Origin of the sequence: Pseudomonas sp. 008 (assembly GCF_016861935.1) — a bacterium.
Lineage (GTDB): Bacteria > Pseudomonadota > Gammaproteobacteria > Pseudomonadales > Pseudomonadaceae > Aquipseudomonas.
In genome coordinates this window covers 115,344-227,168 of the sequence record NZ_BOMA01000010.1, presented here as the reverse complement: position 1 = coordinate 227,168, position 111,825 = coordinate 115,344, and the positions used below count along the sequence as shown (strand labels likewise).

Sequence of the window (111,825 nt, the reverse complement as noted above, 5' to 3'; positions counted from 1 at the left end):
GGCATCCTGCCGCTAAAGGCCTACGAACTGTTTGGCCGGGCGCTGGGGTTGCACGCGGTGCCGCTGACGGATGACTGGTCGGATCGTGCGTTGATTCTGGTGGTGCGCGATGAAGCGGCGCTGTCGCCGGTGAGCCGGATGTTGTTTGAGCATTTACGCGGCCAAGCCTGACAGTTCTCGATTGCATGGACGGGCCTCTTCTGACTTGAGGTCGCGGTAATCTCCAGCCAGGCATTCGCGTTTCGCGAACGGTCGTTGCCAACAGAAGGTTGGATTCCATGCCACTCGGTCCTCTAGCCTTGGCGCATATTCCAAGAACAAGAGGTACCTCCGCGATGACTGCCCCCTTGAGTGCAATCAAAGTGATCGAGATCGGCACGCTGATCGCCGCGCCGTTTGCCGCGCGCATGCTGGCCGAGTTCGGCGCCGAAGTGATCAAGATCGAAGCCATGGGCCAGGGCGATCCCCTGCGTAAATGGCGCAAGCTGCACGAAGGCACTTCGTTGTGGTGGTACCTGCAATCGCGAAACAAGAAGTCCCTGGCGCTGAATCTGAAATCCCCTGAAGGCATCGAACTGGTCAAGCAACTGGCGACCGATGCCGATGTGCTGATCGAAAACCTGCGCCCCGGCGCCCTGGAGAAACTCGGCCTGGGCTGGGACGTGCTGCACGCCCTCAATCCCAACCTGACGCTGGTGCGCATTTCCGGTTACGGCCAGACCGGCCCGTACCGTGATCGTCCGGGTTTCGGGGCGATCGGCGAGGCCATGGGCGGAATTCGCTACACCACCGGTACTCCCGGTTCGCCGCCGGCCCGAGTGGGGGTCAGCCTCGGTGATTCCCTGGCTTCGCTGCACGCGGTCATCGGTGCCTTGATGTCGCTGCTGCGGGTCAAGACCGGGCAGGGCGGCGGGCAAGTGGTCGATGTGTCGTTGGCCGAAAGCGTGTTCAACGTCATGGAAAGCCTGGTGCCGGAATACGACATGCTCGGTCATGTGCGTGAGCGCAGCGGCGGGGCGTTACCGGGTATTGCGCCGTCCAACACCTACCTGACTGCCGACGGCGCCTATGTGGTGATCGCCGGCAACAGCGACCCGATCTACAAGCGCCTGATGGCGGTGATTGGCCGGGCCGACCTGGCTGAAGCGCCGGAGTTCGCGCATAACGATGGCCGCGCCGCCAAAAGTAATGTGCTCGACGCAGCCATTACTCACTGGACCAGCAGCCTGCCCATCGATGAGGTGTTGGCGGCTCTGGAAGCTGCCGAAGTCCCGGCCGGGCGCATCTATTCGGTGGCCGACATCGTTGCCGATTCTCACTATCAGGCGCGGGGCATGCTGCTCAACGCCGAACTGCCGGGTGGTGCCTCGGTGAAGATGCCGGGCATCGTTCCGAAAATGTCCGAGACCCCCGGTGGCGTGAACTGGTCGGGGCCGAGTCTGGGTCAGCACACCGACGGCATCCTCGCGGGGCTGGGCCTGACTGACCAGGACATCGAACGGTTGAAAGCTGAAGGAGTGGTGCAATGATCACTGATTATTCCCAGACCCTGATCGTTCAGGAAGTCTCCCCGCGTGACGGCTTGCAGATCGAGCCGACCTGGGTCGAAACCGTCGACAAGATTGCATTGATCGATCAGCTGTCGCTGGCGGGGTTCAGCCGCATCGAAGCCGGTTCGTTCGTGTCGCCCAAGGCGATTCCGGCACTGCGCGATGGCGAACAAGTGTTCAAGGGCATCGCCCGACAGCCAGGCGTGATCTATGTCGCGTTGATCCCTAACCTCAAAGGTGCACAACGAGCACTGGACTCGGGGGCTGACGAGCTGAACCTGGTGATGTCCGCCAGTCAGACCCATAACCTGGCAAACATGCGGATGCGTTGCGAGGCGTCATTGGCCGCGTTTGGCGAGATCGTCGAGTTCGTTCGCGGCACACCGGTGCGGCTCAACGGCAGCATCGCCACGACCTTCGGATGCCCGTTTGAAGGCACGATCGATGAGGATCGCGTGCTGCAGATTGTCGAGGCTTATCAGGAGCTCGGCATTACGGGCATTACTCTGGCCGACACCACCGGCATGGCCAATCCACGCCAGGTCGACCGTGTGGTGCGACGGGTGTTGCAACGGGTTTCACCGGCTGATCTGACCCTGCATTTCCACAACACGCGCGGCCTCGGCCTGTGCAACGTGCTGGCAGCTTACGAGGCCGGAGCCCGGCGCTTTGACGCAGCCCTCGGTGGTCTTGGCGGTTGCCCGTTTGCACCGGGTGCCTCGGGCAATATCTGCACCGAAGATTTGGTCAACCTGTGCGATGAAGTCGGCATTCACACCGGCATCGACTTGCCGTTGTTGCTGCGATTGTCGCGAGGCTTACCCGCGTTGCTGGGCCATGAAGTGCCCGGGCAGCTCGCCAAGGCCGGACGTAACTGCGACCTGCACCCGACACCCTCCTGAACTCACCGAACAAACACTGTAGGAGCGAGGCTTGCCCGCGAAAGCGGTCTGACATTCAGCATCGATGGAGGCCGACACACCGCCTTCGCGGGCAAGCCTCGCTCCTACAAAAGCCACAACGAACCAGACAACAAAAACAATCGGACGCCCACGGGACGTCTGCCTGGAGAAACCACGATGAGCCTCAATGTTCTGGAGGCGGGCGTGAGCCCGTCCGTTAGTCACGACGCCGAAAAAGCCCTGGTCCGCAAAGTCGCCTGGCGACTGATGCCGCTGATCATGGTCTGCTACCTGTTCGCATTTTTCGACCGCATCAACATCAGCTTCGCCAAGTTCCAGTTGCAGGCCGACCTGAGCCTGAGCGATACCGCTTACGGCCTCGGCGCCGGGCTGTTTGTAGTCGGTTATGTGATCTTTGAAGTGCCGAGCAACATGATGCTTTACAAGGTGGGTGCCCGGCGCTGGATCGCCCGGATCATGATGTCGTGGGGGCTCGCGACGGCGGCCATGGTCTTCGTCAACAGCGAATGGCAGTTCTACGCCCTGCGTTTCGTGATCGGCGCGATGGAGGCGGGTTTTGCGCCGGGCGTGCTGTATTACCTGACGCTGTGGTTCCCGCAGCACTATCGCGGGCGCATCACCTCGATGCTGTTTCTCGCGTCGGCGTTTGCCGGGCTGGTTGGCGCACCGTTCTCCGGGTTGGTGCTGCAACACCTTGATGGCTTCCTCGATATGCGCGGCTGGCATTGGCTGTTTCTGCTCGGTGGCGTGCCTTGCATCGGCCTCGGTTTGTTGGTGCTGACCGTGCTCAAGGACCGCATCGAAGATGCCCATTGGTTGACCCCGTCGGAGAAGACACTGCTCGCCAGCCGTATCGCGCACCACGAACCCCACAAGAGCGGCGGCTCCTTGCTGGCCGCACTGCGGATTCCGGGTTTCCTGATGCTGGGGCTGATCTACTTTCTGATTCAGGTGGCGTCCTACGGCTTGAATTTCTGGGCGCCGCAACTGATCCGCAGTGCCGGCACCGAGAGCCCGGTGATGATCGGCTTGCTGACCGCCATTCCCTACATCTGCGGCGCCATCAGCATGGTGGTGATCGGGCGGTTATCCGACGCCACCGGTGAGCGGCGCAAGTTTGTCGCAGGTCTGGTGGCGGCAGGCGCGGTGGGTTTCTTCTGCGCAGGAATTTTCGCCAACCACACGACGTTCCTGATTGTTGCCCTGGGCTTGCTCGGTGCGGGGATCATCGCGTCCATCCCGAGCTTCTGGACCCTGCCACCGAAACTCCTGGCCGGTGCCGGGGCAGGCGCCGCTGGCGGGATCGCGGTGATCAATACCCTTGGCCAGTTCGGTGGGATCGTCAGCCCGGTCATGGTCGGGCGGATCAAAGACCTGACCGGCAGCACCACCCCGGCGCTGTACGTCATCGGCGTCGCCGCGCTGATCGCCGCTGCGTTGTTGCTGTGGGGGTTGCCGCAGAAGCTGCGCACGCTCGACAAGTTCTGAAGTTCGCGGCGTCAGAAATACCGCTTTCGCGAGCAAGCCCGCTCCCACATTGACCGCGTCGGGCACAGGATTCGTGCCCGCCGCCACTCCCTGTGGGAGCGGGCTTGCTCGCGAAGACTGACTCTCAGCCAACAAAGCCCCCGTCGGCTGTACGCTCAAGGATGTTTAAGCTTTACTCTCCGCTCGCGACCACCCAGAGAGACTCAAGGTTACCCAACCCATGCTAACCGGCCTCAACCACCTGACCCTCGCCGTCACTGACCTGAACCGCAGCGTGGCGTTCTATCGCGATCTGCTGCAACTTCAGCTTGAAGCCACTTGGGACACCGGCGCCTATCTCTCGCTACCCGGTCTGTGGCTGTGCCTTTCTCTCGATCCACTGCACGAGTCCACGCCGGCCGCCGACTACACCCATTACGCCTTCAGCCTCGAAGCTGTGGACTTCCTGCCGTTCGTCGAGCGCCTGCGATCCGCCAACGTGCGGGAATGGCGGGATAACCGCAGCGAAGGTGCGTCGTTCTATTTTCTCGACCCGGACGGGCACAAGCTCGAGGCGCATGTCGGGTCTCTGGCGTCGCGGCTGGCGGCTTGTCGGCAGCGACCCTATGCGGGGATGAAGTTCTTCGACGATCAGTGAGTCGATATTCGGCGTCCTGAGATAGAATTGCGCCCCTTCACCCGGCGTCCTCAGGAATTTCCATGACACCATCGCTGCTAATGGCCGTTCTCGCCTCGGGTTTCATTTATGGCATTACGCCGGGGCCCGGTGTGCTGGCGGTGTTCGGCATCGGCGCGGCACGCGGACGGCGGGCCGGGGCGGGGTTTCTGTGCGGGCATTTGCTGGGCGACGTGGTCTGGTGCAGCACTGCACTGATCGCGATTGTCGGTGCGCGGGAAATCGGCAGCACTGCCTTCGATGTGCTGGGTGTGCTCAGCGGGCTTTACTTGTTCTGGCTGGGCCTGCGCGCGGTTCGCGCTCGTCGCGCCAGTGCCGAGGCGCCTCAGGGCCCGGCGCGGCAGCCATTCTGGCACGGCATCCTGTTCGGCCTGACCAACCCCAAGGCATACCCGGTGGCGGTGGCGACGTTTACAGCGCTGTTGTCCAGCCGTGCAGAGTTGCTGCATTGGTCAATGTTGCCCTGGTTGATCATCTTGAGCTTCATTGGTGGCCTTTTGGCCTACGCTATTCTCATTGGCATCGTCGGTGCGCGTCAGGTGCGCACGTTGTATCAGCGTCATGAACTGGCGATCACCCGCTTGTGCGGGGTCATGTTCATCGGTTTCGCCATCAATGCCTTGGTGCATGCGTTTCCGGGGTTGGTGACGAACAAGGCTTGAGGCTGAACGCAGGGAAGCGTCGGCTGCACAGTCATCGCTCGGGCGTATGACCGGTCAGGGAGGGTTGTTCAATGTTGCATTGTCCGGACATGCTCTCGGCATCATGGAAACCAGAAATTCCGCGCCACTGGCGAGCTACATCGATCTCTTGCTGGACGCCGTCTGTGCGGTGGACAAACAAGGTCGCTTCGTATTTGTCAGCGCGGCCTGCGAGCGCATTTTCGGTTACACCCCCGACGAGCTGATCGGCCAGTCGATGATCGACCTGGTTCACCCTGCCGACCGACAGCGTACCCTCGACGCCGCGCGGGAGATCATGGGGGGCGAACCCAAGCTCAACTTTGAAAATCGTTACCTGCGCAAGGACGGTCGGGTGGCGCACATTCTCTGGTCGGCACGTTGGTCGGAGGTCGATCAGTTGCGTATCGCCGTGGCGCGCGACATCACCGAGCGCAAACAGGCCGAGTCCCGACAAGCGGCGCTGTATGCGATCTCCGAAGCGGCCCACGCGGCGGAAGATTTGCTGGCGCTGTTCAAACGCATCCATTCGATCATCGGCGAATGGCTGCCGGCGTTGAATTTCTCCGTGGCACTGTATGACGAGCACTGCGCGCAGCTGAATTTCCCCTATCACGTTGACGACCATGAGCTGCAACCCGAGGATCCCGGGACTGTTACCGGGCGTTTGTGCGCAGAAGTGATTCGCAGTGGCTTGCCGATCCTGCTGACCCCGGATCAGGACAATCTGCCGGAGGGGTTTGCAGCGTTGGTCGAGGGCCAGGACTCACCCTGCTGGTTGGGCGTGCCGTTGAGTTCGCAAAACGGCACCATCGGCGCGCTAATCGTCAAAAGCGTGCCGGGCGGCGAGCGCTACACCGAACAAGACAAGGAGTTGCTGCAGTATGTTTGCGCCCAAGTCGCGACCGCGATCGAACGCAAGCAATTGCACGCCCGGCTCCAGCGCATGGCCCAGTACGATCAACTGACTCAGCTGCCCAATCGCGAATTGTTGCGCGAACGCCTCAAAGCTTCGCTGGCGCTGGCCCGGGCAGACTCCGGTCGAATGGCGTTGCTCTATGTCGACCTCGACCGCTTCAAGCAAGTCAATGACACCTTCGGTCATGCGGTCGGTGACATGCTGCTGCAAGCGGTCTCCAATCGGCTCAAGGGCTGCGTGCGCGAAACCGACACGGTGGCGCGCATTGGTGGTGATGAATTTGTCGTGTTGTTGCACAACATCCACGCCGCCGAAGATGCCGAGAATGTGGCGGGGAAAATCCGCCAGGTGCTGGTTCAGCCCCTGCGTCTGGACGGGCACAACCTGACGATCCAGCCGAGCATCGGCGTCGCGCGATACCCCGAACATGGCACCGAAGAAAAGCAGCTGTTCAGGCATGCCGATGAGGCAATGTACGCTGCCAAGCGCCAGCACCATTCACGTCTCGGTGTCTGAAAGTCCGTCACCGTTCGTCGCGGCGCTGCCAGGTTTTCTAAACCTTTTTGGGCATGGAAATTCATATCCTATGCGGGCGATTGCTCGCCGTGATCATCACCAAGAGGATGAGAACCATGCCTACTTCAAAACATCCGACCCCGGGTAGCGCCATCGATCGAACGAAGGCGTCTGAAGCCGGTCGCAAAGGTGGGAAAACTACCACGACGACTGTTGATAAAGACCCTGCCAAAGGCGGCATGGGCCGCAAAGGCGGTCAGAAAACTCCGTAATAGGTGAAGGTAGTTTTGTTTAATGGACGGGGGCGCAAGCTCCCGTTTGAATTTTCAGGAAGGAGGGCGCGACCATGAGCCGGATGGCCACCCGTTTACGCAATGCCGGTTTTGCCACGTTACTGGGCCTGTGCGCCACCAATGCCTTTGCCCAGTCTCCCGCCGAATTCGTCAATGAGGCGTCGGCCCAAGGCATGGCCGACATCGAAGCCAGCCGCCTGGCGCACCAGAAAACCGCATCCAAAGAGGTCAAGGATTACACCATCGTGGTGATCAACGATCGCACCACCGCCAACCAGCATCTGGCGAAAATTGCCAAGCAACTCGATTTACCGGTCGCACCACGCGAAGAGGTGGTCGACAAGGCCAAAGCCTTGATACCGGAGATTAAGGACGATACCTCTTTCGATCAGGCGTACGTCGACAGTCAGGTAAAGACCACCCAGGAAGCCATCGAGCAACTTCAACAACAAGCGCAGACAACGGACGTGCCGCAAATCAAAGCGTTCGCCGAAGAAACCCTGCCCAAGCTGCAAAACCATCTGCAAATGGCCAGGGCACTGCAAGCCAGTCGTTAGCTGCATGCCCCGCGATTGACGTTGGTCACTCGCGGGGGCATGGCTCAGCATTGATTCAAATCCTGCCTCTTTATTTCCTCGACGACGGTGCTGTCCAGGGAAATCGACCGTACGGGCATGATGAGAGTTCTGCTTGAAAATCCCGTGTTTGATGAAAAGCCAATGCTCTGAAGGGCACTTGCTGCGTTTGGAATCTTTCTTTGTGCCGGTTTGTGTCTAGTATCAATAGAGGTCAATTTGCCAGCACGCAAACACACGGATCGACATCAAGTAAGAGGTCACTCATGGAATTCTTTGAGAAGTTAGCAAGTCTAGCCGCCAAGGTTCGTTTGCAAAGCGCTGCCATTCAGACAGAGGAGGCCACCAAGAATGCTTTCGTCATGCCCTTTATCAGTACAGTGCTGGGCTACGATGTCTTTGATCCGAGTGAGGTGACTCCGGAATTCGTTTGCGATATCGGAACGAAAAAAGGAGAAAAAATTGACTACGCGATCATGAAAGAAGGGGAGGTACAGATCCTCATCGAGTGCAAAAAAATCGGCGAGCCGCTGCACATCAATCATGCCTCCCAGCTGTTTCGCTATTTCCATGTCACCAGCGCTCGAATCTCCATCCTCACCAACGGCCAGGTCTACAAATTCTTCACCGACCTGGATGCGCCCAACAAGATGGATGAAAAACCGTTTCTTGAACTCGATCTTCTGGATATCGACGAGTACTCCGTCCCCGAATTGATCAAGCTCACCAAGTCTGCATTCGATGTGGATTCGATCATCAACGCCGCGGGTGAGTTGAAATACGTCAGTCAGATCAAGAAGGTCATTGCTTCGCAGGTCCTCAAGCCTGATGACGACTTTGTAAAAGTCTTTGCCTCTCGAGTGTATGACGGGGTCATCACCCAGAAAGTCCGTGAGCAGTTTCAAGAGCTGACGAGAAAAGCGGTCGTGCAGTTTCTCAATGATCAGATCAATGACCGACTCAAATCAGCTATGAGTGGTGCCATTCAGCCTGCGCTGGCATCGGTACCGGTTCCTGCTGGCGGCAGTGATCAGACAGGTCAACGTGATGAATCAGAGGATAAAGTACTGACGACTCTGGAGGAGTTGGAGGGGTATCACATTGTCCGGGCAGTGGTTCGTTCGGTTGTGGATGCTAAACGGATAGTGCAACGCGACACGCAAAGCTACTTTGGCATTTTGCTGGATGACAACAATCGAAAACCGATTTGTCGCCTTCACTTCAATCGTTCACAAAAGTACATTGGGATTTTTGACGAAGAAAAAAACGAGACGCGGCATCCGATTGGATCGGTTGATGAGATTTACGATTATTCGGACCACTTGAAGAAGACTGTTGGCTATTACGACTAGCACTGTTGGATACGTATCATAAAAAGAACCGGCCTTTGAGGCCGGTTTTTTGTGGCGCGCCGTAGCATCTTAGAGGCCTGACGTTTGACATGAGAGACTTGGCCAGGCTTGCCAGAACAGCCTTCGATGGAAGGGTTAGACCTCAGGGGGCAGACAGCGCTCAGCCTTAGGGGCAGGTAGCCAGAGGCCAACCGATGCGCGCCGCACTGAGGAGGCTGGCCTTAACAACCAAGCGGTGAAATGGGGCAATAACGAAGATGTAGGCCCGGCCTAGACGGTTGTGGCACTGGACCACGGTTGAAAAAACGAGTTGGCGACTGCCTTCTGGCCCTGTCTCTCCAGAACATAGGATCGATATCCGGAAGTCGAGGTGCTTGTCGTCCTCTCCCAACACGATTTCAGTCTGGTTCGTGCTGTAGACCTTGAAGATTCCAATCCGATTAGCAAGTGATGCCAAATGTTTGGTTGTCTTGAGACCAAAACAGGCAACGATAGTGTCTCGGACTTTCATGAGCCATCCGATCCAGGATGGCTGGTGGGAAAGGATGAATCGAGCTAGCAAATCTGGATTGCTGGATGTGCCCGCAGGGAGCCGAATCGCAAAAGCGTCCGCCAGGTTCATCGACTTGTAAAGGTGGGTGATGCCGGACCTCGAGGGGACTGGCACGGACATAATGAGCTCAAATTCTCGGGGCATCGGGGATCTCTCCTGAGTTCTAACTACCAATTAGACGACATGCCATGTCGCGTCTCTTGTTGCGATGGTTTGTCGTGTAACGCTCCTTGTCGCCCTGTAAGTGCTTGTCGGATACTGAACCCGATCAAGGCATCATAGAGCTCTTGCTGCCCGGCTGGCAGAACAGGGAGCAACGTCGCACGGCGCTTGTCGACATCGAACCAGGATTCAACCAACCATCCCACCAGATAGAGCGCCGAAAGGCATCCGCCAGCGGTTGCAACGTTCCCCTGGCATACAAGAGGCTGGTCCAGGGGCTCAAGTCCCAGAGCTTGCAAGCTCGATCGTGCATCCGGATGTGTAGTTGCTTGGCCGCTGAGTAGCCCAAGCCGTTCGAGAATGAAAGCTCCGGCGCATATGGAGCCGATTCGCTGGCGTCTGGAGTCAAGTTCAAACGACGGCAGGAAATCTGGGGCGGCAAGTGCAGCGGGTATCCCTTCCTTGCCGCTGACGAACAATACCGCGTCGGCGCTATTGGCCTCGGAAAGCGGACCGTGCACCGAAACAGGCAGGCCGTGCGCCGATCGCACGATAGAGCTGGAACCCAATATTCGGACGTGCCAGTCCTCGGTGTTGCGGCCTAAGATGTCCCACATCAGGAATAGGTCGATATCAGTGAATTGGTCGAAAGCAACCAGAACGATTTTCTTCAAGGCGAGCTCCATGAAAAGTGCTGGCGTGCAAAACGCAACGGCCATCTTTGCTGGTGTTCGCAGCGTATCAATCGGTTGCGCACCATACACAGTCTGTATGGCGCTAAACATGGAGCGAAATAACGGGTGAGAAAACTAACTCGTAACCATTGGATCGCGGCTGGTTTTGAGGCTCTCGACCAAATCGGGCACATTGGCGTTTCGGCCGAGAGTCTATCGCGCCGATTGAATGTGACCCGCGGATCGTTTTATCACCATTTCCGCAATCGCGAAGACTTTGTCCGCACCTTGCTGGCCGCTTGGGAAGAAGACTACACGGAGCGCATGCTCGCTTATGCGGCGCAGGGTCGTAGCGCGGGCGAAACCTTGAAACGCTACTTGAGTATTGCCGCTGAGAAACAACCTGGGCGGGAAATTTCCATCCGAGCCTGGTCGCTGCATGATCCGTTGGTAGGCGAGTTTCAGCAGCGTGTTGATACAAGACGACTGGACTTCGCGATACGCACGTGCCGCCGCTTGGTCCATATGCCAGGCCAAGCAGAAGTGATTGGTCAGGTGGCCCATCTGTGCCTGATTGGTGGTCAACAGGCAGGGCTGCGGCGTGATGCTGCTCGCTTCAACGGTTTCCTGCATCGAGCCTTTTCACTTTTCGAAGGGGCTCTTCCACCGTGGCGGGCCTAAGTCATGAGTTAAATGGGGTAACTGAATAAATAGAGTTCGCGTGCCACTGCCAATGCGCGCCACTGGTCTCCTAGGGCTAAAAACAGGACAAATGAGGTGAGGATTGACAGGCGAATGTAATCAGGTGCGCAACTGGAATGCAGTTTCGCACCTGAAAACTATTGGAGGTTGATTGATACTCCAGACCTGACGAAATGCTGGATTAATGCAATAACGAGCGGCGCCTCGCATAGGCAAAGTAGATCACCAGGCCAATTGCCAACCACGCCCCAAATGCCAGCCAGGTCGTCTGCTTGAGGAAGGTCATCAAGGTTACGCAGAACGCGATGGCGAGCAATGGAACAATGGGCACGCCGGGGCATCTGAATGCACGAGGGAGATCAGGTCGGGTCTTGCGCAATACGATCACTGCCACCGAGATCAGACTGAATGCGGCCAACGTACCGATGTTGATCAGCTCGGCGAGGACGTTCAGCGGAATCAGTGCCGAGATCAGCCCGAAAACTATTCCGACCATCCAGGTGGCGAAAAATGGGGTGCCGAATCGTGTATGAACCCTGGAAAGGCGCTGGGGAAGCAGTCCGTCGCGCGACATTGCGTAGATGATCCTGGTTTGACCGTAAGCCATCACCAGAATGACAGTCGTCATGCCAACGATCGCGCCTAAATCAACGAACCCGGCAACCCAGCTTTCACCGGCATGTTGCAACGCCAATGAAACCGGATGATCAACGCCAAGGAATTGGGCATAGGGCACGATGCCGGTCATGATCATTGAAACGGCAACGTACAACACCGCACAAACGGCCAAGGAACCGATAATACCGATGGGGAGGTCACGCGCCGGTTTTTTCACTTCTTCGGCGGCAGAGGAAACCGCATCGAAACCAATAAAAGCAAAAAAAACCAAGGCAGAAGCACTCAAAATGCCATTGACGCCGAAGGGAGAGAAAGGTTGCCAGTTAGCCGGCTGAACATGTCTCACACCAACGGCGATGAAGAGCAGCACCACGGCGATTTTGATGATCACCATCACGTTGTTTACGCGCGCGGATTCCTTGATGCCTATAGAAAGCATCCAGGTAATCGCCAGCATAATCACCAGCGCGGGTAGGTTGAACCAGGTTTCCACGCCAGGCAAAGAGCCTGGAGCCGCCGTAAGCACAACCGGAAGATTCAGCCCGAATCCGCTCAGCAGGGACTGGAAGTAACCCGACCACCCAACAGACACAGCCGAGCTGGCCAGTCCGTATTCGAGCATCAGATCCCAGCCGATCATCCAGGCCACCAACTCTCCCAGCGTCGCGTAGCTGTAGGTATAAATCGAGCCTGCTACCGGTACAGATGAGGCGAACTCGGCATAACAGAGCGCTGCAAATGCACAGGCCAACGCTGCTAACAGGAATGAAACCGTGAGGGCTGGTCCCGCAGTCAATGCGCCGGTTCCGGTCAATACAAAGATGCCCGTCCCCACGATTGCACCGATACCAATCAGGACCAAATCCATCGGCCCCAGCACTTTTTTCAACCCTGCAGGAGCCCGGGCGGCAGCAATCATTGTGTCCAGGTCTTTTGTTCTGAAAATGCTCAATATTGCCTCCGTTGTTACTTATTTTTATTGTCAGAGCCAGTGGCTTTGGTGTCGGAAATGACAAGAAATTGTATTTCAGTGCCTCGAAAATTAGTTTTCGAAACGGGTCTGTATTTAGTTATTTTTCAGTCGTTAATTATCCAAAATGTGTTCTTTATGTAATTTTCTTTCTAGTATTTGTAGTTTCTAGAAATGGATGCTTGATCAAGGACCTGCGGGATGGGGCCAATCGCCCTACCGCGTACTCATTGTTAAACGGAGAGAACACATGGCGGAAATGGATAAGGTTGATCGTTCAATTCTGGAAATTCTGCAAATGAATGGTCGCCTGACGAACGCCGAGATCGCCGCTCGTGTTTGCCTGTCAGCGCCAGCCTGCTGGAAGCGCCTGAAGCGCCTGGAAGAGGAGGTGATTGTCGGGTATCACGCGCACTTGAACCCGAAGACCATAGGGCTGGGACTTTTCGCTTTCATCAGCGTCACCCTCGATAGTCACTCCGAGCAAGCCATGGAACATTTCGAAGCGGGCGTCCTGGCGCTGCCCAACATTATTGCCTGTCACAAAGTGTCGGGGAAATACGACTACCTCCTGCAGGTAGTCGTCAAAGACATGGAGGCATTCCATGAACTCGCCATGCATCGCATACGTACGCTCGGCAATATCAAGGAAATGTACACCGGTTTTTCGCTCAAGGAGATCAAGCACTGCAATACCTTGCCACTGTAAGTGCCTGGACTTGCTCGTTTCCGTACGTACGGTGGTGTGAGAGGACGACGGCTGTGAAGCCGCCTCCTACTCGATAATCTTTATTCACGCCGACAGCGTCACCTCAGTCTTCCAGCTGAAATACCCGAGCGCTTCGCAGCGCTGGTTGATCAGCATGAAGCTCAGTTCGCAGGTTGCCACGCCCGTGCTCAGTTGCGAGCACTCCCAATAATGATCATCGGCCTTGTGGCTGCCCGGCTGGTTCGGGTTGGCGGGGTCGGGCGCGGGGACGGTCTGGTCGCCATGGACGATCAGCTTGGGCGGAGAAAGGATCCCGGTATCGTCCACCGTGATGTTGTGGAATACCACGCTGTGTTCGGCGAGCAAACTGACGGTCCTGCCGCGAATATGAAAGACTTTTCCGTTGTTGGTGGTCAGTGTGATTTTGCTGTCGTTTTTAACATTTTTTGCTGCTGATGTAGCGCTGATGCCGAAGATGAAACCATCTTCAATCACGGTCGGCTTTTGCGGGTCAAGGCTGGGTTGCGGATAGCGCGAAAGCAGCGATTCGGCATCGACGATCAGCAGCACGCTATTGACGGTCACGGTACTCGCCGAAGGGGGGGTAATCGGTTCGGAAGTCATCATGGATTCCTTTCATGATGTTGACGCAAAACGGTAGCCGCTTCGGTTTCAAGCAAGACATCCTGTTCCAGCCGAGGCGGCAACGAACTGGGGTGACCCCTTGTTGCCAAGGGGTCCGCCATCGTCAATTACGGATGGTAATGAACGGATCCCACGAGCAGCAGCCGACAATCTGGCAGTTGCGATCCACGATCAGGAAGTTGAAGTGATAGGTCACGCTGCCGCACGCAAGGGTCTCTGAAGACCAGTAATAGTTATCGACTTTCTGGCAACTGGGCACCGACGGGTTGCTGGTATTCGGAACGGCGACGCAGGCGGTAGCCTTGCGTGGCGTGGGCGTGGAGATCAACTCGTTGCCGGCGTTACCGATGAACTTGTAGAAAACCACTGCAGTTTCGAAGCTCTGCGACAGGCTGGTTTCACGCCAGCGAATCAAGTCGCCTACCTGGGCTTTCAAGTTGAGCTCGCCACCGGCCTGGCCACTCACCACGTTGTTCTGATTGGTCACCATGTACACATGATTGACGTCGATCATCGTCGGCGCAGCAGGGTTTTTGCTGATGTTCGGGTAGTTTTTCAGAATGGTTTCAGTGTCGATGGAAACAAGTACATCCGTGACTCGAGACATAGTGAAGCTCCTTTTAACAATAGTGATTGTCTGGCTACTTACCAGGCACGACAACGCTTGTTTGCCTTGTGGCCGTTGCGAACACACTACTGGGGAACCCACTCGATCTCGGGGGACGAGCTGGCCTTGCTCCTTGCCTTGAAATGACGGGTTGGGTTCCTTCCAACAGGCCGCGATAGGACTATAGATGCCATTTTTATACTGTCAAAACTGCTTTGCTGGTCGGTCGACGAACGGTCATTTCGGTTATGGCTTCCAACGATTTGGCGATAAAAAAGGCTTATCCAGATCCCCTGTGTTTTCCGTCATCAAGTGATCCGGGTTCAGGCAATAGACAGATAAGACCTGTTAAAAAAGCAGTGAACCAGGCAGGAGCATGGTGGAAAAGGGGGCGTTTTTTTGCTGGTTCACTCAACTTGGCTTTCAAGCCAGAGGAGGCGGCATGTTGTTACGTTACATGGTGTTGCTGGCAGTGGTGGTTACCGCAGCGGGTTGTGTGCAGGAACGGGTCGTTCATGACCGGCGTCCGGTGGAGCGTGAATATGTTGAGGTCATCGCACCGCAGCCGCCGCCGGAACGCGTTGTCGAGGTAGAGCCCGCGGGGCGACCGGGTTACCTCTGGTCCAGGGGGTACTGGCGTTGGGAAGGCGGGCGTTATGTCGCGGTTCATGGCCATTGGGTCCCGGAGCGACCGGGGTATCGTTATGTGCATCCGCACTGGGAGCAACGTAACGATGGCTGGCATTGGCGGGTGGGGGCGTGGGTTAACTGACGCGGACGATGTATCGTAGCCAACCGGTTGTCTGCCCCTGGCGACAACAATGCACCCGACAGGAGAGCGATATGAGTTGGTCCGCCAAACAATACGTAGCTTTCGAAGATGAGCGCACGCGCCCGGCGCGTGACTTGCTGGCCGCCATCCCTGCGGTGGACGTCCGTTCGGCCATCGACATCGGTTGCGGCCCCGGCAATTCGACCGAGTTGCTGGTGCAGCGTTTTCCCGATGCCGCGGTGCGTGGGTTGGACAGTTCGACCGATATGATCGAGGCCGCCCGCAAGCGCCTGCCTCAGGTACATTTTGACACCGCTGACATTGATACCTGGAACGAGACCGGCCCGTTCGATGTGATTTTCGCCAATGCGGTGCTGCAGTGGGTGCCGGATCACGCCAGGCTGCTGCCATCGCTGGTAAACAGGCTCACGCCCGGCGGCAGCCTGGGCATCCAGATGCCCGATAACCTCAACGAACCGTCGCACCGGTTGATGCGCGAGGTCGCAGCGAACGGCCCGTGGGCTGACAAGCTGGCAAGGGCTGCTGGCCAGCGAACGGGAATGGAGGATGCAAGCGGCTACTACTCAATGCTGCGTGGCCACTGCACTCGCGTCGATGTATGGCGCACCACTTACTATCATCCGCTCGCGGACGGCGCATCGGGTGTGGTCGAGTGGTTCAAAGGCTCCGGTTTGCGGCCTTTTCTCGAACCATTGGATGACGTGGAACGGGTGCACTATCTCAAGCAGTATCAAGCGGCAATCGAGCAGGTCTATCCGGCGCTGAGCGATGGTTCGGTGCTGCTGCCGTTTCCGCGGTTGTTCATGGTGGCAACGCGCTGACGAATCAAAGGGGACACATTGTCCCCTTGATTGATCCGATTTTCAGGCTATCAACTTTGCTGCAAGACCTTAAGCGCCGCCGAGGCTAGAAACCCGGAGCGACTTTTCTCTTCCGGATGGTGCAATACGTACTCATCGATGCGGTTGAGCAGATAGCCGGGCAGGGTGATGTTGAGTTTCTGCGCCTTGCCCAGGTATTTGGTGACATCGATATCCACCACGGCCCACGTACACCCTGCGTACTGTGGATTAGCCGCATGCAGGGTCACTTTGTTGGCGGGCGGAATCGGTGATCCGTCTTCGGCCAGAATCTCGAAATGACCTTCGATGGCTTCGCGAGCCATGGCCATGGCGTCATCCAGATCTTCCCCGGCGGAGAAGCAACCTGGAATATCCGGAACTTCTACGCCCCAGGCGTGTTCGTCATCACCCATGGAAATCGCGATGGGGTAAAGCATGTTTGTTATCCTCCGAGGGCGCAGTCCATCGGTTCGTCAGAGCAGCGCCTGTTGCAAAATACTAATGGCCGTTTTCTTGAGCAGGTCCTTTTTCGGGTGAGGAACCGTCACCAGTCCAGGCTTGGTCGGATGCTTGAAGTGGTGATGACTCCCCCTGATTCGTACCAGATACCAGCCGTCCGCAACGATTTGGCTTATCAAAAACCGGCTATTCACATCACCTCCCTGTGGTGTGCTTGTGGTTACTATACCTACTGAAAATCACTAATCAACACTATAACCACCAACCCACCCTGGATACGGATGGTAGACCGGCATGAAACGAGTCTAGGAGGGCATGTCGCGATGGTTTGGGTAGAACCCGTTTTCTGTATTGCAGGGTTTTGCCGCAGCGCTGAAGCGCAAGGAATGCTCAAATTTCAGGCATAAAAACCGGCCGCTGCGGACCGGTTTTTGGGTTCCCGCGCATCATGCGGCGTTTCTAAAGCAACTGATCAATCAAAACCGCATTGGTGTAGATCAAGCTTCCATCACTCGCTCGATGCCCGACCAAATGGAACTGACCGCGCTCGTAATGCAGATAGACGCGCATCTGGCAGTCGGACAAGGGGCCATATCCCTCTGGCAAGACCAAATCCATTGTGCTCATGTCGACATCGACCATGGCTTCGGGCTCATGGGTCTCTTGTAGACGTTCTTCAGCTTGCTCCAGACGCAGATGAAGGGGGTCATCGACGTCAAAATGGATCTCACCGATCGGGATGGACTTCTGGTCGGGGCTGGGCTTGCACCAGCCTTCGATCGTCAGGGCACTCATGACGAAATCTCCGTCGTGGACTGCTGGATTCTGTGGCTGTTGTTCTCAATGTCATCACTTATCTGACTGTTACGCATAGGCAGGGTTCGCCTTTTGGGCCGCTTCTGGCCGATTCCTGCCGTTCGTAATCTGACATTGAGTATAGCTGGCAACCGGGCCTCGCTTGCCCGCCTCACGGTACAGCCCGATGGCTCTATACTTCTTACTGACTTTGTCATCGGGATGGGTGGCAGTTGTCGGCCCTGCTTGGACGTCAGTGGCGATGCTTTGGCATAACCAATGAGCAACAGGAACAGGATGAAGAGAACATGGCAATAGCAATTATCTTGATACTAATCGTTATTGCATCAGTACTCTTCCATATACTCGCGCCTTGGCATGCAACACCGGCAGCTTCCAACTGGGGATCCATAGACACCACCCTGTTTATCACCCTGATCATTAGCGGAATATTCTTCATCGCCATTACGGTTTTTATGGCGGTGGCGGTGATGCGTTATCGTCACAAGGAGGGATCCAGGGCGCACTACCAACCAGAAAGTAAAAAACTGGAACTATGGTTAATTATCGTTACTTCGGTAGGTATTGTCGCCATGCTGGCGCCAGGCCTGGTTGTTTACGATGATTTTATCCGGGTGCCGAAAAATGCCTATGAACTTGAGGTGATCGCCCAGCAGTGGCAGTGGGCCTTTCGCTTCCCCGGCCAAGACGGGAGGTTGGGTAAGTCAGATATCAAATTTGTTGATTCCACCAACCCCCTCGGCCTTGATCCCAATGATCCTGCCGGGCAGGACGATGTACTGATAAAAAGCAATGAAGTTCGTCTTCCGCTCGATAAGCCGGTGAAAGTTTTACTGCGATCCAAAGATGTATTGCACGATTTCTATGTTCCGCAAATCCGCAGCAAGATGGACATGGTGCCGGGGATGGTGTCGTACTTTTGGTTTACACCGACCAAAACCGGGAAGTATGAAATTCTTTGCGCTGAATACTGTGGTGTCGGTCATTACAACATGCGCGGCCAGATGATCGTGGAAGAGCAGGGAGCCTTCGATCAATGGCTGAAAAGCCAACCGACGTTTGCACAGACATTATCGACAGCTGCCAAGCCCAGTCAGGACAGCGTGCTGGAAAAAGGCCGCCAGTTGGTCGAAAAATACGGTTGCGGGGCCTGCCATAGCCAGGATGGCAGTGCCAGTCTCGGCCCGGGATGGAAGGGCTTGTATGGCCGCACTGAACAGCTTGCCGATGGCACCAGCGTGCAGGTCGATGAGGCTTACCTGAAAGAGTCGATCCTCGATCCGAAGGCCCGTCTGGTACAAGGCTACCCGCCGGTCATGGTGACCTATACTCTCAATGACGATGAATTGGGTGCACTCATCGCCCTGATCAAATCACTGGGTGCTGCGCGACAAGGCGAGGAATCTGCTGCCGGCCAAGCGCCGGGCCCAGGTGAAGACCTGGCGGCGCAAGGACAGCAGTTGGCCGAATCGCTCGGCTGCCTGGCCTGCCACAGTGTCGATGGCAGCAAGGGCATCGGTCCCAGCTGGCAGGGTCTGTACGGCAAGACCGAAACCCTTGCCGACGGTACGAGCATCAAGGTCGATGAGGGCTATATAAAAGACTCGGTTCTTAATCCCGCTGCCAAAATCGTCAAGGGTTATGCACCCGTCATGCCGGTCTTTGCTCCCAGCGATAAGGAGTTGAATGCACTGATCGCTTTTATCAAATCCAAAGCGAATGCCGACGCTGATACGAGCAAGGCGCAGCCAGGGAAATAGCCGTAAGCAGCCAGCAGTACACCGAAACTTCGACAGGAGGATGACGTGATGGCCTATGCGGAGCAAGCCGAAACAGAAGCACTGCACGAGCCTAAAAGTTTCCTGACCAAATACATCTGGAGTCAGGACCACAAGGTCATAGCCATTCAATACTCCTTGACGGCTCTGTTCGTGGGGCTTATCGCCGTGGTGTTGTCCGACTTGATGCGCTTACAGATAGGCTTCCCCGGCAGTTTGGCGTTCATGGACGCCAATACTTACTATCAGGCGATGACCATGCACGGCATGATCATGGTCATTTATTTGCTGACGGCTCTGTTTCTGGGCGGCTTCGGTAACTATCTGATCCCACTGATGGTGGGCGCCCGCGACATGGTCTTCCCCTACGTCAACATGCTGAGCTACTGGTTCTACCTGGTGGCGGTACTGGTATTGCTCGCCGGTTTCTTTGTGCCGGGCGGTCCCACCGGTTCGGGCTGGACGCTCTATCCGCCGCAGTCCATCACCAAGGGGACACCCGGGGTCGAATGGGGCATTGTCCTGATGCTCGTCTCTCTGGCGATTTTTATTGTCGCCGCCACCATGGGCGGGCTGAACTACGTCACCACGGTATTGCAGGCACGCACGCACGGCATGACATTGTTTCGCATGCCGCTCTCCGTATGGGGAATCTTCATGGCCTCGATCATGGCCTTGCTGGCCTTCCCGGCGTTGTTTGTCAGCGCGGTCATGATGCTGTTCGACAAACTATTGGGCACCAGCTTCTTTATGCCGGCGATCATCTCGCTGGGGCAGCAGCTCAATCATCAGGGCGGCAGCCCGATATTATTCCAGCACCTGTTCTGGTTCTTCGGCCATCCGGAAGTCTACATCGTGGCTCTTCCTGCATTTGGCCTGGTCTCCGACTTGATCAGCACCCATGCACGTAAAAATATCTTCGGCTACCGAATGATGGTGTGGGCGATTATTGCGATTGGCGTGCTCAGCTTTGTGGTCTGGGCGCACCATATGTATGTCAGCGGGATGAACCCGTACTTTGGCTTTTTCTTCGCCGTCACCACCTTGATCATCGCGGTTCCGACCGCACTGAAAGTCTATAACTGGGTGTTGACCCTGTGGCGGGGCGACATTCATCTGACCGTGCCGATGCTGTTTGCCCTGGCCTTTATTGTCACCTTCCTGGTGGGCGGTCTGACCGGGTTGTTTCTCGGCAATGTGATTGTGGACATTCCGCTCTCGGACACCTATTTCGTCGTCGCCCATTTCCATATGGTCATGGGAGTCGCACCGGTACTGGTGGTGTTCGGCGGCATCTATCATTGGTTTCCGAAAGTCACCGGGCGGATGTTTAACGACACCCTGGGCAAGCTGCATTTCTGGATTACCTTTCTGGGTACCTACGCCATTTTTTTCCCCATGCACTACCTGGGTTTCCAGGGCATGCCGCGCCGTTACTACGCCTATGAAAACTACGCGTTCATCCCGCAGTCGGCGCAAGAGTTGAATGCCTTCATTACGGTGGTCGCATTGATTGTCGGCGTTTCCCAGTTGCTGTTCGTGTTCAACCTGGCCTGGAGTGTATTTAAAGGTAAGCCCGCAGGCAGTAATCCCTGGGGCGCGGCCAGCCTGGAATGGCAAACGCCGAACACCCCACCGGTACACGGTAACTGGGGAGCGAAACTGCCGGTCGTGCATCGCTGGGCTTATGACTACAGCGTGCCGGGGATAGAGCAGGATTTCGTGCCGCAAACGGTCTCTGCCGAGGAGCTGGAGCAAATGCGGCAACTCAGTGCCGGAACCAAGATAGCGGACGTTAAAACATGAACAGACTGCTATTGAGAAACGCCGACGACGCTGACCCCGGCGGCAGTTGGAATCGCGATCCTGAAGGTGTTCAGGCCGACGCCGATAGAAGCCGAACCGCAAGGGTAGGCCTGCGCTTGTTTCTGGCGGTGGTGAGTTCGTTATTCTTTCTCTTCCTGCTCGCCTTCATTGCCCGCTCACAAATGGCTGACTGGCTACCCCTGACAGACCCCTTGGCGCCGTTAGCCAATCCATGGCCGTTGTGGGTGAATTCGGCTTTTCTGGTACTGAGTTGCATCGCACTGCAGTGGTCGCGCATGGCCGCCCGACAGGCTCGACTGGACGCAACGGTCATGGGTTTTGTAGTGGGGGGGGGATTTGCAATTGCCTTTCTGACGGGACAAGTCTGGGTCTGGCAGCAGTTTGTCGCCTGGGGCTACTTTGTCGCCAGTAATCCGGCCAACAGTTTCTTCTACCTGTTAACCGGTGTGCATGGCCTTCACCTGCTGGGCGGGCTGATTGCCTGGGGCATAACCGTCGCTAAATTCCTGCGTCACGTGCCGTTGCCGCAACTGCGCGTCAGCGTAGAGCTCTGTACCACCTATTGGCACTACTTATTGGGTCTTTGGTTCGTGCTCTTCGCGCTCCTGACCAGCACGCCGCAAACCTATGAAGCCATCGCCAGATTCTGCGGCCTGAGGTGAAAAGCCATGGCATCGCACCCATTAGCACCGGCCGAGTCAAGTTCATCCAATCCACCAAGCCCGCCGCCTGCCCCGGGATGGCAGGGCATCGCCAGCGACTGGGCCTCGGATAGGGAGGCTTTCAGGCAGGTCCCCTGGGGCAAGGCGATGATGTGGATATTCCTGCTCAGCGATACGTTTATATTCACCTGCTTTTTAACCGGCTACATGTCGGTCCGCATGACCATCACCGCCCCTTGGCCGAACCCCAGTGAAGTGTTCGCATTGACGATTGGCGGCAGAGAAATCCCGCTTATTCTGATCGCCATCATGACCTTTGTACTGATCAGCAGCAGCGGCACCATGGCCATGGCCGTTAACTTCGCCTATCGCCGTGATCGTGCGAAAACCACGGCCCTGATGCTGGCGACCGCGGCCTTGGGCGTGACCTTCGTCAGCATGCAGGCATTTGAATGGAGCAAGCTCATCGCCGAAGGCGTGCGTCCCTGGGGGAATCCCATGGGGGCGGCGCAATTCGGGGCCAGCTTCTTCATGATTACCGGTTTCCACGGGCTGCATGTGTCCATCGGCGCCATCTATCTCAGCATTGTGGCGATGAAAGTCATGCGAGGAGATTATGAGCGCTCCGGAAACTATCAGAACGTCGAAATAGCCGGGCTTTACTGGCACTTCGTGGACTTGGTGTGGGTGTTTATTTTTGCTTTCTTCTATTTATGGTAGAGGAGCACGGGTGATGGCGCATGCTCAGGGTCAACAACATCCGATTAGTCTGTACCTCAAAATCTGGGGGCTGTTATTCGTCCTCAGCACGATGTCGTATCTGGTCGACTACTTTCACTTCCATGGCTACCTTCGGTGGGCCCTGATTATCACTTTCATGTTGTTGAAGGCAGGTTTAATTGTCTCCATCTTCATGCACATGGCTTGGGAACGGTTGGCCATGGTCTACGCCATATTGGTGCCACCGTTGTGTTTGCTGGTACTCGTCGGGCTGATGGCCACCGAGGCGGATTATGTTTTCCTCAGCCGGGTCATTTTCTTCGGTCAATAAACAGCTTACGGAGGGCCTTGAGCCTCCGGGGTCAACCCGCAGTAAATGGCGTTATATCGTTCGCTTGAACTGATGCCATTTGTGCAGCCAGGCGACTGTCCAGTGAGGGGATGCCGTACCCGTGCCGGCGATCTTCAGTTTTGGATGATGTTCAATGACCCGATCCAATACCGGCTCCTGATTCGGATCAACATCCACGAAGAAGATATGTTTGCCGTCTTCCACCATCTGTTTAAAGTTGCGGAAGTGCGCGTTAGGTACCTGAATACCAAAAAAGCCGCCTTCCCAGATGCAGAAGCCAAATATAACAATGGCAAGGAAGATAAAAGGTACCCAGCCAGCGGCGGTTTCGGTCCAGCCCAGCCAATAGGCACCGCCAAGGATCAGCGCTGCGAGTGGCACACCAACCACTGCACCAATCTCGCCAGAGTGAACAACATCCTGTTTCATCAACGAGTTGACCTCGTGGAGATGGTGTTCTTCAACATCAGCCACTTGTTCGCTGAGCACATGAATTTGTTCGGTATTGATGCCGTTGGCTTCCAGTTCGGTTTCAAGGGCTTCGAGATCGTCGAGATTGTCACTGATGTAATAGTGTCGGTTCATGCCACACCTCCCATCTCGTGTTGGCCGTAGGCCTCCTCTGTCCCGCAGCCGTAAACTGAGATTTGCAGTCGGTATCTGCGCCCGTGGGGAACGTTGCACACTTCATGCAATCCGTAGGAAGTATAGCATTCGCTAGTATGCGGGGCCGGAGGCGTCAAGGACTGGAGGGCCCCCAAATCCCAGGCACAAAAAAACCGGCCATCAAGGCCGGTTTTTTCTTTACCTGCATCCCCCGTCAAAAAACGACGTGAGACTGAAATCTGATTGGAGCGGGTGAAGGGAATCGAACCCTCGTTATCAGCTTGGGAAGCTGGAGTAATGCCATTATACGACACCCGCTCAGAGCGGCTGACTTTGTACCAGATGTGAGCGCGGATTTGAAGTTTTTCTTTATGCGCGATGGCTTTAGCGCCGGGTGAAACACAAACAGGGACCGCTTGGCGGTCATTCGCGGGCAAGCCTCGCGCCTACGGGAGTGCGTTCAACACAGTAGGGCGGGGCTTGCTCGCGATGACTCTGTTTCAGATTGCCAATGCATGGTGGTCCTGGACGTAGTGGTAACGCAGCCGGCTTTCGTGTTGCGTCGGCTTCAGGAAGCCCAGCAATGCGTTACGGCTGTCTTGGCAGGCAGTTTTATGTTCCATGTCGAGGAAGTGGCCGGTGGCCTGAAGGGTGCTGAAGGTGCTGTGTTGTACATGGCCGGCGAACAGCCTGGCATCGGCGGGGGCGGTGTACTCGTCCCATTCGCCGTTCATGAACAGCACTGGCACATTGATTTTCTTTGCCGCGTTCAGGTAGCAGTTGCGGTCGCTGTTGAGCACGTCGCTGATGTGGAAGTGCATCTGCCCGTATTCGTGTTCGGCCAATGAGCTGACGTGACGGTGGTTGAAGCGCTTGAACAGCGAAGGCAGGTGTTTGCCGATGGTGCTGTTCACCAGATGGCCGACGCGGTCACCGTCCCGGTTGCCGAGGTAATCGACACCGCGCTGAAGGTAGTCGAGCATGTGCTCGTTGACCACCGGCGAGAACGAACTGATCACAGCCTTTTCGATGCGCCGTGGCCGGTGGGCGAGGGCGACGAGCGTGGCGGCGCCACCAAAGGAAAACGACAGTACGTGTTCGGCGGCGAAGTGGTCGATCAGCTCCAGGAGGATCTGCCCTTCGATTTCCTTGGTCAGCATTTTCTCATGCAGGTTGTGAGCCTTGGACTTGCCCGCGTAGGGCTGGTCGTAGCACACCACATTGAACTGCGGATAAAGGTTTTTCACGGTTTGGGCAAACGACGCAGTCGTGGACATCGAGCCGTTGACCAGAATGATGGTCTTTTCTGCGGCGTCTGCGCGATAGAACTCCGTGTAAACCCGATACTGACCCTGTATATCCAGCACAGCGATTTCTGGCCTCATGACATAAGACTCCTGGCAAGCGGGTATGCGCGCAAATCAGATTGCACGAGCTTTGTGACAGGTAGGCATACGCCTGGAATTTTTGAAGGCCCATGTCGATCCATTGCACGCCGGTCGACGGGTATTGTTATAAGCGGGCAGTTTGCCGGGGGAAGGCGGAACCTGAGGGTTCTCTGCCGGCAAAAAGTTTCTTAGAGTAGTTTTGGTGACTCGCCGGTCACATTTCGCGCCGACGTCCTGATTCAAGCAGGGGTCACGTCATCGCGCAAGTATCTTTCAAAAAATATTCGACAACTTCTGCTGAGCGGTCGCCTGCTTAGATCAATCGGATCTCTTCGACGCTCAGCGGCCGGTATTCGCCGGGCTTCAGCGCGTCGTCGAGCAGCAGCGGTCCCATGCGTTCGCGGTGCAGGCGCAACACCTTGTTGTCGAAGTGGCCGAACATCCGTTTTACCTGATGATAACGGCCCTCGACGATGCTCAGGCGCGCCGATCTTGCCCCGAGCAAGACCAGTTCGGCAGGTTGGGTTGTGAGGTCTTCGAAGGCGAAGTACAGGCCTTTGGCGAATGTGATCGCGTAGTCGGCAGTGATCTCCTGCTCCGTCTCGACGTAGTAGACCTTGGGCAGTTTGGTCTGTGGCTGGGTCAGGCGTCGCGACCAGGTGCCGTCGTTGGTGATCAGCATCAGGCCGGTGGTGTTGAAGTCCAGGCGACCGGCGATGTGCAGGTCATCCTTGTCCGCTTCATGGATCAGGTCGAGCACCGTCGGGTGTTGCGGGTCGCGGGTGGCACTGACGCAACCGGGCGGTTTGTGCAGCATGAAGTAGCGGGCCGGTTTGCCGACTTGCAGCACTTCTTCGTCGACTTCCACGCGGCTGAACTCAAGCACCTCGGTGTGAGGATCGCTGACGATAGTTCCGTCGACCCTGACGCGCTTTTCCACCAGCAACAGGCGTACCTGCTTGCGGTTGAAGCGGGGCAGGTTGCTGAGGAAACGGTCAACGCGCATGGCCAGGGATCGGTGGGAAAAGGGCTGCGTATGTTACGTGATCGGCCAGGCGGCTGCTTGCAACTGCGCCTCGACCCGGGCGCAGGCCGGGCACAGGCAGGACTTGTCACGCAGCTCGGCCGGCAGCGTTTCGAACACCGCCGGGTCGATGCTGACGCCGTAGCACCAGCAGGCACGATCGACGGTTCGTGGGTCGGCCAGACTGCAGTCGTTGGAAGCGCCGCAGGCCGGGCAGAGGTCTGGCTTATTCATGAAAGGGTCATTTGGTAATGGCCGGTTTGCTTGGCCCGAGCTGCGCATGATCGTCCCGCAAGCCGCCATGTGCAAGCTAACGCTCGCACATTCCTGAAGGAGCCTTGACGGTGATCAGGCGATCAACCCAGGCTTTTCAAATACGCCCGCCACCCGCCCAAATGACTGATTTCCACCGCCCCATCCAGCCCATACGGCTCACAGATAAACCCGCTCTCCCAACGCCCATCCGCCAGTTGCACCTTGCCCAGTCCCAGTGGAGCAGGAATCCCGGTGAGGAACGACCCCAGCTCACTGCTCGGCAATTCCCAGACTTCCACCGCAATCGCCACGCCGCCCTCTTTAACGCGGACCATGCCGGGGCGATACGGTGGGCCGCCGGCCAAGGCATACAGCTGATAATCGGGAGAACTCTGAGTTGTTTCTACCAGCCGCGCTCCACGCTGTTTGAGTTGCCAGTTCAGCGCCAGCCCCTCCAGGTGCGCGCCGCAGACCACCAGTCGTGCCCGGTCATTGCGCGCGATGGCGGCCGGTGCGGGTGACGCCAAGCCCTGCTGACGTTGCAGGGCATCCGCCACGCTCAACAGATACTGATCGGTAAACGCGCGACCAAACAAGGTTACGCCCCATGGCAAACCATTGCCCATCAATCCGCTGGGCACGGCGACGGCAGCGTAATCGAGCAGGTTCATGAAGTTGGTGTAGTAGCCCAGTTCCGAGTTGCGCAGTACCGGTTCGGCGGCAAGTTCCGCCAACGTCACCGGACGGCCAATGGTTGGCGTCAGCACGCAGTCGAGGCCCTCCAATACTCTGTCGCACAGCGCCTTCAAGACTTGCAGCCGGTAGTGGGCGCGGAAGGTTTGCACGCCGGTCACCGCCGGGGCCTTGGCCAGCACGGCACGAATCACTGGCAACACGGCTTGAGGATTTTGCTCCATCAATTTGCCGGCCACACTGTAACGCTCAGCCACCCATGGCCCTTCGTAGAGCAACCGCGCCGCTTCAAGGAAGGGCGACAAATCCAGTTCGACCGCTTCACCGCCCAAGGCTTTAAGCTGGTCGATGGCGTCGCCAAGCAACAACGGGCCTTCAGGGCAGCCGAAGAACGCCAGGTCCTGCGCACGGGGCACACCGAAACGAAACGCGCGCGGCGTGCCGAAGGCCGAGCCGTCATTCCACAGCGGATTGCTGCGGCTGTATTCATCCCGTGGGTCGAGATGAGCGGTCAGTGCCAACAACTGACTGGCTTCCCGAGCCGTGGCCGTAAAGGTCGTGACGCAATCGAGCGTGCGACAGGCCGGAACCACCCCGGCCGTGGAGATCAGCCCTTTGGTGGCTTTCAAACCGACCAGATTGTTCAGCGCCGCTGGTACGCGTCCGGAACCTGCGGTGTCGGTGCCCAGGGCAAAACTCGCTACGCCGAGCGCCACCGCCAGCGAAGACCCGGCACTGGAACCGCCTGATGGATATTCCGGCAACACGCTGTTCGGGCAAGCGCCATACGGCGAGCGGCTGCCGTTGAGGCCGGTGGCGAACTGGTCGAGATTGGTCTTGCCCAGCGGGATCGCGCCCAGCGCCAGCAGTTGCTCGACGATGGTCGCCGAACGCTCCGGCACGTAGGCAAACGCCGGGCACGCCGCCGTGGTCGGAATGCCCGCCAGATCGATATTGTCCTTGATCGCGAACGGCACGCCGTACAGCGGCAGGCTGCCTGGGTCACGACCATCGAGGGCGGCGAGGTACGGTTCCAGTTCCTCGGCGCTGAGTAAATGGATGAACAAGTGATAGTCCGGGTTCAGCGCCGCGGCTTTTTCCCGCAGGCTCGGCAGCAGTTGCCGAGGCGTGATGTGGCCATCACGGTAAGCGTTGCGCAGGGCGTCGAGTTGCAGATTGATGTTCATGGTTCAGATCCTTGTTGTAATGGCTTCAGTCGAGTTCCAGCACCACGACGCGCTGTCCGGCGCGCACTGGCGAGCCTGGTTGCACACGAATCTCGCGCACCACACCGGCCATGGGCGCGAGCAGCGGGATTTCCATCTTCATCGACTCCAGAATCACCAGCACATCACCGGCGACCACTTGGCTGCCGACCTCCACCTGAACCTGCCAGAGGTTGCCGGCGATGTGGCTGTCGATGCTCTGCTGACCGTCGGCCAACAGTGCCTCTTCGGTCACTTGCGGCGCCGGTTCTTCACTGTCGAAATGCGCCTGACCGCTGGCGATCCAGCGCTCGCGCTCGGCGTTGAACGCACCTTTTTGCTGATCCCGAAACGCCGCAATGCTGTTGGCTTCCTTCGCCAGAAACGCCTGGTAATCCGCCAGGTTCAACTGACTGTGCTCGATGTTCAGAGCGAAGCGCCCGAGCGGGAAATCCCGTCGAATGCGCAGCAGTTCGTCGGCGCTTACCGGGTAGAAGCGGATTTGATCGAAGAACCGCAGCAGCCACGGTTTGCCATCGAACGCGGCGACCTCGCGGTAGCGATTCCACATCTGCAAGGTCCGGCCGACGAATTGATAACCACCGGGGCCTTCCATGCCGTACACGCACATATAGGCGCCACCGATGCCTACCGAGTTTTCGGCGGTCCAGGTGCGGGCCGGGTTGTATTTGGTGGTGACCAGGCGATGCCGTGGGTCGAGCGGGGTGGCGACCGGAGCGCCGAGGTAGACATCGCCCAGCCCCATCACCAGATAGCTGGCGTCGAACACCGTGCGCTGCACTTCGTCGAGGTTCGGCAGGTCGTTGATGCGCCGGATGAACTCCAGGTTGCTCGGGCACCATGGGGCGTCCTTGCGCACGGTGGTCATGTATTTCTCGATGGCCAACTGGCAAGCCGGGTCATCCCACGACAGCGGCAGGTGCACGATGCGTGAGGGAACCTGCAAATCTTTGGCGGCGCACACAGCGTCCCACTCACCGACGACGATGCCCAGCAGATCGGCGAGCGGCAGTTGCTCCGGTTGGTAATGCACTTGCAGCGAACGGATGCCCGGCGTCAGGTCGATCACCCCGTGCAGGCGTTTGCCTTCCAATGCCTGCATCAGCGCGTGGGCGCGGAAGCGCAGGACCAGGTCCAGTTCCGGTGCGCCGATTTCCAGCAGCAAATGCGTGTCGCCCGAAAGGCGTGCAACCAGCCGTGTATCGTCCTGCCCGATATCCAGCACCACAGGCGACACAATCCCCTGTGGGAACACATTACCTGTGGCGAGGGGGCTTGCCCCCGTTGGGTCGCGAAGCGCCCCCAATACCTGCAATCGCGCAGCATCAGATGTATCGAGTTGACTGATTGGCGACTGCTTCGCAGTCGAACGGGGCGATGCGGCGTTCCGACAAGCCCCCTCGCCACAATGGTTCTGCATTGCCAGAGAGCGAGCGGTTTTCAGATCGACCGGCAAAAACTGCACCTTGTCTCCAGCCTTCAGTTGCCCGAGCTGCCAAAGATCCGCTTCGATCACCGTCACCGGGCAGACAAACCCACCGAGGCTCGGACCATCGGGACCGAGGATTACCGGCATATCACCGGTGAAATCCACCGCGCCAATGGCGTACGGATTGTCGTGAATATTCGAGGGATGCAACCCGGCTTCGCCACCGTCGGCCCGTACCCATTCCGGCTTCGGCCCGATCAGTCGCACACCGGTGCGGCTCGAGTTGAAATGCACTTCCCATTGAGTGGCGAAGAAGGTGTCGATGTAGTGTTCGGTGAAGTATTCCGGTGCGCCATGGGGGCCGTAGATCACCCGAATTTGCCGCACGGCCGGCAACTCGGTGACCTGCTCATCAGGCAATTGAACACCCGCGCTACGGTCGATCAAGGCAGGCACATGCAACACGTCCCCGGCACGCAACGCACGACCGCCATGGCCACCGAACTGACCGAGGGTGAAGGTACTTTTGCTGCCCAGGTAATCCGGCACTTGCAGGCCGCCGCGCAGGCACAGATAGCTGCGAGCGCCTGCACCGGCGATTGTGCCGAGATGCACTGTGGCCCCGGCCGGAATCAGCAGCGCGGTGTTCATCGGTGCCGCTTCGCCGTTCAGCGTCAATGGAATCTGCGCACCGGTCACCGCCACAACCGCATCACAATTGAAGCGCAGCATCGGCCCGCTCATGGTGATTTCCAGGGCCGCTGCGCCTTCATCGTTACCCAGTAAAAGATTACCCAAACGCAATGCACGACTGTCCATCGGCCCCGACGGCGGCACACCCACCGCCCAGTAACCGAGACGCCCCGGATAGTCCTGAACGCTGGTCTGGGTGCCGGCGCTGATCACCTCGAAGGTGTTGGCCTGGTAGACCAGCGCTTCCAGACAACGGGTCCATGGCTGGCCGCTGGCAAAGGGCACATCGAGCAGAATCTGTCGCAGGTAATCGCGGTTGGTTTCCACACCGTACAGCAGGCTGTCGCCCAAGGTTTGGAGCAGATCAGCGCGGGCCTCTTCGCGAGTCGGCGCCCAGCGGATGACCTTGGCAATCATCGGGTCGAAGTAAGGCGGGATCTCGCAACCGGCCTCGACCCACGTGTCGATGCGCAGGTGTTTGCCATCGGCGACGGGGAAACTTACCGCCGTCAGCAGGCCGGGGCTCGGTTGAAAATCCCGCCCCGGATCTTCGGCGTAGAGCCTTGCCTGGATCGCGTGGCCGTCGGCTTTCAAGCCTTGGCTCAATGCGTTCAATGGCGGTAAATCTCCGGCCGCCAGTTCCACCATCCAGCGCACCAGATCCACGCCCCACACTTGCTCGGTGACACCGTGCTCCACCTGCAAACGGGTGTTCACTTCAAGAAAATAGAAACGCTGGGCGTCACTGTCGAAGACGAACTCCACGGTGCCGGCGCTGCGGTAATTCACTGCCTTGGCGAGTTTGATCGCGGCAAGGCAGAGCGCTTCGGCCATGCCGTCGGGCAGGTTGGGTGCCGGGGTTTCTTCAAGGACTTTCTGGTTGCGCCGCTGCACCGAACAGTCGCGCACGCCGAGGGCAATCACCTCGCCCTGGCCGTCGCCGAACACCTGCACTTCCAGATGTCGCGCGCGCTGGATGTACTTCTCGATGAACACACCGGCGTCGCTGAAGTTGTTCTGCCCGAGGCGTTTGACCGCTTCGAAGGATTCGCCCAATTCGGCGGCGCTGCGGCACACGCGCATACCGATGCCGCCACCGCCGGCGGTGCTTTTGAGCATCACCGGGTAGCCGACCTGTTCGCCAGCGATCAATGCCGCGTCAAGGCTGTCGAGCAGTTCGGTGCCTTCGAGCATCGGCACGCCGTGTTGTTTGGCCAGGGCGCGGGCGGTGTGTTTGAGGCCAAACACGCGCAGTTGCTCAGGCGTGGGGCCGATGAAGGCGATATCGGCTGCTTCGCAGGCCTCGGCGAACGCGGCGTTTTCCGAGAGGAATCCGTAGCCGGGATGGATCGCCGTAGCGCCGGTGGATTTGGCGATGGCGAGGATTTTGTCCACGGCAAGGTAAGTGCCGGCCGCCGCGCCTTCGCCCAGGCTGTGAGCTTCATCGGCTTGCAGGATATGCCGGCTGGCGGCGTCGGCTTCGGAATAAACGGCGATGCCCTTGACCTGCAACTCTCGCAGGGTCCGCAGAATGCGGCAGGCAATGGCGCCACGGTTGGCGATGAGGACTTTTTCGAACATGGCATAACCCCTGGAGGCGATAGCGCATCAGCCTCGACCTGGGATGCGGGCCGTCCCGCAGTTTTTCGATGAGCGCCGGGGTCGTCCCCGACGGCAGAATCAATTCACTTCAAAACACCACCGCTCCTACATTGGTATTTGTGGTGTTTTTACTTTTTGAGGCACTGGCCGGAGCGGGCCTGACACAGGGCAAACAACCACCGCCGCAAACGCGCAAGTTTCAGTTCCATACCAAAAGCTCCGCAGGCGTGGGGTTGTAGGCGTTGCACGGGTTGTTCAGTTGCGGGCAGTTGGAGATCAGCACGATCACGTCCATCTCGGCGCGCAGGTCGACGTATTTGCCGGGCGCTGAAATCCCGTCTTCAAACGTCAGCCCGCCATCGGCCGTCACCGGCACATTCATGAAGAAATTGATGTTCGGCCCGATGTCGCCCTTGCCCAGGCGCCCGTCGTGGGCGCAGGCGCGCAGGTAGTTGTCGCGGCAGCTGTGCATGTAGCGTTTTTCCAGGGCGTAACGCACGGTGTTGCTCTCTTGCGCGCAGGCACCGCCGAGGGTGTCGTGACGCCCGCAGGTGTCTTCGACGATGGTCAGCATTGGCTTGCCGAGGTTGGAATAGAGCACGCTGCCGGTGCTCAGGTAGACGCTGTTCTGCCGACGCAACGTGCGTTGCACGTCATAGCGTTCCCTGGGATTGGCAAGGCTGTAGAACAGAGTGTCGACCGCCTGATTGCCTTCCAGGTCGAGGATACGCAGGGTCTGGCCGGCCTTGACCTCCATCAACCAGGGTTCGCCGGCCGGGATGGTGGCGCGGTAGACCGCTGTTTCTGGTTGCTTGTGGGCGGTGGCGATAGCGAGTGACATGGCAGCGATCCTCAGGCGAACAGACGGTCGGTGTTGATGAAGCCGCGCTCGTTTTCCGGGCGCGAGGTGCGGCAGTGTTCGGCGACGCTGGCATCAGCGTTCATCCAGCTCAGCTTCAGCGGTTTCGGTGCATATTCCGGCGACGGATCCATCGGGTGTTGCAACGCGGTGAGTACCACCAGGGTGTCCATCGGCGCGTATAACTCGATGTAATCACCGGCCTTGGAATTGCCTTCGACGAAGTGGAAACGGCCAGCCTCATCGACGTTCACCCGGCTGAACAGGTTGAGCGTCATCAGCAGGTCGGACAGGCCCAGCCCCCACTTGCCCAGCTCCACCAACAAGTTGTCGGTGCCGTTGCGGAAGAAGCCGTTGCGCAGTTCCTGATAGCGACCCTGGCCATATTTTTGTGCGACTTCTTCAGCGCAGAGCACGCCGCCGAGGCTGTCGCTCCAGCCACAGGTGTCGGCAGTGATCGCCGCCAGCACGCGGCCCATGTCCGAGTACAGGCAATGGCCGGTGGTGAGCTTGGCGGTGTGTTGGCATTTGAGGCTGTCGGGCAGGTTCAGGCGTTCGGTTTTTTCGTTGGCGTTGAGCAGCGTCAGGCTGACGTTGGCACCGCCGCGCAGGTCGGTCAGGCGCAGTAATTGGCCGCGTTTCAGAACGAATGAACGATGGCCGCCGCCGGGGAGCATTTCTTCGGCGAACGGCGGGAACAGTTGGGTCGAATCAGTCATGTGCAGATTCCTCTAAGCGATACGAAGCGTGCCTGCCAACTGAGCTGGCAGGGCGTCGACGGCGGCGCGGTTGGCGCGGCGGTCGCTGTTCAAAGGGATGTCGTAGGTGATGCGTGCGCCATAGGCGCCGGGGGCGTGCGGGTCGACACGGACCTTGTCGAACACCAGCAAACGGGTGCCGAGACTGAAACCTTCGGACAGGTCGTGAGTGACCATGAACACCGTCAGTTGCGTCTCGCGCCACAGCTCCAGCAGCAGGCTGTGCATGTCTTTGCGGATGCCCGGATCGAGGGCGCCGAACGGTTCGTCGAGGAGCAAGACCCGCGGCTTCATGATCAATGCCTGGGCAATCGCCAGCCGTTGCTGCATGCCACCGGAGAGTTGCGCCGGATACTTGTCCAGCGAATGGCCGAGGCCGACTTTGTGCAGCAACACCGAGGCATGATCGCGTGCCTCTTTTTTAGTGCTGCCGAACAACCGCCCCAGTAATGGCGAGCGCGGCAGTTCGAGGCCGAGGGCGACGTTGTCCAGCACGGTCAGGTGCGGGAACACCGAGTAGCGCTGGAACACCACGCCACGGCTCGAATCCGGTTCGCCAGCCAATGCCTGACCGTCCAACAGAATCTCGCCGCGACTGGCGCGTTCCTGGCCGAGCAATAGCCGCAGGAAGGTCGATTTTCCGCAACCCGACGCGCCGACCAAGGTGCAGAACTCACCTTCGTTGACGCTCAGGTTCAGCCCTTCAAGCACCACCTGATCGGCGTATTGCTGCCAGACGTTTTTCACTGTGATGAAGCTCATGCCCGCGCCCCTTCATAACTCATTTGGAGGCACCTTGGTGCCAGGGAAAGGCCCGTTGGGTCAGGCGCTTGAGGCCCCAGTCCATCAGCCAGGCGAGCAGGGTGATCCACACCACGTAGGGCAAAATCACGTCCATCGCCAGGTAGCGGCGCACCAGGAAGATCCGGTAACCCAAACCGTCCGTGGAGGCGATGGCTTCGGCGGCGATCAAAAACAACCACGCCGAGCCGAGCATCAGTCGCAACGAGATCAGCAGGCGCGGCAGCAATTGCGGCAGCACCACACGCAACATCAAGGTCCAGGTGGAAGCACCGAGGGTCTGCGCCTTGATCAGCAATTCCACAGGAATTTCCCGGGCGCGCTGTTCCAGGTCACGGGCCAGGCATGGGGTGATGCCGATCACGATCAGCATCACTTTCGACAACTCCCCCAACCCGAACACGATGAACAGAATTGGCAGGATCGCCAACGGCGGCACCATCGACAGCACCGTCAGCACGGGCGACAACGGCGCACCAAACAGCGGCAGCGTACCGGCGGCGATGCCCAGGCACAGCCCGGCCAACGCACTGATGCCTAGGCCGATGGCCAACCGCCGCAGGCTGGAGGCGGTGTCTTGCCAGAGCAGGTATTCACCAGTGCGGGTGTCGGCGGTGAAGGCCAGGCGTTTCACCGCGTCGGTCATCTGCGCGGCACTGGGCAGCAGTTTGTCGTTGGGGTTGTCCATCAGCCGTTCGGCCGAGCCCATGAAGTAGGCGAACAGCACCAGGGCGAACGGCAGGATCACCAACAGCAGGCGACTCGGGCGATCCGGGTGGCGATTGATCAGGCGCATGGCCAGCTCCTCCTGTCTTAGAGCTTGGCGTCGGCGGCCATCTGCACGTAAGTCGGGTCGAAGCGCAGCTTGAGGTTGCCTTTATCACCGCTGGTCACGCCATTGGCGAAGGCCATGCCGATGGCGCTGGTATCTTTGGCGCCTTCACCCAGCAAGCCGTGTTGGAACGAGAACTCGGCGACCTTGCGCATGGTGTCGGGCAGTTGCTTGCTGGTGGAGAACGCCAGGGCTTCTTTGGGCGTGGCGAACAGTTTGGTGGTGTCGAGTTGCGCCTGGAAACCGGCCAGGTCGGTGCCCAAAGCTTTGGCCATGTGTTCGAGGGCGGCCTGGCTGGTGGCGTTTTTCGCGTTCATCAACGCGACCACTTCGAACCAGGCGCCGGTCAGGGCTTTGCCCAGGGCCGGGTTGTCTTTGAGGGTGGCGCTGTTGACAACCATCATGTCCATGATTTCGCCGGGGATCTGGCTGGAATTGAACACTTCAGTCACCGCAGGCTTGGCCTTGATGTCCGAGAGCATCGGGTTCCAGGTGGTGACAGCGTTGACCTGTTCGGTGTTGAAGGCGGCGGAGATGTCGGCGTCGGAGGTGTTGACCACTTTCAGGTCCTTCTCGGTGAGGTCTACCGAATCCAGAGCACGGGCCAATAGATAGTGGGACACGGACAGCTCCACCAGATTGACGTCCATGCCTTTGAGGTCAGCGACTTTCTTGCCTTCGCCTTTAAGCACAATGCCGTCGTTGCCGTTGGAGAAGTCGCTGACGATCAGCGCCGTGCTGTCGACGCCACCGGCCGCCGGAATGGTCAGCGCGTCCATGTTGGTCATGGTGCAGCCGTCGAACTGGCCGGCGGTGTATTGGTTGATGGATTCGACGTAGTCGTTGAGCTGCACCACATCAATCTTGATGCCGTACTTTTTCGCCCATTTGTCGACGATGCCCTGGCTGCCGGCATATTCCCAGGGCATCCAGCCGGCGTAGATAGTCCAGCAGACGCTGAAATGATCTTTCTGTGCGGCGTGGGACGAGACACTTACGAGGGCTGCAAAAGCAGCGGCGAGCAGGGTGGGTAAACGAAGTCGGGACATGGGATGGTTCTCCAGTTGATCAAGGGCGGACAGGAAGGCAGCGGCACCGCGAACGGTGGCTTGTCTCCCGGGCTTTTGTCCCGCCGTGTAACCTCAACTGGAGGTCGCCAACTCTCGGACCAGTCACTCGCGATTGCGAGCCGGAACCCTAGTCAGCCATTGCAAATTGTGGTGCCGCGAACCTGTGATGACTCCTGCACGTCTTTGGTTAAGCGAGAGCCGTGCCAAGTTGACTTGAGCGCTCTGGCTGGGGGCATGGAAGGGAGGGCGAGACAAACAGGGGAGGGCGCTTTGCCTTGTCATGGTGCGCAGCGCATGGGTATGCACCGTAGAAGGACAGCTAGCCGCTGATCTGAAGGTCGATGCGATCAGGCACTCGGTGCCTGTTTTAAAGTCAAAACAGGTGTGACTCGACTGCCGTTGCAGGTCTTTCAGGAGGCCTCCATGTTCTGTCAGAAAAAGCTCCGCCAAATACTGCTCAGTGTGTTTTTTGGTTTGGGTCTGTCCGGGTGTTACTACTACGTAGGTCCTGCCGATGCTTATCCGGCACCTTATTACTACCCCGGCTATTACTCGCCTTACTATTACGGCGGCTATTACGGGCCGCGTGTTTACGGTGGCTATCGCTATTATTACTACGGTGGACACGGACCTGGTCATTACGGCGGTGGATACAATCGCTGGCACCATTAATCAGCTCATGAATACATCGGCGCGTCCGTCTTGCGGAGGCGCCGTTTTCTTTTGCGCAGGATGAAAAACCTTTCATCGGCTACTTGTTTCTACGTGTTGCAGAAACGCACCAGATCCCGATTTCACTGTCTGATCTTTCGACAGTCGCCGAACAATTGACTGTCGCCTGCCAGCGTCGCTGGTGTGGCTCACTCGCGGTCCAGGAGGCCGCCATGCTCTGTCGAAAACAGCTCCACCAAATTCTGCTGATCGTTCTATCGGGATTGCTTCTTGGTGCGTGCGTGCCCTATTCCGATGGCGACAGCTACTACCGCTCGGATGTCTACACGTCCCCGGCGCCGTATTACTCCGATGGTGGTTACTACACAGCTCCGCGCAGGTACTACTCGCCGCCTGCACGGTATTACCAGCCATCGCCACGTTATTACTACCAGCCGCGGGTTTATCAACCGGCACCGCGCTATTACGACTACCGCGGCAACCAGAATCGCGGATGGGACCGTCATGACCGCGGTGGTTGGGATGGTCGTCGCGACGGTTGGGGCGGCCATAGTCGCGGCAACTGGAACGATGATTCCCGGGGCCACAGTGGGCGGGATCACCGTGGCGGAAGAGGCGATCATGGCGACAACGATGGCCGAGGCGGCCGTCGCTAATTCCTCAATAAAAAGCGGCGCATGAAGCGCCGCTTTTTTTGTGCCCGGATTTCAGTATTCCGACAGATCGGCCAGAGGGTGCCGACCTTCCCAAACCTTGTGAAAATGCGCTTCCACCGCCGCCTCCGGCACCGTGTTGATATCCGGCCAGTGCCAGTGAGGTTTCTGGTCTTTGTCGATCAACCGCGCACGCACGCCCTCGCTGAATTCCGGATGACGGCAGCAATTGAGGCTCATGGTGTATTCCATCTGAAAGACTTGAGCTAGCGACAGGTGCCGGGCGCGGGCGATCTGTTCCCACACCAGATGAGCGGTCAGGGGCGAGCCTTCAATCATGGTGCAGGCCGCACGACTGAGCAGCGGGTCTTTATGAACGCGTAGCGCACTGATGGCCTTCCAGGCACAACGAACGTCGCTGACATCCAGCAACTCGTCGATCTGCTGGCGTCGCGGCAGCCACTGCGCTTCGGGCATTTTTACGAGCGCTTCTTGTTGCAAGGCCTTGAGCAGGCTGTTGAGTTGCATGGCGGTCTGTTCCTGCCAGTTCAATTGCAGCAAACCTTCGATCAGGTCTTGCTGTTGTTGATCGAGCAAAAAGCGATCCGCGAGGTCCAGATCGATTGCATCGCGACCGTTCATCCGGGCGCCGGTCAGGCCGAGAAACAACCCGAGCTTGCCGGGCAACCGCGACAGAAACCAGCTGGCGCCGACGTCCGGGTACAAACCGATACTGATCTCCGGCATCGCCAATCGGCTGCTCGGCGTGACAACCCGAATGCCCGCCCCTTGCAGCAGCCCCATGCCGCCACCCAACACGTAACCATGACCCCAGCAGATCAACGGTTTCGGGTAGGTGTGCAACTTGAAGTCGAGGCGATATTCTGCCGCGAAGAAGTGCGCAGCCAGCGGCGGTACTTCCCCGGGATGGGCGCGACACGCTTCCACCAGACTGCGCACTTCACCGCCGGCGCAAAAGGCCTTGTCGCCATTGCCGCGCAGCAGTACACAAACGATCTGTGGTTCCTTGGCCCAGGCGTCCAGTTGATCGCGCAAGGCGTTGATCATCGGCAAGGAGAGGGCGTTGAGGGACTTTTCGGCATCCAGGCTGGCGATGCCGATGCGTGCGCCGTCGGTGCCGGTGAGTTCTTCGAAGTGCAGATTCATCATGACCTCGATCGGGAATTTGAGCGTTCAGTATGATCGCTCTATAGGAAAATGCCGGATCTGCGTCAGATCAATTGACAAGCGTGATGGGCTTTCCTAGGGTTCGCCCCATTGTTTTTGCCGGATGTAACCATGACTGCTGACGACCGTATCAAACTCGAACCGAGCTGGAAGGAGGCCCTCCGTGCCGAATTCGACCAGCCTTACATGGCAGAGTTGCGCACATTCCTGCAACAGGAGCGCGCGGCGGGCAAGGAGATCTATCCGCCGGGACCGTTGATTTTCAATGCGCTCAATTCCACGCCGCTGGACAAGGTCAAGGTGGTCATCCTCGGGCAGGATCCATACCACGGCCCGGGTCAGGCCCATGGGCTGTGCTTCTCGGTGCAACCGGGTGTACCGGCGCCGCCGTCGCTGGTGAACATCTATAAAGAGTTGAAACGCGACCTGAACATCGACATCCCCAACCATGGCTACCTGCAGAGTTGGGCGGAGCAGGGCGTGTTGATGCTCAATACCACCATGACCGTGGAGCGGGCGAATGCCAACGCCCACGCGGGCAAGGGTTGGCAGCACTTTACTGACCGGATTATCGAAGTGGTCAGCGAGCACCAGCCGCATCTGGTGTTCCTGCTGTGGGGCGCGCATGCCCAGAGCAAGCAGAAACTCATCGACGCCACCAAGCATTTGGTATTGACGTCGGTTCACCCGTCGCCGCTGTCGGCTTATCGCGGCTTCCTCGGGTGTGGGCATTTCAGTCGGGCGAACAAGTTTCTGGAACAGAATGGCGAGACGCCGATCGAGTGGCGGTTGCCGCCGGTGTGAAGATTGTGGCGAGGGGGCTTGCCCCCGTTGGGTCGCGCAGCGGCCCCAAAACCAACCACACCGAAGTCCTCAGATTTTACGACTGCTTCGCAGCCGAACGGGGCGATGCGGCGTTCCGACAGGCCCCCTCACCACAGGACTCATATCAGGGAGAATCCGGCTCCCGGTTCCAATACCTGAACAACGGCTCCGCCAAAAACAACACGAACAACAGCCGCATCACCTGCATCGCCGTCACCAGCGGCACCGACAATTGCAGGGTCTCAGCCGTCAAACTCATCTCGGCAATCCCGCCGGGCATCATGCCCAGCGTCAGCGAACGCAGATCCAGATGGGTCAATACACTCAAACCCAGCGCCGCCAGTGTGGCGATCAACATGGTCAAGACCGTGCCGATCAGGGTCCGGCCCATGAAGGACGGCGCCCGTCGGAAGAACTGTCGATTGAAGTGGCAGCCCAACCCGCTGCCGATCAGCCACTGGCCGATCTGACTGCCGCCGTTGGGCAGGCCGATGTGCAGGTCCCAACCAATGCTCACTGTCGCACTTACCAGCAACGGCCCGAACAGCCAGGGGTTGGGTTGCCGCAGGCGCTCCCAAATCCAGGCGGCCAGGGCGCCCGCCGGGAACAGAAGGGCCAGCCACCACCAGTTGACGGTTGCAGCATGCAAGGCCGGCGCACCGTCGCCCAACAGATACTTGAACGCCGCCGGCACACACAACACCACCACCAGCACCCGCAAGCTTTGCCCCGCCGCGACGCGACTGAGCACCGCGCCGTTGCGGGCGCCGAGGTTGACCATCTCCCCGGAGCCGCCGGGCATGCTGGAAAAGAACGCCGTGGCGCGATCTTCACCGGTACGCCGCATCAACCAGACCCCGACCACCGCGGACAGGCTGGTGACCAACGCACCGAAGAAGATCAAACCAAAGTGGCTCAGCACCTGCTCCATCACCACCGGGGTGAAGTGCAGGCCGATGCCGATGCCGACAACCCACTGGCCGCACTTGCGCCCGCCAGGGATTTCCGCCAATTGCCAGGGTGTCAGGCAGCGCACGAGGATGATCGCCAGTAACGAGCCGACCATCCACGGTAGAGGCCAGCCGATCTGGCTGGCGAGGTAACCGCCCAGCAGACCGACCAGCGGTGTACCCCACCAGGCTTTGAAGGGTGTTCGATCAGACATCGGCGATAGCGCGCCGGGCGACCGAACGTTTGCGCCAGATGCGCAGCAGCGGCATCAGCAACATGATTGCAGTCAGCACCCAGCAACCGAACGTGATCGGGCTCGACCAGAGGATTTCCAGTGCACCGTTGGAAATAGACAGCGCGCGACGCAGGTTCTGTTCCATCAGACCACCGAGGATGAAGCCCAGCAGTACCGGCGACAACGGGAAGTCCAGCTTGCGCAGGATGTAGCCGAAGATGCCGATGCCGATCATCAGGAACAGGTCGAAGGTGGTGGCGTGTACGGCATAGACGCCGATCCCGGTGATGATCGCGATCACTGGCACCAGTGCCCAGTTCGGCACGGCGAGGATGCGGGTGAAGATGCGGATCATCGGGATGTTGAGGATCACCAGCATCACGTTGGCGACGAACAACGACGCGATCAGGCCCCAGACGATGTCTGGCTGCTGCTGGAACAACAGTGGCCCCGGGGTGATGTTGTACAGCGACAATGCGCCGATCATCACCGCCGTGGTCCCCGAGCCCGGAACACCGAGGGTCAGCATCGGCACCAGGGCACCGCAGGCTGCGCCACCGATGGCGGTTTCCGGAGCCGCGAGGCCACGCATGTCGCCTTGTCCGAAAGTGCCCTTGGCACCGGCGATACGTTTCTCGGTCATGTAGGCCACCGCGCTGGCCAGCGTCGCGCCGGCACCCGGCAACACGCCCATGATGAAACCCAGCAATCCACAACGGACGTTCACCACGAACACCGCCGAGGCTTCCTTGAAGTTGAACATCATGCGCCCGGTGGCTTTCACCGCTTCCTGGCCTCGGTGGGTTTTTTCCAGCAGCAAGAGGATTTCGCTGATGGAGAACAGGCCCAATACCAGCACGACGAACTGAATGCCGTCGGTCAGATGAATGTTATCCCCGGTGAAACGGTATACGCCGCTGTTGGCGTCGATCCCGACGCTCGACAGAAAAAGACCGATCAACGCTGCAATGAAGGTCTTCAGCGGTCTGTCGCCGGCCATGCCGCCGAGACAGACAATCGCAAACACCATCAGCACGAAATACTCCGCCGGCCCGAAGGCAATCGCCCATTTCGCCAGCAACGGGGCGAACAGCACCATGCCGCAAGTCGCGATGAAGGCACCGATGAACGAACTCCACGCCGACAGCGACAGCGCTACACCGGCCAGACCCTTGCGGGCCATCGGGTAACCGTCGAGGGTGGTCATGACGGTGGAGGCTTCGCCCGGAATGTTCAGCAGGATGGAGCTGATCCGGCCGCCGTATTCGCAACCCAGGTACACCGCCGCCAGCAGGATCAACGCCGACTCCGGTGGCAGGCCGAGGGCGAACGCGATCGGAATCAGCAACGCCACGCCGTTGATCGGACCCAGCCCCGGCAGCAGGCCGACGACGGTGCCGATCAGGGTGCCGCACAATGCGGTCACCAGGTTGTACGGGCTCAGCGCAACGCCGAAGCCCTGACCCAAATAGCCAAGAGTATCCATATCAGTTCTCCAGAACGTCGAGCACGCCCAACGGCAGTGGCACGTCCATCAACTTGTCGAACAGCAGATAAAGACCGATGGCCATCAGGCTGATGATCACCGCGCTGGGCAGCCAGCGGCCGCCATACAGGCGTGCCATCGGGACCCCGATCAGAATGCTGGCGACGATGAAACCAAGGGGTTCGAAGGCCCCGGCGAACACCAGCAACAGCGCCACGCAGATGCCGATCTTGATCAGGGTTTCGCGGTCCAGTTTCGGGTCGTCATCGCTGTGCACGATCGGCGCCGGCCGAAACACCATGTACAGCAAAGCCAGGCCCATCAGGCCGAGCATCAGCAGGGGGAAGGCGCGAGGCCCGACCGGTTCGTAGGAAAAAGCCGCTTGATACGGCCACGCCATCAGCGCCAGGCCGACACAGGCCAGCAACAGCACCGAAGCAAAAATGCGTTGTATGAGCATGGGGAACTCCTGGGCCACGACCCCGAGAACCGGGGCCGCAGCCGCTAGACAGAGGCGATCACTGGATCAGGCCGAACTCTTTGGCCAGCACTTTGTAGTCCGCGACCTGCTTCTTCACGTAGGTGTCGAGCTCCGGGCCGGTCATGGCGAACGGGAACAGTTCACGCTGATCGCGCAGCTTGGCGAAGTCCTCGGAGGCCAGCAGTTTGTCGAAGGCGTTTTTCCACCAGGCGTAGTCTTCGTCGCTGACTTTTGGCCCGAGGTAGAAGCCGCGAACCACCGGCCAGACGATGTTGTAGCCTTGCTCTTTAGCGGTCGGAATGTCTTTCATTTCCGGCTCGTCCAGACGCTTCTCGGAGAACACCGCCAGCAGACGCATGTCACCGCTCAGGATGTGTGGCATGGAGTCGGAGATGTCGGTGCTGCCAACCTGGATGTGGCCGCCGAGCAGGGCGGTGGCGATTTCACCGCCGCCTTCGAGGGCGACGTAACGCAGGTCGCGCGGGTTGATCCCGGCCGCCTTGGCGATCAGGGCGGTTTGCATCCAGTCCTGGCTGCCGACGGTACCGCCGGAACCGATCACCACCGAACTCGGATCTTTCTTCAGGGCTTTGACCAGATCGTCCAGGGTCTTGTAGGGCGAATCGCTTTTCACCGCGATCGCGCCATAACTGGTGCCAACCGCCGCCAGCCAGCGCACCGCGCTTTCATCGAAACGCCCGAATTTGCCTTGCGCCAGGTTCAGCAGCGAACCGCTGGACCAGGCCACCAGCGTACCGGCATCGGCCGGGCGCTGAGCGACCACAGCGTTGTACGCCACCGCGCCGACACCGCCGGGCATGTAGGTCACGCGCATCGGTTTGGTCAGCAGTTTTTCGTTGACCAGCGCGCTTTGCGCCAGTTTGCAGGTGAGGTCGAAACCGCCGCCCGGCGAGGCCGGGGCGATGCATTCCGGGCGTTTGGGTTCGGCCAGCAATTGGCCGGCGAACAGCATGATGCCGGTGGCCAGAGCAACTTTACGCAGTGACAGGTTCATTCAAGTCTCCTTAAGTTTTTGTTATGGACGTACTGAATTACCAAAGGGCAACGCTATAGCTCACCAGCAGACGCACTTCATCGGCATCGCGAGCGGAGTAGTTGGAACGGTAGGTGGCATTGCGCAGGCGTACGGCAACGTCCTTGAGGGCGCCGCTTTGTACGACGTATTTGATCTCGGTGTTGCGTTCCCACTCTTTGCCTTCGTCGCCGTTCTTGAGCTTGATGTTGTCACCGCTCACGTAACGGCTCATGAAGCTCAGGCCGGGAATGCCGAGTTTGGCGAAGTCGTAGTCGTAACGTGCCTGCCAGGAGTGTTCTTCGGCGCCGGCAAAGTCGTTGATCTGCACGAAGTTGACCAGGTACGGATCGCTGCCATCGACGTAGGGGAAGGCACTGTCGCCGGACATGTGCTGATAGCCGGCGCTGAGTTTATGCCCGTTCAAGGCGTAGCTCACCAGCCCGTTCAGGGATTTGTTGTCGATTTTGCCGCCGCGGGCCGCGCCTTCGTCGTCGCTGATGGCAAATCGCAGATCGGTACCGAAAGTACCGGGGCCGAACGGTTGCGAAGCGACAACACCGAGGAAGTGCTGGTTGTAGACTTCATCGAGTTGAGCGAAGTGGTAGCTGCCGGTGATCTTGTCGGTGAATTTGTAGTCCACGCCGCCAAAGTCAAAATGCTTGCCTGCCACGGTGCCGGCGAAGCGGCTGTTCTTGTTGTTGAGGGCGATGTCTTCGAAGTCGGTGCTGTCGCGGTCCTTGGCTTTCTCCAGGCGGCCGCCGGTGAAGGTCAGGTTCTTGATCTCTTTGGAGGTCAGCATCCCGCCTTCAAAGGTCTGCGGCAGAATGCGGCCGTCGTTGGGCTTGAGAATCGGCAGTTCCGGAATCAGGCTGCCGATTTTCAGTTCCGTGGCGGAGATCTTCACTTTGCCGGTCAGGCCGAGCTTGGAATACTCGTCCGCCGCGCGCCCGTCGTCATGGGTTGGTAGCAGGCCGGTACCGGTGCGGTCCGGACTCGAATCGAGTTTTACCCCCAGCATGCCCAGTGCATCGACACCGAACCCCACGGTGCCGTCGGTGTAACCCGATTGCAGATTGAGCATGAACCCCTGGGCCCATTCGTCCCGCTTGGATTGCTGGGCGCTGGTGCCGTCGCGAAAGTCGCGGTTGAAATACATGTTGCGGGTTTCGAAGGTTGCCTTACTGTCTTCGAAGAAGGCAGCCTGGCTCAACGGCGAAAAGCCGGCGAGGGCGGCGGCGCTGACAAGGGCGGTCTGGCTGAGGCGGGAAAAACGAACAGGCGGGCGAGCCTGAAGCTGCATGGACAGCATGGTGACATACTCCGTTTATTGTTCTTATTTGGCGAAAACGCTTCGAGGCGGTTTTCGTACGCTATGTGCGGTAGCGACGGCAGTCGAAACTGTCCGTGGCTGGACTCTAACCGGCTTACCTTTCGCTAACCTTTCAGCTGACTTTCACGGTTTTCGGGCTTCACAGCGACGGATGCGGCTGTAAACTCCGCGCCAAAGAATGGCGTCGACCATCCCTGAATGAGGTAAAGATCCATGCGTGTTCTGCTCGTCGAAGACCATCTGCAGCTTGCCGAAAGTGTCGCCCAGGCGCTCAAGAGCACCGGGCTGACCGTGGATGTGCTGCACGACGGTGTGGCGGCCGACCTGGCCTTGAGCAGCGAGGAATACGCCATGGCGATCCTCGATGTCGGCCTGCCGCGCATGGACGGTTTCGAAGTGCTGGCGCGCTTGCGGGCCCGGGGCAAGAACCTGCCGGTGCTGATGCTGACCGCCCGCAGCGACGTCAAGGATCGGGTCCATGGCCTGAACCTGGGGGCTGACGATTACCTGGCCAAACCTTTCGAACTGACCGAACTCGAGGCCCGGGTCAAAGCCTTGCTGCGCCGCAGTGTGCTCGGCGGTGAACGCCAGCAGCGCTGTGGCGTGCTGGCCTATGACCTGGACACCCGGCGCTTCACCCTCGGCGAAGAATTGCTGACCCTGACCTCCCGCGAGCAGGCAGTGCTCGAAGCCCTGATCGCCCGTCCCGGCCGGGTGATGAGCAAGGAGCAATTGGCGGCTCAGGTCTTCGGCCTGGACGAGGAGGCCAGTCCCGATGCCATCGAGATCTACGTCCACCGCTTGCGCAAAAAGCTCGACGGCCAACCGGTGGCCATCGTGACCTTCCGTGGCCTTGGCTATTTGCTGGAAAGCCGCGATGCATAAGCTCAGCAGCCTGCGTTGGCGGTTGCTGTGGAACCTCGCGCTGCTGCTGGTGGTGTTGATGATCGCCAGTGGTTTGAGTGCGTACTGGAACGGTCGCGAAGCCGCCGACACCGCGTATGACCGGACCTTGCTGGCCTCGGCGCGGACCATCGCCGCCGGCCTGTCCCAGCGCGACGGCAGCCTCAGCGCCAACGTGCCTTACGTGGCCCTCGACACGTTCGCCTACGACAGCGCCGGGCGGATTTTTTACCTGGTCAACGACATCAACCAGAAGCTGATTTCGGGCTACGAAAACCTGCCGGCACCGCCACCGGGAACACCGCGCACTGATGACTATCCGGCGCTGGCGCGTTTCTACAATGCTACCTATCAAGGGCAGAACGTGCGGGTGGTCAGCCTGCTCAAAGCGGTCAGCGAACCGAACATGAACGGCATGGCGGAAATCCGCGTGGCGGAAACCGATGAGGCGCGGGTCCGCATGGCGCGCAGCCTGATGGCCGACACCTTGTTGCGGCTGGGCATGCTGGCGATCGGTGCGTTGTTGCTGGTGTGGTTTGCGGTCAGTGCGGCGCTGCGTCCACTGGAGCGCTTGCGTACCGCGGTGGAAGAGCGTCAACCCGATGACTTGCGGCCCTTGCCGCTGGTGGAAGTGCAGCACGAGCTGGGGCCGCTGGTGCGCGCGCTTAATCACTTTACCGAGCGTTTGCGCGGGCAGTTCGAGCGCCAGGCGCAATTCATCGCCGATGCCGCCCATGAACTGCGCACGCCGCTGGCGGCGCTCAAGGCACGTCTCGAACTGGGCTTACGCTCGAGCGAACCCGAAATCTGGCGCAGCACCCTGGAAACGGCCGCCCAGGGTACGGATCGCCTGACCCATCTGGCCAATCAATTGCTCTCGCTGGCACGGGTCGAGAATGGCGCCCGGGCTATCGCCGAGGGCGGTGCGCAATTGCTCGACCTCAGTCAGTTGGCCCGTGAACTGGGCATGGCCATGGCGCCGCTGGCTCATGCACGTGGCGTGGCACTGGCGTTGGAAGCTGACGAGCCGGTGTGGATGCGTGGTGAGCCGACGCTGCTGAACGAGCTGTTGAGCAATCTGGTGGACAACGCACTGGCCCACACGCCACCGGGTGGCAATGTGATTCTGCGGGTCACGGCGCCGGCGGTGCTGGAGGTCGAGGACGATGGTCCGGGAATTCCCCTTGAGGAACGGGAGCGGGTGTTCGAGCGTTTTTACCGGCGCAATCAGCAGGTGGCTGGGTCGGGATTGGGGCTGGCGATTGTCGGCGAGATCTGCCGCGCCCATCTGGCGCAGATCAGCCTGCACGATGGCGAATTGGCGGGGCTGAAAGTGCGGGTAAGTTTTATTGCGGGGGAGTGAACACACTCACACCTGTGGAAAGAGGCTTGTTGTGGCGAGGGAGCTTGCTCCCGTTGGGCTGCGAAGCGGCCCCAAGAAGGGACTGCTGCGCAGTCCAATGGGGGCAAGCCCCCTCGCCACAGAAATCAGTAAAACATCGACCGCGACTCTTCCAGATCCTTGTACATCGCCTCGTTCTCCGGATCGATTCCCAGCTTCTTGAAGGCCGGCACACTGAACGGGTCGATACGGGCCAGGGGATGATCGGTGTCCTTGTGGCAATACAGGCTGGCCACTTGCACCAGATCGACATAGTCGACCCGCGCCGATTGCCGCTTGAAATCCAGATACAGCCCCGGCAATTGCACCAGCATTTCCGGAAAATCCCAGACCCTGAGCAATTTATCGCCGAGCAGCGGATGGATGCGTTCGATCACATGGTTGAGGCTGACCGGGTCTGACAGCAATTCATAGTGATCTTCGGCGTAGGTCAGGATCGGCAGCACGCCAATCTGATGCACCAGCCCGCCGAGCGCCGCTTGATCAGGCTTGAGTTGTGTGTAGCTGCGGCACAACGCATAGCTGACGCCGGCGATTTCCAGGCTTTTGCGCCAGACCTCGCGCATTTTCTGTTCCACCACTTCGGAACGGGCATTGAAAATCTGCTCCATCACCAGACCGATGGCCAGGTTGCTGCTGTAATTGACACCCAGCCGGGTGATGGCCGTGTGCAAGTCAGTCACTTCCTGGGTCGCGCGCAGCAACGGGCTATTGACCACTTTGATCAGACGCGCCGACAGCGCGGTATCGCGGCCGATCACTTTGCTCAGGGTGCTGACACTGATTTCCGGGTCTTCGGCGGCCTTGCGAATCTGCAGGGCCACTTCCGGTAATGTTGGCAGAACCAGGTCATCATTATCGATGGCCTCAACCAAATCCTGTTGGACCTTATCCGCCAGCTCACTCATTTCTTTTCTCTAGGGTATTGCGACAAGTGCTGCTGTTAACGCTGGATTTCGCGATCACGATCCAGTTGGTAAGGCAGGTCGAGCAAGTGCAGGCCCGGGCCTTCGAGTGCGCCAAGGTGCAGGTTGCCATCTTCTGCAGCTTCGGCTTGCAGCACGGCCAGGAGTTCAATGTTCTGCTCGGTGCGAGCAGCGATCACCACTTCACCAATCGAACTGCCGTGAGTCGGGGAGAACAGTGGCGTGCCGGGTTCAGGCAGTTCACTACCTTCCAGTTGCAAGCGATACAGACGACGCTTGAGTTTGCCCAGGTATTGCATGCGCGCAACGATTTCCTGGCCAGTGTAGCAACCCTTCTTGAAGCTCACGCCGCCGACGGCTTGCAGATTGAGCATCTGCGGGATGAATAGCTCGCGGGTGCTTGGCATGACCTGGCCGATCCCAGCGCGGATCTGGCCCAGCAGCCATTGATTCAGTTCGCCTTCGGCCAGCAGGGCGGACAGCTTGCCCTTGATGGTGTCGGCTTGATCGGCGTTCACCCAGAGTTCAGCGCGCTCAGGCGAGACGCGAAGGGCGATCAGGCCGCCATTGCGCACGACGCTGTCGGTGCCTGCCGGTAGCGCCAGGCCCAGGCTGGCCAGTGCCGCATCGCCATGCTCAAGGCCAAAACGAACCCAGCCGGCACTTTCGTCGGTCAGTTTCGATTTGGAGAACACCGCGTACTTTTTCAGGTCCGCCAATTGCGGCTCCAGCAGCTCGCTGGCCATCGCCATGAGCACACCGTCGCCTTCCAGCAGAATGCGGAAACTCGACTGCATCCGGCCTTTCTGCGTGCAACGCGCGCCAAGGCTTGCCTGGGTGTCGCTCAGGTAATTGAGGTTGCAAGTCAATTGGCCTTGCAGGAATTTGCTGGCATCCGAGCCGCGTACCGCGAGAACGCCTTCGTGAGACAGGGTGCAGAAAAAAGCAGAATCGGCCATGGGTCATCGCAGGGTAAAGAGTCTGAGGGACATCATAAGGGGGCGCCCTTGAAATGGGTAGTTCACAAAGGATCGTCAGTGCCGACCAAAGCCGACTGTTCGACTCGCCTCGGGGCTGTATACTTGCGGCCTATTTGAGGAGCGCTCCATGGTCGATAACGTTGAACTGAACCGCCTCTTTTGGCACAGCCGTCGCGGCATGCTGGAACTTGACGTGCTTCTGGTGCCGTTCGTGAAAGAGGTTTACGCGAATCTGAACGAGGTAGATCGCGCGCTGTATGTCCGCCTGCTGGAGTGCGAGGATCAGGACATGTTCGGCTGGTTCATGGAACGCGCCGAATCGGAAGATCCGGAGCTGCAGCGCATGGTTCGCATGATCCTGGATCGTGTCCAGCCCAAGTAATGCGTTCGAATGCCGCTGGCATGCCTCACGGCAATTGCTGGCGGCTTATCTTCTCGCCCAGCTGTTCGCGTTGGGTTCGCTGTTTCTTCTCTCGATACCACTCTGGGCCAATCTGCTCGGCGTAGCGTTGTGCGTGGCTCACAGCATGTGGGTATTGCCGCGACAGATTCTGCTGACACACCCACAGGCCTTTCGCGGCTTGCGTCGCGATGCCGATGGTTGGCAGTTGTGGAGTGAGGCGCAAGGTTGGCAACCCGTACAGCTACGGCCGGACAGCCTGGCGCTGCCGTTGGTTGTGGTGCTGCGCTTTCGCCTGCGGGGCGAGCGAGGCGTCAGGGCGATATGCGTGCCGCGGGATTCGCAGGCGGCGGATGTGCACCGACGCCTGCGGGTTCGGCTCAAGTTCAGTCGGCGTAGGTGGGCGGCACCAGAATAGTGTCCAGGGCGACCGGCAGCAGGTTCGGGTAGTCGAGGGTGTAATGCAGGCCGCGACTTTCCTTGCGTTCCATGGCCGACCGGATCATCAGGTCTGCTACCTGAGCCAGGTTCCTCAGCTCGATCAGGTCTCGGCTCACTTTATAGTTGCTGTAGAACTCGTCGATTTCGTCCAGCAACAACTGCACTCGGTGCTGGGCTCGTTGCAGGCGTTTGTTGGTGCGCACGATGCCCACATAGTCCCACATGAATCGCCGCAGTTCGTCCCAGTTGTGCGCGATGATCACGTCTTCGTCAGAGTCGGTGACCTGGCTGGCATCCCAGACGGGCAGGGCGGTCGGAATCGACACCTCTGGCAACTGCTCAAGAATGTCCGCCGCCGCCGAACGGGCATAAACGAAACACTCCAGCAGCGAGTTGCTGGCCATGCGGTTGGCGCCATGCAGGCCGGTGAAGCTGGTTTCACCAATCGCATACAGGCCCGGCACGTCGGTGCGGCCCCGCTGATCGACCATCACGCCGCCGCAGGTGTAGTGCGCCGCCGGCACCACCGGAATCGGTTGTTTGGTGATGTCGATGGAGAATTCCAGGCAGCGCTCATAGACCGTCGGGAAGTGCGTCTTGATGAAGTCTTCAGGCTTGTGGCTGATATCCAGGTAAACGCAGTCGATACCCAGGCGCTTCATCTCATGGTCGATGGCGCGGGCGACGATGTCCCGTGGTGCCAGTTCGGCCCGTGGATCGAAGCGCTGCATGAAGCGTTCGCCGTTGGGCAGCTTCAAGTGTCCGCCTTCGCCGCGCAGGGCTTCGGTGATCAGGAAACTCTTGGCTTGCGGGTGATAAAGGCAGGTCGGGTGGAACTGGTTGAACTCCAGGTTCGCCACCCGGCAGCCTGAACGCCAGGCCATGGCGATGCCATCACCGCAGGCGCCATCAGGGTTGCTGGTATAGAGGTAGACCTTCGCCGCGCCGCCCGACGCAAGGATCACGAAGCGCGCACCGTAAGTGTCGACTTCACCCGTGCTGCGGTTGAGGACGTAGGCGCCGAGGCAGCGGTCGCCTTCAAGGCCCAGGCGCTTTTCGGTGATCAGATCGATCGCGACCCGCTGTTCCAGCAGCTCGATGTTGGGCCGCTGTATGGCCTGATCGAGCAGGGTTCTGAAGATCGCCGCACCCGTCGCATCGGCGGCGTGGATGATGCGTCGATGGCTGTGACCGCCTTCGCGGGTCAGGTGAAACTCGAAACCGCCGTCTTCGGTGCCGGATTGTTCGTCACGGGTAAAGGGTACGCCTTGGTCGATCAGCCATTGAATCGCTTCTCTGCTGTGCTCGACGGTAAAGCGCACGGCGTCTTCATGGCACAGGCCACCCCCGGCGTTGAGGGTATCGTCGACGTGGGACTCGACAGTATCGGTGTCATCCAGGACGGCGGCGACACCTCCCTGGGCCCAGAAGGTCGAGCCATTGGCGAGGTCGCCTTTGCTCAATACCGCGATGCGCAAATGACCGGGCAAGGTCAGTGCAAGGCTCAAGCCGGCAGCACCGCTGCCAATTACCAGTACATCGTGTTGAAACTGTTGGCTCATTTCAGGATTCCGCTCAAAGCGACCCGGTTCGGGGTGGCGCTGGACATCTGGACAGGCGAGGTCAGACAACCGCACAGCCCTCTAGTATATAGAGGGGGGGAGCGGCACAATAGTCGAGCCCACATGGCATTGTGAAACTACTGTGACGGAAAAGACTGGACGCTTCGTCGGAAGTTTTTTTGCATGCTTTGGCGACAAGGCGACTGTATCGTGGATTTAACAGTCTTTTTCGCTTCACGGTTGCACAATGTCGGTGTCAGGCAGCTATAAATATGGAACTTTTGCCAAAGGCTCAAGATCAATAGAAGGTTGCCTGAAACAAGGAACAGTGTCGGTTTCGGTGCGGGACTTGCGGTTAGGTCCTTGCTGACGAATCCGATGACAAGATTATTCGCGCAGCCTGGGTTTCCCGCGCTGCGTTTTTCGTGCGTGCCAAATCAGAGCCCGCAGGAAACTTGCTTGAAGGGGGAGAACTTTTGCGAAAAGCCCGAGTCTATGTTTGCAAGTCTGGTCGTTCAGTAATGCAAGCCTCCTTCGAGCTTATCGAGGAGTGTTCATGCTAACCCAGGAAGAGGATCAGCAGCTGGTCGAGCGCGTTCAACGCGGCGACAAGCGAGCTTTCGATCTGCTAGTGCTGAAATACCAGCACAAAATTCTCGGGTTGATCGTGCGTTTCGTGCACGACACCCATGAAGCCCAGGATGTCGCACAGGAAGCCTTTATCAAGGCATACCGTGCACTTGGTAATTTTCGCGGAGACAGCGCGTTTTATACGTGGCTTTACCGTATCGCCATCAACACGGCGAAAAACTATCTGGTTTCACGCGGCCGTCGGCCGCCGGATAGCGATGTCAGTTCCGAGGATGCAGAGTTCTACGATGGCGATCATGGCCTCAAGGATCTCGAGTCGCCAGAACGTGCATTGCTGCGGGATGAGATCGAAGGCACCGTCCATCGAACCATTCAGCAACTGCCAGAAGATTTGCGTACGGCTTTAACTTTACGTGAATTCGATGGTCTGAGTTACGAGGACATTGCCAGCGTCATGCAGTGTCCGGTGGGTACCGTGCGCTCCCGGATTTTCCGCGCCCGGGAGGCCATCGATAAAGCCCTGCAGCCGTTGTTGCAGGAAAACTGAGACAGCGGCGACAGCCAAGAGAGGAACGCCATGAGTCGTGAAGCCCTGCAGGAATCGCTGTCCGCAGTGATGGATAACGAAGCGGACGAACTGGAATTGCGTCGGGTATTGAATGCCTTTGACGATGTTGAAACCCGCGATACCTGGGCTCGTTACCAGATCGCTCGGGCGGTCATGCATAAGGACCTGCTGCTTCCTCGTCTGGACATCGCTGCGGCAGTCTCTGCTGCGCTGGCTGACGAAGCCGTACCGGCAAAAGCCTCCCGCGGTCCATGGCGCAGCCTGGGTCGTCTGGCAGTCGCTGCTTCGGTGACCATTGCCGTGCTGGCAGGTGTACGTCTGTACAACCAGGACGAGATCGCAGGTGTCGAACTGGCTCAGCATTCTAATCAGCCAGGTCTGACCACTCCTCAGGTCAAGGGCCCCGCTGTATTGGCAGGCTACAATGAGAGTTCGGATGCCACTGGCCCTATGGCCAACGGCGTATTGCAAGGTCAGCCAGGCTGGCACGATCAGCGTCTGCCAGGTTACTTGCGCCAACATGCTCAACAGGCTGCACTGAAAGGTACTGAGAGCGCTCTGCCTTACGCTCGTGCAGCAAGCCTGGAAAACCGTTAAGGAGGATCATGCGCGCCATACCTCTACTTACGCTTCTGCTCAGTGGCTGGTTTATTGTTCCAGCCCACGCCGATGAAGCCCAGGACTGGCTGAAGCGTCTGGGACAGGCGGAGCAAACGCAGAGCTTTCACGGTACTTTCGTCTACGAGCGTAACGGTAGTTTTTCTACCCATAACATCTGGCATCGCGTCCAGGATGGCAAAGTCCAAGAGCGTTTACTTCAGCTCGACGGTTCGGCCCAGGAAGTCGTGCGCATTGATGGGCATACTCAATGCGTCAGCGGCACCCTGATAGCAGGGCTGGGGGACTCACCCAACTCCGCTGCTCGTGCACTCGATCCACAAAAGCTAAAGAATTGGTATGACCTTGCCGTCATCGGCAAGTCGCGCGTGGCCGGGCGTTCGGCGGTGATCGTCTCGTTGACGCCTCGCGATCAGCACCGCTATGGTTTTGAGTTGCATCTGGACAAGGAAACAGGCTTGCCGTTGAAGTCATTGTTGCTCAATGACAAAGGGCAACTGCTGGAACGGTTCCAGTTCACCCGGCTGGATACTGCCGAGGTGCCTTCCGACAGCGATTTGCAGGCAGGTTCCGAGTGCAAGCCCATTAATCTGGACAGTGACAAGGCGTCCGCCGTCAAGACTGCGCAGGTCTGGCATTCGGACTGGTTGCCGCCAGGTTTCGAACTGACCAGCAGTACCTCTCACAAGGATCCGGATACCAAAGTCCAGGTCAACAGTTTGATGTTCGACGACGGTCTGGCCCGATTCTCGGTGTTCCTTGAGCCATTGAATGGGGCAACAGTCACCGACACCCGTACCCAACTGGGGCCAACAGTCGCTGTGTCCCGTCGCTTGACCACTCCGCAAGGCGAAATAATGGTGACCGTGGTCGGTGAAATACCGATAGGCACCGCCGAACGGATTGCGCTGTCCATGCGCAACGATGCCGCGGCTACCAACAAGCAGTGAGCTGATCAGCCATGCTCGTCAATTGGGGCTGTAGGGTGCGGGAGGTCGGCAATAGCTGCCCCGTCGCTGAGGCTTCGAAATGTTTTGCCGAGCATTTTCATTTGCAAATATCCCGAAAATTTTTTATAGGTCAGAGCCCCTCGGCTCTGGCCTTGTTTGTTGTTCCCGGAACAAAAATACCGGCGTATCGTTTCCGGTGTTCCTTGCTCCATATCGCTTAACCATGCTCGTCGTAACGGGAGCCGTATGTCGATACCACGCTTGAAGTCTTATCTTTCCATTTTTGCCACCGTGCTGGTGCTCGGTCAGGCGGTCACTGCGCAAGCGGCCGACTTGCCTGACTTCACGCAACTGGTCGAGCAGGCCTCGCCCGCGGTGGTGAATATCAGTACTACCCAGAAGTTGCCGGAACGCAAAGTGTCCAGCGAGCAAATGCCTGACCTTGAAGGCTTGCCGCCGATGCTGCGTGAGTTCTTTGAGCGTGGCATGCCGCAGCAGCCACGCTCACCTCGTGGCGATCGCCAGCGCGAAGCGCAGTCCCTGGGGTCGGGTTTCATTATTTCGTCTGACGGCTACATCCTGACAAACAACCATGTGATCGCCGATGCCGACGAAATTCTCGTGCGCCTTGCCGATCGCAGTGAGTTGAAAGCCAAGTTGATCGGTACCGATCCGCGTTCCGACGTCGCCTTGCTGAAAATCGAAGGCAAGAACCTGCCGGTTCTGAAGCTCGGCAAATCGCAGGACCTGAAAGCCGGTCAGTGGGTCGTGGCCATCGGCTCGCCGTTCGGCTTTGATCACACAGTGACCCAAGGCATCGTCAGTGCCATCGGTCGCAGCCTGCCGAACGAAAACTATGTTCCGTTCATCCAGACCGACGTGCCGATCAACCCGGGTAATTCCGGTGGTCCGCTGTTCAACCTGGCCGGTGAAGTGGTCGGCATCAACTCGCAGATCTACACCCGCTCTGGCGGCTTCATGGGCGTGTCGTTCGCGATCCCTATCGATGTGGCGATGGACGTTTCCAATCAGCTGAAAAGCGGCGGTAAAGTCAGCCGTGGCTGGTTGGGTGTGGTGATCCAGGAAGTGAGCAAGGATCTGGCCGAGTCGTTCGGTCTTGAGAAACCGGCCGGTGCGTTGGTGGCTCAGATCCAGGATGACGGTCCGGCTGCCAAGGGGGGCCTGCAAGTGGGCGACGTGATCCTGAGCATGAACGGTCAACCGATCGTCATGTCCGCCGATCTGCCGCACTTGGTGGGTGCGCTGAAGGCCGGCTCGAAAGCCAATCTTGAGGTGATCCGCGAAGGCAAACGCAAGAATGTCGAGCTGACCGTCGGCGCTATCCCTGAAGAAGGCAAAGAGCTGGACGCCCAGCCTAAACCTGGCGCAGAGCGCAGCAGCAATCGCCTGGGTGTTTCCGTGGCCGAATTGACCGATGAGCAGAAGAAAGCCTACGACCTTAAAGGTGGTGTGGTAATCAAGGACGTGCAGGACGGTCCTGCTGCTCTGATCGGCTTGCAGCCTGGTGATGTGATCACTCACCTGAACAACCAGGCGATCGGCTCCACGAAGGAGTTCACCGAGATTGCCAAGGCGTTGCCGAAGAACCGCTCGGTGTCGATGCGGGTTCTGCGCCAGGGGCGCGCCAGCTTCATCACCTTCAAGCTGGCTGAATAAACCGGTTGTCGGCTGAATAAAAAACCGCCTCGAAAGAGGCGGTTTTTTTGTATCTGAATTTTGTCCCTGAAGCAGTCAGCCCATCATGTCCTTGATCATGCGTTCCTGTTCCATCAGCTCGCGTTGCCGTGCGTCTATCCGCGATGACAGCGGGAAGTTGCTGCCCGCCTTGCGCTTGGCGAAGTCCAGTTGCTGGATCGCCTGGCGATAATCGCCGACTAGTGCGAAGTACTCTGCACGAGCCTGATGCAGGCCGATGATGTTGCCAGACAGACCACGAGTCTCGGCCACCAGGTACCAGACGTCCGGATCTTCGGGGCGGGTCTTGAGCAGGTTCTCCAGCGCCTTTTCCGCATCGGCTGCTCGATTCTGCTTGAGCAGCAGGTCAACACGCACCTGATTCAGCGGGTAGTTGCCCGGATACTGAGTCAGCATCCGGTCAACCCGTGACTGAGCATCGGGCAGACGATTATTGGTGATGTCCAGATCGACCTGCGCCAGGTTGTAGATGATCTCGTTCGGCGATTTGGCCAGCAGCTGCTTGAGGTTCTCGCGAGCTTCATTCAGCTGGCCGCCCTTGATCTGGGCGATTGCCAGGCCATAGCGCGCGACGTCGTTTTTCGGGTTTTCATCGAGTTGGGCGCGGAAGCGCTTGGCACCCAAGCCTGGGGTTTCTTCATAGATCAGCTGCACGCGTGCACGAATCAGCTGATAACGCATACTGTCTTCGATACCGCCCGGCTTGGCCTGTTCGGCGCGGTTGCGGGTGTCGGCGATACGCGATTCGGTCACCGGGTGAGTGAGCAGGAATTCCGGCGGCTTGGCATCGTAGCGGTACTGGCGCATCAGTCGTTCGAACATGGTCGGCATCGAGCGCGGATCGTAACCGGCCTTCTCCAGATTCATGATGCCGATACGGTCGGCTTCCTGTTCGTTCTGGCGCGAGAAGCGTCGTTGTTCCTGCATTGCCGCCGCCTGGGTGCCGGCAATGGTTGCGATCCCGGCATCGCCTGCACCGGCAGCGGCGATCACGATCCCGGCCAGCAGCGCCGCCATCATGGGCACTTGCATGCGTTGCGAGGCTTCGACACCACGGGCGAAGTGACGCTGCGACAAGTGGGCCAGTTCGTGGGCCAGAACCGAGGCATATTCGCCTTCGGTCTGGGCATTGAGGAACAAGCCGCCGTTGACGCCGACGATCCCGCCCGGCGCGGCAAAAGCGTTGAGCTGTGGGCTGTTGATCAGGATGAACTCCAGGCGCCGGTCATTGACCTGGCTGGTCTCCACAAGTCGGTAGACGCTGGACTCGACATAATCCTTGAGTTGCGGATCGTTGAGTTGCGACACCTGGCTGCGCAGCATCGCCAGCCACGCACGGCCCAGTTGGTATTCCTGTTGCGGCGAGACGATGGCAGAACTGGCGTCACCGAGTGACGGCAAGTCGTCGGCGAAGCCCGGTGAGGCGAGCAGGCAAGCGAGCGTCAGCAGGGTAGGGCGCAAAAAAGTCATGCACAAAGCCTTAGTCGACAAAGACCTTACTGTAGCCGGACACTACGCTTGGGACCAGATATTCTAAGCGGCTTAACCCCTGCCCAGGAGTGATTCGATGACTGACGCTGTAACCCACGACGCCGAGCTGGACGCCAGCGGTCTGAATTGTCCGCTGCCGTTGCTCAAGGCCAAGATGGAACTCAACCGACTAGCCAGTGGAGCGGTGCTCAAGGTGATTGCCACGGATGCGGGCTCTCAGCGCGATTTTCGCACCTTTGCCCGATTGGCCGGTCATACGCTGCTTCGTGAAGAAGATGAGGCGGGCGTTTACCGCTATTGGTTGAAAAAAGCCTGAAACCTGCTGCGTTCGTTCCTAAGGATTATTGATGTTCAAAGTGTTACGCGACTGGATTCAGCGTTATTTCTCGGATGAAGAGGCCGTGGTGCTGGCGGTGCTGCTGTTTCTGGCATTTACCGCCGTTCTCACTCTGGGTGGGATGCTTGCGCCAGTGCTGGCCGGGATGGTGCTGGCGTATTTGATGCAGGGGTTGGTGGTGATCCTTGAGCGTCTGCGCCTGCCGGGTGCCGCGGCGGTGGGGCTGGTCTTCGCGTTGTTCATGGGGGGGCTGCTGGTATTCATCATCGTCGTGGTGCCATTGCTCTGGCATCAGTTGATCACGCTGTTCAACGAATTGCCCGGCATGCTCGCCAAGTGGCAATCACTGCTATTGCTGCTGCCCGAGCGTTATCCGCATCTGGTGTCGGACGAGCAAGTGCTACAGGCAATCGAAGTGGCGCGGGGCGAGATCGGTAAATTCGGCCAGTGGGCGCTGACGTTCTCGTTGTCGAGCTTGCCGCTGCTGGTGAACATCATGATCTACCTGGTGCTGGTGCCGATCCTGGTGTTCTTCTTCCTCAAGGACCGGGAAATGATCGGCCAGTGGGTGCGCGGCTACCTGCCGCGGGAGCGAGCGCTGATCACTCGGGTCGCCCAGGAAATGAACCGGCAGATTGCCAATTACATTCGTGGCAAGGTCATCGAAATCTTCATTTGCGGGGGCGTGACCTACATCGCTTTCGTGGCGCTGGGGCTCAATTACGCGGCGCTGCTGGCGTTGCTGGTGGGTGTTTCGGTGGTGGTGCCTTATGTGGGGGCGGTGGTGGTGACCGTGCCGGTGCTGCTGATTGCACTGTTCCAATGGGGCTGGAGCGATCAGTTCATCTATTTGATGGCGGTCTACGGGATTATTCAGACGCTGGACGGTAACGTGCTGGTGCCGCTGCTGTTCTCGGAAGCGGTCAACTTGCACCCGGTGGCGATCATCTGCGCGGTGCTGCTGTTTGGCGGGTTGTGGGGCTTCTGGGGCGTATTCTTTGCGATTCCCCTGGCAACGCTGTTCAAAGCCGTGCTGGATGCCTGGCCGCGCAAGGAGCCGGAGGTGTCGCCGCTGCTTTGATCGTCGACTTGAGGGTCTCTTCGCGGGCAAGCCCGGCCCCACAGGGTTCATACCATCCCAGTGGAAGCGGGCTTTCCCGCGAAGGCGTCCGAATAGACGCCCAAAAAATCAGGCCTTGTTCAGCGTCTGAGCGGCCGCCAAAACCGCATCCACATGCCCCGGCACCTTCACGCCGCGCCATTCCTGACGCAGCACGCCGTTCTTGTCGATCAGGAACGTGCTGCGATCAACACCCATATATTCCTTGCCGTAGAGCTTTTTCAGCTTGATCACGTCGAACAGCTGACAGATGGCTTCGTCCTTGTCGCTGATCAGCTCGAAGGGGAACTCCTGCTTGCACTTGAAGTTTTCGTGAGACTTCAGGCTGTCGCGAGATAGGCCGAACACCTCGGTGTTGGCCGCCTTGAACGCCGCGTACTGGTCGCGAAAACCCTGGCCTTCGGTGGTGCAGCCCGGCGTGCTGTCCTTCGGGTAGAAGTAAATCACCACTTGCTTGCCTTTGAGGGCCGCGAGGCTGACGGTCTGCCCGCTGGTGGCGGGTGCTTCGAAGTCGGCAACCGGTTGGTCGATGGCTACGGCCATGAAAGCTTCCTTACATTGGGTTTTGTGGGCGCCACGGTTCAATCAGTGCGTCCAGGTTCATGGCGTCGGCGAAATCCAGGAACTGGTCACGCAGCCAGCTGATCTGGGTGCCGGCCGGCAGGGTCACGGTGAATGTGGCGTTGAGCATGGTGCCGCCGGTCTGCGGAGCCTGATAGGTGTCGCAGGTCAGGTTCTCCAGCTCGACGTTGTGGTCCATGAAGAACTGGCACAGCTCGTTGATAATGTCCGGGCGGTAGGCTGAGCTGACGTAGGCGACGTACGGCAGGGCCTGGGGACGGTTCTCCAGGGCTGCGCTGCGCACCACGTTGACAGTGAAAGCATGCCGTTTGGCTAGCACCGGCAGACTGCCTTCGAGGCGCGCCAGGGCGTCCCAGCTGCCGGAGATCTCGAGGATCAGCGCGCTGCATTCGCCATGACGCGTCAGGCGAGAGGTGACCACGGCGCAGCGGTTTTCATGGCTGGCGCGGCACAGGACGTTAGTCAGCTCCATGGGGTTGGCGCCGAGGGCACTGATGACAAGGAATTGTTCGCGAACTGTGGGGGTGGACATGCAGCATTCCTAAAGCGATGAGCGGTCGATACTGTTTATGGGCTTTTTTACCGGGAACGAGCCTGCGGATGCGAATTCACAAACCCCCAGCCGAAGGTTGCAACGTGCTCCAGTATGGCAAGAGCGAGGGGTGGCAACGCTGGATCGGGGCTTGTGATGCCGAAAATGGAGGCTGGAACCCGGCGTACGAGCTTATCAGTACCGATCAAAGTCTGAAGGGTAGCGAAAAGCAGCGCCAAGGGGAATGGCGGCAGCGCAGTACTTCGCTTGTACAAGCATCTTGGCGCCAGTACCATTACCGCTCTCTTTTTCCGGCAGGAGCGGTTGCATGATTGCGGGCAGTATGGTGGCACTGGTCACACCCATGGATGCACAGGGTCGTCTCGACTGGGACAGCCTGAGCAAACTGGTGGACTTCCACCTGCAAGAGGGCACCAACGCCATCGTGGCGGTCGGCACTACGGGTGAGTCGGCCACGCTGGACGTGAACGAGCACATCGAAGTGATTCGTCGCGTGGTTGCCCAGGTTGCAGGGCGTATTCCGGTGATCGCCGGTACGGGCGCCAATTCGACGCGTGAAGCGATCGAACTGACGACCAATGCGAAGAACGCTGGCGCCGACGCGTGCCTGCTGGTAACCCCTTATTACAACAAGCCGACGCAAGAAGGCCTGTACCTGCACTTCCGCGCCATCGCCGAAGCGGTCGATATCCCGCAGATTCTTTACAATGTGCCGGGTCGTACCGCGTGCGACATGCAGGCCGAGACGGTAATCCGCCTGTCGACCGTGAAGAACATCATCGGCATCAAGGAAGCCACGGGCGACCTGCAGCGCGCCAAGGACATCCTGGCCGGCGTGAGCAGCGACTTCCTGGTCTATTCCGGTGACGATGCGACCGCGGTCGAGCTGATGCTGCTCGGTGGCAAGGGCAACATTTCGGTGACCGCCAACGTTGCACCGCGCGCCATGAGCGAGCTGTGCGCCGCTGCGATGGCCGGTGATGCCGTCAAAGCCCGGGCGATCCACGAAAAGCTGATGCCGCTCAATAAAACCTTGTTTATCGAATCCAACCCTATCCCCGTGAAATGGGCGCTGCATGAAATGGGCCTGATGCCGGACGGTATCCGTCTGCCGCTCACCTGGCTCAGTGCTGCCTGTCACGAACCGCTGCGGCAGGCCATGCGCCAGTCCGGCGTCCTGGTTTAATTGAGGAAGTACTACGCATGAAGCGAATGGCCGGACTTTCCGCACTTGCCTTGATTATCTCCAGCACCAGTGGCTGCGGATGGATCTGGGGCCCGGAAGGTTACTTCCGTGACCGTGGTAGCGATTACCTGGAAGCGCAACAGACTGCACCGATGCAACTGCCACCAAACGTCAGCACCTCCAAGCGTCTGGATCCACTGTTGCCGATCCCGCGCAATGTGGCTGACGATACAGCCAAGGGCGAATATGTCGTGCCTCGTCCGCAGCCGCTGTCGGCAGCGGCTGATATCAGCGCCTACTCCTTGCAGAAGAGCGGCGATTCGCGTTGGATCATGGCTCAGAACCCACCGGCCGAAGTCTGGCCAGTGGCCGTGCAGTTCTTCCAGGACAACGGTTTCCGTTTGGACGAACAGCGCCCGCAAACCGGTGAGTTCACGACTACCTGGCAGCATTCCGACGAACTGTCCGCAGCCATGGCCAAGCGCCTGAGCGCAGCCGGTGTCGGCGCCGACAGCGAAACCCGCGTACGGGTGCGTATCGAGCCAGGCGTGCAGCGCAACACCAGTGAAGTCTATGTGGTCAGCGCCGAGCGTCCTGCCGGCAGCACCGCCAACGTCGACTTCACCAATCGTTCGGTCAACACCGGCCTGGATGCAGCATTGGTCGACGACATGCTCGCGAGCATGAGCCGCACTTCGGAGAAGGGCGGTTCGGTCTCCATGCTGGCCTCGCGTGATTACGATACGCCAAGCCGTGTCAGCCTGACCGAGGATGGCAGCGGCAACCCGGTGCTCAACGTCGGTACCGACCTGGATCGTGCCTGGTCGAGCGTCGGTCGTGCGCTGGAACAGGGCGAATGGCGTGTTGAAGACATCAACCGCAGCCTGGGCCTGTACTACATCAACCTCGCCGAAAAGGCCGAGAAGAAGGATGAGCAACCAGGTTTCTTCGGTAGCCTGTTCGGCAGCAAGCCGAACAAGGAAGAAGTTGAAGCCCGCGCCGAGCGTTATCAGGTTCGCCTGAGCAAGGTCGGCGAGAACGTACAAGTTACCGTCGAGAAAAACATCAACACCGTGGCGCCAGCAGACGTGGCGCGCAAAGTGTTGACCGTGATTCAGGACAACCTGGGCTGATCGCATGCGTTTTGCCGTTCTCGGCAGCGGTAGCCAAGGGAACGGCACGCTGGTAGCCAGCGATGACACGTATGTGCTGGTGGATTGTGGTTTCTCCTTGCGGGAAACCGAAAAACGCCTGCTGCGCCTTGGGGTAAACCCTGCGCAGTTGAGCGCGATACTTGTGACCCACGAACATGCCGATCACGTGCATGGCGTGGGTTTGCTGTCTCGGCGTTACAATCTGCCTGTCTACCTCAGTCGCGGGACCCTGCGCGGGATGCGCAAACCGATTGAACCCGCAGGCTTTCTGGCTGGCGGCGAGCAACTGCAAATCGGCCCTCTGAGCATCGGCGTCATTGCCGTGGCCCATGATGCACAGGAGCCGACGCAGTATGTCTTCAGCGACGGTCAGCGGCGTTTTGGCCTGTTGACCGACCTGGGGTCGTACTGCAACAAGGTGCTGGACGGCTATCGGGACCTCGATGCGTTAATGATCGAGGCCAACCATTGCCGTGACATGCTGGCTCGCGGTCACTACCCGTACTTTCTCAAGCAACGGGTGGGTGGTGAATTGGGACATTTGAACAACCATCAGGCGGCATTCCTGGTGGCCGAGTTGGGCTGGCAAGGCCTGCAACACCTGGTCCTGGCCCATCTGAGCAGCAAGAACAACCTGCCGCAGCTGGCCCGGCAATGTTTTGTCGACACCCTCGGGTGCGACCCGGACTGGCTGCAACTGGCCGATCAAGATTCAGGGCTCGACTGGCGACACATCGCCTAGCCCACCTACTTAGCAAGCGGAGCCCATCATGGAAAAACGTGAAGAACTCTACCGCGGCAAAGCCAAATCGGTTTACAAGACCGATGACGCTGACCGCTTGATCCTGCTGTTTCGCAACGACACCTCGGCGTTCGACGGCAAGCGTATCGAGCAGCTCGACCGCAAAGGCATGGTGAACAACAAGTTCAACGCCTTCATCATGCAGAAACTCGAAGCAGCCGGCGTGCCGACGCAATTCGACAAACTGCTGGGCGACAACGAATGCCTGGTAAAAAAACTCGACATGATCCCGGTCGAATGCGTCGTGCGTAACTACGCCGCCGGCAGCCTGGTCAAGCGCCTGGGTGTTGAAGAGGGTATGAAGCTCAACCCTTACACCTTCGAACTGTTCCTGAAGGACGACGCCAAGGGCGACCCGTTCATCAACGAATCCCACGTCGTGGCATTCGGTTGGGGCACCGCCGAGCAACTGGTTCGCATGAAAGAACTGTCGCTCAAGGTCAACGAAGTCCTGAGCAAACTGTTCGACGACGCCGGCCTGCTGCTGGTCGACTTCAAACTCGAATTCGGCGTGTTCTCCGACGGCTCCATCGTTCTGGGTGACGAGTTCAGCCCGGACGGCTGCCGTCTGTGGGACAAGGCCACCAAGAAGAAAATGGACAAGGACCGCTTCCGTCAGGGCCTCGGTGATGTCATCGAAGCCTACGAAGAAGTCGCCAACCGTCTGGGCGTACCGCTTTAATCGACGCAAGCATCTGATAGCACGGAAAAAAATCGCTAAAGGGGGTTCGCTTCCGGCGATTGTGCTGTTATGATGCGCGCCGTTGGAGAGATGCCAGAGTGGCCGAATGGGACGGATTCGAAATCCGTTGTACCTTCACCGGTACCTAGGGTTCGAATCCCTATCTCTCCGCCATACATAGAAAAGCCCCGTAGATGAAAATCTACGGGGCTTTTTAGTTTCTGGTTTTTTGGTTTAGGGCATTTTTAGGGCAAGAGCGAAGGTTGGTTGGCTCGGTTACATCGCCGATAAAATAGAAGGCCCAAACATGATCCTAAACGGGTCAGCATCAGAGGATTGGGCGCATTTAAGATCGCATAAGCTAGTTGTGGATTACGGGTGGTTTGCCCGTCTCATAAGCAGCCGGAAGACTTTTCGGCTCTCTCTAAGCGCTCACCGCACATTTCATGGATCGCGCGTTTAAGTGCCCTTCTGCTCGCTTGGGGAGGAGGGCTCCGCATCCATACGTCGTGCGATGACATCAAACAAGTCGCAGTCATCACGCAGCGGAATGAAGCAGTGCGAAGTCGCCGCGAGCGACGTGATACTCCGGGCATTCCACCAATCCCAGCAACTCGCTAGAGAAAGTGAGCTACAGTTTGTGTAACCACGAAGTGGCGCTTTCAATTGGAGAGAATCATGCTCGCAAGCATTACCGATGGAGTCTCACCAATGAGAGCATTCATCGCGCTGGTAATGCTGTTGTTGGGCAGCGCGATGGCTTACGCAGCCACATTCGATGGCTATCAATGCCAGGGTGACTGCTCAGGGCATCAGGCTGGGTATAACTGGGCAGAGCAGAATGATATTGATGACGAGAACTCATGCAGCACGCCTTCTCAGTCATTCAACGAAGGTTGTCAGTCGTACGTTGAAGACGGCAGCGGAGTGGCCTCATCGGATGACGACGAAGAGGAATGAGTGACTTGATGACAGCATCGTTGAGCTCTCATTGATCTGAAACGGGAGGTTGTATGAGAAAGGCATTGTTTTTGGCGGCTGTGGTGGCGGCAGTAGCGCTTTCAGGGGATGCTTATGCTCGTGGTAGCAGTTACGGCGGGCATTCTTCGTACAAGTCTAGTTATTCTTACGGAAGTCGTTCTGATCATACCATCAGTGGGTATACGCGAAGTAACGGAACGTATGTCGGACCTTCCCACGCTACAAATCCAGATACCACTAGGAATAATAACTACAGTACGAAAGGGAATGTGAACCCGTACACTGGAAAATACGGCACCAAACCTCGTGATAGTAAGTAGTTGGGCGAGATGGACTCTTGACTATGAGCGCGTCAGGTGACGGCTAACAGCTAAGCTGCTAGCGTAGAGGTGGTGACGCGCCTTAATGATTATGCCGACGCAGCAGGCTAGTGAGATTACCGAACTGCTGCTGCATAAATGGGCGTGCCGTACAGGTGGCAATTGAGTGTCAATTCTCCATTGGCGCTTTAGCGAGACTAAGTCTTATAAATCCCAACGCATCTTTGTAAATCTGATGCCACGCTTCTGAGGGCTCACTCATTAATGGATGCCAAAAAAAATGAACTCATGTCCTCCATCATCTTCAGTATGATGAACCCAGGTATCAGGCAGGTCTTGCGCAACATGACACTCATGGAATGCCCACATGTGTCCTGTTATATGCGAGCGCAACGTACCCAAATCTCGTTCACCTTGCCTTGAATCCCGGCTTCTTCGACCAGCTCTCGTGCAGAGGCCACTTCAGTTGACTCTCCGGATTCCACGCTACCTTTGACCAATTGCAGACCTGCCAGCGGATGCTCAAAAGCCAAAATTTCTAGCGTTTCACTTCTCCGTAGCACTACCGGGCAGGCTTTATCTACCGTCATGCCATCTTCTCCTTGGCTTGTAATTTCAGCTGTTGATCAGTTGGAAAGCCTAGGTGATATCAGCTAACAAGAAAACCCAATTGATATGTGGACATCGTTAAGGTGCATTAGCCATCCGCTTTTGAGCCTAGGGTGAACGAGTGATGTGATGGCAAGGTGCCCAGAGAGCAGCTAAGATCAGCCAATCTTTCCTAAGGATATCGACATGAAAGCAGGGATAGCGGCAACGGTTGTACTTATCGGTATTGCCATTTCATCTACTGCCAGCGCTCAATGGGATACAACCATTCAGGACGACATCTTCTCAGGCGACAAGAAAGCAATGCTTCTCGGCAACATCAGTCCGAGCCAAGCGGTTGCATTCGACTGCGATTCGGATGGCCTCTCCCTCGCAATCTTGCAAGAAGAAAAATGGGCTGATGGGCGGACCAGCTCAGAGTGGAAACTTCTCATCAAAGTAGACAAGGGTGAGATCCATCGCTTCACAGTAGAGAGCGCGAAACGCAATAACCAATACACCCAGTACGTCACTCGTGAGAAAGAGGAAATCCTCAAGGTTTTAGCTGATCTTCGTGAGGCGAAGTCAGTGATCCAACTTGGGCTCCAGTCGGAAGAGTTTGACTCTAAATGGTCTGGGACCGTGTCCGTAGGTGGATCTACACGAGAAACGGATAAATTCACACAAGCATGCAAATTGAAGTGAATGGACAACAGCGGCTGTGCGATCCGAGACCGCTTTTCACAACACCAAGAAAACTATCATGAAGGCGGGTATAGCGGCAGCAGTTGCACTGATTGGGACTCTATTAAGTAGTGGTGCCATGGAGTCAGACGGGAACCGGCTACTGCTAGCCTGTAAAGCCGGGATCAAAAGTGGCAATGGGTGGCGAGACCTAAATAGGTAGACGTCAGTCATTCTGCTTCTGATCATTTCTTGGCCAGCGCCAATTTTTTCGATGTACTTCAATTGCGTTCGGTTTTCGGGCTGAGAAAATAAATCTTGCTGTTTTTTGGGTGGTGCTAAAGCACGGCGTTTGTTGGAGGGGGATGTCGTTTAGGTGAGTCTCCATCTCTCCGCCATACATAGAAAGCCCCGTAGATGAAAATCTACGGGGCTTTTTCGTTTGCGCAGTTTTTTTCATCGGGCCACTTTCGCGTCCGTCCCGCTTTTTCCCCAAGTTTTTGGTGTCGGAAAAATCAGCACAACAGCGTAAGAAAGATATGTCCCCCCACAGGAAAAGTTACTCCGCCCAGTCGTTCTAATTACCGTCCCCCGTATTCATTGATCGTTTCGGCAATCAAGGTTTTTCCTTCGAAATATCCCCTGACATTGAAAGACGTTGCCGCAAAAATTCCTCATCTACTCTGGTTTCGCAGGTCTCTGATCTGTCGTAATCAGCCATCGCAAGGAGCGATCAATGTACTTTGAGATTTACAGGCAAACCCGTGGCACCTCACAGACCGGCAAGGGCCAATGGCGCTGGCGTTTGCGGGCGGGGAATCATGAAACGATTGCCAGTGGGGAGGCTTACGTCAATAAGTCTGATTGCGTGCATGCCATTGGTTTGATCAAAGGGACTCAAGAGCAGACGCCGGTCAGGGAGATATAGGCTCCGGGCGCTGAAGCTGCTCAGTCAGGGCAGCTTCGTTTCAGCCGGGCGCTCTTGAGTGGTGAGTGCCCCCGGTTTTTATGGATCGGGTCGTTTGCCAACCTGCATAGACGCCGATCGCGACACCTCCCTAAACTGTCATCCAGTCTTGGGGACCGGGGTGCAACGGATGAATCGCAACGAACTACGCAAGGCCGACATCAACCTGATGGTGGTGTTCGAGACATTGATGCTCGAACGCAACGTCACGCGGGTGGCGGAGAAGCTGTTCCTCGGTCAGCCGACCATCAGTGCGGCGCTGAATCGCTTGCGGACGATGTTCAACGATCCGCTGTTCATTCGGGTCGGCCATCGCATGGAGCCGACAGCGCGGGCCGAGGAGATTATTCAGCACCTGTCGCCGGCACTGGATTCGCTGTCGGTGGCCTTGAGCCTGACCCACGATTTCGATCCGCTCAGCAGCACCATGACGTTTCGCATCGGTCTGTCGGACGATGTCGAGTTCGGTCTGTTACCGCCACTGCTGCGTTCTTTGCGCCAGGAAGCGCCGAAGGTGGTGTTCGTGGTCCAGCATGTCGACTACTGGCGCATTCCCGACTTGCTGGCGTCTGGCGATATCACCGTTGGTATCAGCCAGACCCGCGGCCTGCCGGCCAACGCCAAACGCAAGTTGTTGCGACATATCCAGCCCAGCATCTTGCGTGCAGATGCGTCGGACACGCCGTTGACCCTCGATGAATATTGCGCGCGGCCGCATGTGTTGGTGTCCCACACCGCCAATGTCAGTGGCTACGCCGATGAATGGCTGGCAGAGATCGGCCGAACACGCCACGTCGTGCTGTCCGTTCCGCAATACAGCTCATTGCCGGCCTTGCTCGCCGGCACCGATCTGATCGCCAGCCTGCCGGATTACACTGCGGAGGCGATGGCAGCGTCAGGCCAACTGTTCAAGGAGCCATTTCCGTTCAAGACGCCGACCCTGGACCTGTCCATGGTCTGGCTCAGCCATGTCGACAGCGACCCGGCTGAACGCTGGCTGCGCTCGCGCCTGGAGGCGTTCATGAGTGAACGTCCGATCCTTCCGCTGACAGAGTGAGCAGGGCGGTGTTATATCTACGACCTTTCTGCCAATCCTCAGGAACCCCGTCATGCCCCACCTGCACATGGAATACACCGCCAACCTGTCCGAACTGAATGCCGATGTGGCATTGATGCGACTCAACAACGCGCTGGTCGCTTCGGGGCAGTTTGAAGAGTTCGACATCAAGGCTCGTGCGGTGAAGGTCGAGACTTTCAGGGTGGGCACTGCACCGGGTGAGCGGGCGTTCGTGCATGTGAAACTGGCGTTGTTGAGCGGTCGCTCGCCGCAGATCAAGAAGCAGTTATCAGACAGCCTGCTGGCGGTGGTGCAGGATGTGTGCGAATGGCCGGTCGGTGTTGAGGTCCAGCTATGTGTGGAAATCATCGACATCGATCGAGAGTCCTACACCAAGACTGCCATCGGCCTCTGAATTTCAGGCCATTTCCTGCTCGGCGCAGGCCTTGATCACTTGCTCACGCAGCCAGGTGTTGGCGCTGTCCTGGTCGACGCTTTGACTCCACTGCATGTCCAGGGTGAAGCCCGGCAAACCATTGGGCGCTTCGCAGTGATTGAAGATCGCCTCATTGGCCAGCAATTGCTGGATGCGCCGGGGCAAGGTCAAGATGAAGTCGGTGCCGGTGATCATCTTCAGTGCCGCGCTGTAGCTGTTGGAGCGCGCGACAATCTGGCGTTTGTGGGCCTGTTGAGCCAGCCAGCCGTCAACCATGTTGGTGGTGGACGTCCAGGGCGTCGGGAACACATGCCGACGTTCAGTGAACGCTTGCAGGCTCAAGCGCGGCTCCAGCGGCGTGGCGCGTTTGTCGAAGACGCAGACCAGATCGTCCTCCAGTAGCCGTCTGGAGTTGAAGTCGGTGTGGCTTCGATGAAAGTTCGGGCCGAAACAGATCACCAGGTCGAGGCTGCCGTCGCGCAGTTCTTCGGCCGGGATGTCGGTTTCGAACTTGTGCATGTTGACCATCACCGGCAGGTCGGCGAAATCGAAGCTCTTCAACAGGCGCGGCAGGATCAGTTGCTCGAAGTATTCCGGCGCACAGATATTGAAGGTGACCGGTTGCAGAGACGGATCGAACGTCGGTGTCCCGGCGTGACACAGGTTGATGCTTTCGAGAATCTTCAGCACATGGGCATACATGGTGCTGGCTTTGTAGGTGGGGCGCATACCCGTGCGGGTATTGATGAATAACTCGTCTTCGAAACTTGTGCGCAGTTTCTTCAGGCAGTAACTCACGGTGGACTGGCTGACGCAAAGTGCCTCCGACACACCTGTGACGCTGCTTTGCTCATACACGGCAACAAACACCATGAGGTCTTGCATATCGAGCTTTCTAAGCAAGTTACTGTTCAGCATCCGTTCTGTCCCGCTGTGCTCCTTGCGCCGACTGTGCGCAAACGTGTGCGAACGATCCTAACGGAACGATAGTGCCAAGAGAATGCCTTGTAGGATGTTTCATGGTCGGTTGTGGGACAGATAGTGTTATGAACACGACTTGTGAGTTCAATCACCCGAAACATGGCCAGAGGCCTTCAGCGCTGATTGCTGTGCAGGCATCGCATCGCGGCTGGATATTAACAGCGCCAACATGCCTACGCCCACCAGCAACGCGCCGAAGATTTCCAGTGCGCGTGGCGACTGGCGTAACCACAACCAGTGGAACAGTGTGATGAACAGGGTGCTTAGGTAGATGTAGGAAATGACTGAAGAAGGAGCGATCACGCCAATGGCTCGATGCAGCAGCCAGAAAGTTGTCAGGGTGGCGAACAGTGCCAGGTAGATCAACCACCAGATATCGCTCCCGCTCAGCAACAACGCCGAGCGCCAGCCGCCGCTGAACCCACAGAACACCAATAGAAACAGTGCGCCGAACAGCATGTTCCAGAAAGTCATGCCCACCGGGCCGCGCCCCTTGAGACTGTTGGCCTTGAGCCGTTGACTCAGGGGCGAGTAGAGCGCCATTGCCAGGCAACCGACCGCATACACCGATACCGCGTACAGCGACGGCAGTTCGCCGGGACCTGCGCCTTTCAATACCAGCAGCACGGCGCCGACCGCGGCAACCAGCATGGGCAACACGCGTTGTTTCAGGCGGCTGTCGGGTGTCAGGATGGCTTCGAACAGCAGCGTCAGCAACGGCACCAGAGTAAACATCGTCCCGGTGTTCACCGCCGAGGTGTAACGCAGTGCTTCGAACAACGAGCCGAAGTACAGTGCCAGCAACATGCCGAGCACGGCATGACCGAGCAGGCCGCGGGCGGTCATGGCGGTATCGCCCTTGAACAGCAACAAGGGCAAAAACACCAAGGCGCAACACAACAAGCGCAACCCGGTCAGCAGAATCGGGTCGATGGCCTGGCTGACCTGGGCTGCCGCGGAAAACGAGACGGCAATCAACAGCGCCCAGAGCAACATGCCGACGTGAGCGGCAGCAAAACCTGTGCGTTTCATGATGGGGGTTCCGGGTTAATGAATGTGTTTGGCGTAATGCCGCGGATCGAAGCGCAGGACCATCAGGATCATCAGTGCCATGACGCCCATCAGTGACCACCAGGCCCATTCGAAACTGCCCAGTTGATCGCGAATCATCCCGGCGATCAGCGGCGAGAGGCCGGCGATCAGGTAACCGATGCCTTGCACGAAGGCGGTCAACCCGCCCGCGCGTTGGGGATTGTCCAGATGATCCAGCGACACGATCAGGCTCATCGGGAACAGCCCGCCGATGCCCAGTCCCAGCAGGCACGGCCACAGCAGGCTCAGGTGTCGTGGGCTCAGAATCAGCCCGCAAAAACCGGCCATGATCAGGGCCAGCAACACCGCCAGCACCAGGCGCCGATCACGGCTGCGGTTTGCGATGGCGGGTGTCAGCAGCCCCGACAACACTTCCATGGCCGTCAAAAAGCCCAACAACAAGCCGGCCTGTTGTTCGCTCCAGCCTTTTTCCACGTAGTACGGCGCCAGCCAGGCCAGCACACAGGTGTAGGACGCCGTGCCCAGGCCGAAGAAGATTGCGAGTAACCAGGCGCGGGAATTGCGGAAAAAGGATTCTTTGCGGGACGACTTTTCCCCCAATGTCGGCATTCCCGTGCGTTGAACGCACCAGAACAGCAACGCCGCCAGCGCCAGTGCCGCCCAGATCGCCAACCCCACTCGCCAGCTGCCGGTGCGGGTCATCACCAACGGCGCGAATGACGCCGCAATTGCTGCGCCGGCCATGATCGACGTCACGTAGAGACCCATGCGCACGGAAACGTTGTCGCTGAAACGGGACTTGATCAGGGCGGGCATCAGCGCCTGAATCAGCGCAATGCCGACACCGGCCAGTACGGCGCTCAGGATCAGTTCCGCCGCCGAATCAAGGAACAACCGCGACACCGTGGCCAGGCCGATGATCAGCAGCGACAGCACTACGGTGCGCTGCTCGCCCAAGCGCTGACTGATGCCGATACCAAAGAACATCGCCAGTCCCATGGCCATGACGGGCAGCATGGTCAACAGCGAGGCCAGGCTGAAATTCAGCGGGATGTCACCGCGAATGGCAGACAGCAACGGGCCGACAGCGGCCATGGAAGGACGCAGATTCAGGGCGACAAGAATGATGCTGAACATCAGCCAGAGGGCAGGGCGGGAGGTTGCACGAATGTTTTCCATAATCGGACCTTCAGGAACAAGGAGCCGATTAGGCGCGCGAGCCTTGGAGGCGGCAAATCAGAAAGTCAGGAGCAGTATTTAGAAATTAAATAACGTCCCGCTCGGCTAATCCCCTTTAGCGAATAATCAATTGTTTAGCCAATCCACACCCAAGGTTCTTCAAATCCCGATTTAACGGCTTAACCGCCCGTGTGACGCTGCTGCGCATCTGTTTACTGCGGTCTTCTCTATGGACGGTTGTCCAGTCGCACTCCCTTCCGAACTGGCCTTCTGGGCGCTGTGGCACTGCCGTCACGCGCGCCCGCCGGATTCCTGCATCTCCCGCTGATTGTTCTGATAGGTCCCGCGCTGTGCGCCGGGATCAAACCGGCGGCGCCTGTGCGTTTGCCTGACGCGGATAGACGAGAATTCCCATGAGCTGTGCCACGACATCCTTCGCTACCAAAGAACAAGCCCTGACGTTTCTTGAACAGAACCCGGATATCGAGATGTTCGAGCTGTTCATCCTCGACAATAACGGTGTGCCACGCGGCAAATTGCTGCATCGCGATGAGTTGCTGGCGGTGTATGAAAGCGGTCGGCCACTGCCGAGTACCATCCTCGGCCTGACCATCAATGGCGATGACGTGGAAAACTCCGGTCTGGTCTGGGACGTCGGTGATATCGATTGCCGCGCTTATCCCGTCAGCGGCAGTTTGCAGCGCATGCCGTGGCGATTGATTCCCACGGCGGCGGTGCAGGTCAGCATGCATCCGCAAGAGGGCATGCCCGCGACCATCGCCGACCCACGGCACCTGCTGGCCAAGGTCATCGAAGGCTTGCAGGCCGACGGTTATTACCCGGTGATGGCGGCGGAGCTGGAGTTCTATCTGCTGGATCAGCAGCGCGACGGCAACGGTCGGCCGCAACCGGCGCGGGATGTCGATGGCGGGCGGCCACGCGGGACTCAGGTCTACGGCTTGCGTGAACTGGAACAGATCGAGCCATTTCTGGCCGACCTCTACAGCGCCTGCAAGCTCCAGGGCATTCCGGCGCGCACGGCGATTTCTGAATACGCGCCGGGGCAGGTGGAAATCACCCTCGAACACCGCACCGACGCTTTGCAGGCGATGGACGAAGCCGTGCGCTACAAGCGGCTGGTCAAGGGCGTGGCGCACAAGCACGGGATGACGGCTTGTTTCATGGCCAAGCCGTTCGATGACCTGGCCGGCACCGGCATGCACATGCATGTCAGCCTGGCGGACAAGGACGGTAATAACCTGTTCGCCAGCGAGGCCCCGGACGGCACGCCGCTGCTCAAACACGCGGTCGGGGGGATGCTCGCCACATTGCTCGATGCGTTGCTGTTGTTCTGTCCGAACGCCAACTCGTACCGTCGTTTCCAGACCAACAGCTACGCACCCCTGGCGGCCACTTGGGGCGTGGACAACCGCACCGTGAGTTTGCGGGTGCCCGGCGGGCCGGCATTCTCCCGGCATATCGAGCATCGCATCTGTGGTGCCGACGCCAACCCGTATCTGGCAGCGGCGGCGATCCTGGCCGGTATTCATCGCGGCATCCGCGAGCAACTTGACCCCGGGGCGCCGGTGGAGGGCAACGGTTACGCCCAGGCTGCGCAATTGTTGCCGACCGACTGGTTGACCACGTTGCGAGCGCTGGAAGGCTCGAATTGGGCCAGGGAAGCGTTCGGCAGTGAGTTTCTTGGCGTCTATCTGGCAGTAAAACGAGCCGAATACCGGCAATTCATGGGCGAAGTCGGTGAGCAGGACTGGCGCTGGTATCTGCATCAGGCTTGAAACGGGTCGCCAGTGTTGGACGTTTTGGCCTAATGCCAGAAGCCAACTATTCGTTGGCTTCTTTTTCACGAAATATTGATGGTTGACTGCTTAAGATTTGTGGCCTCTCGGTCAATGAAATTTTCACATTTGCCGCGGGCACTTCTTTTCAGGAACAGCCGATCACATGTTGAAGTTCAAAGCCGTGCGCCCCGAATGGGTGACGTTGGTTTCCAGTGCCTTTCTATTGGCAGGGTTCAATTTAGTTCTCTGGCAACACCTCTTCGATATCACCGCAGCAGACGGTCAAGGCATCGTCATGCGTGTCGCGTTCGGGCTGATGATCCTGGCGGCCTTCAACATTGTGCTGACCTTGCTGGCATTCCGGCCCGTGATGAAACCCGTGTTGACGCTGATCTTTCTGATCAGTGCCGGTGTGGCGTACTTCATGAGCCAATATGGCGTGCTGATCGACGCCGGTATGTTGCGTAACTTCGCCGAAACCAATGCCACGGAAGTACGCGACTTACTCTCGCTAAAACTGTTTGTTTATATCGTGTTGCTCGGCGTCTTGCCGTCGTGGTTGTTGTGGAAAATCCCGGTTAATTACCGTCGCTGGCACCGTGAGTTATTAAGTAAAGTGCTGGTGAGCGTCGCCTCGGTTGCAGTGATCGGCGGTGTCGCATTGGTCAACTATCAAGGCCTGTCGTCGTTGTTTCGCAATCACCATGAATTGCGCCTGATGGTGGTGCCGAGCAACTACATCGGTGCCTCGTTCGGTTATCTGCGTGAGCAAGTGGTGTCTGCACGGCAACCATTCGCCAAACTGGGTGAAGATGCCCAGAAAAAACCGGCCTGGCAGGCCCATGACCGTAAATCCCTGACGGTACTGGTGGTGGGCGAAAGTGCCCGGGCCGAGAACTTCGGCATCCTGGGTTATGACCGCGACACCACGCCGAAACTGAGTAAGGAATCCGGCCTGATCGCCTTCACCGATGTGCATTCGTGCGGCACGGAAACGGCAGTGTCGGTGCCCTGCATGTTCTCCAACATGGGCCGCAAGGATTACGACGCCAGCAAGGCGAAGAATCAGGAAGGTCTGCTGGACGTGCTCAAGCACGCCGGTCTCGAGGTGATCTGGCGCGATAACCAGTCAGGCTGCAAAGGAACCTGCGATCGGGTCACTGTCGACGACGTGAGCAACCTGAAAGACCCGGTGCTGTGCGCCAACAGTGAGTGCCGCGATGAAATTCTCCTGCAAGGCATGCAGCACTTCATCGACACGCTGAATAAAGACACCGTGCTGGTCCTGCACCAAATGGGCAGTCACGGTCCGGAATACTTCAAGCGCTACCCGAAAGAGTACGAACACTTCACGCCCGTGTGTGAAAGCAATGCGCTGAACAATTGCAGCCGCGAAAGCATCGTCAATGGCTACGACAATACGCTGGTGTATACCGACCACGTGCTGTCGACCCTGATCGATCTGTTGCGCAGCAACCAGGGCAAAGTTGATACCGCGATGCTATATCTGTCGGACCACGGCGAGTCGCTGGGCGAATACAACCTGTTCCTGCATGGCACGCCTTACATGCTCGCACCGGAACAACAGAAACATGTAGCGATGATGGCGTGGTTCTCCGACAGCTATCAAAAGTCGTTCTCGGTGGACACCCATTGCCTGCAGCAGAATCGTGAAAAGCCCTTGAGCCAGGACAACCTGTTCCATTCGATGCTCGGTCTGCTGGAGGTCAACAGCACGGTCTACAACCCGGGGCTGGATATGTTCGCCGGATGCCGCGGCGCAATGGGCGACGGTGTGCTGGCCAAAAAATGAGCGACTCGACCTTTTTTTCACGTAACGACCGCTAATCTGCGGCGCCTGGAACATCCAACAAGAGCCATTACACATGTCCGCGCAGCCCCCATCCGCCTTCGAGCTTGAGTTCGCCCGGCGCTACGATCAGGAACACGCCCGCGTCTGTAAACAGCCGCGACCGCGCGGCCTGGCGGGGCGTTTGACGTTCTGGCGCGAAGAGCAATTGGTGCGTAACGCGCTGCAGGTCGCTGGCGAACCGGGATTGATTCTTGATGTGGCCTGCGGGGTCGGGCGTTTCTGGCCGGTGCTGGCCGAGCATGCGAACCGGGTGATCCTCGCGACCGATCCATCTCAGGACATGCTCGATCATGCTAGCACCCACCATCCGCAGAACCTGCTGAAACGGATCAAGACCTTTCAGAGTTCAGCCTTCACCATCGGCTTGTCGGCGAATGCGGTTGACTGCATTTTTTGCCTGCAACTGTTTCAACGCATCGCCTGTCCCGAGCATCGATTGGCCATGTTGCGCGAATTCCACCGGGTCAGTCGCGATACGGTGATTGTGGCGGTGCGGGTTGATGGGCGTTTCAAGCTCGAGCGTTCGGACGTGGAGGGCGCACAGGCCCAGCCACAGGCCAGCAAGGCCGAGCTTGAGGCCGAGTTCAGGCAGGCGGGTTTCTGCTTGCTCAGTCACCAGGACTTGGTACCGGGTTGCACGCGGATGCGGGTCTACGTGTTGCGTAAGGACAGCTAGTCTTCACCTGTCAGACAATTCTTGCTGTTCGGCAGGTATTTTCGCTAAAGCTCTTGTTCAGTGGATGCGCGGAAATCGCCGGGGGCGATATATACTGCGCGCCATTCTTCAAGGGAGAGCCGTGTGGCCATCGATATTCACTGGATTCGCGACAACGATAGCCTCGGTCAGTTTTGCACCGAGTGGCAGCAGCTGCCATTCGTTGCCCTCGACACCGAATTCATGCGGGTCGACACCTTTTACCCGATCGCAGGCCTGCTGCAGATCGGCGATGGCGTACGCGCTTACCTGATTGACCCACTGACCATCGACAACTGGCAGCCTCTGGCCGCATTGCTGGAAAACCAGGCCGTGGTCAAGGTCGTGCATGCGTGCAGCGAAGACCTCGAAGTCCTGCTGCGCCTGACCGGCAGCCTGCCGGCGCCGCTGTTCGACACCCAACTGGCCGCCGCTTACCTGAACCTGGGTTTCTCCATGGGTTATTCGCGGCTGGTGCAGGAGGTGCTCGGCATCGAGCTGCCGAAGGGCGAGACCCGTTCCGACTGGCTGCAACGTCCACTGTCCGAGACTCAGATCAGCTACGCCGCCGAAGATGCTGTGCATCTGGCAGAGGTTTTCGTACAGCTGCGTCCGAAGCTTTCTGACGAAAAATACGCGTGGGTCCTGGAAGACGGAGCCGAGCTGGTCGCCAATCTGCGGCGCGAGGTCGACCCGTACGAGGTCTATCGCGACGCCAAACTGGCCTGGAAGCTGTCCCGCGCCCAACTCGCCGTGTTGCGTGAACTCTGCGCCTGGCGCGAGCGTGAAGCCCGCGCCCGTGATCTGCCGCGCAACCGCATTATCCGTGAACATTCACTGTGGCCGTTGGCACGCACCCAACCGGACAACCTCGGCGCACTGGCGAAAATCGAAGACATGCACCCGCGCACCGTGCGTCAGGACGGCGAATTTCTGCTTGATCTGATCAAGCGCTCTGGCAGTGTGTCGCCTGATCAGTGGCCGCCAGCGGTGCCGGAGCCATTGCCGGTGGAAGCCGCCGCGCTGGTCAAACAGCTGCGCGCCATCGGCCAGGCCGAAGCCGAGCGCCTGAACATCGCGCCGGAGCTGATGCTGCGCAAGAAAACCCTGGAAGCGCTGCTCAAGAGCGGCTTCCCCAATGGTCCTTACCAATTGCCTGATTCGCTGCGTGGCTGGCGCCGCGAATTGATGGGCCAGGCGCTGCTCGACAGCCTGGCCACCGCCGGAGAACAGCCTTGAAACGTATTTGCTCGATTTATCGAAGCTCGAAGAAAAGCGGGATGTACCTCTATGTGCTCAAAAGCGATGCACTGGAGCGCGTGCCTGAACCCCTGATGGCGGCTTTCGGCAAAGCCATCCACGCTTTCGACCTGGTGTTGACCCCCGAGCGCAAGCTGTCGCGCGAAGACATTGCTGTAGTACTGGAGAACCTCGACAAGCAGGGCTACCACCTGCAAATGCCACCGGCCGAGGATGAATACATCGAACACTTGCCGGAAGAATTGCTGCGCCGCAACGACCCGATGTAATCGGCAGACAGGCTCTGTTCAGAGCCTTATGAAACACTGGAATGATTTTGGCGATGGCCGTGACGATGGAGTGATCCTCCGTCGGCGGTCGTCTGCACTGTTTTTGAAAGGTTTGAAACATGCGCGTTCTGATTGCTGAACACGACCACCCTGTGTATGCCCAACTGTTGCGTCAGGCAGCGCCTGAACTGGAAGTATTGACCAGCGGCGACTCCGCCGAACTGGCCCGTCAGGCCGCCGACTGCCAAGTCTGGCTCGGTCAGCCGGACCTGCTGGCGACGCTGTTGCGTCAGGGCCACACGCCTGCATGGTTGCAGTCGACCTGGGCCGGTATCACGCCGCTGCTGGCCGATGGCTTGCCACGGCACTATCGGCTGACTCGCGCGGTCGGGATTTTTGGTCAGGTCATGGCTGAATACGTGCTGACTTACATGCTCGGCCACGAGCGCGAAGTGTTGGCGCGGCTGGTCAGCCAGGTCGAGCGCAAATGGGACAATCGCCAGGGTCAAAGCCTGGCTGGACGAAAGGTGCTGATTGTCGGCACCGGTGACATCGGTCAGACAGTGGCGCAGTTTCTACTGCCGTTTGGCGTCGAGTTATACGGCATCGCCAGCACCGCCCGGGAGCAGGCGCCTTTTGTCGAAGTCGGCGCGCTGAGCGATTTGCCGCGCCTGGTCGGTGAGGTGGATTACGTGATCAATCTGCTGCCGAATACCCCCAATACGCACGACCTGTATGACGCTGCACTGTTCAAGCAGTTCAAGGCAACCGGGTTGTTCATCAACGTCGGGCGCGGCGTTGCAGTGGTCGATGCGGATTTGGTGGAAGCCTTGAAGGAAGGGCATCTGGCCGGGGCTGTGATCGACGTCTGCCGTCAGGAACCACTGCCGCAACGTCATCCGTTCTGGACCGCGTGGGGACTGCTGCTGACCGGCCACAGCTCGGCACCGACTTCGCCACCTGCGATGGTGAAGCTGTTTGTCGAGAACCTGCGGGCGTATCAGGCGGGTGAAGCGTTGCGTGGGGAAGTGGATTTCGCGCGCGGGTATTGAGTTCACCCAGCTGATCGTTCCCACGCTCTGCGTGGGAATGCATCCCGTGACGCTCTGCGTCACATCCGAAGCGGAACGCGGAGCGTCCCTGGCGGCATTCCCACGCGGAGCGTGGGAACGATCAGGTCCGGCGCGTTTAGAGGGTGAAATTACCTTCAGCCGCCAACTCGCTCAGCGGACGACGCGGGCTTGGCTCTTCACGTGCTTGCAGGTACTCGGCCAGTGTCGCCTTGTCGCCCAGCTTGCCGATCGCCACGGCGGCGTGCAGCGCATAACCCTCAGGAATGTTCAGCTCCTTGCGGGTCAGCTCCTGATCGAAACCGGCCATGCCGTGGGTGTGCCAGCCGCTGATGCTCGCTTGTAACGCCAGGTGGCCCCAGGCGGAACCGGTGTCGAAGGTGTGCCACAGCGCCGGGGTTTCTTCGCTGGCGCCAGGTGCCACGAAGGTGGTTTTCGAGATTACGATTACCAGCGCCGAGGCGTGCTGTGCCCAGCTGCGATTGAACTCGTTCAGCAGGCCCAGGTAGCGCTCCCAGTTCGGCGTGTCGCGACGCGCATAGAGAAACCGCCAAGGCTGCGAGTTGTACGCTGATGGCGCCCAGCGGGCGGCTTCGAAGAAGCTCAGCAGGGTCTCTTCGGGAATGGTTTCGCCGGTGAAGGCGCGGGGCGACCAGCGATCGGTGAACTGAGGGTGAATGGCGTAATCGGCAACGCGTGGATTAGCACTCATCAAGAGATTCCTTTACGTTTGAAAGTGGGGGTCGTCGTAAAAAACCGGCGGGTACAGTTGAGCTGAGCGCCAGGATTTCTTGAGCCAGCAGTTCACCTGAATGCAACGCGGTTGAGCGTTAATGGCACTTGGGTAGGGCTCCTTGCGACTGGCAAAGCTACTGGGTAGCGCAAAAACTGACAAGTGCCGTCGTACCGGCAGTCGCCAATGCTTGGCCCGCCGGTGCCTTGGCACTAGACTGGCGGCCTTTTCACCACCTGATGTTGATGCTTGAGCCATGGCCGCCAAAGTCGAACCGTTCTGGATACGCAAAACCCTCGATCAACTCGATCAAGAGGAATGGGAATCGCTGTGCGACGGCTGTGGCCTGTGCTGCCTGCAAAAGCTCGAGGATGAAGACGACAACGCCGTCTACTACACGCGCATCGCCTGCAAACTGTTGGACCTCAAAACCTGTCAGTGCACCGATTACCCCAACCGTCGCGACTTTGTCCCCGATTGCATCCAGCTCACGCCGGGCAAGGCCGATGAGTTCAAATGGTTGCCGCCGACCTGCGGTTATCGACTGGTCAGCGAAGGCAAGGACCTGCCGCTCTGGCATCACCTGGTGTGCGGTGATCGTGATGCGGTGCATCACGAACGTATTTCCCAGTCCGGGCGCATGCTCGCCGAAGGCAGCGTGGCCGAAGACGATTGGGAAGATCATCTGATTTTTCGCGCGGGTTAGTGCGTAGCACTCACAAGATCGGCAGCGATTACAAGAATTTGGGGCCGCTACGCAGCCCGGCGCGAGCAAGCTCGCTCGCCACAATAGGAGTGTGTATGGCGGTGGGAGTGCTGCGGGCGTTGGCTGTCGGTCTGCTGGCCTTGAGTTCGCCCGTGTGGGCGGCGAAGAAAGTCGATCTGGATTATCACGTGCGCCTGTTGCCGCAAAGCGATCAGGCCGAAGTGCGCCTGACCCTGGCCCAAGGCTCGGCAGTGCGCAGTCTGGATTTCGACTTGGGTGATGGCAGTCACTACAGCGATTTCAAGGCCGATGGCCAATGGCAGCTCACACCGGGCACGCAGGCCCGTGGTGTCTGGCGCCCGGCCGCCGACAAGGCCAGCCTGACCTACCGCGTGCGCATCAGCCACGGGCGCAAGAGCGGTAGCTTCGACACGCGCATGACACCAACGTGGGCGCTGATGCGTGGCGATGACCTGGTGCCCCCGGCGAAACTCGATCAGCAGGACGGTATCGAGTTGGTGTCACGCCTGGAATTCGAATTGCCCACCGGTTGGAAAAGCGTCGAAACCGGCTGGCCGCGGATTGGCAAAAACAAGTTCCGCATCGATAACGTCTCGCGTCTGTTCGACCGTCCCACTGGCTGGATGCTCGCCGGTAACCTCGGCAGCCGTCGCACTCGGTTGGGGGAAACCGAAGTCACCGTGGCCTCGCCCCAAGGCCAGGGGATGCGCCGCATGGATGTGCTGACGCTGCTGACGTTCGTGTGGCCGCAAGTGCAGGAAGTTTTTCCGCGTCACCCCAGCAAACTGCTGATCGTCGGCGCCAATGACCCGATGTGGCGTGGCAGCCTGGCCGCGCGGGAATCGATCTATCTCAATAGCCGCTTGCCGCTGGTCAGCGAAAGCGGCACCAGTGCCTTGATGCGTGAATTGGCTCAGGTGTTCGGGCGCATCAACGACAGCCAGCGCAGCGACTGGATCAGCGAAGGGTTTGCCGAGTATTACGCCATCGAACTGGTGCGCCGAGCGGGCGGCATGAGTGACGAGCGGTATGAGGGCTTGCAGAGCAAGTTGGCCAAGGCCAGCCAGAAGGTCACGACCTTGCGCGGGGAGCAGATCAACCCGGCCCAAGTGGCCAAAGCGGTGGTGTTGCTGCAGGAACTGGATCGCGAGATTCGCCTGAAGACCCGCAACAAGCGTTCGCTGGATGATGTGCTGCGCGGGGCGATGCGTTTGGAGAGTGTCGATACCAAGGAATTCGTTCAGCTCAGTGAGAGCGTTATTGGCGAGTCTTCCAAAGTGCTTGATACCGGGTTGCTTCAGTAATACCGCCTTCGCGGGCAAGCCTCGCTCCTACAGGTTGTGGCGATCGCGTTATTGTCCGTAGGAGCGAGGCTTGCCCGCGAAGAGGCCCTGAGCCTCACCGAAAATTCCGGATCAAACCCCGGCTTTCGGCGACTTCAAAGAATCATTCCCGGTCACGGTGGCGGTTTTGGTCGCCGCCTCGGCATTGGCCTTCAACCGACTCAACTCTTCCCCGGCACGCTCAATCCTGGCCCGAGCGTTAACCATGTCCTGACGGCTCTTTTCCAGAAAGCTTTTCGCCGAACTGTGCCCGGTAATACCCCGCGCCATCGCTACGCCGCCAATGGCCACTTGAAGCAACCCGAACACACCACCGCGCCGCAGGCCTTTGCCGACCATCACCACACCGCCGGCCAGGGAACCGATGCGCTCCCAACCCTGGACGTTCTGCGCGGGCTGAGTCTGGAACGGGGTGGATTCGATGCGCTCTACGCGTTTGAGGTCGCTCATGATCTGTCTCCAGGCTTCAAGAATGGATAATTAAGCTGACTGTCGAGGCGGTCGGCTCGTTCCATCGGATGTGCGGTGATTCAGCGGAATTTCGGGCCTGAACGGGTGTTGTTGCCCTTGGCCATGCGGTCGTACAGCACCACGTTGACCGTGGCCGCCAGGTTCATGCAGCCGGTGGTCGGGATATAGACCACGTCTTCGCACCAGTCGCGGATCTCTTTATCCAGCGAACCGTCTTCGGGGCCGAAGATGTAGAGGGCGCGATCCGGGTGCGTGTATTCCGGCAGCGAGCGGGCGCCGTCGACCAGTTCCACCGCGACCGGTACACAGCCCAGCGGCAGGATTTTTTTCAGGTCATCGATGCCGATCAGCGGAATGTCGTAGTGGACTTTCTTGGTGTCGGTGACGAAGTCGGCGGCGCGCTCATAGCGCTTGCCGGTGTAAAACACCGACGCCACGCCATAGCAACCGGCGGCGCGCATCACCGAACCGACGTTCTCCGGTGATTTGGGGTTATACAAACCAATGCAGCTATACCGTTTGTCTGCCACGAGCGGGGTGCCTTCGGGAAAAAAGCGCGATTATACGGGGATTGGGGGAGGGGTGTTCAGTTTGGAGATTGGTGGTGTCAGGGATATAGCCTTCGCGGGCAAGTCGGATCGCCGCACCGCTCGCTCCTACGGATCAATGTCATACGCGGTAGTCGCGTAATCCTGTAGGAGCGAGGCTTGCCCGCGAAGAGGCCAGCATGGCTGGCGAAGATCTTCAGTCTTCTTTCTTCATCAGTCCGGCCAACGCCGCAAACGGGTTATGCGTCGCCTTGGCAATCTTTGGCGTACTCAGCGAGCCTTCGTCGAAATACTGCTGATCGGTATAACGCGAATGCTCGTTGTCATGGCAATACAGGCACAACAGTTCCCAGTTCGAGCCGTCCTGCGGGTTGTTGTCGTGGTTGTGGTCGCGGTGGTGCACGGTCAGTTCGCTCAGGCGTTTGCCGGAGAACTCACGGGCGCAGCGGCCGCACACGTGCGGGTACATCTTCAGGGCCTTGTCGCGGTAACCCATTTCCTTGTCGCGCTGGTTGTCGGCGAGGATGCGGTCCAACTTTGAGGTGTTGGTTGGAGGCGTTGACGAACTCATGGGTTCACCTTTGTAAAAGACTAATGACGGTTATGTGTTGAAGTTTAGCCTAGCCCTTGAGCTTCTCGGCAATCCAGATGGTGTGGCGGGTGCCTTTGTTGCCGTGGGCGAAGACCTGTACTTCTTCGGCCTTGAAGCCGGCCTTTTTCAGCTTGTCGGAAAACTGCCGGTCAGCGCTGGCCGACCACACCGCCAGCACGCCCTTGGGGCGCAGGGCCTTGGCGCAGGCGCTCAGGCCGCCGGCGGAGTAGAGCCAGCTGTTGGCCTTCTGGGTCAGGCCTTCGGGGCCGTTGTCGACGTCGAGCATGATTGCATCGAAACCCTGCGGCTCGGCTTGCAGCACCTTGGCCACGTCTTCCATGCGGATCACCGTACGCGGGTCGAGCAATGGGTTGCCGGCTTTTTCGCCCAACGGCCCACGGTTCCACTCCACCACGCCGGGCACCAGTTCGGCGACCACCACTTCAGCGGTCTTGCCCAAATGCTTGAGCGCCGAGGCGAGGGTGAAGCCCATGCCCAGGCCGCCGATCAATACCCGCGAATTCGGCCGGCCGGCGACCTTGCGGCAGGGGATTTCCGCCAGGGCATCTTCGGAGCCGTGCATGCGGGTATTCATCAACTGCCCGCCGTCGCCGCCCTGGATCTTGATGACGAAGTCCTCGCCGTATTCGAACAGGCACAGGGCACCGCCGTTTTCAGGAATGGGGGTGGTGTCGAGCAGAACGAAACGTTTCATGGGGCTCTCTTGGGGAGAAATGGACAGACGGAAGAAGGCAAACGAACGCGGTTGGGAGTAGCCTGCAAAAGACCACAAGGCCAACGGAGCCATTGATGAAGCGCACCATTCTAACGGCCATTGCCCTGGCCGCGCTCTCGATAACTGCAGTGCAGGCCCAGGAGCAGCAAACCATCCCCACCGGCCCCACGCCGATACCCGGTTCGCCCGGCACTGCCACGCCGACGCCGTACCCGCAGATTACCCCGACCACTGTGCCCAAGACCGGCAACGGTGGGCCACCGTTGTTGCCGCCGATCGAAATGCCCAACCCGCCCAAGGACCAGACCCTGCCGGGCCTTGAGCCGAGCACGACGAAAATCAAAACGCCGGGCGGATAGTGTCTAGATCTGCTGCGAGAGCAGTTGCCCGTCGGCCATGCGCAAGCGTTTGGAGAGGGAGACGGCGAGGGCGCGGATGATCTTGGCGGCGATTTTCGGTGCCTCGTTGAGCATCTTTTCCAGGGAGTCCTTACCCAGGTTGAGCAACTGGCAGTTGCTCGCGGCCACACAGCTGGCTGAGCGCCGTTCGCCGTCGAGCACGGCCATTTCGCCGAACGCCCGCCCGCTGCGCAAGGTGGCCATGGTCACCCGTTGCCCTTCGCTGTTGGTCTTTTGCACCGCGACCTGGCCGGTGTGGATGATGCACATGAAACTGCCGGCATCGCCCTCACGGAAAATCTCTTCGCCTTCGGCGATGGTGCTGATGCTGAAGTAACCTGAAGCCGCCACGAAGTCGGCCGGCAGCAGTTGATCGAACAGGCCGCAGTCCATCAGCCAGTCGCGAATTTCTTTGTTCAGTAAGGTCGGTTCTGACATGTCGTCACGGTCTTTTTCTTGTGGTCTTTTGCGGGGGCGGGCCTTCAGTCACCAATTATCCCCTGTGGGTTGTGTCGGGTCCGGCGTCTGGTGTTAAGACCGGGACGCCGGGCCAAGTTCCTCAGGCAATGCCCAAAACCTTCAAAACAAATGCGTATTCGAGGGCTACGTCACGTAATCCCTGGTAGCGACCGCTCATCCCGCCATGCCCGGCGCCCAATTCAGTCTTGAGCAGCAGGGGATTGGTGTCGGTTTTGGTCGCGCGCAATTTCGCCACCCACTTGGCCGCTTCCCAGTACTGCACGCGACTGTCGTTGTAGCCGGCGATCACCAGCGTTGCCGGATAGGCTTGCGCGGTGACGTTTTCATACGGTGCGTAGGCCTTGATCCGATCATAGACGTCTGGCTCTTGCGGGTTGCCCCATTCGTCGTATTCGGTGACGGTCAGCGGCAACTCCGGGTCGAGCATGGTGTTGAGCACGTCGACGAACGGCACTTCGGCTATTGCCGCGCCGAACAGCTCCGGCCGCTGATTGAGCACCGCGCCGATCAGCAGGCCACCGGCGCTGCCGCCACTGATTGCCAGCTGCGATGAGGTGGTGAAGCCGTTGGCGATCAGGTGTTCGGCGCAGGCGATGAAGTCGCTGAAGGTGTTGTGCTTCTGCTCCTGCTTGCCGGCGCGATACCAGGCTTCGCCCAATTCACCGCCGCCGCGAACATGCGCGATGGCAAACGCCATCCCGCGATCCAGCAGGCTCAGGCGGGCGTGGGAGAACCACGGGTCGAGGCTTTCGCCGTAAGCGCCATATCCGTACAGATAAAGTGGCGTCGGCTTACCGAGGAATTCGCGTTTGACCACCAGGCTGATCGGCACTTGCGTACCGTCCGGGGCCGTGGCCCAAAGCCGCTGGCTGACGTACGCGTCGGCGTCGAACGGGCCGAGCACTGGGGTTTCCTTGAGGACTTTCTGCTCGCCGGTGGCCAGGATCAGTTGGCGGATTTGCGCCGGACGGTTCAAGGCCTCGTAGCGCAGACGGATTCTGTCGCTGATAAATTCCAGGCTGTTCTGCACATGCAGGCTGTAAGCCGCATCCGGTAATTGCACGCGATACGGCACCAAGTCCCGTGGGTAGACTTCGATGATCGGCAGGCCTCCTTCACGCAGGCTCAAGGTCATGGCCTCGGCGTTCAGGCTCATGCCATCGATCATCACCGTGTCGCTATGGGGAATCAGGTTCTGCCAGTCGGCTTCGGTCGGCGCGACGCCGGTGTCGGCGGCCTGGTACAGGGCGAAGTTGATGCCGTCACGGTTGGTGCGGATCAACCACGTCCACTCGCCATCGAGTTTGCCGTGATCGACGTCGTATTCATGGTCTTCGACCCGCGGCGCCAGGCAGGTAAAGGCCTGGTGCGGCAGCGAGGCGTCGAGCGCCCAGACTTCGCTGGTGGTCTTGCTGCCCAGCGACAGCAGCAATTGCCGTTCGGAACTTGAGCGGTAGCAATGCAGGAAGAATCGGCCGTCTGGTTCATGGAACACTTCTTCGGCGGCGGTGCCGTCCAGCCGATAGCGGAACAGTTTGTGAGGGCGGTGGGTGTCGTCGAGTTCACCGAAGAACAGCGTCAGGCTGTCATTGGCCCAGGTCATGCTGCCGTCGCAGTCCTGGAATTCCAGTTCGCTGACGCGGCCGCTGGACAATTCCTTCACGAACAGCGTGTAAACCTCCTCGCCACTGGAATCGATGCTGTAGGCCAGGCGCTGGTGGTCCGGGCTGACGCTGAACGCACCCAGGGAAAAGAAACCGCCCTTGGCCAGCACGTTCGGATCGAGCAGCAGGAGTTCCTGGCTTTCGTCGATGCGCAGGCTGCCATCGGTCGGACGTGGGCAGCGGTAATGACGGGCGTATTCGTCGCCGGCCGTGGTGCGGGTGTAATACAGGTACGGGCCCCAGGGCGAGGGCAGCGACAGATCGGTTTCGAGAATCCGCCCCTTGATCTCTTCGAACAGGGTTTCGCGCAGCCCGGCCTGATCGGCGGTTTGCGCCTCCTGATAGCGGTTTTCGGCTTTCAAGTAATCGAGCACTGCGTCGGTGTCGCGCTCCTGCAGCCAGGCATACGGGTCATCGCCGTCGGCCTTGTGGGCAATGGGCGCGTCGGAAACGTTGGCGGATAGGGGCATGAAGAGCTCTCGAACGTTGTACGAAATTGGGGGATCGCAGACGGCGGGGCAGTCTGAAGTGCGAAAAGTCGTTACTATAAGCGCCTCTTTGCCTGCCTTGCCATGGACACCATGACCGAGAACGACTATCTGATCGCTTGGGGCCTCTACGCCTTTGCCGCTTTAGGCTGCCTGTTGGTGTGGATGCGCATCACCCGCTGGATGTGGCGCTGGCTGCGTGAGCCGCTGCGGCTGCTGATGGCGGTGTTGCTGTTTAGCCCGACCATCATCGACCCGGTGAAGGAAAAGGTTGCCCCAGCCATTGCCATTACTGCACTGGATCTACTGTTCAAGGTCGGCAACAACGCCTGGCGGGCGATTTCCGATCTGTTCATGTACGGCATGATTGCCTTCGGCCTTTACCTGGTGCTCGTGGCGATCCGTTTCCCGATCGAGCGCGCATCCAAGGCTCGCAAGGAGCGGGCGGAGGCCGCCAAGGCTGCGGCGCGGACCGACGAGCCTGAAGGCGATCAACCGTTTGGCGGTGCCGGTGATGATCGTTACGGCCGGCCACCGGTACCGAGCAACCCGCAGCGTTTGCGGGTTGAACCGCGTCTGTAACAGTGCCCCTGCCTTTCATCGAGAGTCCGAGCATGTGTGAGTTATTGGGCATGAGCGCCAATGTCCCGACCGATATCGTGTTCAGCTTCACCGGGCTGATGCAGCGCGGCGGCCGCACCGGACCGCACCGTGACGGTTGGGGCATCGCTTTCTATGAAGGCCGTGGCCTGCGGTTGTTCCAGGACCCGGCGGCGAGCAGCGAGTCGGAAGTGGCGAACCTGGTGCAGCGCTATCCGATCAAGAGCGAAGTGGTAATCGGCCACATCCGTCAGGCCAATGTCGGCAAGGTCTGCCTGTCCAACACCCACCCGTTTGTGCGCGAGTTGTGGGGTCGCAACTGGTGTTTCGCCCACAATGGCCAGTTGGCCGACTTCAACCCGACCGCCAGTTTCTACCGCCCCGTCGGCGATACCGACAGCGAAGCGGCATTCTGCGATTTGCTCAACCGGGTGCGTGCTGCGTTCCCCGAGCCGGTGGACATCGAAGAACTGCTGCCAGACCTGGTGGCCGCTTGCGCCGAGTACCGCAGCAAAGGCGTGTTCAACTGCTTGCTCAGCGATGGCGACTGGTTGTTCTGCTACTGCTCGACCAAGCTGGCGCAGATCACCCGTCGTGCCCCGTTCGGCCCGGCACGCTTGAAGGATGTCGATGTGATCGTCGACTTCCAGGCCGAAACCACGCCCAACGACGTGGTCACGGTGATCGCCACCGAACCCTTGACCGAAAACGAAACCTGGACCCGCTACGAACCGGGCCAATGGAGCCTCTGGCGACGCGGTGAATGCGTCAGCCAGGGCAAGACCGAATAAGGATCTCCCCCCCCATGTTGCTCAGTTATCTACGGCTGGTGTTGTTTGCGGCAGGCCTGTTGATCGGTGTCCAGGTGCCTGGGTTCATCAGCGACTATGCCAAGCGGGTCGAGGCGCATCTGATCGAGGCGCAGACCGGTTTGAGCGGTTTTCAGGGCACTGCCAATCAGTTTTTCAAGGGCGATATGCAGGCGCTGGTGGCCCATTACCGTGCCAGCGAAGACCCGATCTTTCGCAGCGATGCCGACAGCCTGAGCACCTTGCTCACCCGTCAATTGGCTTTGGACAAGCAATTCCAGGCCATGCAGGGCCCGTGGTACATCCGCTTCCTGCAAGTGGTGCTGGCGGCCGACCCGGATATTCGCAAGGAAACCTGGAACGGCTACAGCTACCAGATCCTGCTGACGCCTGAAGCGATGATCTGGGGCATGAGCGGCGCGTTGCTGCTGTCGTTCGGCATTGAATGCCTGTTCCGGTTGATCGACTGGGTGGTGCTGGGCGGCAAGCGCCTGCGTCAGAGCCGGCCGATCGAAGAGCGGGATTTGCGCGGGTTGTAACACTGGAGCCGACTTGCCGGCGATTGCCGCGAGATCGCATCGCTGGCAAGCCGGCTCCGGTTTTTACCAATCGATCGAGTAGCTCATGCTCAGCGTGCGGCCTTCAGCGTTGGCATACGGCGCTCTGGCGTTGGCCTGGGTGAACAGGTTCTGGTACGTGCGGTTGGTCAGGTTGTACACGCCGCCTTCAAGACGACCGACCGGCAGTTGCACGGAGCCGAGCAGGTCCACCAGCGTATAGCCTTCGATGTCGCGTCCATTGTTGTCCTTGGCGGCGGCATCGTAATTGGCCAAACGCATGCCTTGCAGGCGCAGGCTGTAGTCGTCTTCGGTGTAGCCGACGAACAGTGTGGTCTTGGCAGGTGAGATGCGCGTGGCCGGCAGATCGATCCATTTGCCGTTCTGCTCGGTCTCGCCTTTGGCCCAGGCATAAGTGCCACCCACCGACCAGTGATCGGTCGCGCGGTAGGTCAGGCTGTTTTCGATGCCGCGAACTCGCTCTTTCTGATTGATCAGACGCAATACGCGATCATTGGCATCGTAGAACTGGGTCACGTCTGAGGTGTTTTCGTACACGGTGACGTCGGCTTGCCACTGGTCCCAGTTGCCACGCCAGCCCAACTCGTAACTGTCGACCTTGATGGCCTGGGCGTTAAGACTCTGGATATCGAAGGTGCTGCTGACGTCACGCATGAAGCGCTGGATATCCGGCAGCGAAAATCCCTGGCTGTAATTGGCGAAGACGTCCTGGTTTTCACTCAGGTGGTAGACCGCCCCCAGGTTGTACAGCGTGGCGTCGTATTTGAGGGTGTCACCGGGCAGCGTTGCGCGTATGCCGGTCTGGACGATCTGACCGTAGGCGATGCTGTCGGAGACGTCGCTTTCGATCCATTCGCGGCGTACACCGCCACGCAAGGTCCAGTCACCGATGTCCCAGGACATCTGCCCGAACAGCGATTTGGTGGTGGTTTCGATGTCCGGGCCCAGCTCGTAGGTGGTGCCGGTCTTGGTATAGGTCAGGCCCTTCAGCGTGTATTGATCACCTCGTTGACGGGAGCGCTCATTGTCATAGTCAGCCCCCCAGACCAGATTGCCCGTGGCGCTCCCGATCGATGGCAGCGGCGTGTCGATGGCCGCGCGCAGGCCGTAGACGTCCTGCACACTGTTGTTGTCGGAGATCCCGGCCTTGCCCCGCGACAGGTCCGGAAAGAACAGTGCATCGGCGCGGCGCCAGTAGCTTTCCAGTTGCAGGCCCTGACCGTAGAAGTCCTTGTCGGTGTAGTTGAGGTTGACCGCCTGGTTATGGGTATAGGGTTGGTCGTCGAGTTTCAGACCTTTGACTGCCACCGCTTGCTGCGAGTTTTTCGGGTCTTTGGTGTAGCCGGTGTCCTGCTGGTCCTTGTAGTCCTGCAGCGACAGGCTGAGTTTCTTGTCGGCATCCAGCTCATAACCGAAACGACCTTGCAGGTCATAGGTTTCGGTATCCATGTTGCTGCCCTGGGAGGTGTCCTGGGGGATGCGGTTGCCGTTGCCATCGAACTGATCGTTGCGCTGGGTCAGGTCGGCAGACACATACCAGTCCAACGCATCCTTGCGCCCGGTGGCACTCTGGAAAGCTTCGTAGGCGAAGCCTTTTCTGTTGAGGTTGTTACCGCTGGTCAGGCCCAGTTTGCTGCTGTAGGCAATGTCCTGGCCCTGATTGCGCTTGGTGATGATGTTGATGATGCCGCCTGAAGCACCGGCACCGTAAATGCTGCTGGCGCCGGAGATCACTTCGATGCGTTCGATGCTGGCCGGGGCGATGCTGTTGAGCTGGCGGAAGTTGTCGCGCGTGGCGTTCTGCGATACGCCGTCGATCAACACCAGCATGTTGCGCCCGCGCAGCGTCTGGCCGAAGTTACTCATCCCGCCGCTGGATGGCGCAATACCCGGGACCAGTTGCCCGAGGATGTCGGAGACCCGGCGACCCGCACCACTCTGCTCACGGACTTGCTGCTCGTCGATCACCTGGACCGAGCCCGGAATCGAAGCAATGCTCGCTTCGCTGCGAGTCGCGGAGACGACGGTGGCTTGCATGTTCAATGTACCGGGCTGCTGCTCGGTGTCCTCGGCCCAGGCCTGGGCGCTGAAGGTGCCAAGTAGCGGGATCAGCAGGGAGAGTTTGGTTCGGGTCATGACGTGGTCTTTTTTAGTTGTGATAAGTGTGGGGCGATAAGGTCGAGCGGTCAGGCGTGGCGTTGAACGAGCGCACCCAGCGGATACCGATGGCGGCTATGGCGTAGGTCAGCGCCACCAGCCAGAAACTGTGGGCCAGGCCCACCAGGCCCATGCCTATTCCGCCAAGGACGACACCGAGCAGAGCACCAGCCTTTGCCGCGCTGTTGCCGAGGCCGAGCGCGAAGCCCTGCTGGGTGATGGAAACGGTGTTGGCGATCAGGGCATAGGCGACGGGCAGCAGGGCGCCTTGCCAGATGCCCCAGACGAGTCGGCTGACGAGAAAGCCCAGCCATTCATTGGCCAATGCCGTGGCCGCCAGCGTCAGGGCACATAACCAGGCCACGCCTTCGATGACGCGCAAGGTGTAGGCCGGCTGCCAGCGGTCGAACAGGCGTCCCCACAGCGGGGCGGAAATGGCCAGGGTCGCGGCGCTCGCCGCGTAGGTGGCACCGATCAGCCAGCTTGGGGCATGCAGGATGTTCGCGACGTACAGAGCGTAGAACGACTGCGGCATCATCTTCGCCGCCTGAATCAACACGATCACCAACAGGATTCCACTGAGCCAGCCTTTGGGCAGGGCAACCGGCTCAACCGGTTTTTTCTTCGTGGTTCGCGCTTTGTCGGCCGGCAGGAAAAAACTCCCCAGTGCGCACAGCAGGCAAATCGCCGTCGCGCCATAACACAGCAAGGCAAACCCCGAGACGTCCATCAGCCAGCCACCCAGCACCGGGCCGATCAACGAGCCGACGGCGGTTGCCGATTGCAGGCGGGCCAGGGTGTGACCTCGTTTGGCACTGTCGCAGCAGGCCAAGGCGTAGGCTTGCGCGGCAGCGAGAAAACCGGCCAATGCGCCTTGCATCACGCGAATGCCCACCAGCAGCCACGGGTCGAGGGTGATAGCCGCCAACCCTTGGCACAGTGCGAGGGCCAGCAGCGCCCGAACAATCATCGGTTTGTGTCCGGTGCGATCCCCCAACCGGCCCCACAGGGGGGTCAGCAGCATGGCCGCCAGCATCGGGCCGGCATAGACCATCGCCGATAACAGCGCGGTGTAGCCGGCGCCTTCGGGCCCGAGCAGATGCTGGATCTGCAAGGGCCAGAACGGGCCGCTCATTTCCATTGCGCCCATGGAGACAAACTGGATGACGATCAGCAGTCGCAGGGCGCGACTGTCAGCGAGCATGGGTGTTGGGTCGCAGCGGGTTACTCAGGCGTCCGACGATGTCGGCATGACTGTCGAGCAAGCGCATGCGCATGAACGATTTGGCGGGCCAATCCTGTTCCAGCAAGGCCTGGCGCTCGCATTCCCAACGTGCCGGTTCAACGCGCTCGCGCAAGGTCTCGAAGCACTGTGCAACGTGCGCTGCCAATCGCTCCCACAGGATATTTTCCGGCACATTCCAGTGGCGGGCACAAAGCAAGGTCAGCTCACCGAGGTGGCACATGAAAGTGGTGTGCAGGAGTTTGTCGCGGACAAAGCCGGCGTCGTCATACAGGGTCATTTTCGGATCGTGCAGCTGGATATCCATACCCTTGGCGTGCAGGGTTTTGCGATCGATACGAACGTCGCCGAAATCACGCAACAGCAGCCGATTCAACTGCCCGTCAGCGCCCATCACCATGAAACTGTTTTGCTGATGCGCTTCGAACGCCACGCCGTACATCAGATAGATGCCCAGCAGACTTGGTACCGCAATCGACAGGTAATCATCGAAGAACGTCAGCATGGCCTCGCTGTCGTCCCGGCCTTGAGCCAGTCTGACCCAATCACGCAGCAACGGTTGTTCGAATTCGTTGACGGCGAACAGGCTGCCGACCGGCACCGCCAACTCGCCTGCTTGCAGCAGGGTCAGCGGGTTGTCGCGATACAGCACGCCAGCATGCCGGGAGCGTTCGTCATCGGCCGGTAGTGGTGCGTAATGCACGCCGATGCGCTCTGGAACGATGTTCAGCAGGCGCTGAATCTGCGGTTCCTGATCGAGGATGTCCAATATCAGTTGGCTGATGCGCGGACCCATCCGGGCCGAGCGCGGCGACACGGTGCGCTGCACGCTGGTCAGGCGCAAAGCCACCGGCAGTTTGACCATCGGTGCCGTGCGACTGGCCTGCGGCAAGACCGTGCGGAAGGACATGGTCGGGTGACCGGTAAAAGCCACGATGTCAGTGACGATCAGCAGGTTGTCGGCGATCTCGTTGGCAAACGAACGTGGCAGCTCTTCATGGGCTTGCCATGGGTGCGACGGCAGCGGGAGGTAGTCCTTTGCGTCCAGGCCCATTTGCTGCAAATGGCGTTGCAATTGCTCGGCGGCCTGTGGGAAGTGACCTTGCCACCAATCCCAGTAATCCGTGGTTCCAGCCAGCGCTTCAACATGTGCGTACTGGCGGTGCAGGGCGCACAGCACGATCGGAAAACTCGCTTCGAATTCTGGCGAGAAAGCGATGACCTGAGCGGCGCTCAAGCCCAGTTTGGTCTTGTAGTTCGGGTGCCACGGATGGCCGAGAGTCCCCCACTGTTCGAGCAGCGACGTAGGGTTCTGGAGGCAGGGGCTGGCTTTGAGCCAGGCGAGCAGATTGTCATCGTACCCGCCGTCGATCTGCTCTCTCAGGCGCTCGGTCCATCCCTGGTGAAATGCCAGGCACAGAGTGTCGTTGCTGAAACTGTCATCCAGCTCCCGGGCCAGACGTTCCAGTACTTGGGGGGAGGCTGGCGGATTGAGCTGAGTGCTGAGGTGAGCGAGCAGTTCGCTGGGCAACTGGATTTTGTGCGGCAGTGTGTCCGGGGTGTGCAGGACGATGCTGCCGCGTACGTCCCAGCTGTTCATTCTGCCGCTGGACAAGTGCTCGAAGCAAAGATGCGCGCCATCGCCAAGTGGCAGCCAGCAACGGCTGGTGTCGTCGTATTCGCAGGTGTCGGGGTCGATCAGCTCTTCACGAAACAGCGCCTGGATCAGGCGTTGGAAACAGCGCTGGGCGGCGGGCTCCAGGGCATTGCTCAAATGATCGAGAGTGATGCGGTGTGACTGGAAAGCCTGAGTGCCGAGCGCTTCGCTCCAGTGAGCGAGCAATTGCTGCTGTTTTTGCGTGTAGCCGCGCATCAGGTCCGACTCCTTCTGGACAATTGATTAGCTGAAAGCGCGCTGAGAATACCGTTTTGAATAAATAATGCAAATGATAGTGGTTCATATTTACATTTTGGAGGGTGTGTATCAGATTCCGGCCGGTGGTTGGCTCAAGACGATGTAGTGCTCGCCCATTTTCTGCGCATAGCACTCCACGACTTGCTGACACAACGTCACGATTTCTTCGACCCACTCCACGCCAACCCGCCACGACACCACCACCTGCAAATTCGGCGGCCGTTGATCGATGGCCAACAAGGTCAACTCTCCTCGGGCCAGTTCCTCGGCCACCAGCACCGGCGGCAGGGCGCCAATACCGAAGCCGTCGCGTAGTAAACGAGTAATCGCCGACACTGAGTTCACGCAGTTCAGTCGTGGCGCCATGACCCCGTTGGCTTGCATCAGGCTCACGATGTCCTGGTGCGGGCGGGAGTTTTTCGAATAGGTAATGATTCGCTCCCGCGCCAGGTCGGCGACACCTGAATACTCACGGTTGTAGATGGAACTGCTGGCCACGATCCAGCCCATCGGATGACTGACCAATTCCAGGCTGCGCACGCTTTCCTGGCGCAACAGGTCGGTTTGCAGGATCAGATCGAGAAAGCCTTTTTGCAGCTGATCGCAGAGGTTGAGCGCGGTATCGGCCACCAGCTCGATTTCCACCAGCGGATAGTGATCCATCATCTGTGCCACCAACGGGCTGAGCCAAGTGTGGATCACCGTGTCCATGACGCCGATCCGCACCCGTCCGGCCTTGCTCGAACGCGTCTCGATCGCCTGCTTGAGCGCATGCATCGTGTCCATCATCTGCTCGGCATAATCGAGCACTTTCAGGCCTTCGGGGGTCAGGCTCACGCCGCGGGAGTCGCGCAGAAACAGCTTCACCCCAAGCTCGCTTTCGAGCACGGCGATGCGGCTGGAAATCGACGCCTGGGTGGTGAAGAGCTTGTCCGCCGTCAGGCGAAAACTCTTGAGTCGGGCGACCCAGACAAACGTCTCGAGAAACTTCAGGTTCATGGGGGTCAGCTCGTGGATAAAATTTTTCTTATGTCTAGGGCGGGGTTTTATTAGTTGGACGCAGCGGGGCCAACCGCCCAAAAATCAGGCCATCCGGTTCCCACGATAGGCGTCGTCGGGGCTCAGAACAATACCAATAAAATATGCACGGAGATTTTGCCATGAGTGCGCCCGACACCCTCGATATCCCCAAGTCCACGGCTCGCCCGGGACCTTTTGACTGGTACCGCAACATCAACAAGCAGGAGCGTCGCACGTTCTGGAGCTGCAAGATCGGCTATGGCCTGGACGGCATGGACACCCAGATGCTCAGCTTCGTGGTACCGACCCTGATTGCCATGTGGGGCATCACCACCGGCCAGGCCGGGCTGATCCACACCAGCACCCTGATCGCCTCGGCTATTGGTGGTTGGGTGGCGGGGATTCTCTCCGACCGCATCGGTCGGGTGCGCACCCTGCAACTGACGGTGTTGTGGTTCGCCTTCTTCACCTTTCTTTGCGGCTTCGCCCAGAACTACGAGCAACTGTTGATCAGCCGCACGTTGATGGGCTTCGGTTTCGGTGGTGAATGGACCGCCGGCGCGGTGCTGATGGGCGAAGTGATCCGCGCCAAGGACCGTGGCAAAGCCGTCGGCATGGTGCAGTCGGGTTGGGCGTTGGGGTGGGGGCTGACAGCGATTCTGTATGCGCTGCTGTTCTCGCTGTTGCCGCCCGAAGACGCCTGGCGGGCACTGTTCATCCTCGGCATCGTGCCGGCGATTTTCGTGATCTTCGTCCGTCGCCTGGTCAAGGATCCGGAAATCTACCGCGAAGCCAAGGCCAAGCAAGAGCCAAGCAACCCGGCGAAGTTCTACGAGATTTTCGCCCCTGGCATCCTCTTCACCACGATTCGCGCTTCGATACTGACCACCGGCGCCCTCGGCGGTTACTACGCGATCACCTCCTGGCTGCCGACGTTTCTGAAAAACGAACGGGGCTTGAGCGTGCTTGGCACGGGTGGTTATCTGGCGATGGTGATCATCGGGTCCTACATCGGTTATGTAATCAGCGCGTATCTGACTGACATCCTTGGTCGTAAAAAGAACTTCATTCTGTTTGCCGTCGGCTCGTTCACCATTGTTCTGCTGTACACCCAATTGCCCGTCAGCAACGGAGTGATGCTCTGGCTGGGCTTCCCCTTGGGCTTCTTCGCTTCGGGGATTTTCAGTGGCATGGGGTCGTTTCTGACCGAGTTGTTTCCAACGCGGATTCGCGGCTCGGGCCAGGGTTTTTGCTACAACATCGGTCGGGCGTTGGCGGCGTTGTTTCCGCTGCTGATCGGCTTGCTCAGTCAGAAGGTGCCATTGAGCGTGGGAATCGGGGCTTTCGCGGCGGTGTCCTACGGGGTGGTGATCCTGGCGGCGCTCAGCTTGCCGGAAACCCGTGGCAAACAACTCGACGCCGAATAACCGGATGTCCGCTAACTGATAATCTGAGGGGCATATGCCCTTCAGCTAAAAAGACAAAAGCCTACAGGAGTGTTCACCGTGAACCGCCTGCTATTGAACTGCGACATCGGCGAGAGTTTCGGCAACTGGACCATGGGTCTGGACGCCGAAGTCATGCCCTTCATCGACTGCGCCAACATCGCCTGCGGCTTCCATGCCGGCGACCCGAGCATCATGCGCAAGACCGTCAGCCTGGCCCTGAGCAACGGCGTGCAGATCGGCGCGCATCCGGCCTATCAGGATCTGGTCGGTTTCGGTCGCCGCTCCATGGCGTATACCGCCCAGGAACTGCAGGACCTGTTGCATTACCAGATCGGTGCCCTCGACGGCATTTGCCGGGCTCAGGGCGGGCGAGTGAGTTACGTCAAACCCCACGGCGCGATGTACAACGACATGATGGCCAACCCGGCGCAATTGCGTACGGTGATCCAGGCCGTGGCGGCTTATGACCGGACACTGCCGCTGATGCTGATGGCCACTCGCGACAACAGCGCCGCCCAGCAGTTGGGCGACGAATACGGCGTGACCCTGTGGTTTGAAGCCTTCGCCGATCGCGCTTACGACAGCGCCGGAATGCTGGTCTCGCGGCAACTGCCGGGGGCCGTGCATCACGATCCCGAGAAAATCATCGAACAGGCGCTGATCATTGCCCGCGGTGACAACCTCACGGCCAGCGATGGCAGCGCCTTGCACTTGCAGGCCAATACCTTGTGCGTACACGGCGACAACGCCAGTTCGGTGGCCGCCGTGCGGCGCATTCGTGAGGCCTTGAATCAGCAGAGCGCATCATGAAGCCACGGGTGGAAGTGGTGGCGCTCGATTGCCTGATGGTGCGCCTGTTCGATGAAATTGCCGAGGCCAACATGCCGTGGATGCTCGCGGCCAGCGAGCGTTTGCGAGAAGCATTCGCCAGCCATTTGATCGATCTGGTGCCGTCCTACACGACGCTGATGGTGCATTACGATCTGATGGCATTGAACCCTGCCCAGGCCCGGGAGTTGATTGCTCAAGCCCTGATCGATCTGACGCCCAACGCTCGGGCCAAGGGGAAATGCCATGTGCTGCCGGTCTGGTATGACTTGAGCGTTGGGCCGGAGTTGAACCTGTTGTCCCAGCGTAGCGGCTTAGCGGTGAATGAAGTGATCCGCCGTCACAGCGAACACGAGTATCAGGTGTTCGCGCTGGGCTTCGCGCCGGGGTTCGCGTTCATGGGGTTGGTGGAGGAAGTGTTGGCCGCACCGCGTCTGAGTACACCGCGCAAAAAAGTCGCCGCCGGCAGTGTCGGCATCGCCGAACGCCAGACGGCGGCTTATCCGGTAGTGTCCCCCGGCGGCTGGAACCTGATCGGTCGCACCCCGGCCAAATTGTTCGACCGTGAACGCGACGGCTACAGCTTGATGCAACCGGGCGACACGGTGCGCTTCGAGGCGGTCAGTCATGCCGAGTTCATCAACCTGGGCGGTGACGACACGCCGTTGGAGACCTTGGCATGAGCCGAATGACGATTGAAGCAAGTACACCGCTTTGCCTGTTGCAGGACGCCGGGCGATTTGGTGTGCGGCATCTGGGCGTGACCCAGGGCGGCGGGCTGGATTGGCGGTCGATGTCGTGGGCCAACTGGCTGCTGGGCAATGGGCTGGATGCATCAGTGATCGAAATCACCCTCGGCGGGTTCAGTGTGGTGGCCGAGGACGATTGCTTGCTGGCATTGGCGGGTGCCGATCTTGGGGCGCAGATTGATGGCCAGCCCCTGGCGCCGTGGCGCAGTTTCAAACTGGGCAAAGGTCAGCGATTGCAATTCACGCAACCGCTGCTTGGCGCTCGGGCGTACCTCGCGGCACCAGGCGGGTTTGATGCGCCGAAGGTGCTGGGCAGCACTGCGACTGTGGTGCGTGAGGAACTCGGTGGCCTCGACGGCATGGGCCGAGCGTTGGCCAAGGGATCGTCGTTGAAGTACTCCACCGAAGCGCCGCTGCTGGTACGGGAGCTGCCTCGCGAGCACGTTCCGGATTTCAACCTCGATGCGCCGCTGGACCTGGTGCTTGGTGCGCAAATCGGTGAATTCAGCGGGCAGAGTCTGTTTGATGCGTTCAACAGCGTCTGGACCCTCGACAGTCGCGCCGATCGCATGGGCATTCGTCTGTTGGGAACGGCGTTGCAGTATCAGGGCAAGCCGATGATTTCCGAAGGCATCCCGCTGGGCGCGGTCCAGGTGCCGCCGGATGGGCAGCCGATTGTGCTGCTCAATGACCGGCAGACCATTGGCGGTTATCCGCGGTTGGGGGCGTTGACGCCGTTGGCGTTGGCGCGGCTGGCGCAGTGTTTGCCGGGGGCGAAGGTGCGGTTGAAACCGGTGGTGCAGGATGTCGCGCATCGCGAACAAGTCGAGTATTTGCGCCGGTTTTAACTGTGGCGAGGGGGCTTGCCCCCGTTCGGCTGCGCAGCAGTCGTAAAACCATTGCATGCGGTGTGTCTGATACATCGCGATTGCAGATTTTGGGGTCGCTTCGCAACCCAACGGGGGCAAGCCCCCTCGCCACAGATGCAATGCTTTATTTGGACAAAAACCGCATCCCTTCCTCCAACCCCCGCAACGTCAGCGGATACATTTGATCATCGATCAAATCCCGCACGATGTTGGTCGACGAGGTGTAGCCCCAGGTGTCTTTCGGGTATGGGTTGATCCAGATGAGCTTCTTGTACTTTTCCTTGAAGCGCTGCATCCACACGTAACCGGCTTCTTCGTTCCAGTGCTCGACGCTGCCGCCGGCCTGGGTGATTTCATAGGGCGCCATGGCGGCATCGCCGATGAAGATCACTTTGTAGTCGGCACCGTACTTGTGCAGCAAGTCCTGAGTGGCGGTGCGCTCGGAGGTGCGGCGCATGTTGTTCTTCCACACCGATTCATAAATGAAGTTGTGGAAGTAGAAGTACTCCAGATGCTTGAACTCGGTCTTGCAGGCGGAGAACAACTCTTCGCAGATCTTCACGTGGGCGTCCATCGAGCCACCGATGTCGAACAGCAGCAACAGCTTGACGGTGTTGCGCCGCTCCGGACGCATCTGGATGTTCAACAACCCGGCATCGCGCGCGGTGTGGTCGATGGTGCCGTCGATGTCCAGTTCTTCCGCCGCGCCCTGACGGGCGAATTTACGCAAGCGACGCAGGGCGACCTTGATGTTGCGCGTGCCCAGTTCCACCGAGTCGTCGAGGTTCTTGTACTCGCGCTGGTCCCAGACTTTCACCGCTTTGCCCTGGCGCTTACCGGCATCGCCGACCCGAATCCCTTCCGGGTTGAAACCGCCGGAACCGAACGGGCTGGTGCCGCCGGTGCCGATCCATTTGTTGCCGCCGGCATGGCGTTCTTTCTGTTCTTCCAGGCGTTTCTTGAACTCTTCGATCAGCTTGTCCAGGCCGCCGAGGGACTGGATCGCGGCCCGCTCTTCGTCAGTCAGGGAACGTTCGAATTCCTTGCGCAGCCAGTCTTCCGGGATCAACGCCTGAAGGTGATCGTCGAGCTTTTCCAGACCATTGAAGTAGGCTCCGAACGCCCGGTCGAACTTGTCGAAATGCCGTTCGTCCTTCACCAGAATCGCCCGCGACAAGTAATAAAACTCGTCCATGTTGGCGAAGGTCACGCGCTGTTTCAGCGCGTTGATCAGGTCCAGCAGCTCACGCACCGAGACCGGCACCTTGGCTGCGCGCATTTCGTTGAACAGGTTGAGCAGCATGGCGTTAGCCCTTATCGAGTACCGCGACGACTCATGAACGCCAGACGCTCAAGCAATTGCACGTCCTGTTCGTTCTTCACCAAGGCGCCTGCCAGCGGCGGAATAGCCTTGGTCGGATCGCGTTCGCGCAGCACCGCTTCGCCGATGTTGTCGGCCATCAGCAGTTTCAGCCAGTCCACCAGTTCGGAGGTCGAGGGCTTCTTCTTCAGGCCCGGCACCTTGCGCACGTCGAAGAACACGTCCAGCGCTTCGCTGACCAGGTCTTTCTTGATGTCCGGGTAGTGCACGTCGACGATCTTCTGCAGCGTCACGCGATCCGGGAATGCGATGTAATGGAAGAAGCAGCGGCGCAGGAAGGCGTCCGGCAGCTCTTTCTCGTTGTTGGAGGTAATGATGATGATCGGGCGCTTCTTGGCCTTGATGGTCTCGTCGATCTCATAAACGTAGAACTCCATCCTGTCGAGTTCTTGCAGCAAGTCGTTGGGGAACTCGATGTCGGCCTTGTCGATTTCGTCGATCAGCAGAATCACCCGCTCTTCGGACTCGAACGCCTCCCAGAGCTTGCCCTTTTTCAGGTAGTTGCGGACGTCGTGGACCTTGTCCACGCCCAGTTGCGAATCCCGCAGGCGGCTGACCGCGTCGTACTCGTACAGGCCTTGATGCGCCTTGGTGGTGGACTTGATGTGCCAGGTAATCAACTTGGCGCCGAAGGACTCGGCCAGTTGCTCGGCGAGCATGGTCTTGCCGGTGCCTGGCTCACCCTTGACCAGCAGTGGTCGCTCCAGGGTGATAGCGGCGTTGACCGCCAGCTTCAGGTCATCGGTGGCGACGTAGGCCTGGGTGCCTTCGAACTTCATCTGCTAATCCTCGAACGGTAACGCCGACCTGAGCGAGGCAGGGCGGGGCGCAATAAATGGTCAGGCTCGACTATAACGCGCAGGTCGGTCGACTGTGAACGCAGACGGCTTATTCAGTCTCTGAATGGGGCGTCACATCTTGACTCAGTCTCGGCTGCTGGCCAGTATTGAGATATCGCCATTTTGGCGATAGCTTGCGGGGCATGTCTACTAAATACCGATTTCGCGATACGTATCGAATTCAGTTGCGCGAGAAGGATCATCCGCCACCCCATGTCCACCTGACCGGTGGCGGGCTGGATGTGATGCTTAGCCTGGAAACCGTCGAAGTAATGTTGGGCAAGGCGCCGCCGCTGATTATCAAGGAAGCGCTGGAGTGGGTCAGAGCCCATCAGGTGCAATTGCTGGAGGATTGGAAACGATGTTACCCATGAAACGACCACGGTTGTCGGCCGTGCAGGTGTTGCCGGATTACCGTCTGGCGCTGACGTTTATCGATGGGCAGCAACAGAGCCTCGATTTAAGTCGCGACCTGCGCTCATACCCGGGGTTGCAGCCATTGCTGGAGAGCGGTGCTTTTGAAGGCGCAACCCTGGGTGACGATGGCTGGAGTGTGGAGTGGCCCGAGCTGGATATTCAGATTGGCGCTGACACGCTGTATCTGGATGCCCTTGCGCAAAATGCGGCAGATGAAAACACTCGTATTTTTATCGATTGGCGTGCTCGCACCGGGTTGTCGCTGAATCAGGCGGCCGAGGCGCTGGGAGTCAGTGCCCGCAGTATTAGTCGCTACAGCAGCGGTCGTGAAGCAGTGCCTCGGTCGCTGGCGTTGGCTTGTCTGGGTTGGGACTTTTTGCAGCAGCAATCGAACCCGGCGCGGGCGGCGGAAGAAACCGGTCGTTACACCGTTACACGAAAATCTTAGCCGGAATCCGGCTTGGATCGTTCGTACTGGGCATTGAATGCTTCAATGAAACCATTACGTAAAATCTGCAAAAAAGCCTCGAACGCGCTGATATCTCGCTGATGCACGTTGCCCTTGAGCTCGACGCGAGTGGCGAACTGGTTTTTCTGCTGGTTCTTCAGCACGTTCTCGGTGCCTCCGACGAGCGCTTCCCAGATGGAACGGAAAAGCCCTTTATCTTTGTTTTCCACGTCCTGTTGCCAATTGAACACATCGACGTCGTGCAATAGCGGTTTGATGTAGCCAGTGAGTTGACCCTTGTTGGCCTCGGCTTCGATGACCAGATCGCCATGGCCGGCATTGAAGTCGAACTTGCCATAGGCCGCGGCGAAGTCGTTCATGCGTTTGAGTTCGAGGTCCTTGACGCGCAGGCGGAATTGGAAGTTCTGGAAGTCGCTCAATGGATCAAAAGTTGCCGTGGTTTCCAGCGGCGCATCCCCGAGCAACAGGGCCTTGCCGTCGAAACGTGCGTCGCGTTTGCCTTTTTTGTCGACCACGTTGGTCAGGTTGTAAATGGTGGCACTGACCTGGGTGGCATTCATATTGACAGGCGGTTTTGAATTGAAGTTACGAAAGGTGATCCGGCCATCGTTGATCCGTACTTCGTTCAGGGTGATCGGCAGCAGTTTCTCCAATTGAGCCCGCCAATCGGTGCCTTCACCGGTCTGGGAGTTTTTCTTGTTGGCACCACCGTCGACAAAGTTCACCTCGGGCCTGTCGAACCGGGCCTTGCCCACCACGGCATGGTCATACCAAAGTGAGTGCCAACTGACGGAGAGGTCGATCAATGGCGCGTTGACGAAAGGCACCGGGACCTTGCCTTCGACCTTGACGATTTTCAGGCCGTTGATTTTGTAGGCGCCGCGCCACAGGGCCAGGTCCACGTCGGTAATCTGCCCGCGATAGTCGCCCATGTTGGCCAATCGCTCGTTCAGATAGTCACGCACGACATAGGGCAGGGCGATGTGCGCGGCAACCAGCAGCATGAGGAGGCCGGCGAGGGTCAGCAGGGGCCAACTGTATCGACGCTTCATGGCGGCAAATCTCTGGCGATGTAAAGCGGTTGACTGCTGTGGCAGCCGGACGTTCGACTGACTGGACGACCACGAGTAACAGGCATACCTTGGTGGGCTAATTCAACGCTGTATAAGGACCCAGCCATGAGCCGTATCTATGCTGACAACGCCCACTCCATCGGCAATACGCCGCTGGTGCAGATCAACCGTATCGCCCCGCGCGGTGTCACCATTCTGGCCAAGATCGAAGGGCGCAACCCTGGTTATTCGGTCAAGTGCCGAATTGGCGCGAACATGATCTGGGATGCTGAAAGCAGCGGTAAACTCAAGCCCGGCATGACCATCATCGAACCGACCTCGGGCAATACCGGTATCGGCCTGGCATTCGTTGCCGCCGCCCGTGGTTATCGGTTGATGTTGACCATGCCCGCGTCCATGAGCATCGAGCGACGCAAGGTGCTCAAGGCCCTTGGCGCCGAACTGGTGTTGACGGAGCCGGCCAAGGGCATGAAAGGCGCGATCGAGAAGGCCGCCGAAATCCTCGCCAGTGATCCGTCCACCTACTTCATGCCGGGGCAGTTCGAAAACCCGGCCAACCCGGCCATCCACGAAAAAACCACCGGCCCGGAAATCTGGAACGACACCGACGGTGCGGTCGACGTGCTGGTGGCGGGCGTCGGAACGGGTGGAACCATTACCGGAGTTTCGCGGTATATCAAGAATACCCAGGGCAAACCGATTCTCTCGGTGGCGGTGGAGCCGGTGGTGTCGCCGGTAATTACCCAGGCGATCGCCGGGGAAGAGATCAAACCGAGCCCGCACAAGATCCAGGGCATCGGCGCTGGTTTTGTGCCGAAGAACCTGGATTTGTCGATGGTTGATCGGGTGGAATTGGTCAGCGACGACGAATCCAAGGCGATGGCCCTTCGTCTGATGCAGGAAGAGGGCATTTTGAGCGGCATCTCTTGCGGCGCCGCCATGGCGGTAGCCGTACGCCTGGCCGAAACCCCGGAAATGCAGGGCAAGACCATCGTGGTAATTCTGCCCGACTCCGGCGAACGCTACCTGTCGAGCATGCTGTTCAGTGACTTGTTTACCGAACAGGAAAATCAGCAATAAGATTTTATGGCTGTTTTGAAGTCGATCAGGGGGTTGATTCAGGTCAGCCCCCGTTCAGGAACCCTATGTTAAGAAGTGCTTTATTGCACAATCCTTAACACTGAATGTTGAGTAATACGGGTTTTTCCCGAGGCCGGTAGTGTTTATCATGGCCGACTGCCACGTCGGGTAAAAGGCGTTGTGCGGAGTTTCCTATTCTCAAGGAGTCGTAGATGAGCTTTTCCTTTGTCGCGAAGGCGTCGGTGTTGCTGCTGTTTCTCGGCAGCACGCTCTATGTGCATTTGCGTGGCAAGGCGCGTTTGCCGGTCCTGCGTCAGTTCGTCAATCACTCGGCCCTGTTCGCGCCCTATAACGCCTTGATGTACCTGTTCTCCGGTGTGCCGTCCAAGCCCTATCTGGACCGCAGCAAGTTCCCGGAGCTCGACGTGCTTAGGGACAACTGGGAAGTTATCCGCGACGAAGCCATGCACCTGTTCGACGAGGGCTACATTCGCGCCGCCGAAAAGAACAACGACGCCGGTTTCGGTTCGTTCTTCAAGAAGGGCTGGAAGCGTTTCTACCTCAAGTGGTACGACAAACCGCTGCCGTCGGCTGAAGCCTTGTGCCCGAAAACCGTGGCTTTGGTCAGCGGAATCCCGAATGTCAAAGGCGCCATGTTTGCGCTGCTGCCCGGTGGCAGTCACCTCAATCCGCATCGTGACCCGTTCGCCGGTTCCCTGCGTTATCACCTGGGGTTGTCGACGCCGAACTCCGACGATTGCCGCATCTTCGTCGACGGTCAGGTCTACGCCTGGCGTGATGGCGAAGACGTGATGTTCGATGAAACCTACGTGCACTGGGTCAAGAACGAAACTGAGCAAACCCGCGTCATCCTGTTCTGCGACATCGAACGCCCCTTGAGCAACCGCCTGATGACCCGCATCAACCGCTGGATCAGCGGCTGGCTGGGGCGTGCTACTGCGCCGCAGAACCTTGACGACGAGCGCGTTGGCGGGATCAACCAGGCTTATGCCTGGAGCAAGACTTTCAGCGACAAATTCAGCGGCGCGGTCAAGCAGTGGAAGCGCCGCAACCCCAAGGCCTATCGCGTGCTGCGACCGGTGCTGGCGGTGGTGGTGTTGACGTTGTTGGGGTATTGGTTGTTTGGTTGAGGCCAATCATTGAATGAAAAAACCGCTCTTTGGGAGCGGTTTTTTTTGCCTGTGAGTTTTAGGGGCGCCCGGCGAGCAGGCTAGGCTCTTCGGTTTCGGTACCCGTCGCAATAACCTGCAGAATGTGCCGTTGACTGGCTGTCAGCTCTACAGCAATGGGCTTGTTTTCTGTTGTGGGCGAGCTTTTCTTTGTGGGGGACTTTTTAATTACTTTGCGCATCTTCCCTCCGCCGTTGGTTATTAATTGAACAGTTTTCACGATACTAGGCTCTCCAGTGCTTTGACAAGTCGGCCTTCAGCATCAAAGTAAAAACCGAGTTGTTGGTCAATGGAAATTGCCCCCTCCAGCGGCTCCTGAACTTCAATGAACCTGCTGCCGATGATTTGGGCATACTGTTCGATGACCAATATGGCCAATGGCGCAATACGGTTTTTCAGGGCATGGACTCCACCAGGACATCCCTCCAATCGCACGATACGGATTCGTTGCCGACTGTTGTTTGGGTTTGCAAAGCATAGTCCGCACAGTACTTCATCGAACCAAATGGCGAGGTCCAGAGCCAAGGGTTCCCTCGCTTTCCACCTAACGACCTCACCCCATGAAAAGTGTGGATCGTCCCAGCGCTCAAAAGCATTCAATGCCTGCGCGCTGATTGCTTCAAAGCGTACTCTGGATAGATCGAGGACTGTGGGGCCGGCCCTCTCCAGTTCATGTTGCAGGTAGGCAGTATTAATACCGGCCAACTTTCTAGCTCTTGATCGATACAACTGATACCGAAGATGAGTCCGTTCCCTTGGCATTTGATCTCTTGCATTCCATGTCCCCCATAGCGGGCGATTCCTTTTCGCCCAGAGTAAGTAGCGCTTCCCTGGCTGTCGTTACTGGCCATTTGGTCAAGTCATTGCAATCCATGTCACGCGCTGGTTATAGTCGGCGCTCGGTGGTTTTCTGAGCCACCGTTCCACCCATCAAAAAAGATCAGCCCATGCCAGCTTCCCTTATCAACGCGGTAGTCGATTCAGCGGTCAACGCTGGCGTCGTGCCGTGCGGGAATCAGCAGCCTGCGCAGATCAGTCATTACCCTCCACCTGTCAGTAGCACGCCGGTGTGCGCAGTCGTATCACCGCCGGGCGTTGGCTTTTCGGGCTGATCAGCTTTTTCCGCTGCTCTCCTGTGCCCGTCTGAAAAAACTACTGAATTTCAGCTTCGGCTGAGTTGGCTTTTTGCCTGACTACAGGTGGTATTCATGTTTGTCCTTTCGAAAAAGTCCGCGCTTGCGGCGACGTCCACGTGCCTGTTCGTTCTGCTGTGGAGCAGCGGGGCGATTTTCTCCAAATGGGGGCTGGCCCACGCCTCGCCCTTTGCCTTTCTGCTGATTCGCTTCGCCATCGCTCTGTGCGGGTTGGTGCTGCTGGTGCCGCTGCTCAAGCTGAAACTGCCCAAGGGCGGCAAGCCGATGTTGTATGCGATGGCCACGGGCGTGGTGTTGCTGGGGGCTTATCAGATTTTCTATCTGCTGGCCCTCGACCTCAAAGTCACACCGGGCGTGATGGCAACCATCATGGGCGTTCAACCGATTCTCACCGTAGTGATCATGGAGCGGCACCGATCAATAAGCCGGATGTTCGGTCTGGCGTTGGGCTTGGCCGGATTGATCATGGTGGTTTATCAGGGCATTGGGCTGGCCGGGATGTCGATGGCCGGAATGCTCTGCGGTCTGTTGGCGCTGGCGAGCATGACGTTCGGTTCGATCATGCAGAAACGCATCACCGACAATCCCCTCGGCACACTGCCGGTGCAGTACCTGGCCGGGCTGTTGTTGTGCGGGGTGTTTGTGCCGTTCCAGCCGTTTCACGTCGAATACAGCACAGGCTTCATCGTGCCGGTGTTATGGATGGGGTTGGTGGTGTCGGTGCTGGCGACGCTGCTGCTGTATCGGCTGATTGCCCGGGGCAATCTGGTGAATGTCACCAGTCTGTTTTATCTGGTACCGGCGGTGACTGCGGTGATGGATTACCTGATATTCGGCAACCGGCTGGCGGCGTTGAGCCTGCTGGGCATGGGGCTGATCATTGTCGGTCTGGTGTTTGTATTCCGTAAGACTGCTTGAAACAAACAAGGCCCGGGGCATGAGCTCCGGGCCTTGTAGGTGATCCGACTTGCCTGCGAAGGCGGTTTTATCGGGCAACCACCTCAACCGGCTTCACTACCGCCGGCTTCAACACCAGCCACAACGCCGCCGCAATCAACACTCCGCCATAGAGGTGCGCCATCGACAGCGGCTCATCCAGCAACAGCGCGCCCCACAACACCCCGAACGGTGGAATCATGAAGGTCACGGTCATCGACTTCACCGGGCCGATCGAGCTGAGCAAACGGAAGTAAACGATGTAGGCAAACGCGGTGCAGCCCAAGCCCAATCCCAGCAACGACAACCAGACACTCCAGCCGCCCCAGCTCGCCGGTGGCTGGCTGATCACGCTGTAGCCGAACAGCGGCAGCAAAAACAAGGTGGCGCCGAGCATGCTGCCCAGGGCCGACAGGCGACTGTCGAGGCCGCCGGCCTGGTCGAGCCAGCGGCGGGCGAGGAAGCCGGCAAAGCCATAGCAGGTGGTGGCCATCAGACAAGCCAGTGCGCCCATCAGCAGTTGCATATCGAACGCCACCGGACCTGCACGGGTGAGGATGCCGACGCCGAACAGTCCGAGAAACACCCCGCAGACCTTCGCTCCGGTGAGCTTTTCACTGAAGAACAACCCGCCGATCAACACCCCCATCAATGGCGTGGTGGCGTTGAAAATGGCCGAGTAACCGGCCGGCAGCACCTGGGCAGCTACGGAATAAAGGGTCGCCGGAACCCCGGAGTTGATTACTCCGAGCAGCATCACCGTCTTGAGTTTGCCTTTGAAATCCCAGCTGATACGCAGCAGCCCGACGATCACCAGCAGCCCGACAGCGGCAATCGATACACGGAAAAAGGCAGTGGGGATTGTGCCAATCACTGGGGCGATAATGCGCATGAACAGAAAGCTCGCTCCCCAAATGGCGGCAAGTGACAACAAACGCAGGATATCGACGGGGTTCACAGCACTTTCCTTCCTTGATTGGCGCGCAAGTGTCGCGCCAGTCGGGGTACAAGGCAATGGTTGCGTTGCGTCACACGGGGCCACTAAGCTCAGGCTCCAACGATAAGAACAGCCGCAGAGGTTCCACCATGCCGCAGCAATGGCCAGCCGCCGACATCGCCCGAATGATCCTCGATGGCTTTGACGATTACCGCGAGCATTTCCGTCAGATCACCGACGGTGCCCGAGCCCGCTTCGAGCAAGCCCAGTGGCAGGCGACGCAAGTCGCGTCGGCGGCGCGGATCAACCTCTACGAAGAGAAAGTCGGCGAAACGGTCGGGCGCCTGCATCAGTCGTTCGCCGCCGATGTGCTGATGGACGTCAGCAGCTGGCCGTTGGTCAAAAGCGCCTATATCAGCCTGATCGACCTGCGCTTCGACGATGAACTGTCCGAGACCTGGTACAACTCGATTTTCTGCGGGCTGTTCAGCCATGACCTGATCAGCGACGGCTGCATGTTCATCCACACCACGCGGCCAAGCTTGCGCCGTGCACGGGCCGCGCAAACCCGTACTTACAAGCCCCATGGCCAGTTGTCCGGCATGCTCGCGAGTATCTTTACCGACTTCCGCTTCAGCGAGGACTACGCCGATTTACCCGGCGACCTGCGCCGCCTCGAAGCGCAACTGCGCGAGAACCTGCCGGACTGGGTCTGCAAGGATCCGGAACTGAGTGTCGAGCTGTTTTCCTCGGTGCTTTACCGCAACAAGGGCGCCTATCTGGTGGGGCGCATCTTCACCCAGGACGATCAATGGCCACTGGTGATTCCGCTGCTGCACCGCGAAGGCCGGGGCATCCAGATCGATGCGCTGATTACCGACGAGGCGGAGGTGTCGATCATCTTCTCCTTCACCCGTTCGTACTTCATGGTCGATGTGCCGGTGCCGGCGGAATTCATTGGCTTTCTCAAACGCATCCTGCCAGGTAAACACATTGCCGAGTTGTACACCTCGATCGGCTTCTACAAGCATGGCAAGTCCGAGTTCTACCGGGCGCTGATCAATCACCTGGCCAACACCGACGACCAGTTCATCATGGCCCCCGGCGTACGCGGGATGGTCATGAGCGTGTTTACGCTGCCGGGCTTCAACACAGTATTCAAAATCATCAAGGACCGCTTCTCACCGTCGAAAAACGTCGACCGCGCCACGGTGATCGAAAAGTATCGGCTGGTGAAAAGCGTCGACCGGGTCGGGCGCATGGCCGACACCCAGGAGTTCGCCGACTTCCGTTTCCCGTTGAGCAAATTCGAGCCGGCATGCCTGGAAGAACTGCTTGAAGTGGCGCCGTCCACGGTGTCGGTGGAAGGCGATACGGTGTTGATCCGCCACTGCTGGACCGAACGCCGGATGACGCCCTTGAACCTTTATCTGGAACACGCCAACGAAGCGCAGGTGCGCGAGGCGCTGGAAGATTATGGCCTGGCGATCAAGCAACTGGCGGCGGCGAACATTTTCCCCGGCGACATGCTGCTGAAAAACTTTGGCGTCACCCGTCATGGTCGCGTGGTGTTTTATGACTACGACGAGATTTGTTTCCTGACCGAAGCCAACTTCCGCCACATCCCGCAACCGCGTACGCCGGAAGACGAAATGGCCTCCGAACCGTGGTACTCGATCGGGCCACTGGACGTGTTCCCCGAGGAGTTTCCACCGTTCCTGTTTGCCGATTCCGGGCAGCGAAAGTTGTTCGATCAGTTGCACGGCGAGCTGTACAACGCCGATTACTGGAAGGGGCTGCAGGAAGCGATTCGGGCGGGGAAGGTGATTGATGTGTTCCCGTATCGGCGTAAGGGCCTGGATAACGAGTAGTCGGACTCTCACGACCCCGTAGCAGCTGTCGAGCCCCAGCGAGGCTGCGCTCGGCTGCGAAGCAGTCGCCAATCCGATCACCTCGGTTCACCTGAAACACCGCACTGGATGATTTTACGACTGCTTCGCAGCCTCGCTGGGGCTCGACAGCTGCTACGGGGGATCTCGCTTGTCCCTTAAATCTGCGACAATCCGCCTCCTGCGCCACTAGACGACTTTTGCGTACCTGATGACTGACGAATCGCCTTCCATCGACAAACTGCTGAAAAACCTCGATCACGCCATGCTCGCTGACCGCCACCGGCTGCGGCGGCAGTTGCTTGAGCTGCGCAAGAAACCTGACGAGGCCAAACTGGCCCAATGGGTGACGCGCACACAGGCGTCCTGTGATCAGGTGTTGGCGCGGCGCGCCAGCCTGCCGGTGATTCGTTACGACGACAGCCTGCCGATCGCCGCCAAGCGCGACGAAATCAAAGCGGCGCTGCAAAAGCATCAGGTGCTGATCATTGCCGGCGAAACCGGTTCGGGTAAAACCACCCAGTTGCCGAAGATCTGCCTGGAAATCGGTCGCGGCCAACACGGTCTGATCGGCCATACCCAGCCGCGTCGAATCGCCGCCCGCAGCGTGGCGAGCCGGGTCGCTGAAGAGTTGGCGACACCGTTGGGCGCGCTGGTCGGCTATCAGGTGCGGTTCGAGGATCAGAGCGATGCCAACACCCTGATCAAACTGATGACCGACGGCATCCTGCTGGCGGAAACCCAGAACGACCGCTACCTCGAACGCTACGACACGATCATCGTCGACGAAGCCCACGAACGCAGCCTGAACATCGACTTCCTGCTCGGTTACCTGAAAACCCTGCTGCCCCGTCGCCCGGACCTTAAGGTCATCATCACCTCGGCCACCATCGACCTGGAGCGTTTCTCCAAACACTTCGATGACGCGCCGATTG

Annotated in this window: 115 protein-coding genes, 2 tRNA genes, 1 pseudogene and 1 riboswitch (2 of these 119 running past the window's edge); of the genes and pseudogenes, 65 read left to right on the top strand and 53 right to left on the bottom strand. The window is 58.9% G+C overall.

The features are described from left to right. From JUI81_RS21135 to JUI81_RS21090, 10 genes are all read left to right on the top strand, one after another. Positions 1-171, top strand: the end of a protein-coding gene (locus tag JUI81_RS21135) for a LysR substrate-binding domain-containing protein (RefSeq protein ID WP_028939278.1). 738 nt of this gene lie to the left of the window's left edge; only the last 171 of its 909 coding nucleotides appear in the window; the start codon falls outside the window, past its left edge; it ends in the stop codon at positions 169-171. 164 nt (positions 172-335) lie between these two features. Next, entirely contained in the window at positions 336-1,529 is a 1,194-nt protein-coding gene (locus tag JUI81_RS21130; RefSeq protein ID WP_204124966.1) for a CaiB/BaiF CoA-transferase family protein, read from the top strand. Beyond that, complete coding sequence (locus JUI81_RS21125) at positions 1,526-2,452, top strand: hydroxymethylglutaryl-CoA lyase (RefSeq protein WP_204124965.1); 927 nt, start codon at positions 1,526-1,528, stop codon at positions 2,450-2,452. Before JUI81_RS21130 ends, JUI81_RS21125 begins: the two co-directional genes overlap by 4 nt. Positions 2,453-2,629: 177 nt before the next feature. Then, on the top strand, positions 2,630-3,961 hold the full coding sequence (locus tag JUI81_RS21120) for an MFS transporter (protein ID WP_019580877.1): 1,332 nt from the start codon (positions 2,630-2,632) through the stop codon (positions 3,959-3,961). A 220-nt stretch (positions 3,962-4,181) separates the two neighbouring features. Then, positions 4,182-4,598, top strand: a complete 417-nt coding sequence (gene fos / locus JUI81_RS21115; protein ID WP_204124964.1) for a fosfomycin resistance glutathione transferase — start codon at positions 4,182-4,184, stop codon at positions 4,596-4,598. 62 nt (positions 4,599-4,660) lie between these two features. Continuing rightward, positions 4,661-5,299, top strand: a complete 639-nt coding sequence (locus tag JUI81_RS21110; protein ID WP_204124963.1) for a LysE family translocator — start codon at positions 4,661-4,663, stop codon at positions 5,297-5,299. 103 nt (positions 5,300-5,402) lie between these two features. Beyond that, entirely contained in the window at positions 5,403-6,752 is a 1,350-nt protein-coding gene (locus tag JUI81_RS21105; protein ID WP_026286478.1) for a sensor domain-containing diguanylate cyclase, read from the top strand. A 116-nt stretch (positions 6,753-6,868) separates the two neighbouring features. Beyond that, complete coding sequence (locus JUI81_RS21100; RefSeq protein WP_081791039.1) at positions 6,869-7,024, top strand: stress protein; 156 nt, start codon at positions 6,869-6,871, stop codon at positions 7,022-7,024. A 74-nt stretch (positions 7,025-7,098) separates the two neighbouring features. Further along, positions 7,099-7,602: a DUF4142 domain-containing protein gene (locus JUI81_RS21095; protein ID WP_204124962.1), complete on the top strand. Its 504-nt coding sequence runs from the start codon at positions 7,099-7,101 to the stop codon at positions 7,600-7,602. Positions 7,603-7,886: 284 nt separating this feature from the next. Then, on the top strand, positions 7,887-8,972 hold the full coding sequence (locus JUI81_RS21090) for a type I restriction endonuclease (RefSeq protein ID WP_204124961.1): 1,086 nt from the start codon (positions 7,887-7,889) through the stop codon (positions 8,970-8,972). Between the two features lie 166 nt (positions 8,973-9,138). Here JUI81_RS21090 and JUI81_RS21085 read toward each other — a convergent pair whose 3' ends face one another. Then, complete coding sequence (locus JUI81_RS21085) at positions 9,139-9,669, bottom strand: DUF2867 domain-containing protein (RefSeq protein WP_204124960.1); 531 nt, start codon at positions 9,667-9,669, stop codon at positions 9,139-9,141. Between the two features lie 23 nt (positions 9,670-9,692). Beyond that, positions 9,693-10,361 (bottom strand): DJ-1/PfpI family protein, encoded by a 669-nt coding sequence (locus tag JUI81_RS21080; RefSeq protein WP_026286477.1) that lies wholly within the window; start codon positions 10,359-10,361, stop codon positions 9,693-9,695. Between the two features lie 126 nt (positions 10,362-10,487). Between JUI81_RS21080 and JUI81_RS21075 the strand changes: the two genes are divergently transcribed. After that, a complete protein-coding gene (locus JUI81_RS21075; RefSeq protein WP_081625760.1) occupies positions 10,488-11,042 on the top strand; it encodes a TetR/AcrR family transcriptional regulator in 555 nt (184 codons plus the stop codon). 202 nt (positions 11,043-11,244) lie between these two features. Here JUI81_RS21075 and JUI81_RS21070 read toward each other — a convergent pair whose 3' ends face one another. Next, positions 11,245-12,633, bottom strand: a complete 1,389-nt coding sequence (locus tag JUI81_RS21070) for an amino acid permease (protein WP_275406301.1) — start codon at positions 12,631-12,633, stop codon at positions 11,245-11,247. Between the two features lie 268 nt (positions 12,634-12,901). Here JUI81_RS21070 and JUI81_RS21065 point away from each other — a divergent pair, with 268 nt between their 5' ends. Beyond that, positions 12,902-13,360: an Lrp/AsnC family transcriptional regulator gene (locus JUI81_RS21065; RefSeq protein ID WP_111454825.1), complete on the top strand. Its 459-nt coding sequence runs from the start codon at positions 12,902-12,904 to the stop codon at positions 13,358-13,360. A gap of 84 nt (positions 13,361-13,444) precedes the next feature. On the opposite strand, the gene JUI81_RS21060 is transcribed toward JUI81_RS21065, so the two are convergent. Further along, a complete protein-coding gene (locus JUI81_RS21060) occupies positions 13,445-13,984 on the bottom strand; it encodes an AidA/PixA family protein (RefSeq protein WP_204124959.1) in 540 nt (179 codons plus the stop codon). A gap of 124 nt (positions 13,985-14,108) precedes the next feature. Further along, positions 14,109-14,612: an inclusion body family protein gene (locus JUI81_RS21055; protein WP_019580873.1), complete on the bottom strand. Its 504-nt coding sequence runs from the start codon at positions 14,610-14,612 to the stop codon at positions 14,109-14,111. Positions 14,613-15,054: 442 nt separating this feature from the next. Between JUI81_RS21055 and JUI81_RS21050 the strand changes: the two genes are divergently transcribed. Further along, on the top strand, positions 15,055-15,384 hold the full coding sequence (locus JUI81_RS21050; protein WP_018926816.1) for a YXWGXW repeat-containing protein: 330 nt from the start codon (positions 15,055-15,057) through the stop codon (positions 15,382-15,384). 71 nt (positions 15,385-15,455) lie between these two features. After that, positions 15,456-16,226 (top strand): trans-aconitate 2-methyltransferase, encoded by a 771-nt coding sequence (gene tam / locus JUI81_RS21045; RefSeq protein ID WP_204124958.1) that lies wholly within the window; start codon positions 15,456-15,458, stop codon positions 16,224-16,226. Positions 16,227-16,276: 50 nt separating this feature from the next. Here the strand turns inward: tam and JUI81_RS21040 are convergent, their stop codons facing one another. The 3 genes from JUI81_RS21040 to JUI81_RS21030 form a co-directional block, all read right to left on the bottom strand. Further along, positions 16,277-16,684, bottom strand: a complete 408-nt coding sequence (locus JUI81_RS21040) for a type II toxin-antitoxin system HicB family antitoxin (protein ID WP_008036180.1) — start codon at positions 16,682-16,684, stop codon at positions 16,277-16,279. Positions 16,685-16,720: 36 nt separating this feature from the next. Next, positions 16,721-16,900: a type II toxin-antitoxin system HicA family toxin gene (locus tag JUI81_RS21035; protein WP_007984690.1), complete on the bottom strand. Its 180-nt coding sequence runs from the start codon at positions 16,898-16,900 to the stop codon at positions 16,721-16,723. A 265-nt stretch (positions 16,901-17,165) separates the two neighbouring features. Beyond that, positions 17,166-17,501 carry a hypothetical protein gene (locus JUI81_RS21030; RefSeq protein ID WP_018926814.1) on the bottom strand — a complete coding sequence of 112 codons (336 nt, stop codon included), beginning with the start codon at positions 17,499-17,501 and terminating at the stop codon, positions 17,166-17,168. A gap of 308 nt (positions 17,502-17,809) precedes the next feature. Between JUI81_RS21030 and JUI81_RS21025 the strand changes: the two genes are divergently transcribed. The 5 genes from JUI81_RS21025 to JUI81_RS21005 are packed head-to-tail and all read left to right on the top strand — an operon-like array spanning position 17,810 to position 22,840. Beyond that, complete coding sequence (locus tag JUI81_RS21025) at positions 17,810-19,282, top strand: cytochrome c oxidase subunit II (protein ID WP_204124985.1); 1,473 nt, start codon at positions 17,810-17,812, stop codon at positions 19,280-19,282. Between the two features lie 48 nt (positions 19,283-19,330). Then, positions 19,331-21,106, top strand: coding sequence for a cytochrome c oxidase subunit I (gene ctaD, locus JUI81_RS21020; protein WP_204124984.1), 1,776 nt, complete (start codon positions 19,331-19,333; stop codon positions 21,104-21,106). After that, a complete protein-coding gene (locus JUI81_RS21015) occupies positions 21,103-21,789 on the top strand; it encodes a cytochrome c oxidase subunit 3 (protein ID WP_204124957.1) in 687 nt (228 codons plus the stop codon). The genes ctaD and JUI81_RS21015 overlap by 4 nt, the downstream gene beginning before the upstream one ends. 6 nt (positions 21,790-21,795) lie before the next feature. Next, positions 21,796-22,509: a heme-copper oxidase subunit III family protein gene (locus JUI81_RS21010; protein WP_026286474.1), complete on the top strand. Its 714-nt coding sequence runs from the start codon at positions 21,796-21,798 to the stop codon at positions 22,507-22,509. A gap of 13 nt (positions 22,510-22,522) precedes the next feature. Beyond that, complete coding sequence (locus JUI81_RS21005) at positions 22,523-22,840, top strand: cytochrome C oxidase subunit IV family protein (RefSeq protein ID WP_007935708.1); 318 nt, start codon at positions 22,523-22,525, stop codon at positions 22,838-22,840. Between the two features lie 51 nt (positions 22,841-22,891). On the opposite strand, the gene JUI81_RS21000 is transcribed toward JUI81_RS21005, so the two are convergent. The 12 genes from JUI81_RS21000 to JUI81_RS20945 form a co-directional block, all read right to left on the bottom strand. Then, positions 22,892-23,446 (bottom strand): hypothetical protein, encoded by a 555-nt coding sequence (locus JUI81_RS21000; protein ID WP_018926809.1) that lies wholly within the window; start codon positions 23,444-23,446, stop codon positions 22,892-22,894. Between the two features lie 265 nt (positions 23,447-23,711). Next, positions 23,712-23,785 (bottom strand) — tRNA-Gly (locus tag JUI81_RS20995). Positions 23,786-23,967: 182 nt separating this feature from the next. Next, entirely contained in the window at positions 23,968-24,852 is an 885-nt protein-coding gene (locus JUI81_RS20990) for an alpha/beta fold hydrolase (RefSeq protein WP_204124956.1), read from the bottom strand. A gap of 316 nt (positions 24,853-25,168) precedes the next feature. Further along, a complete protein-coding gene (locus JUI81_RS20985) occupies positions 25,169-25,861 on the bottom strand; it encodes a pseudouridine synthase (protein ID WP_019580866.1) in 693 nt (230 codons plus the stop codon). A gap of 33 nt (positions 25,862-25,894) precedes the next feature. Next, positions 25,895-26,113 (bottom strand): cysteine-rich CWC family protein, encoded by a 219-nt coding sequence (locus tag JUI81_RS20980; protein WP_019580865.1) that lies wholly within the window; start codon positions 26,111-26,113, stop codon positions 25,895-25,897. A 122-nt stretch (positions 26,114-26,235) separates the two neighbouring features. Next, positions 26,236-28,014, bottom strand: a complete 1,779-nt coding sequence (gene atzF / locus JUI81_RS20975) for an allophanate hydrolase (RefSeq protein ID WP_204124955.1) — start codon at positions 28,012-28,014, stop codon at positions 26,236-26,238. 25 nt (positions 28,015-28,039) lie between these two features. Continuing rightward, entirely contained in the window at positions 28,040-31,756 is a 3,717-nt protein-coding gene (uca, locus tag JUI81_RS20970) for an urea carboxylase (RefSeq protein WP_204124954.1), read from the bottom strand. Positions 31,757-31,976: 220 nt separating this feature from the next. Next, entirely contained in the window at positions 31,977-32,618 is a 642-nt protein-coding gene (locus JUI81_RS20965) for an urea amidolyase associated protein UAAP2 (protein ID WP_019580862.1), read from the bottom strand. A gap of 11 nt (positions 32,619-32,629) precedes the next feature. Beyond that, positions 32,630-33,355 (bottom strand): urea amidolyase associated protein UAAP1, encoded by a 726-nt coding sequence (locus JUI81_RS20960; protein ID WP_019580861.1) that lies wholly within the window; start codon positions 33,353-33,355, stop codon positions 32,630-32,632. Positions 33,356-33,367: 12 nt separating this feature from the next. Then, the gene (locus JUI81_RS20955) at positions 33,368-34,156 is read right to left on the bottom strand and encodes an ABC transporter ATP-binding protein (RefSeq protein WP_018926801.1); all 789 of its coding nucleotides are present in this window, start codon (positions 34,154-34,156) and stop codon (positions 33,368-33,370) included. A gap of 19 nt (positions 34,157-34,175) precedes the next feature. Beyond that, on the bottom strand, positions 34,176-34,991 hold the full coding sequence (locus tag JUI81_RS20950) for an ABC transporter permease (RefSeq protein ID WP_204124953.1): 816 nt from the start codon (positions 34,989-34,991) through the stop codon (positions 34,176-34,178). Positions 34,992-35,008: 17 nt separating this feature from the next. After that, complete coding sequence (locus JUI81_RS20945) at positions 35,009-36,076, bottom strand: putative urea ABC transporter substrate-binding protein (protein WP_204124952.1); 1,068 nt, start codon at positions 36,074-36,076, stop codon at positions 35,009-35,011. 62 nt (positions 36,077-36,138) lie between these two features. Further along, a riboswitch (guanidine-I (ykkC/yxkD leader) is annotated at positions 36,139-36,239 on the bottom strand. Between the two features lie 281 nt (positions 36,240-36,520). On the opposite strand from JUI81_RS20945, the gene JUI81_RS20940 reads away from it, so the two are divergent. Continuing rightward, positions 36,521-36,769, top strand: coding sequence for a hypothetical protein (locus JUI81_RS20940; RefSeq protein WP_019647972.1), 249 nt, complete (start codon positions 36,521-36,523; stop codon positions 36,767-36,769). A 212-nt stretch (positions 36,770-36,981) separates the two neighbouring features. Then, positions 36,982-37,425: a hypothetical protein gene (locus tag JUI81_RS20935; protein WP_204124951.1), complete on the top strand. Its 444-nt coding sequence runs from the start codon at positions 36,982-36,984 to the stop codon at positions 37,423-37,425. A gap of 51 nt (positions 37,426-37,476) precedes the next feature. On the opposite strand, the gene JUI81_RS20930 is transcribed toward JUI81_RS20935, so the two are convergent. After that, positions 37,477-38,589, bottom strand: coding sequence for an enoyl-CoA hydratase/isomerase family protein (locus tag JUI81_RS20930; RefSeq protein WP_019580852.1), 1,113 nt, complete (start codon positions 38,587-38,589; stop codon positions 37,477-37,479). A gap of 132 nt (positions 38,590-38,721) precedes the next feature. Between JUI81_RS20930 and ung the strand changes: the two genes are divergently transcribed. Next, positions 38,722-39,414, top strand: a complete 693-nt coding sequence (ung, locus tag JUI81_RS20925; RefSeq protein WP_019580851.1) for a uracil-DNA glycosylase — start codon at positions 38,722-38,724, stop codon at positions 39,412-39,414. 145 nt (positions 39,415-39,559) lie between these two features. On the opposite strand, the gene JUI81_RS20920 is transcribed toward ung, so the two are convergent. From JUI81_RS20920 to JUI81_RS20900, 5 genes are read right to left on the bottom strand one after another with little or no spacing between them, the layout of a single operon-like run. Further along, positions 39,560-40,600, bottom strand: coding sequence for an AbrB family transcriptional regulator (locus JUI81_RS20920; protein ID WP_028939335.1), 1,041 nt, complete (start codon positions 40,598-40,600; stop codon positions 39,560-39,562). After that, a complete protein-coding gene (locus JUI81_RS20915) occupies positions 40,593-42,107 on the bottom strand; it encodes a tripartite tricarboxylate transporter permease (protein WP_019580849.1) in 1,515 nt (504 codons plus the stop codon). Before JUI81_RS20915 ends, JUI81_RS20920 begins: the two co-directional genes overlap by 8 nt. Before the next feature lies 1 nt (position 42,108). Next, complete coding sequence (locus tag JUI81_RS20910; RefSeq protein ID WP_018926792.1) at positions 42,109-42,567, bottom strand: tripartite tricarboxylate transporter TctB family protein; 459 nt, start codon at positions 42,565-42,567, stop codon at positions 42,109-42,111. 58 nt (positions 42,568-42,625) lie between these two features. Then, positions 42,626-43,603: a tripartite tricarboxylate transporter substrate binding protein gene (locus JUI81_RS20905; RefSeq protein ID WP_018926791.1), complete on the bottom strand. Its 978-nt coding sequence runs from the start codon at positions 43,601-43,603 to the stop codon at positions 42,626-42,628. Between the two features lie 37 nt (positions 43,604-43,640). Next, on the bottom strand, positions 43,641-44,933 hold the full coding sequence (locus tag JUI81_RS20900) for an OprD family porin (protein ID WP_028939336.1): 1,293 nt from the start codon (positions 44,931-44,933) through the stop codon (positions 43,641-43,643). A 234-nt stretch (positions 44,934-45,167) separates the two neighbouring features. Between JUI81_RS20900 and JUI81_RS20895 the strand changes: the two genes are divergently transcribed. Together JUI81_RS20895 and JUI81_RS20890 are read left to right on the top strand one after the other, a co-directional pair. Further along, positions 45,168-45,839, top strand: coding sequence for a response regulator (locus tag JUI81_RS20895; protein WP_007941432.1), 672 nt, complete (start codon positions 45,168-45,170; stop codon positions 45,837-45,839). Beyond that, positions 45,832-47,220 (top strand): sensor histidine kinase, encoded by a 1,389-nt coding sequence (locus JUI81_RS20890; RefSeq protein WP_096479658.1) that lies wholly within the window; start codon positions 45,832-45,834, stop codon positions 47,218-47,220. The genes JUI81_RS20895 and JUI81_RS20890 overlap by 8 nt, the downstream gene beginning before the upstream one ends. Positions 47,221-47,345: 125 nt before the next feature. Here JUI81_RS20890 and JUI81_RS20885 read toward each other — a convergent pair whose 3' ends face one another. Both JUI81_RS20885 and JUI81_RS20880 read right to left on the bottom strand, forming a co-directional pair. Beyond that, complete coding sequence (locus JUI81_RS20885) at positions 47,346-48,167, bottom strand: HDOD domain-containing protein (protein ID WP_019580846.1); 822 nt, start codon at positions 48,165-48,167, stop codon at positions 47,346-47,348. A 35-nt stretch (positions 48,168-48,202) separates the two neighbouring features. Beyond that, positions 48,203-49,144 (bottom strand): folate-binding protein YgfZ, encoded by a 942-nt coding sequence (locus JUI81_RS20880; protein ID WP_204124950.1) that lies wholly within the window; start codon positions 49,142-49,144, stop codon positions 48,203-48,205. Positions 49,145-49,292: 148 nt separating this feature from the next. Here JUI81_RS20880 and JUI81_RS20875 point away from each other — a divergent pair, with 148 nt between their 5' ends. Then, positions 49,293-49,547 carry a succinate dehydrogenase assembly factor 2 gene (locus JUI81_RS20875; RefSeq protein WP_007941436.1) on the top strand — a complete coding sequence of 85 codons (255 nt, stop codon included), beginning with the start codon at positions 49,293-49,295 and terminating at the stop codon, positions 49,545-49,547. Beyond that, entirely contained in the window at positions 49,531-49,983 is a 453-nt protein-coding gene (locus tag JUI81_RS20870; RefSeq protein WP_019580844.1) for a protein YgfX, read from the top strand. Before JUI81_RS20875 ends, JUI81_RS20870 begins: the two co-directional genes overlap by 17 nt. On the opposite strand, the gene nadB is transcribed toward JUI81_RS20870, so the two are convergent. Next, entirely contained in the window at positions 49,952-51,568 is a 1,617-nt protein-coding gene (gene nadB, locus JUI81_RS20865) for an L-aspartate oxidase (RefSeq protein WP_019580843.1), read from the bottom strand. The two genes, JUI81_RS20870 and nadB, sit on opposite strands and share 32 nt — an antisense overlap. A 556-nt stretch (positions 51,569-52,124) precedes the next feature. Here nadB and rpoE point away from each other — a divergent pair. The 4 genes from rpoE (at position 52,125) to JUI81_RS20845 (ending at position 55,972) form a co-directional block, all read left to right on the top strand. Next, complete coding sequence (gene rpoE / locus JUI81_RS20860; RefSeq protein WP_003172477.1) at positions 52,125-52,706, top strand: RNA polymerase sigma factor RpoE; 582 nt, start codon at positions 52,125-52,127, stop codon at positions 52,704-52,706. 30 nt (positions 52,707-52,736) lie between these two features. Further along, complete coding sequence (locus tag JUI81_RS20855; protein WP_019580842.1) at positions 52,737-53,324, top strand: sigma-E factor negative regulatory protein; 588 nt, start codon at positions 52,737-52,739, stop codon at positions 53,322-53,324. A gap of 8 nt (positions 53,325-53,332) precedes the next feature. Further along, the gene (locus tag JUI81_RS20850; protein ID WP_019580841.1) at positions 53,333-54,295 is read left to right on the top strand and encodes a MucB/RseB C-terminal domain-containing protein; all 963 of its coding nucleotides are present in this window, start codon (positions 53,333-53,335) and stop codon (positions 54,293-54,295) included. Positions 54,296-54,541: 246 nt separating this feature from the next. Continuing rightward, positions 54,542-55,972 carry a DegQ family serine endoprotease gene (locus JUI81_RS20845; protein ID WP_204124949.1) on the top strand — a complete coding sequence of 477 codons (1,431 nt, stop codon included), beginning with the start codon at positions 54,542-54,544 and terminating at the stop codon, positions 55,970-55,972. A 75-nt stretch (positions 55,973-56,047) separates the two neighbouring features. Here the strand turns inward: JUI81_RS20845 and JUI81_RS20840 are convergent, their stop codons facing one another. Then, positions 56,048-57,481, bottom strand: a complete 1,434-nt coding sequence (locus JUI81_RS20840; RefSeq protein WP_019580839.1) for a M48 family metalloprotease — start codon at positions 57,479-57,481, stop codon at positions 56,048-56,050. Between the two features lie 97 nt (positions 57,482-57,578). Between JUI81_RS20840 and JUI81_RS20835 the strand changes: the two genes are divergently transcribed. Both JUI81_RS20835 and JUI81_RS20830 read left to right on the top strand, forming a co-directional pair. Beyond that, entirely contained in the window at positions 57,579-57,818 is a 240-nt protein-coding gene (locus tag JUI81_RS20835) for a sulfurtransferase TusA family protein (protein ID WP_007941445.1), read from the top strand. A 31-nt stretch (positions 57,819-57,849) separates the two neighbouring features. After that, positions 57,850-58,920 carry an AI-2E family transporter gene (locus tag JUI81_RS20830; RefSeq protein WP_019647986.1) on the top strand — a complete coding sequence of 357 codons (1,071 nt, stop codon included), beginning with the start codon at positions 57,850-57,852 and terminating at the stop codon, positions 58,918-58,920. Positions 58,921-59,028: 108 nt separating this feature from the next. Here JUI81_RS20830 and JUI81_RS20825 read toward each other — a convergent pair whose 3' ends face one another. Both JUI81_RS20825 and JUI81_RS20820 read right to left on the bottom strand, forming a co-directional pair. Then, the gene (locus JUI81_RS20825; protein WP_204124948.1) at positions 59,029-59,502 is read right to left on the bottom strand and encodes a peroxiredoxin; all 474 of its coding nucleotides are present in this window, start codon (positions 59,500-59,502) and stop codon (positions 59,029-59,031) included. Between the two features lie 10 nt (positions 59,503-59,512). Beyond that, positions 59,513-60,073 (bottom strand): glycine cleavage system protein R, encoded by a 561-nt coding sequence (locus tag JUI81_RS20820; RefSeq protein ID WP_007898662.1) that lies wholly within the window; start codon positions 60,071-60,073, stop codon positions 59,513-59,515. 328 nt (positions 60,074-60,401) lie between these two features. On the opposite strand from JUI81_RS20820, the gene dapA reads away from it, so the two are divergent. The 6 genes from dapA to JUI81_RS20790 all read left to right on the top strand — a co-directional run bounded on the left by dapA (position 60,402) and on the right by JUI81_RS20790 (position 64,878). Continuing rightward, on the top strand, positions 60,402-61,280 hold the full coding sequence (gene dapA / locus JUI81_RS20815; protein ID WP_007941448.1) for a 4-hydroxy-tetrahydrodipicolinate synthase: 879 nt from the start codon (positions 60,402-60,404) through the stop codon (positions 61,278-61,280). Positions 61,281-61,297: 17 nt separating this feature from the next. Beyond that, the gene (gene bamC, locus JUI81_RS20810) at positions 61,298-62,413 is read left to right on the top strand and encodes an outer membrane protein assembly factor BamC (protein WP_019580835.1); all 1,116 of its coding nucleotides are present in this window, start codon (positions 61,298-61,300) and stop codon (positions 62,411-62,413) included. 4 nt (positions 62,414-62,417) lie between these two features. Continuing rightward, entirely contained in the window at positions 62,418-63,176 is a 759-nt protein-coding gene (locus JUI81_RS20805; RefSeq protein WP_019580834.1) for an MBL fold metallo-hydrolase, read from the top strand. Between the two features lie 28 nt (positions 63,177-63,204). After that, complete coding sequence (gene purC, locus JUI81_RS20800; RefSeq protein ID WP_018926775.1) at positions 63,205-63,918, top strand: phosphoribosylaminoimidazolesuccinocarboxamide synthase; 714 nt, start codon at positions 63,205-63,207, stop codon at positions 63,916-63,918. Between the two features lie 84 nt (positions 63,919-64,002). Then, a tRNA-Ser gene (locus JUI81_RS20795) sits at positions 64,003-64,092 on the top strand. Between the two features lie 504 nt (positions 64,093-64,596). Further along, on the top strand, positions 64,597-64,878 hold the full coding sequence (locus JUI81_RS20790) for a hypothetical protein (protein WP_237229566.1): 282 nt from the start codon (positions 64,597-64,599) through the stop codon (positions 64,876-64,878). Between the two features lie 510 nt (positions 64,879-65,388). Here the strand turns inward: JUI81_RS20790 and JUI81_RS20785 are convergent. Next, positions 65,389-65,809, bottom strand: a pseudogene (locus tag JUI81_RS20785) (NUDIX domain-containing protein). A 205-nt stretch (positions 65,810-66,014) separates the two neighbouring features. Between JUI81_RS20785 and JUI81_RS20780 the strand changes: the two are divergent. From JUI81_RS20780 to JUI81_RS20765, 4 genes are all read left to right on the top strand, one after another. Then, positions 66,015-66,512, top strand: coding sequence for a hypothetical protein (locus JUI81_RS20780; RefSeq protein WP_204124947.1), 498 nt, complete (start codon positions 66,015-66,017; stop codon positions 66,510-66,512). 715 nt (positions 66,513-67,227) lie between these two features. After that, complete coding sequence (locus JUI81_RS20775; protein WP_019580833.1) at positions 67,228-67,419, top strand: DUF1508 domain-containing protein; 192 nt, start codon at positions 67,228-67,230, stop codon at positions 67,417-67,419. A 169-nt stretch (positions 67,420-67,588) separates the two neighbouring features. Then, positions 67,589-68,515, top strand: a complete 927-nt coding sequence (locus JUI81_RS20770; RefSeq protein WP_018926773.1) for a LysR substrate-binding domain-containing protein — start codon at positions 67,589-67,591, stop codon at positions 68,513-68,515. 52 nt (positions 68,516-68,567) lie between these two features. After that, positions 68,568-68,930: a 5-carboxymethyl-2-hydroxymuconate Delta-isomerase gene (locus JUI81_RS20765; RefSeq protein ID WP_019580832.1), complete on the top strand. Its 363-nt coding sequence runs from the start codon at positions 68,568-68,570 to the stop codon at positions 68,928-68,930. 3 nt (positions 68,931-68,933) lie between these two features. Here the strand turns inward: JUI81_RS20765 and JUI81_RS20760 are convergent, their stop codons facing one another. From JUI81_RS20760 to JUI81_RS20750, 3 genes are all read right to left on the bottom strand, one after another. Further along, positions 68,934-69,869 (bottom strand): LysR family transcriptional regulator, encoded by a 936-nt coding sequence (locus tag JUI81_RS20760; RefSeq protein ID WP_019580831.1) that lies wholly within the window; start codon positions 69,867-69,869, stop codon positions 68,934-68,936. A 147-nt stretch (positions 69,870-70,016) separates the two neighbouring features. After that, positions 70,017-70,964: a DMT family transporter gene (locus JUI81_RS20755; protein ID WP_204124946.1), complete on the bottom strand. Its 948-nt coding sequence runs from the start codon at positions 70,962-70,964 to the stop codon at positions 70,017-70,019. 15 nt (positions 70,965-70,979) lie between these two features. After that, on the bottom strand, positions 70,980-72,164 hold the full coding sequence (locus JUI81_RS20750; protein WP_204124945.1) for a cyanate transporter: 1,185 nt from the start codon (positions 72,162-72,164) through the stop codon (positions 70,980-70,982). Positions 72,165-72,652: 488 nt separating this feature from the next. Here JUI81_RS20750 and JUI81_RS20745 point away from each other — a divergent pair, with 488 nt between their 5' ends. The 6 genes from JUI81_RS20745 (at position 72,653) to JUI81_RS20720 (ending at position 79,111) form a co-directional block, all read left to right on the top strand. Beyond that, positions 72,653-73,960 carry a glutamine synthetase family protein gene (locus JUI81_RS20745; RefSeq protein WP_371929204.1) on the top strand — a complete coding sequence of 436 codons (1,308 nt, stop codon included), beginning with the start codon at positions 72,653-72,655 and terminating at the stop codon, positions 73,958-73,960. A 166-nt stretch (positions 73,961-74,126) separates the two neighbouring features. After that, a complete protein-coding gene (locus JUI81_RS20740; protein ID WP_019580827.1) occupies positions 74,127-75,776 on the top strand; it encodes a phosphoethanolamine transferase in 1,650 nt (549 codons plus the stop codon). A 73-nt stretch (positions 75,777-75,849) separates the two neighbouring features. Continuing rightward, entirely contained in the window at positions 75,850-76,512 is a 663-nt protein-coding gene (locus JUI81_RS20735; protein WP_019580826.1) for a class I SAM-dependent methyltransferase, read from the top strand. A gap of 123 nt (positions 76,513-76,635) precedes the next feature. Continuing rightward, a complete protein-coding gene (gene rnd, locus JUI81_RS20730; RefSeq protein WP_204124944.1) occupies positions 76,636-77,769 on the top strand; it encodes a ribonuclease D in 1,134 nt (377 codons plus the stop codon). Further along, a complete protein-coding gene (locus tag JUI81_RS20725) occupies positions 77,766-78,059 on the top strand; it encodes a YcgL domain-containing protein (RefSeq protein WP_019580824.1) in 294 nt (97 codons plus the stop codon). Before rnd ends, JUI81_RS20725 begins: the two co-directional genes overlap by 4 nt. A gap of 119 nt (positions 78,060-78,178) precedes the next feature. After that, positions 78,179-79,111, top strand: coding sequence for a D-2-hydroxyacid dehydrogenase (locus tag JUI81_RS20720; RefSeq protein ID WP_019580823.1), 933 nt, complete (start codon positions 78,179-78,181; stop codon positions 79,109-79,111). 136 nt (positions 79,112-79,247) lie between these two features. Here JUI81_RS20720 and JUI81_RS20715 read toward each other — a convergent pair whose 3' ends face one another. After that, positions 79,248-79,841, bottom strand: coding sequence for a nitroreductase family protein (locus tag JUI81_RS20715; RefSeq protein WP_007942200.1), 594 nt, complete (start codon positions 79,839-79,841; stop codon positions 79,248-79,250). Between the two features lie 277 nt (positions 79,842-80,118). Here JUI81_RS20715 and JUI81_RS20710 point away from each other — a divergent pair, with 277 nt between their 5' ends. Together JUI81_RS20710 and JUI81_RS20705 are read left to right on the top strand one after the other, a co-directional pair. Then, the gene (locus JUI81_RS20710) at positions 80,119-80,568 is read left to right on the top strand and encodes a YcgN family cysteine cluster protein (RefSeq protein ID WP_007942199.1); all 450 of its coding nucleotides are present in this window, start codon (positions 80,119-80,121) and stop codon (positions 80,566-80,568) included. 95 nt (positions 80,569-80,663) lie between these two features. After that, positions 80,664-81,893 carry a hypothetical protein gene (locus JUI81_RS20705; protein ID WP_204124943.1) on the top strand — a complete coding sequence of 410 codons (1,230 nt, stop codon included), beginning with the start codon at positions 80,664-80,666 and terminating at the stop codon, positions 81,891-81,893. Positions 81,894-82,004: 111 nt separating this feature from the next. Here the strand turns inward: JUI81_RS20705 and JUI81_RS20700 are convergent, their stop codons facing one another. From JUI81_RS20700 to JUI81_RS20685, 4 genes are all read right to left on the bottom strand, one after another. Beyond that, positions 82,005-82,382 (bottom strand): DUF2892 domain-containing protein, encoded by a 378-nt coding sequence (locus JUI81_RS20700; protein WP_019648002.1) that lies wholly within the window; start codon positions 82,380-82,382, stop codon positions 82,005-82,007. Between the two features lie 80 nt (positions 82,383-82,462). After that, positions 82,463-82,933, bottom strand: a complete 471-nt coding sequence (locus tag JUI81_RS20695; RefSeq protein ID WP_007942196.1) for an RNA methyltransferase — start codon at positions 82,931-82,933, stop codon at positions 82,463-82,465. Between the two features lie 214 nt (positions 82,934-83,147). Beyond that, entirely contained in the window at positions 83,148-83,522 is a 375-nt protein-coding gene (locus JUI81_RS20690) for a YajD family HNH nuclease (protein ID WP_007942195.1), read from the bottom strand. A 49-nt stretch (positions 83,523-83,571) separates the two neighbouring features. Next, positions 83,572-84,258: a spermidine synthase gene (locus tag JUI81_RS20685; RefSeq protein ID WP_007898703.1), complete on the bottom strand. Its 687-nt coding sequence runs from the start codon at positions 84,256-84,258 to the stop codon at positions 83,572-83,574. Positions 84,259-84,353: 95 nt separating this feature from the next. On the opposite strand from JUI81_RS20685, the gene JUI81_RS20680 reads away from it, so the two are divergent. Beyond that, positions 84,354-84,638 (top strand): hypothetical protein, encoded by a 285-nt coding sequence (locus JUI81_RS20680; RefSeq protein WP_019580818.1) that lies wholly within the window; start codon positions 84,354-84,356, stop codon positions 84,636-84,638. A 3-nt stretch (positions 84,639-84,641) separates the two neighbouring features. On the opposite strand, the gene JUI81_RS20675 is transcribed toward JUI81_RS20680, so the two are convergent. After that, positions 84,642-85,115, bottom strand: coding sequence for a cyclic nucleotide-binding domain-containing protein (locus JUI81_RS20675; protein WP_204124942.1), 474 nt, complete (start codon positions 85,113-85,115; stop codon positions 84,642-84,644). A gap of 121 nt (positions 85,116-85,236) precedes the next feature. Then, the gene (locus JUI81_RS20670) at positions 85,237-87,291 is read right to left on the bottom strand and encodes a S9 family peptidase (protein ID WP_019580816.1); all 2,055 of its coding nucleotides are present in this window, start codon (positions 87,289-87,291) and stop codon (positions 85,237-85,239) included. A gap of 102 nt (positions 87,292-87,393) precedes the next feature. Between JUI81_RS20670 and JUI81_RS20665 the strand changes: the two genes are divergently transcribed. Genes JUI81_RS20665 through JUI81_RS20655 form a run of 3 tightly spaced genes read left to right on the top strand, consistent with a single transcriptional unit; the run spans position 87,394 to position 89,257 of the window. Then, on the top strand, positions 87,394-87,891 hold the full coding sequence (locus tag JUI81_RS20665; protein ID WP_096479669.1) for an MFS transporter: 498 nt from the start codon (positions 87,394-87,396) through the stop codon (positions 87,889-87,891). 32 nt (positions 87,892-87,923) lie between these two features. Next, complete coding sequence (locus JUI81_RS20660; protein ID WP_019580814.1) at positions 87,924-88,700, top strand: class II glutamine amidotransferase; 777 nt, start codon at positions 87,924-87,926, stop codon at positions 88,698-88,700. 14 nt (positions 88,701-88,714) lie between these two features. Beyond that, complete coding sequence (locus tag JUI81_RS20655) at positions 88,715-89,257, top strand: DUF2937 family protein (RefSeq protein WP_096479670.1); 543 nt, start codon at positions 88,715-88,717, stop codon at positions 89,255-89,257. Between the two features lie 63 nt (positions 89,258-89,320). On the opposite strand, the gene JUI81_RS20650 is transcribed toward JUI81_RS20655, so the two are convergent. The 4 genes from JUI81_RS20650 to JUI81_RS20635 form a co-directional block, all read right to left on the bottom strand. Next, positions 89,321-91,432: a TonB-dependent receptor gene (locus JUI81_RS20650; RefSeq protein ID WP_019580812.1), complete on the bottom strand. Its 2,112-nt coding sequence runs from the start codon at positions 91,430-91,432 to the stop codon at positions 89,321-89,323. A gap of 13 nt (positions 91,433-91,445) precedes the next feature. Then, a complete protein-coding gene (locus JUI81_RS20645; RefSeq protein ID WP_028939347.1) occupies positions 91,446-92,657 on the bottom strand; it encodes an MFS transporter in 1,212 nt (403 codons plus the stop codon). After that, complete coding sequence (locus JUI81_RS20640; RefSeq protein WP_204124941.1) at positions 92,647-94,569, bottom strand: IucA/IucC family siderophore biosynthesis protein; 1,923 nt, start codon at positions 94,567-94,569, stop codon at positions 92,647-92,649. Before JUI81_RS20640 ends, JUI81_RS20645 begins: the two co-directional genes overlap by 11 nt. A gap of 111 nt (positions 94,570-94,680) precedes the next feature. Continuing rightward, a complete protein-coding gene (locus JUI81_RS20635) occupies positions 94,681-95,610 on the bottom strand; it encodes a LysR family transcriptional regulator (RefSeq protein ID WP_019580809.1) in 930 nt (309 codons plus the stop codon). Positions 95,611-95,771: 161 nt separating this feature from the next. Between JUI81_RS20635 and JUI81_RS20630 the strand changes: the two genes are divergently transcribed. The 4 genes from JUI81_RS20630 to JUI81_RS20615 all read left to right on the top strand — a co-directional run bounded on the left by JUI81_RS20630 (position 95,772) and on the right by JUI81_RS20615 (position 99,504). Further along, positions 95,772-97,058 (top strand): MFS transporter, encoded by a 1,287-nt coding sequence (locus JUI81_RS20630; protein WP_028939350.1) that lies wholly within the window; start codon positions 95,772-95,774, stop codon positions 97,056-97,058. 78 nt (positions 97,059-97,136) lie between these two features. Continuing rightward, positions 97,137-97,889, top strand: a complete 753-nt coding sequence (locus tag JUI81_RS20625; protein ID WP_019580807.1) for a 5-oxoprolinase subunit PxpA — start codon at positions 97,137-97,139, stop codon at positions 97,887-97,889. Continuing rightward, positions 97,886-98,590: a 5-oxoprolinase subunit PxpB gene (gene pxpB / locus JUI81_RS20620; protein WP_018926747.1), complete on the top strand. Its 705-nt coding sequence runs from the start codon at positions 97,886-97,888 to the stop codon at positions 98,588-98,590. The genes JUI81_RS20625 and pxpB overlap by 4 nt, the downstream gene beginning before the upstream one ends. Continuing rightward, positions 98,587-99,504, top strand: a complete 918-nt coding sequence (locus tag JUI81_RS20615; protein WP_204124940.1) for a biotin-dependent carboxyltransferase family protein — start codon at positions 98,587-98,589, stop codon at positions 99,502-99,504. Before pxpB ends, JUI81_RS20615 begins: the two co-directional genes overlap by 4 nt. A 145-nt stretch (positions 99,505-99,649) precedes the next feature. On the opposite strand, the gene JUI81_RS20610 is transcribed toward JUI81_RS20615, so the two are convergent. Next, the gene (locus tag JUI81_RS20610; protein WP_204124939.1) at positions 99,650-100,828 is read right to left on the bottom strand and encodes a VWA domain-containing protein; all 1,179 of its coding nucleotides are present in this window, start codon (positions 100,826-100,828) and stop codon (positions 99,650-99,652) included. An 11-nt stretch (positions 100,829-100,839) separates the two neighbouring features. Then, on the bottom strand, positions 100,840-101,685 hold the full coding sequence (locus JUI81_RS20605) for a MoxR family ATPase (protein ID WP_018926745.1): 846 nt from the start codon (positions 101,683-101,685) through the stop codon (positions 100,840-100,842). Between the two features lie 203 nt (positions 101,686-101,888). Here JUI81_RS20605 and JUI81_RS20600 point away from each other — a divergent pair, with 203 nt between their 5' ends. Then, on the top strand, positions 101,889-102,119 hold the full coding sequence (locus JUI81_RS20600; RefSeq protein WP_019580802.1) for a DUF4160 domain-containing protein: 231 nt from the start codon (positions 101,889-101,891) through the stop codon (positions 102,117-102,119). Next, positions 102,107-102,610, top strand: a complete 504-nt coding sequence (locus JUI81_RS20595) for a DUF2442 domain-containing protein (RefSeq protein ID WP_204124938.1) — start codon at positions 102,107-102,109, stop codon at positions 102,608-102,610. The genes JUI81_RS20600 and JUI81_RS20595 overlap by 13 nt, the downstream gene beginning before the upstream one ends. Here the strand turns inward: JUI81_RS20595 and JUI81_RS20590 are convergent. Next, on the bottom strand, positions 102,607-103,683 hold the full coding sequence (locus tag JUI81_RS20590; RefSeq protein ID WP_019580800.1) for a DUF748 domain-containing protein: 1,077 nt from the start codon (positions 103,681-103,683) through the stop codon (positions 102,607-102,609). The two genes, JUI81_RS20595 and JUI81_RS20590, sit on opposite strands and share 4 nt — an antisense overlap. Before the next feature lie 126 nt (positions 103,684-103,809). Between JUI81_RS20590 and cysK the strand changes: the two genes are divergently transcribed. Next, on the top strand, positions 103,810-104,784 hold the full coding sequence (gene cysK / locus JUI81_RS20585; RefSeq protein WP_007934098.1) for a cysteine synthase A: 975 nt from the start codon (positions 103,810-103,812) through the stop codon (positions 104,782-104,784). A 212-nt stretch (positions 104,785-104,996) separates the two neighbouring features. Beyond that, entirely contained in the window at positions 104,997-105,935 is a 939-nt protein-coding gene (locus JUI81_RS20580; protein ID WP_019648017.1) for an aspartyl/asparaginyl beta-hydroxylase domain-containing protein, read from the top strand. A gap of 58 nt (positions 105,936-105,993) precedes the next feature. Here the strand turns inward: JUI81_RS20580 and JUI81_RS20575 are convergent, their stop codons facing one another. Both JUI81_RS20575 and JUI81_RS20570 read right to left on the bottom strand, forming a co-directional pair. After that, the gene (locus JUI81_RS20575) at positions 105,994-106,194 is read right to left on the bottom strand and encodes a hypothetical protein (RefSeq protein WP_204124987.1); all 201 of its coding nucleotides are present in this window, start codon (positions 106,192-106,194) and stop codon (positions 105,994-105,996) included. Then, the gene (locus tag JUI81_RS20570; protein ID WP_204124937.1) at positions 106,191-106,736 is read right to left on the bottom strand and encodes a hypothetical protein; all 546 of its coding nucleotides are present in this window, start codon (positions 106,734-106,736) and stop codon (positions 106,191-106,193) included. The genes JUI81_RS20575 and JUI81_RS20570 overlap by 4 nt, the downstream gene beginning before the upstream one ends. A gap of 446 nt (positions 106,737-107,182) precedes the next feature. Between JUI81_RS20570 and JUI81_RS20565 the strand changes: the two genes are divergently transcribed. Next, positions 107,183-108,046 carry a DMT family transporter gene (locus JUI81_RS20565; RefSeq protein WP_019580796.1) on the top strand — a complete coding sequence of 288 codons (864 nt, stop codon included), beginning with the start codon at positions 107,183-107,185 and terminating at the stop codon, positions 108,044-108,046. Between the two features lie 67 nt (positions 108,047-108,113). Here the strand turns inward: JUI81_RS20565 and JUI81_RS20560 are convergent, their stop codons facing one another. Next, positions 108,114-109,022 (bottom strand): DMT family transporter, encoded by a 909-nt coding sequence (locus tag JUI81_RS20560; protein WP_018926741.1) that lies wholly within the window; start codon positions 109,020-109,022, stop codon positions 108,114-108,116. A gap of 128 nt (positions 109,023-109,150) precedes the next feature. On the opposite strand from JUI81_RS20560, the gene aceK reads away from it, so the two are divergent. Continuing rightward, positions 109,151-110,872 carry a bifunctional isocitrate dehydrogenase kinase/phosphatase gene (gene aceK / locus JUI81_RS20555; protein ID WP_028939355.1) on the top strand — a complete coding sequence of 574 codons (1,722 nt, stop codon included), beginning with the start codon at positions 109,151-109,153 and terminating at the stop codon, positions 110,870-110,872. Positions 110,873-111,101: 229 nt separating this feature from the next. After that, positions 111,102-111,825, top strand: partial view of an ATP-dependent RNA helicase HrpA gene (gene hrpA, locus JUI81_RS20550; protein WP_204124936.1) — the 5' end (the start) only. Its footprint extends 3,188 nt past the window's final position; only the first 724 of its 3,912 coding nucleotides appear in the window; the start codon lies at positions 111,102-111,104; its stop codon lies beyond the right edge, outside the window.

Excerpts from the sequence above, each read along its gene's own strand:
- JUI81_RS21130 (WP_204124966.1), top strand. The coding sequence starts at position 336 with ATGACTGCCCCCTTGAGTGCAATCAAAGTGATCGAGATCGGCACGCTG.
- JUI81_RS21125 (WP_204124965.1), top strand. The coding sequence starts at position 1,526 with ATGATCACTGATTATTCCCAGACCCTGATCGTTCAGGAAGTCTCCCCG.
- JUI81_RS21120 (WP_019580877.1), top strand. The coding sequence starts at position 2,630 with ATGAGCCTCAATGTTCTGGAGGCGGGCGTGAGCCCGTCCGTTAGTCAC.
- fos (WP_204124964.1), top strand. The coding sequence starts at position 4,182 with ATGCTAACCGGCCTCAACCACCTGACCCTCGCCGTCACTGACCTGAAC.
- JUI81_RS21110 (WP_204124963.1), top strand. The coding sequence starts at position 4,661 with ATGACACCATCGCTGCTAATGGCCGTTCTCGCCTCGGGTTTCATTTAT.
- JUI81_RS21105 (WP_026286478.1), top strand. The coding sequence starts at position 5,403 with ATGGAAACCAGAAATTCCGCGCCACTGGCGAGCTACATCGATCTCTTG.
- JUI81_RS21100 (WP_081791039.1), top strand. The coding sequence starts at position 6,869 with ATGCCTACTTCAAAACATCCGACCCCGGGTAGCGCCATCGATCGAACG.
- JUI81_RS21095 (WP_204124962.1), top strand. The coding sequence starts at position 7,099 with ATGAGCCGGATGGCCACCCGTTTACGCAATGCCGGTTTTGCCACGTTA.
- JUI81_RS21090 (WP_204124961.1), top strand. The coding sequence starts at position 7,887 with ATGGAATTCTTTGAGAAGTTAGCAAGTCTAGCCGCCAAGGTTCGTTTG.
- JUI81_RS21085 (WP_204124960.1), bottom strand. The coding sequence starts at position 9,669 with ATGCCCCGAGAATTTGAGCTCATTATGTCCGTGCCAGTCCCCTCGAGG.
- JUI81_RS21065 (WP_111454825.1), top strand. The coding sequence starts at position 12,902 with ATGGCGGAAATGGATAAGGTTGATCGTTCAATTCTGGAAATTCTGCAA.
- JUI81_RS21060 (WP_204124959.1), bottom strand. The coding sequence starts at position 13,984 with ATGACTTCCGAACCGATTACCCCCCCTTCGGCGAGTACCGTGACCGTC.
- JUI81_RS21055 (WP_019580873.1), bottom strand. The coding sequence starts at position 14,612 with ATGTCTCGAGTCACGGATGTACTTGTTTCCATCGACACTGAAACCATT.
- JUI81_RS21050 (WP_018926816.1), top strand. The coding sequence starts at position 15,055 with ATGTTGTTACGTTACATGGTGTTGCTGGCAGTGGTGGTTACCGCAGCG.
- tam (WP_204124958.1), top strand. The coding sequence starts at position 15,456 with ATGAGTTGGTCCGCCAAACAATACGTAGCTTTCGAAGATGAGCGCACG.
- JUI81_RS21040 (WP_008036180.1), bottom strand. The coding sequence starts at position 16,684 with ATGCTTTACCCCATCGCGATTTCCATGGGTGATGACGAACACGCCTGG.
- JUI81_RS21030 (WP_018926814.1), bottom strand. The coding sequence starts at position 17,501 with ATGAGTGCCCTGACGATCGAAGGCTGGTGCAAGCCCAGCCCCGACCAG.
- JUI81_RS21025 (WP_204124985.1), top strand. The coding sequence starts at position 17,810 with ATGGCAATAGCAATTATCTTGATACTAATCGTTATTGCATCAGTACTC.
- ctaD (WP_204124984.1), top strand. The coding sequence starts at position 19,331 with ATGGCCTATGCGGAGCAAGCCGAAACAGAAGCACTGCACGAGCCTAAA.
- JUI81_RS21015 (WP_204124957.1), top strand. The coding sequence starts at position 21,103 with ATGAACAGACTGCTATTGAGAAACGCCGACGACGCTGACCCCGGCGGC.
- JUI81_RS21010 (WP_026286474.1), top strand. The coding sequence starts at position 21,796 with ATGGCATCGCACCCATTAGCACCGGCCGAGTCAAGTTCATCCAATCCA.
- JUI81_RS21005 (WP_007935708.1), top strand. The coding sequence starts at position 22,523 with ATGGCGCATGCTCAGGGTCAACAACATCCGATTAGTCTGTACCTCAAA.
- JUI81_RS21000 (WP_018926809.1), bottom strand. The coding sequence starts at position 23,446 with ATGAACCGACACTATTACATCAGTGACAATCTCGACGATCTCGAAGCC.
- JUI81_RS20990 (WP_204124956.1), bottom strand. The coding sequence starts at position 24,852 with ATGAGGCCAGAAATCGCTGTGCTGGATATACAGGGTCAGTATCGGGTT.
- JUI81_RS20985 (WP_019580866.1), bottom strand. The coding sequence starts at position 25,861 with ATGCGCGTTGACCGTTTCCTCAGCAACCTGCCCCGCTTCAACCGCAAG.
- JUI81_RS20980 (WP_019580865.1), bottom strand. The coding sequence starts at position 26,113 with ATGAATAAGCCAGACCTCTGCCCGGCCTGCGGCGCTTCCAACGACTGC.
- atzF (WP_204124955.1), bottom strand. The coding sequence starts at position 28,014 with ATGAACATCAATCTGCAACTCGACGCCCTGCGCAACGCTTACCGTGAT.
- uca (WP_204124954.1), bottom strand. The coding sequence starts at position 31,756 with ATGTTCGAAAAAGTCCTCATCGCCAACCGTGGCGCCATTGCCTGCCGC.
- JUI81_RS20965 (WP_019580862.1), bottom strand. The coding sequence starts at position 32,618 with ATGTCACTCGCTATCGCCACCGCCCACAAGCAACCAGAAACAGCGGTC.
- JUI81_RS20960 (WP_019580861.1), bottom strand. The coding sequence starts at position 33,355 with ATGACTGATTCGACCCAACTGTTCCCGCCGTTCGCCGAAGAAATGCTC.
- JUI81_RS20955 (WP_018926801.1), bottom strand. The coding sequence starts at position 34,156 with ATGAGCTTCATCACAGTGAAAAACGTCTGGCAGCAATACGCCGATCAG.
- JUI81_RS20950 (WP_204124953.1), bottom strand. The coding sequence starts at position 34,991 with ATGCGCCTGATCAATCGCCACCCGGATCGCCCGAGTCGCCTGCTGTTG.
- JUI81_RS20945 (WP_204124952.1), bottom strand. The coding sequence starts at position 36,076 with ATGTCCCGACTTCGTTTACCCACCCTGCTCGCCGCTGCTTTTGCAGCC.
- JUI81_RS20940 (WP_019647972.1), top strand. The coding sequence starts at position 36,521 with ATGTTCTGTCAGAAAAAGCTCCGCCAAATACTGCTCAGTGTGTTTTTT.
- JUI81_RS20935 (WP_204124951.1), top strand. The coding sequence starts at position 36,982 with ATGCTCTGTCGAAAACAGCTCCACCAAATTCTGCTGATCGTTCTATCG.
- JUI81_RS20930 (WP_019580852.1), bottom strand. The coding sequence starts at position 38,589 with ATGAATCTGCACTTCGAAGAACTCACCGGCACCGACGGCGCACGCATC.
- ung (WP_019580851.1), top strand. The coding sequence starts at position 38,722 with ATGACTGCTGACGACCGTATCAAACTCGAACCGAGCTGGAAGGAGGCC.
- JUI81_RS20920 (WP_028939335.1), bottom strand. The coding sequence starts at position 40,600 with ATGTCTGATCGAACACCCTTCAAAGCCTGGTGGGGTACACCGCTGGTC.
- JUI81_RS20915 (WP_019580849.1), bottom strand. The coding sequence starts at position 42,107 with ATGGATACTCTTGGCTATTTGGGTCAGGGCTTCGGCGTTGCGCTGAGC.
- JUI81_RS20910 (WP_018926792.1), bottom strand. The coding sequence starts at position 42,567 with ATGCTCATACAACGCATTTTTGCTTCGGTGCTGTTGCTGGCCTGTGTC.
- JUI81_RS20905 (WP_018926791.1), bottom strand. The coding sequence starts at position 43,603 with ATGAACCTGTCACTGCGTAAAGTTGCTCTGGCCACCGGCATCATGCTG.
- JUI81_RS20900 (WP_028939336.1), bottom strand. The coding sequence starts at position 44,933 with ATGCTGTCCATGCAGCTTCAGGCTCGCCCGCCTGTTCGTTTTTCCCGC.
- JUI81_RS20895 (WP_007941432.1), top strand. The coding sequence starts at position 45,168 with ATGCGTGTTCTGCTCGTCGAAGACCATCTGCAGCTTGCCGAAAGTGTC.
- JUI81_RS20890 (WP_096479658.1), top strand. The coding sequence starts at position 45,832 with ATGCATAAGCTCAGCAGCCTGCGTTGGCGGTTGCTGTGGAACCTCGCG.
- JUI81_RS20885 (WP_019580846.1), bottom strand. The coding sequence starts at position 48,167 with ATGAGTGAGCTGGCGGATAAGGTCCAACAGGATTTGGTTGAGGCCATC.
- JUI81_RS20880 (WP_204124950.1), bottom strand. The coding sequence starts at position 49,144 with ATGGCCGATTCTGCTTTTTTCTGCACCCTGTCTCACGAAGGCGTTCTC.
- JUI81_RS20875 (WP_007941436.1), top strand. The coding sequence starts at position 49,293 with ATGGTCGATAACGTTGAACTGAACCGCCTCTTTTGGCACAGCCGTCGC.
- nadB (WP_019580843.1), bottom strand. The coding sequence starts at position 51,568 with ATGAGCCAACAGTTTCAACACGATGTACTGGTAATTGGCAGCGGTGCT.
- rpoE (WP_003172477.1), top strand. The coding sequence starts at position 52,125 with ATGCTAACCCAGGAAGAGGATCAGCAGCTGGTCGAGCGCGTTCAACGC.
- JUI81_RS20855 (WP_019580842.1), top strand. The coding sequence starts at position 52,737 with ATGAGTCGTGAAGCCCTGCAGGAATCGCTGTCCGCAGTGATGGATAAC.
- JUI81_RS20850 (WP_019580841.1), top strand. The coding sequence starts at position 53,333 with ATGCGCGCCATACCTCTACTTACGCTTCTGCTCAGTGGCTGGTTTATT.
- JUI81_RS20845 (WP_204124949.1), top strand. The coding sequence starts at position 54,542 with ATGTCGATACCACGCTTGAAGTCTTATCTTTCCATTTTTGCCACCGTG.
- JUI81_RS20840 (WP_019580839.1), bottom strand. The coding sequence starts at position 57,481 with ATGACTTTTTTGCGCCCTACCCTGCTGACGCTCGCTTGCCTGCTCGCC.
- JUI81_RS20835 (WP_007941445.1), top strand. The coding sequence starts at position 57,579 with ATGACTGACGCTGTAACCCACGACGCCGAGCTGGACGCCAGCGGTCTG.
- JUI81_RS20830 (WP_019647986.1), top strand. The coding sequence starts at position 57,850 with ATGTTCAAAGTGTTACGCGACTGGATTCAGCGTTATTTCTCGGATGAA.
- JUI81_RS20825 (WP_204124948.1), bottom strand. The coding sequence starts at position 59,502 with ATGGCCGTAGCCATCGACCAACCGGTTGCCGACTTCGAAGCACCCGCC.
- JUI81_RS20820 (WP_007898662.1), bottom strand. The coding sequence starts at position 60,073 with ATGTCCACCCCCACAGTTCGCGAACAATTCCTTGTCATCAGTGCCCTC.
- dapA (WP_007941448.1), top strand. The coding sequence starts at position 60,402 with ATGATTGCGGGCAGTATGGTGGCACTGGTCACACCCATGGATGCACAG.
- bamC (WP_019580835.1), top strand. The coding sequence starts at position 61,298 with ATGAAGCGAATGGCCGGACTTTCCGCACTTGCCTTGATTATCTCCAGC.
- JUI81_RS20805 (WP_019580834.1), top strand. The coding sequence starts at position 62,418 with ATGCGTTTTGCCGTTCTCGGCAGCGGTAGCCAAGGGAACGGCACGCTG.
- purC (WP_018926775.1), top strand. The coding sequence starts at position 63,205 with ATGGAAAAACGTGAAGAACTCTACCGCGGCAAAGCCAAATCGGTTTAC.
- JUI81_RS20790 (WP_237229566.1), top strand. The coding sequence starts at position 64,597 with ATGCTCGCAAGCATTACCGATGGAGTCTCACCAATGAGAGCATTCATC.
- JUI81_RS20780 (WP_204124947.1), top strand. The coding sequence starts at position 66,015 with ATGAAAGCAGGGATAGCGGCAACGGTTGTACTTATCGGTATTGCCATT.
- JUI81_RS20775 (WP_019580833.1), top strand. The coding sequence starts at position 67,228 with ATGTACTTTGAGATTTACAGGCAAACCCGTGGCACCTCACAGACCGGC.
- JUI81_RS20770 (WP_018926773.1), top strand. The coding sequence starts at position 67,589 with ATGAATCGCAACGAACTACGCAAGGCCGACATCAACCTGATGGTGGTG.
- JUI81_RS20765 (WP_019580832.1), top strand. The coding sequence starts at position 68,568 with ATGCCCCACCTGCACATGGAATACACCGCCAACCTGTCCGAACTGAAT.
- JUI81_RS20760 (WP_019580831.1), bottom strand. The coding sequence starts at position 69,869 with ATGCTGAACAGTAACTTGCTTAGAAAGCTCGATATGCAAGACCTCATG.
- JUI81_RS20755 (WP_204124946.1), bottom strand. The coding sequence starts at position 70,964 with ATGAAACGCACAGGTTTTGCTGCCGCTCACGTCGGCATGTTGCTCTGG.
- JUI81_RS20750 (WP_204124945.1), bottom strand. The coding sequence starts at position 72,164 with ATGGAAAACATTCGTGCAACCTCCCGCCCTGCCCTCTGGCTGATGTTC.
- JUI81_RS20745 (WP_371929204.1), top strand. The coding sequence starts at position 72,653 with ATGTTCGAGCTGTTCATCCTCGACAATAACGGTGTGCCACGCGGCAAA.
- JUI81_RS20740 (WP_019580827.1), top strand. The coding sequence starts at position 74,127 with ATGTTGAAGTTCAAAGCCGTGCGCCCCGAATGGGTGACGTTGGTTTCC.
- JUI81_RS20735 (WP_019580826.1), top strand. The coding sequence starts at position 75,850 with ATGTCCGCGCAGCCCCCATCCGCCTTCGAGCTTGAGTTCGCCCGGCGC.
- JUI81_RS20720 (WP_019580823.1), top strand. The coding sequence starts at position 78,179 with ATGCGCGTTCTGATTGCTGAACACGACCACCCTGTGTATGCCCAACTG.
- JUI81_RS20715 (WP_007942200.1), bottom strand. The coding sequence starts at position 79,841 with ATGAGTGCTAATCCACGCGTTGCCGATTACGCCATTCACCCTCAGTTC.
- JUI81_RS20710 (WP_007942199.1), top strand. The coding sequence starts at position 80,119 with ATGGCCGCCAAAGTCGAACCGTTCTGGATACGCAAAACCCTCGATCAA.
- JUI81_RS20705 (WP_204124943.1), top strand. The coding sequence starts at position 80,664 with ATGGCGGTGGGAGTGCTGCGGGCGTTGGCTGTCGGTCTGCTGGCCTTG.
- JUI81_RS20700 (WP_019648002.1), bottom strand. The coding sequence starts at position 82,382 with ATGAGCGACCTCAAACGCGTAGAGCGCATCGAATCCACCCCGTTCCAG.
- JUI81_RS20690 (WP_007942195.1), bottom strand. The coding sequence starts at position 83,522 with ATGAGTTCGTCAACGCCTCCAACCAACACCTCAAAGTTGGACCGCATC.
- JUI81_RS20685 (WP_007898703.1), bottom strand. The coding sequence starts at position 84,258 with ATGAAACGTTTCGTTCTGCTCGACACCACCCCCATTCCTGAAAACGGC.
- JUI81_RS20680 (WP_019580818.1), top strand. The coding sequence starts at position 84,354 with ATGAAGCGCACCATTCTAACGGCCATTGCCCTGGCCGCGCTCTCGATA.
- JUI81_RS20675 (WP_204124942.1), bottom strand. The coding sequence starts at position 85,115 with ATGTCAGAACCGACCTTACTGAACAAAGAAATTCGCGACTGGCTGATG.
- JUI81_RS20670 (WP_019580816.1), bottom strand. The coding sequence starts at position 87,291 with ATGCCCCTATCCGCCAACGTTTCCGACGCGCCCATTGCCCACAAGGCC.
- JUI81_RS20665 (WP_096479669.1), top strand. The coding sequence starts at position 87,394 with ATGGACACCATGACCGAGAACGACTATCTGATCGCTTGGGGCCTCTAC.
- JUI81_RS20660 (WP_019580814.1), top strand. The coding sequence starts at position 87,924 with ATGTGTGAGTTATTGGGCATGAGCGCCAATGTCCCGACCGATATCGTG.
- JUI81_RS20655 (WP_096479670.1), top strand. The coding sequence starts at position 88,715 with ATGTTGCTCAGTTATCTACGGCTGGTGTTGTTTGCGGCAGGCCTGTTG.
- JUI81_RS20650 (WP_019580812.1), bottom strand. The coding sequence starts at position 91,432 with ATGACCCGAACCAAACTCTCCCTGCTGATCCCGCTACTTGGCACCTTC.
- JUI81_RS20645 (WP_028939347.1), bottom strand. The coding sequence starts at position 92,657 with ATGCTCGCTGACAGTCGCGCCCTGCGACTGCTGATCGTCATCCAGTTT.
- JUI81_RS20640 (WP_204124941.1), bottom strand. The coding sequence starts at position 94,569 with ATGCGCGGCTACACGCAAAAACAGCAGCAATTGCTCGCTCACTGGAGC.
- JUI81_RS20635 (WP_019580809.1), bottom strand. The coding sequence starts at position 95,610 with ATGAACCTGAAGTTTCTCGAGACGTTTGTCTGGGTCGCCCGACTCAAG.
- JUI81_RS20630 (WP_028939350.1), top strand. The coding sequence starts at position 95,772 with ATGAGTGCGCCCGACACCCTCGATATCCCCAAGTCCACGGCTCGCCCG.
- pxpB (WP_018926747.1), top strand. The coding sequence starts at position 97,886 with ATGAAGCCACGGGTGGAAGTGGTGGCGCTCGATTGCCTGATGGTGCGC.
- JUI81_RS20615 (WP_204124940.1), top strand. The coding sequence starts at position 98,587 with ATGAGCCGAATGACGATTGAAGCAAGTACACCGCTTTGCCTGTTGCAG.
- JUI81_RS20610 (WP_204124939.1), bottom strand. The coding sequence starts at position 100,828 with ATGCTGCTCAACCTGTTCAACGAAATGCGCGCAGCCAAGGTGCCGGTC.
- JUI81_RS20605 (WP_018926745.1), bottom strand. The coding sequence starts at position 101,685 with ATGAAGTTCGAAGGCACCCAGGCCTACGTCGCCACCGATGACCTGAAG.
- JUI81_RS20600 (WP_019580802.1), top strand. The coding sequence starts at position 101,889 with ATGTCTACTAAATACCGATTTCGCGATACGTATCGAATTCAGTTGCGC.
- JUI81_RS20595 (WP_204124938.1), top strand. The coding sequence starts at position 102,107 with ATGTTACCCATGAAACGACCACGGTTGTCGGCCGTGCAGGTGTTGCCG.
- JUI81_RS20590 (WP_019580800.1), bottom strand. The coding sequence starts at position 103,683 with ATGAAGCGTCGATACAGTTGGCCCCTGCTGACCCTCGCCGGCCTCCTC.
- cysK (WP_007934098.1), top strand. The coding sequence starts at position 103,810 with ATGAGCCGTATCTATGCTGACAACGCCCACTCCATCGGCAATACGCCG.
- JUI81_RS20580 (WP_019648017.1), top strand. The coding sequence starts at position 104,997 with ATGAGCTTTTCCTTTGTCGCGAAGGCGTCGGTGTTGCTGCTGTTTCTC.
- JUI81_RS20570 (WP_204124937.1), bottom strand. The coding sequence starts at position 106,736 with ATGCCAAGGGAACGGACTCATCTTCGGTATCAGTTGTATCGATCAAGA.
- JUI81_RS20565 (WP_019580796.1), top strand. The coding sequence starts at position 107,183 with ATGTTTGTCCTTTCGAAAAAGTCCGCGCTTGCGGCGACGTCCACGTGC.
- aceK (WP_028939355.1), top strand. The coding sequence starts at position 109,151 with ATGCCGCAGCAATGGCCAGCCGCCGACATCGCCCGAATGATCCTCGAT.